Annotated in this window: 111 protein-coding genes and 1 tRNA gene (1 of these 112 only partly in view); 64 read left to right on the plus strand and 48 right to left on the minus strand. The window is 61.2% G+C overall.

The window, feature by feature from the left end; all coding sequences use genetic code 11:
• Both BM234_RS01325 and BM234_RS01330 read left to right on the plus strand, forming a co-directional pair.
• Positions 1-90 carry the end of an ABC transporter ATP-binding protein gene (locus BM234_RS01325; RefSeq protein ID WP_092059885.1) on the plus strand. 663 nt of this gene lie to the left of the window's left edge, so only the last 90 of its 753 coding nucleotides appear in the window; its start codon lies beyond the left edge, outside the window; its stop codon occupies positions 88-90.
• A complete protein-coding gene (locus BM234_RS01330) occupies positions 87-863 on the plus strand; it encodes a cobalamin-binding protein (protein WP_092059886.1) in 777 nt (258 codons plus the stop codon). Before BM234_RS01325 ends, BM234_RS01330 begins: the two co-directional genes overlap by 4 nt.
• Here BM234_RS01330 and BM234_RS01335 read toward each other — a convergent pair whose 3' ends face one another.
• Positions 864-3,392: an ABC transporter permease gene (locus tag BM234_RS01335; RefSeq protein WP_092059888.1), complete on the minus strand. Its 2,529-nt coding sequence runs from the start codon at positions 3,390-3,392 to the stop codon at positions 864-866.
• Positions 3,389-4,084: an ABC transporter ATP-binding protein gene (locus BM234_RS01340; protein WP_092059890.1), complete on the minus strand. Its 696-nt coding sequence runs from the start codon at positions 4,082-4,084 to the stop codon at positions 3,389-3,391. The genes BM234_RS01335 and BM234_RS01340 overlap by 4 nt, the downstream gene beginning before the upstream one ends.
• Here BM234_RS01340 and BM234_RS01345 point away from each other — a divergent pair.
• Positions 4,083-4,763, plus strand: coding sequence for an arylesterase (locus BM234_RS01345; RefSeq protein ID WP_092059891.1), 681 nt, complete (start codon positions 4,083-4,085; stop codon positions 4,761-4,763). The genes BM234_RS01340 and BM234_RS01345 overlap by 2 nt on opposite strands.
• 7 nt (positions 4,764-4,770) lie before the next feature.
• Here the strand turns inward: BM234_RS01345 and BM234_RS01350 are convergent, their stop codons facing one another.
• Positions 4,771-5,955 (minus strand): AGE family epimerase/isomerase, encoded by a 1,185-nt coding sequence (locus BM234_RS01350; RefSeq protein WP_092059893.1) that lies wholly within the window; start codon positions 5,953-5,955, stop codon positions 4,771-4,773.
• 195 nt (positions 5,956-6,150) lie between these two features.
• On the opposite strand from BM234_RS01350, the gene BM234_RS01355 reads away from it, so the two are divergent.
• Both BM234_RS01355 and BM234_RS01360 read left to right on the plus strand, forming a co-directional pair.
• Complete coding sequence (locus BM234_RS01355; RefSeq protein WP_245752426.1) at positions 6,151-7,341, plus strand: isochorismate synthase; 1,191 nt, start codon at positions 6,151-6,153, stop codon at positions 7,339-7,341.
• The gene (locus BM234_RS01360; RefSeq protein ID WP_092059897.1) at positions 7,338-7,976 is read left to right on the plus strand and encodes an isochorismatase family protein; all 639 of its coding nucleotides are present in this window, start codon (positions 7,338-7,340) and stop codon (positions 7,974-7,976) included. Before BM234_RS01355 ends, BM234_RS01360 begins: the two co-directional genes overlap by 4 nt.
• 12 nt (positions 7,977-7,988) lie before the next feature.
• On the opposite strand, the gene BM234_RS01365 is transcribed toward BM234_RS01360, so the two are convergent.
• The 5 genes from BM234_RS01365 to hisA all read right to left on the minus strand — a co-directional run bounded on the left by BM234_RS01365 (position 7,989) and on the right by hisA (position 11,498).
• Positions 7,989-9,011: a GGDEF domain-containing protein gene (locus BM234_RS01365; protein ID WP_139226756.1), complete on the minus strand. Its 1,023-nt coding sequence runs from the start codon at positions 9,009-9,011 to the stop codon at positions 7,989-7,991.
• On the minus strand, positions 8,980-9,573 hold the full coding sequence (locus BM234_RS01370; RefSeq protein ID WP_092059901.1) for a heme NO-binding domain-containing protein: 594 nt from the start codon (positions 9,571-9,573) through the stop codon (positions 8,980-8,982). Before BM234_RS01370 ends, BM234_RS01365 begins: the two co-directional genes overlap by 32 nt.
• A 91-nt stretch (positions 9,574-9,664) precedes the next feature.
• On the minus strand, positions 9,665-9,976 hold the full coding sequence (locus BM234_RS01375) for a phosphoribosyl-ATP diphosphatase (RefSeq protein WP_092059903.1): 312 nt from the start codon (positions 9,974-9,976) through the stop codon (positions 9,665-9,667).
• A complete protein-coding gene (hisF, locus tag BM234_RS01380) occupies positions 9,973-10,734 on the minus strand; it encodes an imidazole glycerol phosphate synthase subunit HisF (RefSeq protein WP_092059905.1) in 762 nt (253 codons plus the stop codon). The genes BM234_RS01375 and hisF overlap by 4 nt, the downstream gene beginning before the upstream one ends.
• A gap of 41 nt (positions 10,735-10,775) precedes the next feature.
• Positions 10,776-11,498, minus strand: a complete 723-nt coding sequence (gene hisA / locus BM234_RS01385; protein WP_092059907.1) for a 1-(5-phosphoribosyl)-5-[(5-phosphoribosylamino)methylideneamino]imidazole-4-carboxamide isomerase — start codon at positions 11,496-11,498, stop codon at positions 10,776-10,778.
• A 133-nt stretch (positions 11,499-11,631) separates the two neighbouring features.
• Between hisA and BM234_RS01390 the strand changes: the two genes are divergently transcribed.
• Complete coding sequence (locus tag BM234_RS01390; protein WP_092061268.1) at positions 11,632-12,009, plus strand: DUF2147 domain-containing protein; 378 nt, start codon at positions 11,632-11,634, stop codon at positions 12,007-12,009.
• Here the strand turns inward: BM234_RS01390 and BM234_RS01395 are convergent.
• From BM234_RS01395 to hisB, 3 genes are read right to left on the minus strand one after another with little or no spacing between them, the layout of a single operon-like run.
• A complete protein-coding gene (locus tag BM234_RS01395; protein WP_092061270.1) occupies positions 12,002-12,673 on the minus strand; it encodes a Dph6-related ATP pyrophosphatase in 672 nt (223 codons plus the stop codon). The two genes, BM234_RS01390 and BM234_RS01395, sit on opposite strands and share 8 nt — an antisense overlap.
• The gene (gene hisH / locus BM234_RS01400) at positions 12,670-13,308 is read right to left on the minus strand and encodes an imidazole glycerol phosphate synthase subunit HisH (protein WP_092059909.1); all 639 of its coding nucleotides are present in this window, start codon (positions 13,306-13,308) and stop codon (positions 12,670-12,672) included. The genes BM234_RS01395 and hisH overlap by 4 nt, the downstream gene beginning before the upstream one ends.
• A complete protein-coding gene (gene hisB, locus BM234_RS01405; protein ID WP_092059911.1) occupies positions 13,305-13,892 on the minus strand; it encodes an imidazoleglycerol-phosphate dehydratase HisB in 588 nt (195 codons plus the stop codon). The genes hisH and hisB overlap by 4 nt, the downstream gene beginning before the upstream one ends.
• 121 nt (positions 13,893-14,013) lie before the next feature.
• Here hisB and BM234_RS01410 point away from each other — a divergent pair, with 121 nt between their 5' ends.
• Complete coding sequence (locus BM234_RS01410) at positions 14,014-14,253, plus strand: Lrp/AsnC ligand binding domain-containing protein (protein WP_092059913.1); 240 nt, start codon at positions 14,014-14,016, stop codon at positions 14,251-14,253.
• 146 nt (positions 14,254-14,399) lie between these two features.
• On the opposite strand, the gene BM234_RS01415 is transcribed toward BM234_RS01410, so the two are convergent.
• On the minus strand, positions 14,400-14,795 hold the full coding sequence (locus tag BM234_RS01415) for a cupin domain-containing protein (RefSeq protein ID WP_092059915.1): 396 nt from the start codon (positions 14,793-14,795) through the stop codon (positions 14,400-14,402).
• A gap of 169 nt (positions 14,796-14,964) precedes the next feature.
• Between BM234_RS01415 and BM234_RS01420 the strand changes: the two genes are divergently transcribed.
• Positions 14,965-15,543 (plus strand): hypothetical protein, encoded by a 579-nt coding sequence (locus tag BM234_RS01420; RefSeq protein ID WP_092059917.1) that lies wholly within the window; start codon positions 14,965-14,967, stop codon positions 15,541-15,543.
• Positions 15,544-15,826: 283 nt separating this feature from the next.
• Here the strand turns inward: BM234_RS01420 and BM234_RS01425 are convergent, their stop codons facing one another.
• The 5 genes from BM234_RS01425 to BM234_RS01445 are packed head-to-tail and all read right to left on the minus strand — an operon-like array spanning position 15,827 to position 21,968.
• Positions 15,827-16,879 (minus strand): ABC transporter ATP-binding protein, encoded by a 1,053-nt coding sequence (locus BM234_RS01425; RefSeq protein WP_092059919.1) that lies wholly within the window; start codon positions 16,877-16,879, stop codon positions 15,827-15,829.
• Entirely contained in the window at positions 16,867-18,153 is a 1,287-nt protein-coding gene (locus BM234_RS01430) for an MGH1-like glycoside hydrolase domain-containing protein (RefSeq protein WP_245752429.1), read from the minus strand. The genes BM234_RS01425 and BM234_RS01430 overlap by 13 nt, the downstream gene beginning before the upstream one ends.
• A gap of 10 nt (positions 18,154-18,163) precedes the next feature.
• The gene (locus tag BM234_RS01435; RefSeq protein WP_092059921.1) at positions 18,164-19,375 is read right to left on the minus strand and encodes a carbohydrate ABC transporter permease; all 1,212 of its coding nucleotides are present in this window, start codon (positions 19,373-19,375) and stop codon (positions 18,164-18,166) included.
• Positions 19,372-20,613: a carbohydrate ABC transporter permease gene (locus BM234_RS01440; RefSeq protein WP_092061274.1), complete on the minus strand. Its 1,242-nt coding sequence runs from the start codon at positions 20,611-20,613 to the stop codon at positions 19,372-19,374. Before BM234_RS01440 ends, BM234_RS01435 begins: the two co-directional genes overlap by 4 nt.
• 47 nt (positions 20,614-20,660) lie before the next feature.
• Positions 20,661-21,968, minus strand: a complete 1,308-nt coding sequence (locus BM234_RS01445; RefSeq protein WP_245752500.1) for an ABC transporter substrate-binding protein — start codon at positions 21,966-21,968, stop codon at positions 20,661-20,663.
• A 277-nt stretch (positions 21,969-22,245) separates the two neighbouring features.
• Between BM234_RS01445 and BM234_RS01450 the strand changes: the two genes are divergently transcribed.
• The 12 genes from BM234_RS01450 (at position 22,246) to ribD (ending at position 37,511) form a co-directional block, all read left to right on the plus strand.
• Positions 22,246-22,830: an ANTAR domain-containing response regulator gene (locus tag BM234_RS01450; RefSeq protein WP_092059925.1), complete on the plus strand. Its 585-nt coding sequence runs from the start codon at positions 22,246-22,248 to the stop codon at positions 22,828-22,830.
• Positions 22,827-24,002, plus strand: a complete 1,176-nt coding sequence (locus BM234_RS01455; RefSeq protein WP_092059927.1) for a CmpA/NrtA family ABC transporter substrate-binding protein — start codon at positions 22,827-22,829, stop codon at positions 24,000-24,002. The genes BM234_RS01450 and BM234_RS01455 overlap by 4 nt, the downstream gene beginning before the upstream one ends.
• Before the next feature lie 268 nt (positions 24,003-24,270).
• Positions 24,271-25,638 carry a CmpA/NrtA family ABC transporter substrate-binding protein gene (locus tag BM234_RS01460; protein ID WP_092059929.1) on the plus strand — a complete coding sequence of 456 codons (1,368 nt, stop codon included), beginning with the start codon at positions 24,271-24,273 and terminating at the stop codon, positions 25,636-25,638.
• Positions 25,639-25,726: 88 nt separating this feature from the next.
• On the plus strand, positions 25,727-26,809 hold the full coding sequence (locus BM234_RS01465; protein ID WP_092059931.1) for an ABC transporter permease: 1,083 nt from the start codon (positions 25,727-25,729) through the stop codon (positions 26,807-26,809).
• Between the two features lie 5 nt (positions 26,810-26,814).
• Positions 26,815-28,530, plus strand: a complete 1,716-nt coding sequence (locus BM234_RS01470) for an ABC transporter ATP-binding protein (protein ID WP_092059933.1) — start codon at positions 26,815-26,817, stop codon at positions 28,528-28,530.
• Positions 28,530-29,459: a GAF domain-containing protein gene (locus BM234_RS01475; protein WP_092059935.1), complete on the plus strand. Its 930-nt coding sequence runs from the start codon at positions 28,530-28,532 to the stop codon at positions 29,457-29,459. Before BM234_RS01470 ends, BM234_RS01475 begins: the two co-directional genes overlap by 1 nt.
• 14 nt (positions 29,460-29,473) lie before the next feature.
• Positions 29,474-31,906 carry a nitrite reductase large subunit NirB gene (gene nirB, locus BM234_RS01480; RefSeq protein WP_092059936.1) on the plus strand — a complete coding sequence of 811 codons (2,433 nt, stop codon included), beginning with the start codon at positions 29,474-29,476 and terminating at the stop codon, positions 31,904-31,906.
• Complete coding sequence (gene nirD, locus BM234_RS01485; protein ID WP_092059938.1) at positions 31,903-32,235, plus strand: nitrite reductase small subunit NirD; 333 nt, start codon at positions 31,903-31,905, stop codon at positions 32,233-32,235. The genes nirB and nirD overlap by 4 nt, the downstream gene beginning before the upstream one ends.
• Positions 32,235-34,850, plus strand: coding sequence for a nitrate reductase (locus BM234_RS01490; protein WP_092059940.1), 2,616 nt, complete (start codon positions 32,235-32,237; stop codon positions 34,848-34,850). The genes nirD and BM234_RS01490 overlap by 1 nt, the downstream gene beginning before the upstream one ends.
• Positions 34,847-35,803, plus strand: coding sequence for a glycosyl transferase family protein (locus BM234_RS01495; RefSeq protein WP_092059942.1), 957 nt, complete (start codon positions 34,847-34,849; stop codon positions 35,801-35,803). The genes BM234_RS01490 and BM234_RS01495 overlap by 4 nt, the downstream gene beginning before the upstream one ends.
• A gap of 146 nt (positions 35,804-35,949) precedes the next feature.
• Positions 35,950-36,417 carry a transcriptional regulator NrdR gene (gene nrdR, locus BM234_RS01500; RefSeq protein WP_092059944.1) on the plus strand — a complete coding sequence of 156 codons (468 nt, stop codon included), beginning with the start codon at positions 35,950-35,952 and terminating at the stop codon, positions 36,415-36,417.
• Positions 36,414-37,511 carry a bifunctional diaminohydroxyphosphoribosylaminopyrimidine deaminase/5-amino-6-(5-phosphoribosylamino)uracil reductase RibD gene (gene ribD / locus BM234_RS01505; protein ID WP_281247921.1) on the plus strand — a complete coding sequence of 366 codons (1,098 nt, stop codon included), beginning with the start codon at positions 36,414-36,416 and terminating at the stop codon, positions 37,509-37,511. Before nrdR ends, ribD begins: the two co-directional genes overlap by 4 nt.
• On the opposite strand, the gene BM234_RS01510 is transcribed toward ribD, so the two are convergent.
• The 3 genes from BM234_RS01510 to BM234_RS01520 form a co-directional block, all read right to left on the minus strand.
• The gene (locus tag BM234_RS01510; RefSeq protein WP_092059948.1) at positions 37,508-39,448 is read right to left on the minus strand and encodes a capsular polysaccharide biosynthesis protein; all 1,941 of its coding nucleotides are present in this window, start codon (positions 39,446-39,448) and stop codon (positions 37,508-37,510) included. The genes ribD and BM234_RS01510 overlap by 4 nt on opposite strands.
• A gap of 7 nt (positions 39,449-39,455) precedes the next feature.
• Positions 39,456-40,598, minus strand: a complete 1,143-nt coding sequence (locus BM234_RS01515) for a polysaccharide biosynthesis/export family protein (protein ID WP_245752431.1) — start codon at positions 40,596-40,598, stop codon at positions 39,456-39,458.
• Between the two features lie 87 nt (positions 40,599-40,685).
• Entirely contained in the window at positions 40,686-41,948 is a 1,263-nt protein-coding gene (locus BM234_RS01520) for a capsule biosynthesis protein (RefSeq protein WP_092059950.1), read from the minus strand.
• Between the two features lie 78 nt (positions 41,949-42,026).
• Between BM234_RS01520 and BM234_RS01525 the strand changes: the two genes are divergently transcribed.
• Positions 42,027-42,614 (plus strand): riboflavin synthase, encoded by a 588-nt coding sequence (locus BM234_RS01525; RefSeq protein ID WP_092059952.1) that lies wholly within the window; start codon positions 42,027-42,029, stop codon positions 42,612-42,614.
• 4 nt (positions 42,615-42,618) lie between these two features.
• Here BM234_RS01525 and BM234_RS01530 read toward each other — a convergent pair whose 3' ends face one another.
• The 12 genes from BM234_RS01530 to BM234_RS01585 form a co-directional block, all read right to left on the minus strand.
• A complete protein-coding gene (locus tag BM234_RS01530) occupies positions 42,619-43,179 on the minus strand; it encodes a CvpA family protein (RefSeq protein WP_092059954.1) in 561 nt (186 codons plus the stop codon).
• 23 nt (positions 43,180-43,202) lie between these two features.
• Positions 43,203-44,567 carry a DNA repair protein RadA gene (gene radA / locus BM234_RS01535; protein WP_092059955.1) on the minus strand — a complete coding sequence of 455 codons (1,365 nt, stop codon included), beginning with the start codon at positions 44,565-44,567 and terminating at the stop codon, positions 43,203-43,205.
• An 8-nt stretch (positions 44,568-44,575) separates the two neighbouring features.
• A complete protein-coding gene (locus BM234_RS01540; protein ID WP_092059957.1) occupies positions 44,576-45,019 on the minus strand; it encodes a paraquat-inducible protein A in 444 nt (147 codons plus the stop codon).
• A 2-nt stretch (positions 45,020-45,021) separates the two neighbouring features.
• A complete protein-coding gene (gene alr, locus BM234_RS01545; protein ID WP_092059959.1) occupies positions 45,022-46,062 on the minus strand; it encodes an alanine racemase in 1,041 nt (346 codons plus the stop codon).
• 145 nt (positions 46,063-46,207) lie between these two features.
• Positions 46,208-47,701, minus strand: a complete 1,494-nt coding sequence (locus BM234_RS01550; RefSeq protein WP_092059961.1) for a replicative DNA helicase — start codon at positions 47,699-47,701, stop codon at positions 46,208-46,210.
• A gap of 260 nt (positions 47,702-47,961) precedes the next feature.
• Positions 47,962-48,639, minus strand: coding sequence for an orotate phosphoribosyltransferase (locus BM234_RS01555; protein ID WP_092059963.1), 678 nt, complete (start codon positions 48,637-48,639; stop codon positions 47,962-47,964).
• A gap of 68 nt (positions 48,640-48,707) precedes the next feature.
• A complete protein-coding gene (pyrC, locus tag BM234_RS01560; protein WP_092059965.1) occupies positions 48,708-49,748 on the minus strand; it encodes a dihydroorotase in 1,041 nt (346 codons plus the stop codon).
• Between the two features lie 33 nt (positions 49,749-49,781).
• A complete protein-coding gene (locus tag BM234_RS01565) occupies positions 49,782-50,810 on the minus strand; it encodes a glycosyltransferase family 2 protein (protein ID WP_092059967.1) in 1,029 nt (342 codons plus the stop codon).
• A complete protein-coding gene (locus tag BM234_RS01570) occupies positions 50,810-51,523 on the minus strand; it encodes an FkbM family methyltransferase (RefSeq protein WP_092059969.1) in 714 nt (237 codons plus the stop codon). Before BM234_RS01570 ends, BM234_RS01565 begins: the two co-directional genes overlap by 1 nt.
• Positions 51,495-53,786: a glycosyltransferase family 2 protein gene (locus BM234_RS01575; RefSeq protein WP_092059971.1), complete on the minus strand. Its 2,292-nt coding sequence runs from the start codon at positions 53,784-53,786 to the stop codon at positions 51,495-51,497. The genes BM234_RS01570 and BM234_RS01575 overlap by 29 nt, the downstream gene beginning before the upstream one ends.
• Positions 53,783-54,412, minus strand: a complete 630-nt coding sequence (locus BM234_RS01580) for a sulfotransferase family protein (protein WP_092059973.1) — start codon at positions 54,410-54,412, stop codon at positions 53,783-53,785. The genes BM234_RS01575 and BM234_RS01580 overlap by 4 nt, the downstream gene beginning before the upstream one ends.
• Positions 54,409-55,446: a glycosyltransferase family 2 protein gene (locus BM234_RS01585; RefSeq protein ID WP_092059975.1), complete on the minus strand. Its 1,038-nt coding sequence runs from the start codon at positions 55,444-55,446 to the stop codon at positions 54,409-54,411. The genes BM234_RS01580 and BM234_RS01585 overlap by 4 nt, the downstream gene beginning before the upstream one ends.
• 404 nt (positions 55,447-55,850) lie before the next feature.
• Between BM234_RS01585 and BM234_RS01590 the strand changes: the two genes are divergently transcribed.
• Positions 55,851-57,752: an acyl-CoA synthetase gene (locus BM234_RS01590; protein ID WP_092061278.1), complete on the plus strand. Its 1,902-nt coding sequence runs from the start codon at positions 55,851-55,853 to the stop codon at positions 57,750-57,752.
• Between the two features lie 7 nt (positions 57,753-57,759).
• On the opposite strand, the gene BM234_RS01595 is transcribed toward BM234_RS01590, so the two are convergent.
• The 3 genes from BM234_RS01595 to BM234_RS01605 form a co-directional block, all read right to left on the minus strand.
• Positions 57,760-58,653, minus strand: coding sequence for an energy transducer TonB (locus BM234_RS01595; RefSeq protein ID WP_092059977.1), 894 nt, complete (start codon positions 58,651-58,653; stop codon positions 57,760-57,762).
• Positions 58,654-58,716: 63 nt separating this feature from the next.
• On the minus strand, positions 58,717-59,430 hold the full coding sequence (locus tag BM234_RS01600) for a MotA/TolQ/ExbB proton channel family protein (RefSeq protein WP_245752433.1): 714 nt from the start codon (positions 59,428-59,430) through the stop codon (positions 58,717-58,719).
• A gap of 178 nt (positions 59,431-59,608) precedes the next feature.
• Positions 59,609-60,430 carry an ABC transporter permease gene (locus BM234_RS01605; protein ID WP_092059979.1) on the minus strand — a complete coding sequence of 274 codons (822 nt, stop codon included), beginning with the start codon at positions 60,428-60,430 and terminating at the stop codon, positions 59,609-59,611.
• A gap of 84 nt (positions 60,431-60,514) precedes the next feature.
• Here BM234_RS01605 and BM234_RS01610 point away from each other — a divergent pair, with 84 nt between their 5' ends.
• The gene (locus BM234_RS01610) at positions 60,515-61,909 is read left to right on the plus strand and encodes a KpsE/RkpR family capsule polysaccharide export protein (protein WP_245752435.1); all 1,395 of its coding nucleotides are present in this window, start codon (positions 60,515-60,517) and stop codon (positions 61,907-61,909) included.
• A gap of 3 nt (positions 61,910-61,912) precedes the next feature.
• Positions 61,913-62,584: an ABC transporter ATP-binding protein gene (locus BM234_RS01615; RefSeq protein WP_092059981.1), complete on the plus strand. Its 672-nt coding sequence runs from the start codon at positions 61,913-61,915 to the stop codon at positions 62,582-62,584.
• A 4-nt stretch (positions 62,585-62,588) separates the two neighbouring features.
• On the opposite strand, the gene BM234_RS01620 is transcribed toward BM234_RS01615, so the two are convergent.
• From BM234_RS01620 to BM234_RS01630, 3 genes are all read right to left on the minus strand, one after another.
• A complete protein-coding gene (locus tag BM234_RS01620; RefSeq protein WP_092059983.1) occupies positions 62,589-63,542 on the minus strand; it encodes a glycosyltransferase in 954 nt (317 codons plus the stop codon).
• 70 nt (positions 63,543-63,612) lie between these two features.
• On the minus strand, positions 63,613-64,026 hold the full coding sequence (locus BM234_RS01625; RefSeq protein WP_175501175.1) for a response regulator: 414 nt from the start codon (positions 64,024-64,026) through the stop codon (positions 63,613-63,615).
• Positions 64,027-64,325: 299 nt separating this feature from the next.
• Positions 64,326-64,399, minus strand: a tRNA-Cys gene (locus BM234_RS01630).
• A 137-nt stretch (positions 64,400-64,536) separates the two neighbouring features.
• Here BM234_RS01630 and BM234_RS01635 point away from each other — a divergent pair.
• The 3 genes from BM234_RS01635 (at position 64,537) to BM234_RS01645 (ending at position 67,012) form a co-directional block, all read left to right on the plus strand.
• Positions 64,537-65,187 (plus strand): protein-L-isoaspartate O-methyltransferase family protein, encoded by a 651-nt coding sequence (locus BM234_RS01635; protein ID WP_092059987.1) that lies wholly within the window; start codon positions 64,537-64,539, stop codon positions 65,185-65,187.
• Positions 65,188-65,228: 41 nt separating this feature from the next.
• Positions 65,229-66,626, plus strand: a complete 1,398-nt coding sequence (locus BM234_RS01640; RefSeq protein ID WP_092059989.1) for a TolC family outer membrane protein — start codon at positions 65,229-65,231, stop codon at positions 66,624-66,626.
• 74 nt (positions 66,627-66,700) lie between these two features.
• Positions 66,701-67,012 carry a hypothetical protein gene (locus BM234_RS01645; RefSeq protein ID WP_092059991.1) on the plus strand — a complete coding sequence of 104 codons (312 nt, stop codon included), beginning with the start codon at positions 66,701-66,703 and terminating at the stop codon, positions 67,010-67,012.
• A 16-nt stretch (positions 67,013-67,028) separates the two neighbouring features.
• Here the strand turns inward: BM234_RS01645 and BM234_RS01650 are convergent, their stop codons facing one another.
• Complete coding sequence (locus BM234_RS01650; protein WP_092059992.1) at positions 67,029-68,399, minus strand: M20/M25/M40 family metallo-hydrolase; 1,371 nt, start codon at positions 68,397-68,399, stop codon at positions 67,029-67,031.
• 180 nt (positions 68,400-68,579) lie between these two features.
• Here BM234_RS01650 and hemA point away from each other — a divergent pair, with 180 nt between their 5' ends.
• The 3 genes from hemA to ispG all read left to right on the plus strand — a co-directional run bounded on the left by hemA (position 68,580) and on the right by ispG (position 72,345).
• Positions 68,580-69,803 carry a 5-aminolevulinate synthase gene (gene hemA, locus BM234_RS01655; protein ID WP_092061283.1) on the plus strand — a complete coding sequence of 408 codons (1,224 nt, stop codon included), beginning with the start codon at positions 68,580-68,582 and terminating at the stop codon, positions 69,801-69,803.
• A gap of 118 nt (positions 69,804-69,921) precedes the next feature.
• Entirely contained in the window at positions 69,922-71,151 is a 1,230-nt protein-coding gene (locus BM234_RS01660; protein ID WP_092059994.1) for a helix-turn-helix domain-containing protein, read from the plus strand.
• Positions 71,152-71,220: 69 nt separating this feature from the next.
• On the plus strand, positions 71,221-72,345 hold the full coding sequence (gene ispG, locus BM234_RS01665; protein ID WP_092059996.1) for a flavodoxin-dependent (E)-4-hydroxy-3-methylbut-2-enyl-diphosphate synthase: 1,125 nt from the start codon (positions 71,221-71,223) through the stop codon (positions 72,343-72,345).
• Between the two features lie 92 nt (positions 72,346-72,437).
• Here ispG and BM234_RS01670 read toward each other — a convergent pair whose 3' ends face one another.
• Complete coding sequence (locus BM234_RS01670; RefSeq protein ID WP_245752437.1) at positions 72,438-73,181, minus strand: DsbA family protein; 744 nt, start codon at positions 73,179-73,181, stop codon at positions 72,438-72,440.
• An 83-nt stretch (positions 73,182-73,264) separates the two neighbouring features.
• Between BM234_RS01670 and BM234_RS01675 the strand changes: the two genes are divergently transcribed.
• The 23 genes from BM234_RS01675 to BM234_RS01785 all read left to right on the plus strand — a co-directional run bounded on the left by BM234_RS01675 (position 73,265) and on the right by BM234_RS01785 (position 95,082).
• A complete protein-coding gene (locus BM234_RS01675) occupies positions 73,265-74,410 on the plus strand; it encodes a pyridoxal phosphate-dependent aminotransferase (protein ID WP_092060000.1) in 1,146 nt (381 codons plus the stop codon).
• Between the two features lie 294 nt (positions 74,411-74,704).
• Positions 74,705-75,070: an NADH-quinone oxidoreductase subunit A gene (locus BM234_RS01680; protein ID WP_092060002.1), complete on the plus strand. Its 366-nt coding sequence runs from the start codon at positions 74,705-74,707 to the stop codon at positions 75,068-75,070.
• On the plus strand, positions 75,061-75,678 hold the full coding sequence (locus tag BM234_RS01685) for a NuoB/complex I 20 kDa subunit family protein (protein ID WP_175501176.1): 618 nt from the start codon (positions 75,061-75,063) through the stop codon (positions 75,676-75,678). Before BM234_RS01680 ends, BM234_RS01685 begins: the two co-directional genes overlap by 10 nt.
• Before the next feature lie 51 nt (positions 75,679-75,729).
• On the plus strand, positions 75,730-76,338 hold the full coding sequence (locus BM234_RS01690) for an NADH-quinone oxidoreductase subunit C (protein ID WP_092060004.1): 609 nt from the start codon (positions 75,730-75,732) through the stop codon (positions 76,336-76,338).
• A complete protein-coding gene (locus BM234_RS01695) occupies positions 76,338-77,573 on the plus strand; it encodes an NADH-quinone oxidoreductase subunit D (RefSeq protein ID WP_425439221.1) in 1,236 nt (411 codons plus the stop codon). Before BM234_RS01690 ends, BM234_RS01695 begins: the two co-directional genes overlap by 1 nt.
• Before the next feature lie 70 nt (positions 77,574-77,643).
• Positions 77,644-78,855, plus strand: a complete 1,212-nt coding sequence (locus BM234_RS01700) for an NADH-quinone oxidoreductase subunit E (RefSeq protein WP_092061287.1) — start codon at positions 77,644-77,646, stop codon at positions 78,853-78,855.
• A gap of 40 nt (positions 78,856-78,895) precedes the next feature.
• Complete coding sequence (locus BM234_RS01705; protein ID WP_092060008.1) at positions 78,896-79,117, plus strand: DUF5337 domain-containing protein; 222 nt, start codon at positions 78,896-78,898, stop codon at positions 79,115-79,117.
• A gap of 7 nt (positions 79,118-79,124) precedes the next feature.
• Complete coding sequence (nuoF, locus tag BM234_RS01710; RefSeq protein ID WP_092060010.1) at positions 79,125-80,426, plus strand: NADH-quinone oxidoreductase subunit NuoF; 1,302 nt, start codon at positions 79,125-79,127, stop codon at positions 80,424-80,426.
• Between the two features lie 5 nt (positions 80,427-80,431).
• Entirely contained in the window at positions 80,432-80,845 is a 414-nt protein-coding gene (locus BM234_RS01715; protein ID WP_092060012.1) for a DUF5333 domain-containing protein, read from the plus strand.
• 4 nt (positions 80,846-80,849) lie between these two features.
• Complete coding sequence (gene nuoG / locus BM234_RS01720) at positions 80,850-82,868, plus strand: NADH-quinone oxidoreductase subunit NuoG (RefSeq protein WP_092060014.1); 2,019 nt, start codon at positions 80,850-80,852, stop codon at positions 82,866-82,868.
• Between the two features lie 141 nt (positions 82,869-83,009).
• Positions 83,010-84,047 carry an NADH-quinone oxidoreductase subunit NuoH gene (gene nuoH, locus BM234_RS01725; RefSeq protein WP_092060016.1) on the plus strand — a complete coding sequence of 346 codons (1,038 nt, stop codon included), beginning with the start codon at positions 83,010-83,012 and terminating at the stop codon, positions 84,045-84,047.
• A gap of 102 nt (positions 84,048-84,149) precedes the next feature.
• On the plus strand, positions 84,150-84,644 hold the full coding sequence (nuoI, locus tag BM234_RS01730) for an NADH-quinone oxidoreductase subunit NuoI (protein ID WP_092060018.1): 495 nt from the start codon (positions 84,150-84,152) through the stop codon (positions 84,642-84,644).
• An 8-nt stretch (positions 84,645-84,652) separates the two neighbouring features.
• Positions 84,653-84,880 carry a hypothetical protein gene (locus BM234_RS01735; RefSeq protein ID WP_092060020.1) on the plus strand — a complete coding sequence of 76 codons (228 nt, stop codon included), beginning with the start codon at positions 84,653-84,655 and terminating at the stop codon, positions 84,878-84,880.
• Positions 84,877-85,284 (plus strand): carboxymuconolactone decarboxylase family protein, encoded by a 408-nt coding sequence (locus BM234_RS01740; protein WP_092060022.1) that lies wholly within the window; start codon positions 84,877-84,879, stop codon positions 85,282-85,284. Before BM234_RS01735 ends, BM234_RS01740 begins: the two co-directional genes overlap by 4 nt.
• The gene (locus tag BM234_RS01745; protein WP_092060024.1) at positions 85,281-85,883 is read left to right on the plus strand and encodes an NADH-quinone oxidoreductase subunit J; all 603 of its coding nucleotides are present in this window, start codon (positions 85,281-85,283) and stop codon (positions 85,881-85,883) included. Before BM234_RS01740 ends, BM234_RS01745 begins: the two co-directional genes overlap by 4 nt.
• 97 nt (positions 85,884-85,980) lie before the next feature.
• A complete protein-coding gene (gene nuoK / locus BM234_RS01750) occupies positions 85,981-86,286 on the plus strand; it encodes an NADH-quinone oxidoreductase subunit NuoK (RefSeq protein WP_092060026.1) in 306 nt (101 codons plus the stop codon).
• Positions 86,287-86,290: 4 nt separating this feature from the next.
• A complete protein-coding gene (gene nuoL, locus BM234_RS01755) occupies positions 86,291-88,411 on the plus strand; it encodes an NADH-quinone oxidoreductase subunit L (protein WP_092060028.1) in 2,121 nt (706 codons plus the stop codon).
• A complete protein-coding gene (locus tag BM234_RS01760; RefSeq protein WP_092060029.1) occupies positions 88,411-89,952 on the plus strand; it encodes an NADH-quinone oxidoreductase subunit M in 1,542 nt (513 codons plus the stop codon). The genes nuoL and BM234_RS01760 overlap by 1 nt, the downstream gene beginning before the upstream one ends.
• Positions 89,953-89,963: 11 nt before the next feature.
• A complete protein-coding gene (gene nuoN, locus BM234_RS01765) occupies positions 89,964-91,403 on the plus strand; it encodes an NADH-quinone oxidoreductase subunit NuoN (RefSeq protein WP_092060031.1) in 1,440 nt (479 codons plus the stop codon).
• Entirely contained in the window at positions 91,393-92,169 is a 777-nt protein-coding gene (locus BM234_RS01770; protein WP_245752438.1) for a biotin--[acetyl-CoA-carboxylase] ligase, read from the plus strand. Before nuoN ends, BM234_RS01770 begins: the two co-directional genes overlap by 11 nt.
• Positions 92,170-92,179: 10 nt before the next feature.
• The gene (locus tag BM234_RS01775; RefSeq protein ID WP_092060033.1) at positions 92,180-92,953 is read left to right on the plus strand and encodes a type III pantothenate kinase; all 774 of its coding nucleotides are present in this window, start codon (positions 92,180-92,182) and stop codon (positions 92,951-92,953) included.
• Positions 92,950-94,614 carry a ribonuclease J gene (locus tag BM234_RS01780; RefSeq protein WP_092060035.1) on the plus strand — a complete coding sequence of 555 codons (1,665 nt, stop codon included), beginning with the start codon at positions 92,950-92,952 and terminating at the stop codon, positions 94,612-94,614. Before BM234_RS01775 ends, BM234_RS01780 begins: the two co-directional genes overlap by 4 nt.
• 42 nt (positions 94,615-94,656) lie before the next feature.
• On the plus strand, positions 94,657-95,082 hold the full coding sequence (locus BM234_RS01785) for an OsmC family protein (RefSeq protein ID WP_092060037.1): 426 nt from the start codon (positions 94,657-94,659) through the stop codon (positions 95,080-95,082).
• 71 nt (positions 95,083-95,153) lie between these two features.
• Here BM234_RS01785 and BM234_RS01790 read toward each other — a convergent pair whose 3' ends face one another.
• From BM234_RS01790 to BM234_RS01800, 3 genes are all read right to left on the minus strand, one after another.
• Positions 95,154-96,599, minus strand: a complete 1,446-nt coding sequence (locus BM234_RS01790; protein WP_092060039.1) for a DEAD/DEAH box helicase — start codon at positions 96,597-96,599, stop codon at positions 95,154-95,156.
• A gap of 99 nt (positions 96,600-96,698) precedes the next feature.
• Positions 96,699-97,667 carry a glycosyltransferase family 2 protein gene (locus BM234_RS01795; protein WP_092060041.1) on the minus strand — a complete coding sequence of 323 codons (969 nt, stop codon included), beginning with the start codon at positions 97,665-97,667 and terminating at the stop codon, positions 96,699-96,701.
• A gap of 2 nt (positions 97,668-97,669) precedes the next feature.
• On the minus strand, positions 97,670-99,277 hold the full coding sequence (locus BM234_RS01800; protein WP_092060043.1) for a peptide chain release factor 3: 1,608 nt from the start codon (positions 99,275-99,277) through the stop codon (positions 97,670-97,672).
• Between the two features lie 170 nt (positions 99,278-99,447).
• Here BM234_RS01800 and BM234_RS01805 point away from each other — a divergent pair, with 170 nt between their 5' ends.
• The 5 genes from BM234_RS01805 to BM234_RS01825 all read left to right on the plus strand — a co-directional run bounded on the left by BM234_RS01805 (position 99,448) and on the right by BM234_RS01825 (position 105,100).
• Positions 99,448-100,227 carry an SDR family oxidoreductase gene (locus BM234_RS01805; RefSeq protein WP_092060045.1) on the plus strand — a complete coding sequence of 260 codons (780 nt, stop codon included), beginning with the start codon at positions 99,448-99,450 and terminating at the stop codon, positions 100,225-100,227.
• Between the two features lies 1 nt (position 100,228).
• Entirely contained in the window at positions 100,229-101,368 is a 1,140-nt protein-coding gene (locus BM234_RS01810; protein WP_092060047.1) for a DNA alkylation repair protein, read from the plus strand.
• A 97-nt stretch (positions 101,369-101,465) separates the two neighbouring features.
• Entirely contained in the window at positions 101,466-102,851 is a 1,386-nt protein-coding gene (locus BM234_RS01815; protein WP_092060049.1) for an SLC5/6 family protein, read from the plus strand.
• A gap of 47 nt (positions 102,852-102,898) precedes the next feature.
• On the plus strand, positions 102,899-104,002 hold the full coding sequence (locus tag BM234_RS01820; protein ID WP_245752440.1) for an ABC transporter ATP-binding protein: 1,104 nt from the start codon (positions 102,899-102,901) through the stop codon (positions 104,000-104,002).
• A 60-nt stretch (positions 104,003-104,062) separates the two neighbouring features.
• Positions 104,063-105,100, plus strand: a complete 1,038-nt coding sequence (locus BM234_RS01825; RefSeq protein ID WP_092060051.1) for a hypothetical protein — start codon at positions 104,063-104,065, stop codon at positions 105,098-105,100.
• On the opposite strand, the gene BM234_RS01830 is transcribed toward BM234_RS01825, so the two are convergent.
• Complete coding sequence (locus BM234_RS01830; protein WP_092060053.1) at positions 105,083-105,757, minus strand: helix-turn-helix transcriptional regulator; 675 nt, start codon at positions 105,755-105,757, stop codon at positions 105,083-105,085. The genes BM234_RS01825 and BM234_RS01830 overlap by 18 nt on opposite strands.
• Positions 105,758-105,943: 186 nt before the next feature.
• Between BM234_RS01830 and BM234_RS01835 the strand changes: the two genes are divergently transcribed.
• From BM234_RS01835 to BM234_RS01850, 4 genes are read left to right on the plus strand one after another with little or no spacing between them, the layout of a single operon-like run.
• On the plus strand, positions 105,944-106,165 hold the full coding sequence (locus BM234_RS01835; protein WP_092060054.1) for a twin-arginine translocase TatA/TatE family subunit: 222 nt from the start codon (positions 105,944-105,946) through the stop codon (positions 106,163-106,165).
• Between the two features lie 6 nt (positions 106,166-106,171).
• Positions 106,172-106,582, plus strand: a complete 411-nt coding sequence (gene tatB, locus BM234_RS01840; protein WP_092060056.1) for a Sec-independent protein translocase protein TatB — start codon at positions 106,172-106,174, stop codon at positions 106,580-106,582.
• The gene (gene tatC, locus BM234_RS01845; RefSeq protein WP_092060058.1) at positions 106,579-107,481 is read left to right on the plus strand and encodes a twin-arginine translocase subunit TatC; all 903 of its coding nucleotides are present in this window, start codon (positions 106,579-106,581) and stop codon (positions 107,479-107,481) included. The genes tatB and tatC overlap by 4 nt, the downstream gene beginning before the upstream one ends.
• The gene (locus BM234_RS01850; protein ID WP_092061293.1) at positions 107,471-108,319 is read left to right on the plus strand and encodes an ATP-binding protein; all 849 of its coding nucleotides are present in this window, start codon (positions 107,471-107,473) and stop codon (positions 108,317-108,319) included. The genes tatC and BM234_RS01850 overlap by 11 nt, the downstream gene beginning before the upstream one ends.
• Positions 108,320-108,351: 32 nt before the next feature.
• Here the strand turns inward: BM234_RS01850 and BM234_RS01855 are convergent, their stop codons facing one another.
• Genes BM234_RS01855 through surE form a run of 3 tightly spaced genes read right to left on the minus strand, consistent with a single transcriptional unit; the run spans position 108,352 to position 111,003 of the window.
• Complete coding sequence (locus BM234_RS01855; RefSeq protein WP_092060060.1) at positions 108,352-109,527, minus strand: LysM peptidoglycan-binding domain-containing protein; 1,176 nt, start codon at positions 109,525-109,527, stop codon at positions 108,352-108,354.
• Positions 109,528-109,582: 55 nt separating this feature from the next.
• A complete protein-coding gene (locus BM234_RS01860) occupies positions 109,583-110,224 on the minus strand; it encodes a protein-L-isoaspartate(D-aspartate) O-methyltransferase (protein WP_092060062.1) in 642 nt (213 codons plus the stop codon).
• The gene (surE, locus tag BM234_RS01865; RefSeq protein WP_092060064.1) at positions 110,221-111,003 is read right to left on the minus strand and encodes a 5'/3'-nucleotidase SurE; all 783 of its coding nucleotides are present in this window, start codon (positions 111,001-111,003) and stop codon (positions 110,221-110,223) included. Before surE ends, BM234_RS01860 begins: the two co-directional genes overlap by 4 nt.
• Before the next feature lie 180 nt (positions 111,004-111,183).
• On the opposite strand from surE, the gene BM234_RS01870 reads away from it, so the two are divergent.
• Complete coding sequence (locus BM234_RS01870; RefSeq protein ID WP_092060066.1) at positions 111,184-111,561, plus strand: VOC family protein; 378 nt, start codon at positions 111,184-111,186, stop codon at positions 111,559-111,561.
• A 5-nt stretch (positions 111,562-111,566) separates the two neighbouring features.
• Here the strand turns inward: BM234_RS01870 and BM234_RS01875 are convergent, their stop codons facing one another.
• Positions 111,567-112,220, minus strand: coding sequence for an SDR family NAD(P)-dependent oxidoreductase (locus tag BM234_RS01875; RefSeq protein WP_092060068.1), 654 nt, complete (start codon positions 112,218-112,220; stop codon positions 111,567-111,569).
• 106 nt (positions 112,221-112,326) lie between these two features.
• Between BM234_RS01875 and BM234_RS01880 the strand changes: the two genes are divergently transcribed.
• Complete coding sequence (locus tag BM234_RS01880) at positions 112,327-112,905, plus strand: biotin transporter BioY (protein WP_092060070.1); 579 nt, start codon at positions 112,327-112,329, stop codon at positions 112,903-112,905.
• The last annotated feature ends 50 nt before the right edge of the window (positions 112,906-112,955 follow it).

Consider the following 112,955-nt stretch of genomic DNA (forward strand, 5'->3'; position numbering starts at 1 on the left):
CTGAGGGACGTGTTCGGTATCACTGCACATTTCCAAACGGGCCCCGAAGGCCCGATCTTTCAGCCGCTAGACCGTGTGAGGCCGCAATGAGTTTTCCACCGGAACGGATCGTTTGCCTGACCGAAGAGACCGTCGAGACCCTGTACCTTCTGGAGGAGGACGCGCGCATTGTCGGGGTGTCTGGATATGCGGTCCGACCCAAGCGCGTGCGCCGCGAGAAGCCTCGGGTTTCGGCGTTCACCTCGGCGGATTTCCCGAAGATCCTCGCCCTTGAGCCGGATCTGGTCCTGACGTTTTCAGATCTTCAGGCAGAGATTGCTGCGGAGTTGATCCGGGCAGGGGTTACGGTTCACGCCTTCAACCAGCGCACCGTGGCGGGCATCCTTGACATGATCTCCATGCTCGGGGCGCTGACCGGCAAAGCCAGCGACGCGAATGCGCTCGTCGCCAGCTACAAGGCGCGGCTGTCCACGCCCCGAACGGGTCCATCCCCGAGGATCTATTTCGAGGAATGGGACGATCCCATGATCACCTCGATCGGCTGGGTGTCGGAACTGATCGAAGCGGCGGGCGGGATCGACTGCTTTGCCCATCTTCGCCATGAACAGGCGGCCAAGGACCGGATTGTGGGGCCAGAGGACGTTATCGCGGCGCAGCCCGATATCATCCTCGCGTCTTGGTGCGGCAAGAAGGTGCGCCCGGAAAAGATCGCAGCCCGGCCCGGGTGGGATCGGATTCCCGCCGTGAGGGATGGGCGGATCATCGAAATCAAATCGCCCATCATCCTGCAACCGGGACCAGCGGCGCTCACCGAAGGGTTTGATGCGATACTTGCCGCAATCGAGGAATGGCGTCGCGGCTGATCACTCGCGCGCGCGAAGCACCCGGGCGGGGCGCGCCGCGAGGGGCGGGAGCGCAAAGAGCAACCCGGCCAGCGTAGTGCACAGCAAGCCCCCGAGCACGATGGCGACGGCGTTTGGCCAGATCACTGCGAAACTGGCCTCCATGACAAAGTGCATGACGGCCCACGCCCCTGCGATCCCAGCGACCAGCGCGACCAATCCCGCCCCGGCCCCCAAGATGGCAGAGCGAAGCGCGAAGCTGAGGAGGATCGTCGCCCGGCTTGCGCCCAGCGTCTTGAGGACCGCGGCCTCATAGACCCTCGCCCGTACCCCGGCCGCCGCAGCGCCGATGAGGACGAGCACACCCGTGAGAAGGGTCGCCGCCGCACCATAGCGCGTGGCGGCGGAGATTCCCCCGAGCACTTCGGTCACACGGTCGATCGCATCCCGCACGCTGATCGCCGTGATATTGGGAAAGGCGGTCGTCAGGTCACGCAGGATTGGCGCTTCGGCCTCGGGGTCGGCATAGACTGTGGCGATGAAGGTATGGGGCGCACCGACCAGCGCGGCCTCGTTCATCGAGAGCACGAAGCCCATGCCAGCGGTGGAGAAATCGACCTCGCGGAAGGACGTGATCGTGCCGGTTATCTCTCGTCCCAGAATGCTGACCGTCATGGTATCGCCAAGCGACAGCCCCATCTCTTCGGCTTCTTCGGCGGCAAAGCTGATTTGCGGATCTCCGGTATAGTCTTCGGGCCACCATGCGCCTGCGGTTAGTCGGGCGTTGTCTGGCTTGGCAGCGGAATAGGTCACGCCCCGGTCGCCGCGAACAACCCAGTGATCGCCAGCCACCTCACGCGCCGGACGGCCGTTGATCCGGGTGATCACGCCGCGCAGCATGGGCGCGCTTTCCACTTTGGATACTGCCGCGTCACCGTCCAACCGTTCACGAAAGCCCGGCATCTGATCGCGCTGGATGTCGACAAAGAAGTAGCTGGGTGCCCGTTCGGGAAGGTCCTGTGAAATCGCGGTTTGCAGGTTTCCGTCGATCTGGCCGATAGCCGCCAGAACCGAGAGGCCGAGGCCCAGTGACAGCACCACAGATGTGGTTTCCTCGCCCGAACCGGCAATCGCGCCCAAGGCGGTGCGCCAAGCGGTCCGGCCCCGCGTCAGGACTTTGGTGCGAGCGGCGACGCGGCGGAGGCCGAGCGCCGCGAGGACGAGGATCAGAAGCGCGGCAAAAAGGCCACCCACGGTCCACAATGTCAGTAACGGAGAGCCCGAGAAAGCTGCGGCGGCGCCAACGAGCAGCGCGGCAAGAAGCGCGACGGTGACGAGATAGCGGCGCGCGGGGAGCAGTTTGCCCGCGCCAAGCGAGTCGCGAAACAGGGCGGCTGCACGGATGTCTTCGGTCCGCGCCAAGGGCCAGAGCGTGAAGATGAGCGCGGTTAGCACGCCATAGAGCGCGGCCTCCATCAGCGGTCGCGGATGCAGGGCAAAGACGGCCGGGACGGGCAAGCGGTCTTCTATGAGGGGAGAAAAGGCGATGGGCAGGCCAGCCCCAAGGATCAGGCCCAAGGCAATCCCGAGCAGGGAGAGCGCGCCGATCTGCAGGAAGTACGTAAGAAAGATGGTGCGCCGATCCGCCCCAAGGGTGCGCAGGGTGGCGATGACACCAGTCTTCCCCGCGAGAAAGGCACGCACAGCGGAGGATACGCCAACACCGCCCACGATCAGCCCGGACAGGCCCACGAGCACCAGAAAAGAGCCGAGCCGTTCGACAAAGCGCGCCACCCCCGGCGCACCGTTGCGGGAATCGCGCCACCTCAGGCCGCTATCGGGGAAGGTGGCCTTGGCCTCACGCTCCAGCGCGTCGAGATCGGCATCTGGCGGCAGGTCGAGCCGGTATTTCGTCTCGAATAGGGTGCCGGGGCCAAGAAGACCCGACGCATCGAGGGCGCTTGTTGCCACGATGGTGCGGGGGCCCAAGCTGAAGCCCGCGCCCGCATCATCGGGTTCGCGTACAAGGATGGCGGAGAGGCGAAAGGTCTGTGTGCCCAGCCGAAACGTATCCCCCGGAACAAGGCCAAGGCGATCGGCGAGCAGCGGCGCCATGAGCCCGCCGGGAATGCCATCCGTGGTCGCGAGAGCCTCGGTTATGGGCAGCGGGGGATCAAGGCCAAGGGTGCCGAGCAGCGGGTAGGCGTCGTCGACGGATTTCACTTGCGTTAGGGCCCGCTCGGTGCCGGACGGCCCATCCGTGACAGCCATCGACCGGAAATCCGCGACCTCAGACAGGCGCTCGGCAACCGCCTCCATCCAGTCGCGCTCTGCCGCAGTGGCAAAGCGATACGTGAACTCAAGTTCCGCATCCCCGCCCAGAAGCGCGGCCCCTTCGCGGGCCAGCCCCTCTTCGATCGCTGTTCGAACAGAGCCGACCGCGGCAATTGCCGCGACGCCGAGGGTCAGGCAAGCGAGGAAAATACGGAAGGAGCGAAGGCCGCCGCGTAGCTCACGGCGCGCCAAACGGCCAGCGATGGCAAAGCTCATTCGGCCGCCCGCGCCACAGTGTCGGGTTCGATCCGCCCATCACGCAGCCGCACGACACGGCCGCAACGTGCGGCTAGCTCAGATGAATGCGTGACAAGGACAAGCGTGGCGCACGCCTTGGCAGAGAGATCGAACAGCAAGTCGGCGATCAGCGCACCGGTGGGGCTGTCGAGGTTTCCGGTCGGCTCATCTGCGAGAAGGATGTCCGGTCGCGGGGCCATGGCGCGAGCGAGGGCAACCCGTTGCTGCTCTCCGCCCGACATCTGGCTCGGGTAGTGATCGGCCCGGTGGGACAGCCCGACCGAGGCCAGTTCTTCCGCCGCGCGGACAAAGGCATCCTTGCGCCCGGCAAGCTCAAGCGGCGTGGCCACGTTTTCCAGCGCTGTCATGGTCGGAATCAGGTGGAAGGATTGAAACACCACACCCATGTGATCCCTGCGAAACCGGGCAAGCGCGTCTTCGGACATCGCGGTGAGATCATGGCCGAGGGCGGTGATCCGCCCCCCAGAGGCGCGCTCCAACCCGCCAAGCAGCATGAGCAGCGAGGATTTGCCGGAACCGGAGGGACCAACCAGACCGAGGGTCTGTCCTCTGGCGATGTCGAGGGTTATGTCATGGAGGATGTCCACGGGCCCGGCGTTGCCATCTAGGGTCAACTGGACGTCGCGAAGCGAAAGGATCGGATCTGACATGAGGTACCGTGGGTTATCGCCGCGTCGAGTGCAATATGGGGTGTTGCAGGCGCGCCGCAAGGTGTTGGCGACAATCCTCGCTATATGGGGCGTCGCAGCGACGGCGGAGGAGGTCGATCTTCTTGCCTTCGGTGACAGCCTGACCGCAGGATATGGGTTGATCGAGACCGAAGGTTTTGTGCCCCAGCTTCGCGATTGGCTCGCGGCGCAGGGTCATGAGGTTCGCGTCGTGAATGCGGGCGTATCGGGAGACACGACCGCGGGCGGCGCGGCGCGCATCGGCTGGAGCCTGACGCCGGAGATCGATGCGATGATCCTGACGCTGGGGGGGAACGATTTGCTGAGGGGGATCGATCCGGCGGTGACCCGCGCCAATCTGGACACGATCCTGAGCGAGGCAGAGGCGCATGGGGTGTCGGTATTGGTGGTCGGACTGCGCGCGCCGGACAACTACGGGCCGGAGTACAAGACCGCGTTCGACGCAATCTATCCGGACCTCGCAGAAGACTATGGCGCGCTCTATGAGCCGAGTTTCTTTGCCGGTCTGGGCGAAGATGATCCGCGCGAGGCGCGCCAGTACTTTCAACCCGACGGCATTCACCCCAACGCCGACGGGGTCCGGCGCATCATCGAGGCGCTTGGCCCCCGCGTTATCGGCCTGATCACGGGGGCCGAGTAGGCGCGGGTCAACCCGCTGGCGAAAAAGGATCGCCCAGTGGAATGAGGCAGGCCTGCAGGGCGTGGTAGATATCGGGTTTACCCGGAAAGATGCCGGCGACGGGCTCGCCATTTTCGTCGATCTGGTGGAACCAACCGCCGTGGACATGGTCGATATGGCGGGCATCGACGTATTCCCAGACGCGGGCGTACCACTCTGCATAGAAGGCATCGCCCGTCACGGTGTGAAGCCTGTGAGCCGCACCGATCGCCTCGGCGCAGGGCCACCAGAAGCGCCAGTCCCGGCTCACCTCCCCGTCCGGGCCCAGCGTATAGGCGATCCCTCCGGTGGGGAGCCACCCTTCCTTCATTGCGCGGCGAAACAGCCCTTCGGAGGCCTCGGGCATCCACTCATGGCGGCGGCCCGTTGCCTCCCAGAGTTCGAGCAGAAGGCGGCTCCACTCAAGCGCGTGGCCGGGCGTGGTACCTGAGGGTCGAAACATCGGATCCCCGTCAAAATCGGGGTCTTCTTGCCAGTCCTCGGTGAAGTGTTCCGGTACGACCCAACCGGCGGCACGCGCGTGCTTGTCGATAAGGCGGCGGGCGATCCCTTCGGCCATCTCCAGATACTGCGCATCGCCCCATGCGGCGTGGGCGGCCATGAGGGCCTCTGTCAGGTGCATGTTCGCGTTCTGCCCGCGATAGCTATAACCCTCACTCCAGTCTGCGGAGAAGGTATCGGCCACCATGCCGGCGTCGGCCTCCCAGAAATGGGCCATCAGATCGTCCCACACACGGTCCCGCAGCCGCGCGGCGTCAGGGTGACCCGCGCGCGCGGCAGAGGCAGCGGCAAGGAGAACGAAGGCATGGCCATAGGCCTGTTTGCGGCTATCGATCGGGCCTGCGTCGTCAACACTCCAGTAGAACCCGCCGTTGGACCGATCCAGATGGCCATCGAACAGCCATGCGATCCCATGATCCACCTGATCGCGGGCACCGGGGAAGCCGAGCCCCACGGCAAGCGCGTAGCTGTGCACCATTCGGCTTGTTTCATGCAGGGGGCGTTCCGACCCAGATCCGCGCGGGGCCTCATCCACGGGAGCTCCCTGCCGGTCCAGCGGCCAGAAACCTCCCGCGGGGTTACGGGAATTCGCGTGAAACCGCAGCAGGGCCAATGCCTGATCCCGAAGCCAATCGCCTTGAAAACGCGCCATGTCGTTAAATTCCCCTCCTGTTGTGCCTGCCCCTCGGCAAAAAGGTGCCGTGCAAGGGCTTGCGAGTTTCTTCTCATCCACTATACCGTCGCGCATCTGCCAGCTACCCCCGTTCCCGTTTTCGGGGCCAGGCCAGCCACGCCGGAAAGCACACCGTCTTTCCGAATGCGAAATGCCTGGTCAAGGGATGGTACAGTGACTTCCAGTTCGTTTGATCCGAGTTTGCGACCCGATACGGGGCGCAACGATCCCGCTTTTGAATTCCGTGGGTCGGCCGCATGGATTTGCGCGGGAGAGAGCGCGACGGCAGTGCCGCGTGGTACATCGGCCACCTTGGGGGCGCGGCTCGCACGCGCCTTTGACGGGGCTCCTGAGAGTACGATTGTCGCCGGAGCGTTGCCATTTGACCTTACCGAAGAAGACAGCTTTTGGGTTTCCACTTCGCCGCGCATCGGGGGATTGGCCGGGGCTGCGCCGTCGATGGCTGGCTGGACCATCCGTGAGATGACACCAGCAGCGGTCTATGAGGCGGGCGTTGCGCGAGCGCTGGAAATTATCGCCGCGGGCGCCGGGCAGCCGGACGGGTTGCAGAAACTGGTCCTCGCACGGCGGCTCGAAGCGATGTCGGATCGGGAAATAGATCGCGCCGCGCTGATGGATCGGCTGACCGCTGATCCTGCCGCCACGGCGTTCATGCTGCGGTTGCCCGAACGAGGGCAGGGGCCGCGCTATCTTGCCGGGGCATCGCCCGAGCTCTTGATGGAAAAGCGCGGCGACCGGATCATTTCGCACCCGCTGGCCGGGTCTTCCGCGCGCAGCGCTGATCCGCATGCTGACGCGGCGGCGCGTGCGTCTCTTGCCGCGTCGAGCAAGGATCGCCACGAGCATCGGCATGTCGTGGAGTTCCTGCTCGATACCCTCGCGCCTTTGTGCCACGAGTTGCGCTGCCCGGATGGCCCCGAGATCACTTCGACGCGGGCGCTCTGGCACTTGGGAACGCGGATTGAGGGGCGTTTGCGTGACCCGGAGGAGCCGTCGGCGCTATTGGCCACGCGCGTGCACCCGACGCCGGCAGTCTGCGGTGTCCCGCAAGCCCGGGCCGCCGCGTTGATACCGGAGCTGGAGGATGGACCGCGAGGTTTCTACGCGGGCACGGTCGGGTGGAACGATCGCCGCGGGGATGGCAGTTGGTACGTCACGATCCGGTCCGCCGAGATAGAAGGGCGCGTCGCGCGGCTGCACGCCGGTGCGGGGTTGGTGCTTGGCTCCGACCCGGAAACCGAACGGCGCGAAACCGCGACGAAGTTCCGCACATTCCTGTCGGCCTTGGGGCTTGAGGGCGCGGAGCTTGACACGTTGGTGGAGACAATGGAGGCGAGCCGATGAGCACGTCGAAATCCTTGCCCAAAATCGCATCCTATGAGTTGCCTCGCGCGGATGAGCTTCCGGCGTCGAAAGCGCCCTTTTCGCTGGACTGGGATCGGGCCGCGCTTTTGATCCACGACATGCAGCGTTACTTCTGCGCCGCCTTCGTAGAAGGGGAAAGCCCGCTGCGCCCCATGACCGCCAATATCGCGGGGCTTGCCGAGGTTGCGCGCGCCAAGGGTGCACCGGTCTTCTATACCGCGCAGGACGTTCAGCAGGACCGACGGGATCGCGGGCTACAAGCTGAACTTTGGGGGCCCGGCATGCAGGACCCGGAGGCGCATCGTCCGATCCTGACGGACCTTGCGCCGCTGCCGGGCGATCACGTGCTGACCAAGCATCGATACAGCGCGTTTCAACGTTCCAACCTTGCAGAGATGATGCAGGCGAGGGGGCGTGACCAGCTCGTGATCTGCGGGATCTATGCGCATATCGGCTGTATGCTGACAGCCGCCGATGCCTTCATGCGCGACATAGAGCCATTCTTCGTGGCCGATGCGCTTGGGGATTTCAGCCGCGAAAAGCACGATCTGGCCCTGAGCTACGTGGCGGGCACATGCGGGGTGGTCATCAATACGGCGGGTGCCCGGGCTTAATCCCCGCCCGGCTCAGTCGCAGGGCTTTGTGATGATTTCACCCGGCTGGTGCAGCGCATAGGTGCCGCGCCCCGCGTCTTTGGCCGCGTAGAGCGCGCGATCAGCATAGGTGCGAAGGTGTTCGATGGTCGGCTTGTCATAGTTCGGGGACCAGGCCACGCCGATGCTGCCTGATACGGCCAGCTTTTTCCCGGAAACGCAGATGGGGCAGTTGAGCCGCCCGAGGATGCGCTCGACCACCTTTATCGCATCGGCGGCAGATTTGGGCTGGTGCATGAGCACCACGAATTCGTCCCCGCCGAAACGTGCCACGATATCCGCGCGCCGGGTCTCCGCCACCAGAACCTCGGCGGTGTGCTGCAGGATGCGGTCGCCGGTGTCATGCCCGTAGTGATCGTTGATCTCTTTGAAGTGATCAAGATCGAGATAGATCAGCGCCACATCGTTGGCCGCTGCCACGCTGTCGTGCATCAGGGTGTTGAGGGCGCGCCGGTTCCAGAGCCCCGTGAGGGCGTCGGTGCTTGCCTTTTGTTCTGCTGCGAGCTTGTCGTCGCGCAGCCGCAGGTTGGCGGTGCGCAACTCATCCATCACCAGTGTCTTTGCTTCCAGCAGGTAGAGCATCTCAATGGTCAGGTCGGTCGGAGAGAAATCCCGGCTCGTAAGGTCGAAGGTGGTGATGGCATTCACGGCCTCGATGCCGAAGGACAGATCAATGATCGCACCATCGCTGTAGGCTGCGGCCACGCCTTTCAGACCTATTTCCGGCATTCCGCGCATACGCAGGTGCAACCGCTTGCCCGAAGCGGCGCGCAGATCGTTCGTCGATGAGATGTCGTTGGGACGGCAGATTTCGAACAGGTCAAAAAAAGCAGAACCTTCCCAGATGAGATCGGGGTGGAGCCGGCGCAGGGTGGGGCCCACGTGGCGGATAATGCCGCGCGGGCCGACAGTAAGATGTAGTGGGCAGATGAGGTCCAGCGCTGGTTCTACGCCGGCAAATCCCTCACGCGCCCTTCTCCGTACGTGCGAGGTCAAAGCTGCGTCCTTCCGAGAATTCCAGATCAACCAAAACAATGTCGATAACTTCGGACTTCCCCTGCCCAGAGCGGATGTCCATCAGGACAAGCGCGCCGTAATCGTCCGCCATACCTCGCAACAAGCCGAGAACCACATAACCATAGCCTTTCAGGGGGCTATCACACACAAGAGAATAACGTCGCGGACCAAGCGCCTTCAGCTGAAGGTCCGGAACGTCAAGGTCGGGCACCGCCATGCGCGCACGACCGGGGAGATCATCGAGTGAAAGGAGGAAGTCGAGAAATGTCTCTCCTCCGAACCGCAGGAGGCGCCGCAACGGCCCCAGATTGGGATGCGTCACCAGATAGGTCCCAATATCTTCGAGCGCGGCTTCCTTCGGTTTGTCCAAGGCAATCGAAATCGCATCGAGCAACGTTTCCGTTTGCTCGGTCGAGTAGTCGATCATCGTGTCGAAGTCGGTAAAGCCAAGGGCAACGCGGCGGGTAACCTCAAGCCATCGCTCGCGGCCGTAGGTATCCTCTACAAATCCCTGAATTGCTCTGTTGACCAGACCGTGCATCGCCCAATTGCTCCCTCAGACAAGATAAGTCTTAGGGCAAAGAGTTTTAACGAGGCATCAACAGTTCGACTTTTCGAGATTTACCTGTACGTCAACTGCGGGAGGCCTTTTCCTCCAGCCCGGATTTGTCGCCGCGCCGGGCAAGTTCCGCCTCGACATCCGACAGGTCGATGTCATGCGCCCTGAGCATGACAAGAAGGTGATAAAGAACATCCGCAGCTTCGCTGGTCAGCCGCTCCCGATCACCCTTTACCGCCTCGATTATCGCCTCAACCGCTTCCTCACCGAATTTTTCGGCGCATTTCTCCGGGCCGCGCGCCAAGAGCTTGGCGGTCCAGCTTGAATCAGGATCGGCCCCGGCGCGTTCGGCAATTGTGCGGGAAAGCTCGTGAAGGGCGCTCATGTGAGCCTCATGGGGATGCCAGCGGCGGCCATATGCGCTTTTGCCTCGGCGACGGTGTAGGTTCCGAAATGAAAGATCGATGCGGCCAGTACGGCGGATGCGCCGCCTTCGGTGACGCCCTCGACTAGGTGATCCAGCGTGCCAACGCCGCCGCTTGCGATCACTGGAACGTCTACGGCATCGGCAATGGCGCGAGTGAGCGGCAGATTGAAACCAGCGCGCGTGCCATCACGATCCATAGAGGTCAGCAGGATTTCACCGGCCCCCTTTGCCGCGACGGTCCGGGCGAACTCGACCGCGTCGATACCGGTTTCGCGGCGCCCGCCGTGGGTGAAAATCTCCCAACGTCCCGGGGCCACGCCTTTGGCGTCGATGGCACAGACGATGCACTGACTGCCAAAATGGTCAGCGGCCTCTGCGATCACGTCCGGGTTTGCCACGGCAGCGGAGTTGAAACTGACCTTGTCGGCACCGGCGAGCAGCAGAGCGCGCACATCGGCCACGGTCCGCACGCCGCCGCCAACCGTAAGCGGCACGAAGCAATGCTCTGCCGTGCGGGTCACCACGTCGAACATCACGCCGCGGTTTTGATGCGTGGCGTGGATATCGAGAAAACAGATTTCGTCTGCGCCTGCTGCGTCATAGGCGCGGGCGGCCTCGACCGGGTCCCCCGCATCGCGCAGATCAACGAAGTTGACGCCCTTGACCACGCGGCCATCGGCGACATCAAGGCAGGGAATGATGCGGGTTTTCAACATGGCGTTGTGTTATACGGCGCACGCGGGCCGGACAAGCGACCTCATGACTTCAGAGCGGCGAGCGCAGCGCGAAGATCAAGCGCGCCGTCATAAAGAGCACGTCCGGAAATCGCACCGTTGAGTTGCGCCCCGCAATCCCGCAGGGCAATCAGATCTTCGAGCGAGGAGACGCCCCCGGAGGCAATCACGGGAATGCTTACGGCACGTGCCAGCGCCGCCGTCGCCTCTATGTTCGGGCCTTGCATCGCCCCATCGCGGTTGATGTCGGTATAGATGATGGCCGCCACGCCGGCATCCTCGAAGGAGCGGGCGAGATCGGTCACGAGCACATCCGTCTCCTCGGCCCAGCCTTTGGTCGCGACACGGCCATCGCGTGCGTCGATGCCCACGGCCACCTGACCGGGAAAGGCCTTGGCCGCATCACGGACCAGCGCAGGATTCTCCACAGCAACGGTCCCGAGAATGACCCGCGCGAGGCCCTTGGAGAGCCAGCGTTCGATCGTAGCCATATCGCGGATGCCGCCGCCAAGCTGCGCTGGCACGTTGGTCTGCTCCAGAATGGCTTCGACGGGCGCGGCATTGACCGGTTCGCCCGCAAAAGCACCGTTGAGATCAACCAGATGCAACCATTCGCAACCGGCCTCGACAAAGGCACGGGCCTGCGCCGCGGGATCGTCGTTGAAGACGGTGGCCTTTTCCATTTCGCCCTTGAGAAGCCGAACGGCCTGACCGTCCTTCAGGTCGATTGCGGGATAGAGGATCATTCGGATTTGCCTTCTCGCTTGTGTCGTCGCGATTTGCCACGCGGACGGCACAAATGCAACGCGACCTGACGTCAGGCTTGATTGGCGACGCGGGCCTCTGCACGTTTGCCGCATCTTTCAGGGAGGAGAGATGATGAAAGAACTGATCGTGGCGCTTACCTTGGCGGCGAGCGCCGTATCCGCCGATCCCGTCGAGGGCGTGTGGCAGACCGAACCGGACGATGGGGCCTTTGCCCATGTCACCATGCAACCCTGCGGACAGGCGATTTGCGGCGTGATCACACGCACTTACAACACCGATGGTGAATATGCCTCGCTCAATCTCGGCAAGACGCTGGTCATTGGGATGGTCCCCAAGGGGGCCGGCAAATACGAGGGCAAGGTCTGGCGCCCGTCCAACGGCAAGACCTATATCGGCAAGATGGACCACACGGGCGAAACGCTCGCGCTGCGGGGATGTGTGGCGGGTGGTTTGTTATGCTCGAAACAGACGTGGCGGCGCATCAAATAGATGGAACGAGGTCGGCATAGACGAAACCATCGCGGGTAACGACCTCGCCGGGCGCGACATGCAGTGGCGCCTTGAACAGCGGACAGTTTGATACCGCGGTGTGAAATTCGCCGTTCTCCCCACAAGGGTCGATGCCTTCGGGGAGGGCGGCAAGCAGAGCGCGATCATACCGGCGACCTGCAAAATCGGCGGGCAGGCGAGTGGGGTCCAGGGTCACGAGATGTGCCTCCAATCCGCCGTCGATCATCTCCAACGCCAATTCCGCCGTATCGCGGCCCCAGAGCGGGAAGAGCGGCGTGATGCCGCTCCCGGCGAGGTTGGCTTCGCGATAGGTGCGGACATCCTCAAGGAAAAGATCCCCGAAAATCATGTGGTTGAGCCCGCGTTCCGCCAGTTTGGCAACTGCCTCGGCCATGCGGTCCTGATACACTTCGTTGGAGCAGGGCCAGGGCAGGGGAACCTCGATCAACTCGACATCCATGGCGGCGGCCTGTGCCCGCAGGAGGGCGTTGCGGGTGCCATGCATCGCAACCCGGTCAAATGCCTCGTTCGTTGTGGTCAGCAGCGCCGCAATCTCGGCCTGTCCGGTTTGCTGCGCCATATGGCCGGCCCACGCGCAATCCTTGCCGCTGGACCACGAAAGCACGGCGCGAGGCGGGGTCACGGCACCCAATGCAGAAAGTTGGAGATCAGGCGCAGGCCGATCGTCTGGCTTTTCTCGGGGTGGAACTGCGTGCCGACGATATTGTCGCGCCCCACGATCGCGGTGATCGGCGCGCCATATTCCACATGTGCCAGAAGATGCGCGGGATCGGCGGGGCGCATGTGGTAGGAATGCACGAAATAGGCGTGATCGCCCGTTTTGATCCCATCGAAAATCGGGTGCGGGTTGTCGATAACCAGATCGTTCCAGCCCATGTGCGGAACCTTCATCGCCGGGTCCGCAGGCTCTATCCGCACCACTTCTCCGGGGATCCAGTCAAAGCCAGCGGTCTCTTCGTACTCGTGCCCGCGAGAGCTAAGCATCTGCATCCCAATGCAAATTCCCAGAAAAGGGCGACCGCCGGAAATGACCGCCTCCTCCATGGCCTCAAAGACGCCGCGATGATCAAAGAGTTCCCGCCGGCAGGCGGGGAAGGCTCCGTCACCGGGCAGAACGATACGGGACGCCGTGCGGATCACATCGGGATCGGACGTTACGGCGACGGGCCCGGCATCCGTTTCGTCGGCCATTTTCTGAAAGGCCTTCTGCGCGGAATGCAGGTTCCCGGATTCGTAATCGACGATGACCGTGGTCATAGCGCGCCCTTTGTGGAGGGGATCGCATCGCCCTTGCGCGGATCGGTTTCGACGGCCTCGCGCAGGGCGCGGGCGACGGCCTTGAAAGCGGCCTCGGCGATGTGGTGGCTGTTGAGGCCGTGCAACTGATCGACGTGCAGGGTGATGCCGCCGTGCGTGCTGAAGGCCTGAAAGAATTCGCGCACCAAATCACAGTCGAAAGCGCCGATTTTCTCGGTGGGAAGCTCGACGTTCCAAATGAGGAAGGGACGCGCCGAGAGGTCCAGCGCGGCGCGCACAAGCGCGTCGTCCATCGGCAGCAGACAGGCCCCATAGCGGCGGATTCCGCGTTTATCGCCAAGGGCTTGGGCAAGCGCTTGGCCAAGCGCGATGCCGGTATCCTCGACGGTGTGGTGATCGTCGATGTGCAGATCGCCCTTTGCCCGGACGGTCATGTCGATGAGGGAATGCCGCGAGAGTTGATCGAGCATGTGATCAAAGAAGCCGACGCCGGTCTGGTTGTCATAGGCACCGGTGCCGTCGAGGTTGATCTCTACGGTGATCTGCGTCTCGGCGGTGTTGCGGGTGATCTTGGCGCTGCGCATGGGGTTTTCCTCGTCATTCGGGGGCCTTATAGGCCGGGGCAGGCGGCGCGCCAAGGGCGGCAATTCGGGATTGCGGGGCCCGTGGCCCCTGTGCCAGCCTTGGCAAAAAGGAGGCCACCCCATGTCGACCTGCGTTTTCATTCAACTGCGCTGCAAGCCGGGCACGACTTATCGTGTCGCGGAGGATATCGCGCTTCGGGAAATCCATTCGGAACTGTTTTCCACCAGCGGCGAATATGACCTTCTGCTCAAGATGTATATCCCGGCCGGAGAGGACGTGGGCAAGTTCATCAACGAGGAGCTTTTGACCATCGAGGGCATCGAACGCTCGCTCACGACGCTGACCTTCAAGGCGTTCTAACCCTCTGAAAAGTGGGTATGACTTTTGTATGACAAGTGTATGACATCGCGTCATACACTTGTGTGACCGCATCGAAGAGCCCTGTGAGAGGGGGGTGCCAGAGACACGCGCTCCGGGACCCATTCCAATCAGATCGAGGCGGCGACCTATTCCGTCGTTCGCCCGTCGAAATGCTCGTGCGATGCGTCGGCGTCCGCTTTGGTCTTGTGGATGGTGCCATCGAGATGTTCAGGGGGGCCATAGATGGTATAAAGCCGCAATGGCTCCGCCCCGGTATTGACCACGTTGTGTTTGGCTCCTGCGGGAACGATGACAGCATCGTCGGCTTTCACCTCATTGGCGGCGCCGTCGATCCAGACTTGGCCGCTGCCGGTTTCAAACCGGAAGAACTGGTCGCGGTCGTCATGCGTTTCCTCGCCGATCTCTTCACCCGGTTTGAGCGACATCAGTACCAGTTGCAGGTTCTGACCAGTGTAGAGGACATTGCGAAAGAGGTCGTTCTCTTCGGTCAGCTTCTCAATGTTGTCGGCAAAGCCTTTCATGGCGGCACTCTCCTGTGTTGTGGCCCTCAGCCCTTGCTGGGCGTCACTGGTCCCGTTGGAATGTTGGTACGGGAGCGCGCACGAATATCCCTTGACCTAAATCAAGGGCGTATCCGGTCCCTGCGAATACTGTTGTCCCCACGCGGATGCAAAACGTCAGGAGATCGCTGTGGCGACCTTGGATAAGCCAGACCACCAAACCACCGTTATCGCCATTCCCGAGGCTGTCGGCGTGTTCGACAGCTTCGAGAGCCTTCAGGCGGCCTTCTATGATCTTAGGATGGTCGGGTTTAGCCGGTATGACATCAGCCTGCTCGCCGGAGAGGACGCGCTCAGGGAAAAGCTGGGCGATGCCTATTGGTCTGCTTCCGAACTGGAGGACAATCCCAAGGCCCCGCGCGCCGCCTTTGTATCCGAAGAGGCCATGGGGGAATTGGAAGGCAGCATTGCCGGCGGTTTCTTTTTCCTGGGATCATATATTGCGATGGCCGCGATGCTCACTCCCGCCAGCACGCTTGCGGCATCCATCGCCGCAATCGCGATTGGCGGCACTCCGGGGGCCGTGATCGGCACGTTGCTGGCGCGCCGTGTGGGGACGCATCACAAGGACTACTATGCGACCCAGATCGAGCATGGCGGGATCTTGCTTTGGGTCAGGGTCAAAGACAAAGAGCACGAAGACCTCGCCGTACAGATCCTGAAGGGGCATTCGGGACGGGACGTGCATGTCCATCCCTGGAGCGAATGACCGGCGGCCTCGTGTAGGCTACAGGCTCGAAACGCATCGGCCTGCGTTAGTCGCGGCGTTCTCTGATAAAAGGGCGCCCCCGGTCCTTTGGGGGCGCCCTTCCGTGCCTCACGGGTCGATGGTGTGGGGGCCATGCGTCCCGTCCCCCGAGGCACGTCACCGTCCCGCGCGGCGATAGGTCGGGCGCGGGACATTTGCGTGACGCTAGCATGGTTGCGGCCCTCGATCTGTATCGCTCTGCGGAAAACACCGTCGAGCGAGTGGAAACAATCGGGGGCAGACCCTAGCGGTCTGTGGCGAGGCCCTCCTTGTCGAAGAACGACAGGCGGGATTGATCGAATCGCAGGCCCGCGCGGTCGCCGGGAGAGAGAACCGTATCGCCCGCCACGCGCACGGTGAGCGCGCCCAAGGGGCCACAATCGAGCACCAGAAAGCTGTCGGCGCCGAGGTATTCGACAACGTCGACGATGCCGTCGCAATTGCCCTCGCCGGGGGCGGTCAGGGTGATGTGTTCGGGGCGGATGCCCAAATGCTCGGCCGGATGCGGGGCGGCGTAGGGCCCGCCGGTGCCGCCCTCGATGTGCCAATCGCCCGCCTCGGAGCGACAGGGCAGGATATTCATCTTGGGGCTGCCGATGAACTGCGCCACGAAGAGGTTGGCGGGGCGTTCATAGAGTTCGCGGGGGGAGCCGACCTGTGCGATGCGGCCTGCCTCCAGCACGACGATCCGATCCGCCAGTGTCATCGCCTCCACCTGATCGTGGGTCACGTAGATCATGGTGGCGGCAAGGGTGCGGTGCAGCTTGGCGATTTCATAGCGCATCTCGACGCGGAGCGCGGCATCAAGGTTGGAGAGCGGCTCATCGAAGAGGAAGGCCGTTGGCTCCCGGACGATGGAGCGACCGATGGCGACGCGCTGGCGCTGGCCGCCGGAGAGATCGCGGGGGCGACGATCGAGATATGGCTCCAGCTTGAGCACGCGGGCGACCTCATCCACCTGCCGGGTGATCTCTGCGGCGGGGGCGCCGGCGGTCTTGAGGGAAAAGCCCATATTCTCACGCACGGACATATGCGGGTAGAGCGCGTAGGACTGAAACACCATGGCAAGGCCGCGCTTGGCGGGGGGCTGATCCGTCACGTCGCGCCCGTCGATCAGGAGCCGCCCGCGAGAGGTATCCTCCAGCCCGCCGATCATGCGCAGCAGGGTGGATTTCCCGCACCCCGAGGGGCCGACGAAAACCACGAATTCACCGGGAGCGATTTCGAGATCGACCCCCTTGATGACCTGTAGATCGCCGAACCATTTTTCGACGCCGTCCAGCGTTATCCCGCCCATCGGTTCTCCTCCCGTGCCCGTGGGGACGCCCAATCGAGCCATATGGCCGCCGTCCAGGTGAAATTCTGCCCCCCTGCGGGGGCCCCGGTGATCGGGTCGAAATATTCCGCGAAACCGTTCTCTTCGATCATGCGGGCGGTGTTCTGTCGCAACAAGGCGCCGTCGTCGTAGCCAAATTCATCGAGCCCTTCGGCGATGAGCATGTTGAGCATCGCCCAGACCGGCCCGCGCCAATAGCGTTTGGCCTCAAAGGCGGGGCTTTCGGGATCATGGCTTGGCACGCCGAAGCGCACGGCGCGGTTGACCCGGCGCAGGTGGGGCAGCATCTCTGCCCGGTCGATCCCCGCCCACCAGCAGAGGAAGGAGGCGTTGGACACGCAACAGGACCATTCGCCCGACAACGTGTCGCGCACATCGTAGGTCTTCAGCTCGGGGTTCCAGAGCGTTTCGGCCCCCGCTTCGAGGATGGGAATCCAGCTTTCGATTTCCGACACGTCACGCCCGAGGCGGCGGCCCAGTTCGGCAAGGTCGCGGTGCGCCCGCAGCAGGATGAAGGTCATGGTCGGATCGGCCACGCGGAAGGGCCAGCTTGCATGGAGCGCCCCCTGTTCCCAGCGGGCCTCATGGCCGATGGCGACGAGGGTCAGATACCGGTCGTAGTCGGATTTGTGCGGCCGCATGGAGGCATCGACATGGCCGGTGTCGCGGCGCTGATATTCCCCGAGGTCGCGGGGAATCAGGTTGGCCATGGCGCCATCCCAGTCGGGAGTGTTGTCGCGGCCCGATTCCCACGGATGGGTGATGCAGACGGCGCCATCGTGCAGGCGCCAGTCCATGAACCAGCGGTGCCAGCGGACGAACCCGTCGAACATCGGGAGAAAACGCTCTGCGCCCATTTCGGGATCGTTGTCCCACAGGCGCAGGGCCATGCTGGCCGCGACGGGCGGTTGGCTGATCCCGGTCGAGGGGACGGGGCCGACCCCGCCCCAGATATCGGGGCCGGGAAAATAGCCGGGATCGACCTCGTGAAAGACGATATGCGGCACCATCCCGTCATGCCATTGCGCGGCCATAAGCGTTTCGAGTTCGATCCACGCGCGGTCCATGTCAAAGGCGGCATAGCCGATCGCGGCAAAGGCGCTGTCCCAGTTCCATTGATAGGGATAGAGCCCGTGCGTGGGCACGGAATAGCCGCCGCGATCATTGCGGATCATGATGTCGCGGGCCTCTTGGTCGAGGCGCTGGGTGGTTTGGGGCTGGGCGTCCATGGTCATCCTTTGGCCATCATCCTTTGACCGATCCGGCGGTCAGTCCTTTGGTCATGAAACGCTCCAGCCCGAGGAAAAGCGCCATGACCGGCAGGGTCGCGATCACCGCCCCGGCCATCAGGTGCTGGCGCGGGATCTCGGAGGAGTTGAGCATGGCGACACCGCGGGTCAGCGTGAATTTCGACGGGTCATCGAGCAGCATGAAGGCCAGCAGGAATTCATTCCACGCGATCATGAAGATATAGAGCGAGACGGAAGCCAGCGCGGGCAGCGAGAGCGGCAGGGTGATTTTCCAGATGACTTGAAGCCGGGAGAGCCCGTCCATCAGCCCGGCCTCTTCCACCTCGCCGGGGAGGCCCCGGAAATACCCTTGGAGCATGTAGAGCGCGACGGGGATCGTGGTGACCGGATAGATCATCAGCAGGCCAGTGATCGTGTTGCGCAGGCCGGTCATGGAAAAGGCGATGTAGATCGGCAGCGCCAGAACGATCATCGGCACCATGTAGATCAGCAGGACCGAGCGCGACAGCGCGGCCCGGCCCCGAAAGCGCAACCGCGCCACGGCATAGGCGCCGGGGACGGAGAAGAGCAGCGTGATGAAGACGGTCAGCACCGAGACGTAGAAGGACGTCCAGAGGTAGGAGCCGAAGTTGAAATCACGGAACAGTTCCACATAGGAGCGGAAGAGGCCGAAGCCCTTGGACAGGTCCAGCGAGAAATCGAGCGGGTTCTGAAGCAGCGCGCCCTGACTCTTCAGGCTGGTCATGACCATCACGTAGAAGGGAATGACCACGGCGGCGGTAAAGATCACCATGCCAGCCCAAAAGAGGAAATGCAGGATCGACTCTTCGGCCTCATGGCGCGTGGCGGTGCCGCGGGGCAGGGGGCGCAGCATCCCCGCGAGGGGCAGGGCCGCGCCCAGCCCGGTCATGGCCGCCCCGAGGATGAAAGAGAGGGTGGAAACCTGCGGCCCGGTGATAAGAGGGGCAAGCGGCGTCAGCATCAGGAGCGCGGTCAGAGCAACCGCCCCGGCGGCCAGTGCAAGGCGCGGGACCATCAGCGCCGCCGCGCCCAGCCCAAGCCCGAACAGCAGCACCCCCAGCAGGCCGGGGCGAAACGCCATGCCGGTCGCGAAGGAGAGCGTCACGGCGACAGCGGTCGCCACGAGAAAGAGCCAAAGCACCCCGATGAGCGGCCCGAGGACAAATCCGTTGCGCAGCGCGGTCATAGCCCTTCCTCCCGGCTCATGAAGCGGAAGAAGAAGACGGAGAAGATCACGAGGCAGGCAAAGACGACAACCGCCACCGCCGCCCCCGCGCCGATGTTGGAGACGGCGAAGGCCTGTTCATAGACGTTGACCGTCAGGGTGCGCGTGCCCGCGTTGCCGCCCGTCAGCAGGAAGATGTCGTCGAACTTGTTGAAGGTCCAGATGAAGCGCAGCAGGAACAGCACCGACAGGATGCCAAGCAGCATCGGCATCGAGAGGTACCAGAAGATCTGGAACGGGGAGGCGCCATCCATGTTGGCGGCCTCGTACATGTCGGTGTCGATGCTCTGCATCCGGGCGAGGATGAAGAGGAAGGAGAGCGGGAAGTAGCGCCAGATCTCAAAGACGATGACCATGATGAGCGCGAGCGGGCGCTGGCCGAAGAAGTTGATCGGGCTGTCGACCACGCCCATCTGCACCAGAAGCGCGTTGGCCGAGCCGGAGAAGGGATCAAAGAGCGTCACCCATGTGAAGGCGACGGCGATGACGGGGGCCACATAAGGAAAGAGAAAGAGGCCGCGCAGCACGCCCTTGCCCGGAAATTCGTGATTGAGCAGGAGCGCGGCGAAGAGACCGAAGAGAAGCGCGCCGACCGTACCGAAGACGGTATAGACGATGGTGACCCAGAGCACCTGATAGAACTCATCCGAGCTGAAGAGACGGGCGAAATTCTCTGTGGTGAACTGAAAGTTGGTGAGCAGGTTGGCCGCCTTGCCGGAAATCACCGGCTCGGAGTCTTCGGGGTCCAGCCCGGCATCGAGGAAAGCCTGATCCACGGTAACAGCGAGGCGCATTCGATCACGGAAGCCCGGCTCCCAATCTCCGAAATCGCAGGCGAAGGCGCGGCCCTCCAGCGTGCAATTCTCCGGGATCTCGGCGATGGTGAGCCCGTCGGGGAGCGTATCGGTCAGGCGCACCCCGGTGATGGGCATGTCCTGACTGGAATTGCGCAGGCGATAGTCGAGGCGGCTTTCTTCGCCAGCCGTATCGGGCGCGCGGAAATTTTCGGAAACCACGGGCTGCGTCGGGCGCAGGTCGGCTAGGCCCACCGGCTTGAAGCTGATCCAGAAGATCGCCAGCAACGGCAGGATGACCACGAGCGAGACGATGGCAACCGTGGGGAAGAGCAGCCCCCAAGCCAGCCGTGCCTCGCGTTTGGCCAAGGCCCCGGTCCCGCGCGGCGGCCCCGCCGCGACGATGGGCGGCTGGGGCCGGGCGCGGGGCGGATGATCCGCCCCGGCGTTGCTCATTGCAGTTCGGAGAGTTCGGAGTTCATCGCCTCGACGGTGGCGGCGGCATCGCGCACCCCATCGATATACTCCCGCACGAGCCGGTTGATGATCTGGCTGTTGATCATCTTGGAGGCAAGGGCAAGCTGGCCGTCCTTGACGCCCCAGCGCTGGGCCACGTCGAGGCCGCCGACGATCTCATCGACCATTTCCTGTGCATAGAGATCGGAGAGCGCGGCCTTGCGATCGACGCCCACGGGCAGCTTGGCCCATTCATCCACGAAGGAGGTGTCGCCCTCTTCGGTGCCGCGCCGGACGGGGAACTTGCCCTCGGGCGCGATGGAGAGGGTCTGGGTATAGCCGGCATCCAGCGAATACTCGACGAACTGGATCGCGGCATCGGTGTCGGCGTCGTTGGTGATGCCGAAATAGCGGATGTCGGCCCAAGCGGCGCCGTCGGGATTGGAGGGACCGGCGAAGTTGGTCACGATCCCGGTCTTGGAGGCAAGCTCCGGCGAGGTGGGATCATCGGTGATGGTGGGCGGCGCACTGTCGCGCAGGCCCGCAAGCTCATCAAGGATGAAGGGCGACCAGATGATCATTGCCGCCTTGCCGGCAAAGTAAAGCTCGCGCGATTGCTGCCAGTAAAGCTCACCCGGGGGGGAGGCCTCCGCGATGGCCTTGTAGAAATCGAGCACCTCGGTGGTCTTGTCCACATCCAGCGGGGCAAACCCGTCGGGGCCGACCGGGGAGACGCCATTGGCGAGGAAGACATGCTCCAGCACCTGACTCATGAAGTTCTCATCCACCTTGGTGGCGGCGACGAAGCCGAACATCTCTGGCGGGTTGTGCAGCGCCTCGATGGCGGTGAGCACGTTGCCATAGGTGGTCGGCGCTTCGAGGCCCGCTTCGTCGAACAGGTCCTTGCGATAGACGATCATCTGCGTCCAGCCGTCCACGGGCACGGAGGCCCAGCCATCTTCAAAGCTGGCCATGGCAAGCGCGCCGGGGGCAAATCCGCCTTCGCCCAACTCTTCGATTACTTCGGTGGCGGCGTCGAAATCCAGAATGCCGGCCTCGGCCCAAGGCAGGGCATATTGCAGCGTGTGATAGATCACATCGGGCAGATCGCCCGCAGCAAAGGCCGCCGTCGAGCGGGTGCCGAGATCGGATTCGGTCACCGGAATGACCTCCACCTCAATGCCGCTTTCCTCGGTGAAGGCGGCGGCCATCTCTTCTTGCTTGGCGAGGCGTTCGGGTTGTTCTTCGGTGGTCCAGAAACGGATCGTGTCCGAGAGCGCGGGTCCTACCGCCGTGGTGAGCATGAGAGCCGCCAGAAGCGAGGCCCGGCCCGTTGTGGTGCGCATCATCTTGATATCCCTCCCCGGATATATGTCGTGGTTCTCCACTGTTGCCTGAGCGTCGGCAGGCACACCCGCTGTGTCAAGCACCCAAAGGCGCCGCAGTGCGGCATCGGGCGCATCGGCCCTTTAGAGGCTTGGTTTTGAGCGCTGCTGATATTTTAGGCAGGTGCTTCTAATCGGGACCGCTGCAGCGCGGCGAGCCTTTACAAGGCGCGGCAAGTCAGGCGCGATACCGGGCATGGGCGAACCTCTTTCCATTATCGTCGTCGAGGCGGAACGGGACCGCGCGCTGTCCATCGTCGATGCGCTGCGCGGGGCGGGAGACTATGACATCCACGTCATTTCCGAGCCAACGGGCCTTGCCCGCAAGATACAGGCGCGCAGCCCCGATATCGTGCTGATCGATCTTGAGAACCCCTCGCGCGACATGCTGGAGGAGTTGGCCCTGGCCTCGGGGCCGATGGACCGGCCGGTCGCGATGTTCGTGGACCGCTCCGACGAGGGGCTGTCGGCGGCGGCGATTGAGGCGGGGGTGTCGGCCTATGTGGTCGACGGGATGCAGCCGCAACGGCTCAAACCCGTGCTCGATGCCGCGATCGCCCGGTTCCGGATGTTCAGCCGGATGCGCACCGAACTGGCCGAGACGAAGCGCGCGCTCGAAGAGCGCAAGGTGATCGACCGGGCGAAGGGCATGCTCATCAAGGTACGCGGCGTCAGCGAGGAAGAGGCCTATGCGCTCTTGCGCAAGACGGCGATGGATCAGGGAAAACGGGTGGCGGATGTGGCGCAGGCGCTGGTGACTGCGGCGGGGCTTCTGTCATGAAGGGGACGACCCTCGCGGTGGGGTATATCGCGCTGGTCGATGCCGCCCCCCTCATCGTGGCGCAGGAAATGGGCTTTGCCGCCGAGGAGGGGATCGCACTCGATCTGCGGCGCGCGCCGTCGTGGTCGAGCCTGCGTGACAGCCTCAGTTACGGGCAGGTGGACGCGGCGCATATGCTGTCGGCGGTGCCCGTCGCCACGGCGCTCGGGCTTGGCGGGGCGGGGGCGGCGCTCGACGCGGTGTCGGTCCTGTCGGTGAATGGAGAGGTCATTGGCGTCAGCGCGGATCTGGCGGCGCGCCTTCGCGATGGGGGCCACGACTTTGGCTTTTCCGATGCGCGGGCCGCGGGGGAGGCGCTGATCGCGGCACGTGGCGAGCGGCTTCGCGTCGGGGTGCCATTTCCATTCTCGATGCATGCGGAACTCGTTTTTTACTGGTTGTCGGCGCTCGGCCTGCCTGCCCCGCAGGGGATCGACATCCGTACCGTGCCGCCAACATTGATGGCCGATGCGATCCGCGCTGGGGAAATCGACGCCTTTTGCGTCGGGGAGCCTTGGGGCAGCGTGGCCGTTGAGGGCGGCGTCGGGGAGCTTTTGTTGCCGGGGGCGGCGATCTGGTCGTTTGCACCGGAAAAGGTTCTTGCCGTGCGCAGTGACTGGGCCGAGAGCGAACGCTCCCTTGTCGGGCGGTTGATCCGGGCGGTCTGGCGTGCGGGCCGCTGGCTTGGCGATCCGTCCTCGCACACGCTTGCGGCGGAGTTGCTGGCGCGGCCAGCCTATCTCGATCTGCCCTCCGAAGTGCTGGAACGCGCGCTCACCGGGCGATTTGTCATCGCGCCGACGGGGGAGGAGCGCCGCGTGGGCAACTTCGTTGAGTTCCACCGGGGCGCGGCGGGCTTTCCGTGGCGCAGTCAGGCGGAGTGGATGGGGCTTCAACTCGCGGCTCGAACGGGGCTTGAACGCGAGGGGGCGGCGCGGGCCGCGCGGGGGGTGTTTCGCTCCGATCTCTATCGCGCGGCGCTGGCGGGCACGACGGCGGATCTTCCCGGAGCCTCGTCCAAGCTGGAGGGCGCGATATCAGCCGAAGCACCGGTCGCATCGGAATCAGGGCGGCTGATCCTGTCCCGGAACCAGTTCTTCGATGGCCGAATTTTTGAGCCTTCGGAAAACTGATGCCGAAATGCTGGGCATATCCGCAGGATGGCCCGGCCCGAACGGAAATTTCAGGACTTCGCAGTGATTTTTCTTTGCCGCATCGCAGCGCCAGCAGGCATAGTGAAAGAGTAAGGCAGGCAACGACGCCAGCCGACAATCGTCTCCCGAAGACTGGGAATTCTGAGCAAAGCCGCTCGACCCTCCGCAAACCTGCGGGGTGTGTCAGCGGCTTTTTCGTTTTTCGCCCGGTCTTCCCACCCGCCGGGCCATGGAAAGGGACAACTCCATGAAGAACCTCCTTCTCGGCCTCGCGGCCAGCACCGCACTCGCCAGCCCCGGCTTCGCGCAGATGCTCGACCTTGAAAAGGATGAGCTGACCTTTGGCTTCATCAAGCTGACCGATATGGCGCCCCTCGCCGTCGCCTACGAACAGGGGTATTTCCTCGACGAAGGGCTTTTCGTCACGCTGGAGGCACAGGCCAACTGGAAGGTGCTGCTCGACGGGGTGATCGACGGGCAACTCGACGGGGCGCATATGCTCGCCGGTCAGCCGCTCGCCGCGACGATCGGTTTCGGCACCGAGGCCCATATCATCACGCCCTTCTCGATGGACCTGAACGGCAATGGCATCACGGTGTCGAACTCCGTCTGGGAAGCCATGAAGCCGAACATCCCCACCATGGATGATGGTCGCCCGCAGCACCCGATCAGCGCCGAGGCACTTGCGCCCGTGGTCGAGCAGTACAAATCCGAAGGCAAGTCCTTCAAAATGGGCATGGTCTTTCCCGTCTCCACCCACAATTACGAATTGCGCTACTGGCTGGCGGCGGGTGGTCTGCACCCCGGATATTACTCCGCGGACAACATCACCGGCCAGATCGGTGCCGATGTGCTGCTTTCCGTGACGCCACCGCCACAGATGCCTGCCACGCTGGAGGCCGGGACGATCAATGGCTACTGCGTCGGCGAGCCGTGGAACCAACAGGCCGTGTTCAAGGGCATCGGCGTGCCGGTCATCACCGACTACGAGCTGTGGAAGAACAACCCAGAGAAGGTTTTCGGCATCAACGCCGATTTCGCCGAGCAGTACCCAAACACGACGCTCGCGGTGACCAAGGCGCTGATCCGCGCGGCCATGTGGCTTGACGAGAACGACAATGCCAACCGCGAAGAAGCGGTCGAGATCCTGTCGCGCTCCGAATATGTGGGCGCCGATGCGGAGGTGATCGCCAACTCGATGACCGGCACCTTCGAATATGAGAAGGGCGACAAGCGCGAGGTCCCCGATTTCAACGTCTTCTTCCGCTACAACGCCACCTATCCGTTCTATTCGGACGCTGTGTGGTACCTGACGCAGATGCGCCGTTGGGGTCAGATCACCGAGCCCAAGGCCGACGAGTGGTATGATGAGGTCGCAAAGTCGGTCTATCGTCCGGACATCTATCTCGAAGCGGCACGGATGCTGGTGAACGAGGATATGGCCGACGAGGCGGATTTCCCATGGGACAGCGATGGTTACAAGGCGCCGACTCCGCCGGAGGATATCATCGACGGCATCGCCTATGACGGCCGCACTCCCAACGCCTACCTCGAGAGCCTGCCCATCGGCCTGAAGGGTCAGCAGATCGTGGTCGGAACCGAAGTCCAGGGCTGAGCCACCAGCCGCCAGACGGAATGGCGGCGGCGCGCGCTCCGGTATCGGAGCCTCGCCCCGCCTGCCATCCCCAGCCAGGAGACAGAACATGACGACCGTCGATCCGAATTTTACCGAAAGCGCGGCGAAGGAGGCCAGACGGGCCCGGCTGTTCACCCGCATCAACACTGCCGACAAATGGTTTCAGGTGCTTGGCCTCGCCTGGATGACCCCGGTGATCAAGGCCGCTGCCGGGGATAACCCGCGCGCGCAGGGCGGAGAGATCTGGCGTTTGCTGGGCGTGCCGATCCTTGCGATCGCGCTCTTTTTGCTGATGTGGGGCGCGTTGGCGCCGAAGGTTCAGACATCGCTTGGCGCGGTGCCGGGCCCGGTCGAAGTCTGGGAGGAGGCGAAGAACCTGCACCAAGACGCCCTCGCCAAGGCGGAGAAACGCGACAAGTTCGTGGCGATGGTCGAGATCCGCAACGAGAAGCTGATCGCAGCGGGCCGCCCCGAGGACGTCAAGAGCGTCGCCTATACCGGCGCGCCATCTTACTACGAACAGATCTGGACCTCGATCAAGACGGTCTTTTTCGGGTTCCTCGTGGCCACCATCGTCGCTGTTCCGCTCGGGATTGCGGCGGGGCTTTCGGCCACGGCCAATGCCGCGCTCAACCCGCTGATCCAGATTTTCAAACCGGTCTCGCCGCTGGCGTGGCTCCCCATCGTGACGATGGTGGTCTCTGCGGTCTACGTTACGGAAGATGGCCTTTTCGCCAAGAGTTTTCTTGTCTCTGCCATTACCGTCACGCTTTGCTCGCTCTGGCCGACGCTGATCAACACGTCGCTCGGGGTCGCCTCCATCGACAAGGATCTGGTGAACGTCTCCAAGGTGCTCAAGATGAACACCTGGACCAAGATCACCAAGCTGGTCCTGCCCTCGGCACTGCCGCTGATCTTCACCGGTCTGCGCCTGTCGCTCGGGGTTGGCTGGATGGTTCTGATCGCCGCAGAGATGCTGGCGCAGAACCCGGGTCTGGGAAAATTCGTCTGGGATGAGTTTCAGAACGGGTCTTCCAGTTCGCTCGCCAAGATCATGGTTGCGGTTCTCACCATCGGCATCATCGGTTTTCTGCTCGATCGGGTGATGTTCGCGCTGCAATCCCTTTTCACCTTCTCCAACAATCGGTGATCCCAATGGACGTGATCGAATTCAAGAACGTCACCAAGACCTTCGGAGAGGGCATTCATGCAACGGATGTGCTCAAAGAGATCAACCTTTCGGTTCAGGAAGGCGAGTTTCTCGTGCTGCTGGGCTTCTCCGGGACGGGCAAGACGACACTCATCAACCTGATGGCGGGGCTGGAGCGCCCCTCCCGAGGAGAGGTGACCTTTCGCGGCAAGACCATCGAGGGGCCGGGGCCGGAACGGGGCGTGATCTTTCAGAACTATTCGCTCATGCCGTGGCTGACGGTACAGGGCAATGTCGCGCTTGCGGTACAGACCGTCTTTCCCAAGATGCCGAAGGCAGAGCGGGAGGCAAAGGTCGCCCATTACATCAGGATGGTCGGGCTCGCCCATGCCGCGGCACGGCGTCCGGCGGAGCTTTCGGGCGGTATGCGCCAACGGGTCAATGTCGCCCGGGCGCTGGCCATGAACCCCGAGGTGCTGTTGCTCGATGAGCCGCTCTCGGCGCTCGATGCGCTGACGCGGGCGAACCTCGGGGATGAGATCGAGCAGATCTGGAACGAGGACAAGAAAACCTGCGTACTGATCACCAACGACGTGGATGAGGCGATCCTGCTGGCTGACCGGATCATCCCGCTCAACCCCGACGGGACGCTGGGGGAGGAAGTGCGGGTCAGTCTGCCCCGCCCGCGTGATCGCTCCGCGATGAACCACGATGAGACGTTCAAGGCGCTGCGGGCACAGGTCACGAACTACCTGATGGACGTCGGGATCGAGGCGAAGGTCGAAGGGACGCGCCTTTTGCCGGATGTGACCCCGATCCACGGAATGCCCGCCGCGGTGGCAAAAGCGCAGGAAGGGCTCATCGAAGAACGCTTTCTCGACTTCTCGCAACTGCACAAGATCTATCCGACGCCCAAGGGGCCGCTGTCCGTGGTGGAGGATTTCAACCTGAAGGTCGACAAGGGGGAGTTCATCTCCCTGATCGGTCACTCGGGTTGTGGCAAGTCGACCGTGCTCACCATGGCGGCGGGACTCAACGATATCTCCAAGGGGGCGATCAAGCTCGACGGTCGGCACGTGGAGGGGGCGGATCCCGAACGGGCGGTGGTGTTTCAATCGCCGTCACTCTTCCCGTGGCTGACCGCCAAGGAGAACGTCGCGGTGGGGGTGGACAAGGTCTATCCCGGCGCGAACCGGGCCGAGCGGCAAGACATTGTGGAATATTACCTGGAGCGTGTGGGTTTGGGGGAGTCCATGGACAAGCCCGCGACGGAGCTGTCCAACGGGATGAAGCAGCGGGTCGGGATCGCGCGCGCCTTCGCGCTTTCACCAAAACTCTTGCTGCTCGATGAACCCTTCGGGATGCTCGACAGCCTCACCCGCTGGGAGCTGCAGGAAGTGCTCATGGAGGTCTGGTCCCGCACCAAGGTGACGGCGATCTGTGTCACCCATGATGTGGATGAGGCGATCCTGCTGGCCGACCGCGTGGTGATGATGACCAACGGACCACAAGCGACGATCGGCCGGATCGTGGATGTGGATCTGCCCCGTCCGCGCACCCGCAAGGCGCTTCTGGAACACCCCGACTATTACCTCTACCGCGAGCAGGTGCTGAGTTTCCTCGAGGAGTACGAGCACGGAGCCACGGGCAAGAGCGCCGGTGCGACAGCCCCCGGAAAGACCGTCAAGCCCGGTGAGACCGCCAAGAAGGAGGCCGCGTGATGGAACTCGCACTCGACAGACCGGTAAAGACTTTTGTGGAGGTAACCGAAGTCTGGGTTCCCAAGGGCGATACGCTCGTCCTTGCCGAGGGGTACTATGGCACCCTGACGGCGTTCGAGGAGGCGTCCCGGCAGACGGCATTCGCGAAGGGCGAAGGCTTGCCGGGCAAGGCTTGGGCCGAGGCGCGGCCAGTCGTGCTCAAGGGGTTCGACGGGTCCTATTTCAAACGCATCGAGGCAGCGCGCGAGGCAGGTCTGACCAGTGCGGTCGCAATCCCCGTCTTTGCCGGGAAAGAGCTGAAGGCGGTTCTGGTTGTTCTTTGCGGTGACGATGAGAACCGAACCGGTGCCATCGAGGTCTGGGCGGAGAAGGACGGTGTCCTGATGCTCGACGATGGGTATTACGGCGCTGCCAAGCACTTCGAATGGGTGTCGCAGCACACGCAGTTTCCGCGCGGGCAGGGGCTTCCCGGCGGGGTCTGGTCTGCGGAAACGCCGATCCTGATGCGCGATCTTGGCTCCGGCTATCGGTTTGTCCGGGCCGAAAGCGCTGGCAAGGCGGGGTTGACGACCGGGCTGGGCCTGCCGGTTCCTGTACCGGGCGGCAAGAGCTTTGTCCTGACACTGCTTTCGGCCCTCGGGACGCCCATCGCGCGCCGCTTCGAAATCTGGGATGCACGCCGTGCGGGACGCGGTGAAGCAGTCCTGATCGACGGAATATGCGCCCGCGAGGGGCCGCTCTGGACCGGCGAGGCAGAGCCGGAACGCAAAGTGTCCGCGTGGCAAGGTCTTGTGGGCCGCGCGCTCGGGACCGGTGTGCCGGTGGTCGAGAGCGGCGTGCCGGGCCTCTCGGCGGGCTATGACACGATGACCGCCCTTCCGATCCATCGCGCGGGCGAGGTTTCCCACATCGTCGCCTGGTATTGCTGAAAGGAACCCCAGAGATGCAAAAACTGGTCGTTATCGGTGCTGGCATGGCCTCTGGCCGCGTGCTGGAGCACTTGCGGGACACTGCGCCCGATGCCTTCGAGATCACCCTCTTCAACGCGGAGCCGCGCGGAAACTACAACCGCATCATGCTCTCGCCAGTGCTGTCGGGTGAAAAGAGCTATGAGGAAATCGTCACACATGACGATGGCTGGTACGGAGCGGGCAAGGTCAATTGCCGCTTTGGCGAAAAGGTCATTTCCATCGATCGCGATCGAAAGGTCGTGGTCGGGGAGAAGGGGGAGGTTTCTTATGACAAGCTGATCATCGGCACGGGCTCGTCTCCCTTCATCATTCCCCTTCCGGGGCACGACAAGCCAGGCGTCGTGGCCTACCGCGATCTCGAGGACACGAATGCGATGATCGAGGCCGCTGGCAAGCCCGGATCCCGCGCTGTGGTCATCGGCGGTGGGCTTCTGGGTCTGGAGGCAGCGGCGGGCCTGCGCCTTCGGGGGATGGATGTGACCGTTCTGCATATCATGGGTCACCTCATGGAGCGGCAACTCGACGAGGCGGCGGGGTATCTTCTGAAGAAGGATCTGGAAAAGCGCGGGATCGACGTTTTGCTGCGCGCCTCCACCAAGGAGATCCGAGGTCGCGATCGGGTCGAGGATGTTTTGCTCGAGGATGGCACCGTCCTGCCCGCCGATATCGTGGTCATGGCTGTGGGCATCCGTCCGTCGGTACAACTTGCCAAGGATGCCGGACTCGACTGTGGGCGCGCCATCATTGTCGATGCCCAGATGCAAACCTCCGATCCCGCGATCTATGCGGTCGGCGAATGCGTGGAGTTTGACGGCAACATCTTCGGGCTTGTCGCGCCTCTGTACGATCAGGCAAAGGTTCTGGCCAGATCCCTGCTTGGTGAAGTCGATGCCTTCGCGATGCGCGAGCTGTCTACCAAGCTCAAGGTCACCGGCTGTGATCTCTTCTCCGCGGGCGATTTCGCCGAGGGAGAGGGGCGCGAGGATATCGTGTTTCGTGACCCGGCACGCGGCGTCTACAAGCGGCTCGTGATCGAGGAGGACCGACTTGTCGGAGCGGTCATGTATGGCGATACCGGCGACGGAAACTGGTACTTTGGCCTGATCAAGGACGGAACGGATGTCTCGGCCATGCGCGAGACGTTGATTTTCGGACCGGCCTATCAGGGGGGTGCCTCGGCGGACCCTTTGGCGGCCGTTGCAGCCTTGCCGGATGATGCGGAAATCTGCGGCTGCAACGGCGTATGCAAGGGCGATATCGTATCCGCCATCGAAGCGGGCGCGGGCGATCTCGGGGCCATCCGGGCGACAACCAAGGCCAGCGCCTCCTGCGGGACATGCACTGGCCTTGTCGAGCAGGTGCTTGCGGTCACGCTCGGCGACGATTTCCAGATGCCGGCGGCGCAACCTGTCTGCGGCTGCACCGATCTCACCCACGAAGATGTTCGGCGTCTGATCAAGGCGCAGGAGCTCAAATCGCAGCCCGCCGTCTGGCAGGAATTGGGGTGGAAGACGCCGAACGGTTGTCACGTTTGCCGCCCGGCGGTGAACTTCTATCTGCTTGCGGACTGGCCGCTCGATTACCAGGACGACCCGCAGAGCCGTTTCGTCAACGAGCGCAACCACGCCAACATCCAGAAAGACGGTACCTATTCGGTGATGCCCCGGATGTGGGGGGGGATGACCAATGCGCAGGAATTGCGCGCGATCGCGGATGCCGCTGACAAGTACAATGCCGTGGTCAAGGTGACGGGCGGCCAGCGGATCGACCTGCTCGGCATCAAGAAAGAGGACCTCCCGGCAATCTGGTCGGACATGAACGATGCCGGAATGGTGTCGGGGCATGCCTATACCAAGGGGCTGCGCACGGTGAAGACTTGCGTCGGCTCGGACTGGTGCCGGTTCGGCACGCAGGATTCCACGGGTCTCGGCATCATTCTGGAAAAGCGGCTCTGGGGGTCATGGACCCCGCACAAGGTCAAGTTGGGTGTGTCAGGGTGTCCGCGCAATTGCGCCGAGGCGACGTGCAAGGATGTCGGGATCATCTGTGTCGATAGCGGCTATCAGATCGGTGTGGGCGGGGCTGCCGGCATGGACGTAAAGGAGGTCGAGCGCCTGCACGATGCCCGGACCGAGGAGGAGACGATCGAATGGACCGTCGCTTTTGTCCAGCTCTACCGCGAACACGCGAAATACCTCGACCGTGCTTACAAATGGATCGCCAAAGTCGGCCTCGATTGGGTCAGGGACACACTGGCGGATGACGCAGAGCGCGCCGCGCTGGTGGAGCGCTTCGACATCTCGCAATCCGTTTACCAGAAAGACCCGTGGGCAGAGCGCGCAAGCCCCGAGGCGGCCCGCCACTTCAAGCCGCTTGCAGATTTGACATTGGAGGCAGCCGAATGAACTGGATCGACGTGGGCCATATCGACGACATCCCCCTGCGGGGCGCCCAGATCGTCAAGACGAGCATCGGATGCGTGGCCGTATTTCGCACCGACGAGCAGGAGGTCTTTGCCACATCCAACAGCTGTCCGCACAAGGGGGGCCCGCTGTCCGAAGGGATCGTGCATGGCCGCAAGGTGACCTGTCCCTTGCACAACTGGGTGTTCTCGCTGGAGACCGGCGTGGCACAGGGCGCGGATGCGGGGCAGATCGCCACCTATCCGGTGCGGCTCGATGGGGGCCGGGTGCTGCTTGATCTCGACGAAATCGGCAAGCGGAGCGCCGCCTGATGGGGCCCGTCCGCTCCACCTGTCCTTACTGCGGCGTCGGCTGCGGTGTGCTGCTCTCAGCGGATGGGGAGGGCGGGCTCTCAGTCAAGGGCGATCCGGATCACCCTGCCAACTTCGGGCGGCTCTGCTCCAAGGGATCGGCCCTTGGCGAGACGGTCGGGCTGGAGGGGCGGCTCCTTTCTCCGGTGGTGGAGGGGCGCAAGACAGATTGGGACAGCGCGCTTGATCTGGTGGCGTCGCGGTTCCGCGATACGGTCGCGGCCCACGGGCCGGACAGCGTGGCGTTTTATGTCTCGGGTCAGATGCTGACCGAAGATTACTATGTCGCGAACAAACTGATGAAGGGCTTCATCGGCTCGGCCAACATCGATACGAACTCCCGGCTTTGCATGGCGTCCACCGTGGCCGGTCACAAACGCGCCTTTGGCACCGACACCGTGCCCCAGACCTATGAGGATCTGGAGGAAGCGGACCTGATCGTGCTCGTCGGGTCCAACATGGCGTGGTGTCATCCAGTGCTGTTCCAGCGGGTGCTCGCGGCCAAGAAAGCACACGGGACACGGGTGATCGTGATCGATCCGCGCCGAACGGCAAGTTGTGATGGGGCGGACATGCACCTCAAGCTTCGCTCGGGCAGCGACGTGGCCCTCTTCAACCGGCTTTTTGCGGAGATCTGGGACAGCGGCGCGCTTGACCGGGAATACATTCGTCACATCGACGGTTTCGATGAAACTCTGGCTGCGGCAGGCGTGGCGGACCTCTCGGTAACCGGCCTGACCGAAGCGGAGGTTGCCGCCTTCTGCCGCATATGGATCGGGACCGAGAAGGTCGTCACCGTGTTTAGTCAGGGCGTCAATCAATCCACCTCGGGGTCCGACAAGGTCAACGCGATCCTCAACTGTCATCTTGCGACGGGGCGCGTGGGCAAGCCCGGATGCGGCCCGCTCAGCGTTACCGGACAACCCAACGCCATGGGTGGGCGGGAGGTCGGCGGGCTGGCCAACATGCTTGCCTGCCACCTTGATTTGGAGAACCCCGATCATCGACGCGCCGTGCGGGATTTCTGGTCCGCGCCCGCCATGCCGGAGGCCCCCGGCCTCAAGGCTGTCGATATGTTCCGTGCGGTGGGCGAGGGGCGGATCAAGGCGCTCTGGATCATTCACACCAATCCCGCTGTCTCGATGCCGGAGGCGGATGCCGTGCGCGATGCGATTGCCGCCTGCGATTTTACGGTGATCAGCGAGATTACTCCTGAAACGGATACGGCGCGGCTCTGTGACGTGCTGTTGCCTGCGACGGCTTGGGCTGAGAAAGATGGTACGGTGACAAATTCCGACCGCACCATAAGCCGCCAGCGTACTGCGCTACCCATTCCGGGGGAGGCGCGGCCGGATTGGGCGATCCTTGCCGAAGTAGGGCGGCGCATGGGCTGGAGCGCGGCGTTCGATTATGAAAGCCCGGCGGAGATCTTCCGCGAGCACGCAGCGCTTTCAGGCATAGCGGGCGGCTTTGGCCGTGATTTCGATATCTCCGGCCTCGCCGATCTCGATGACGCGGGCTACGAGGCCCTCGCGCCGGCGCGCTGGCCCATACGGGCGGGACGTCAAGGTGGGCGCTTCTTTGCGGATGGTGCGTTCTTTCATCCCGGAGGGCGTGGTCGGATGATCCCGGTTCGCTACCGGCCGCCAGCGGCACGCACCGCGCCGCGCTATCCCTTTCGTCTCAACACTGGGCGGATTCGCGATCAGTGGCACACAATGACGCGCACGGCGTTGTCGCCGCGTCTCTCTGCGCATCTGGCCGAACCCTACCTGGACATTCATCCGCAGGATGCGGCGAACATGGCGCTTGCTCCGGCCGCTCTCGTGCAGGTGCGAAGCCCGGAAGGTAGCGCGATCCTGCGGGCACGCATCACGAGCGATGTTCTGCCCGGCGAGCTTTTCGCGCCGATGCACTGGACCGGGGAAACGGCGCCTTCGGGGCGGATCGACGCGGTGGTGGCCGCTGCCACCGATCCGGTTTCCGGCCAACCCGAGAGCAAAGGGTGCGTTGTGGCGGTCGAGCCCTTTCGCGCCGTCTGGTATGGATTTGCCGTATCGTCGGCCCGGCTTGATCCGACGTGCAGCTATTGGGCGCGGGCCCGAACGCAGGCTGGTTGGCGCGCGGAACTGGCTGGCGGAACGCAGGTGGAAGATTGGGAAGCCGAGGCACGGCGGCTTTTTGGTTTGCCGGAGGCAGAAGTGCAATCGGTAGAGGACAGGGCGCGCGGCGTTGCCCGTATCGCCCTCCACGAAAAAGGCCGGTTGCTCGCCGCGATCTTTGTCTCGCCCGAGCCAGTCGCGATCATGCGGGATTATCTTGTCAGTCTTCCGGGGACCGATGCTGCGGACACACTGACCGGGCGCGCGCCCGCTGACCGACCCGACCCTGGCCCTGTGGTGTGTTCCTGCTTCAACATCGGCGCAAACACGATCCTGTCGGCCATCGAAACCGAAGGGCTCATGACCGTGGACGCCATTGGTGCGGCACTCTCGGCGGGAACGAACTGTGGCTCTTGCCGGTCGGAACTTGCCGGGCTCATCGCGCGCGTACGGACGCGCGAAGCCGCCGAATGAGCCTTGCGCCTTATGTCAGGATCCTCGGGCGAGGGCCGGGGCGGTCCCGCGCGCTCACTCAGGCTGAGGCCGGCGAGGCCATGGCGCTCATCATGCAGGGCGAGGCAGAGCCGGAGGCGATTGGCGCGTTGCTGATGCTTCTGCGGATGAAGGGCGAAACCGCGGAAGAGATCGCCGGGTTCATCAGCGGGGCGCAATCCCAGCTTCCCTCCCTCCCGCCGCCGGACCTTGACTGGTCGAGCTATGCCGCGGGGCGCACGCGGGGACTGCCGTGGTTCCTGCTCTCGGCGCGGTTGGTGGCTCTGGCCGGGCATCGGGTGCTGTTGCACGGCTGGAATGCCCATGTAGGGGCGGTGCGTGGCGGTCTGCAGGCCGCAGGGGTGCCGGTCGCCGTAGGGATAGACGAGGTGGGGCCTCTGCTGTCGCGCCAAAATCTGGCATATCTTCCGCTAGAGACGGTCGCGCCCAAACTCCTCGCTCTGCTGAAGTTGAGGGAGGCCTTTGGCCTGCGTTCTTGCATGAATACCGTGGCGCGGATGCTCAACCCCGGTCAGGCCGAGGCCTGCGTGCAAGGCGTCTTTCATCCCTCCTATCGGCTGCTTCAGGCGGATGCTGGCGCGCTGATGGGCCTGCGTGCTCTGACAGTGATCAAAGGCGGAGGGGGCGAGTTCGAACGCAATCCCGCCAAGCCCATCGAGGCCTTTGGGCTGCGGGGTGGCGCGGCATGGGAGTCGGTGTATCCGTCCTTGCTGTCGGCTACGCGCCGGATGGATGATGGCGAGACGGATCCGGCACGTCTTGCGGAACTCTGGGTCGGAGAGCGCGTCGATCCCTTTGCCACGGCGCTTGTGATCGGTACCGCGGCGATCGCGCTTGATACGCTTGGTGTGGAGACTCCCGAGGCGCGGGCGCAGGATCTGTGGAAGAACCGACCGATGACCGTCGAGGCCTGAACCGTTTGGTGTGGCCGTTGCGTATCGCCTATCTTGAGGTTCGAATTCTCCCCTACCCAAACTCTAGAGTGCCCCCTATAGTGCCTGTGGAGTAAGGGGGTATCGGCCCCCATCACGGTCACTGGCCGGAGAGGAGAGCGGTTGTCATGCGCTGCCCGTTTTGCGGAAACGTCGATACGCAGGTAAAGGATTCGCGCCCCGCAGAGGATCACGTTGCGATCCGCCGCCGGCGTTTTTGCCCGGCATGTGCGGGACGGTTCACCACCTATGAGCGGGTCCAGCTTCGCGATCTGGTCGTCATAAAATCCAACGGCCGCCGCGAAGATTTCGACCGTGACAAGCTCGAACGTTCCATCCGCATTTCGATGCAGAAACGCCCCGTAGAACCCGAGCGCATCGACCAGATGATTTCCGGCATTGTGCGGCGGCTCGAGAGCATGGGGGAGAGCGATATTCCCTCCAAGATGATCGGTGAGATCGTCATGGAGAGCCTCGCGCGGATCGATACGGTCGCTTATGTCCGCTTTGCCTCCGTTTACAAGAATTTTCAGGCCGCTGACGATTTCGACAAGTTTGTCAGTGAGTTGCGGCCTCCGGTGAAGCCGGGCGAGTGAGCGACGACAGGCGTTTCATGGCCCTTGCCCTCGTTCTTGGGGCGCGCGGGCAGGGGCGTTGCTGGCCCAACCCCTCCGTCGGGTGCGTGATTGTCCGCGATGGCCGGGTCGTCGGGCGCGGGTGGACCCAAGAGGGTGGCCGGCCGCATGCCGAAACCATGGCGCTCGCGCAGGCCGGTGAGGCGGCGCGGGGCGCAACTGCTTATGTCACGCTGGAACCTTGCGCGCATCACGGCGCGACCCCGCCCTGCGCAGAGGCGCTTGTCGCGGCGGGGGTGAGCCGTGTTGTCGCCGCGCTCGAAGACAGCGATCCACGGGTTTCCGGGCGAGGGTTCGCCCTGCTGGAGGGCGCCGGGATCAAGGTGACCACGGGCATCTGTTCCGAGGCGGCCGAAGTGGCGCATCGCGGGTTTTTCCTGCGCAACGAACTTGGCCGGCCTCATGTTACGCTCAAACTTGCCACCAGCCTTGATGGGCGTATCGCGACGGCCACCGGTGAGAGCAAATGGATCACCGGCCCCGAAGCACGCCGCGCGGTTCACGCCATGCGGGCGCGCTGCGATGCCGTGATGATCGGCGCGGGCACGGCGCGAGCGGATGATCCCTCGTTGACCGTGCGCGGACTTGGGCCGATGGGCCAGCCTGTGCGCATTGTTGTTTCTCGCCGGGCGGATGTTCCCTTGATGGGAAAGCTTGCGCGCACCGCACGGGACGTTCCTGTCTGGCTCTGTCATGGCGAAGATGCCGCGCATGAGTTCACCACAGCGTGGGAGGGGCTCGGCGCGCGGCTAATTCCTGTCCCTGTCGTTGGCGGGCAGATTGACCCCGAGGCATTGTTGCAGGCGCTTGGACGTGTCGGGCTGACCTCGATCTTCTGCGAAGGTGGCGGAGCGCTTGCAGCATCCCTGCTGCATGCGGATCTGGTGGATGAATTCGTCGGTTTCTCGGCTGGCTTGGCAATCGGTGCCGAAGGCGTGCCCTCGATCGGTGTGCTGGGTCTATCGCGGTTGGCGGAAGCGGGGCGGTTCGACCTTGTGGAGAGCCGCGCCTATGGTCCGGACCTCATGCACCGCTGGCGTGCGCGTCGCGCCTAGGGGCGTTTGAACGCAACCTGCACCACGGAAGCCAACCCAAGGCCGAAGGAACGGGGGCGGGTTTCGTTGTGAATGAGCCGGTCTACGATCACTTCGACGGGACAGGGCAGGCCGCTTACCGGATCCAGATAGCGGGGATAGTCGATCAGCGCCGCGTGCACGAGCCCTGCGAGGGTCGGACGGGCGGTGCGATGCGGAACGGGTGGCCCAAGGTCGCGGGTCAGACCCCAGCCCGCATAAAATGGCTGTCCGGTGACGGTGACCGGTACGCCCCGCAACAGCGCCTCGAAGCCCAGCAATGACGTCATGGTCCAGACCTCATCGACCATGCTGAGAAGCGATATAGGGTCGGATTGGTGGGCGATGACATCAGCGATGCCCACCCCGTCAAGTGCACCCCGCCGCAATCCCGCCTCAACGTCCGGATGCGGTTTATAGATCAGAACCGCGCCGGGATTGGCGGCGCGCGCACGGGCGAGAAGCGCAGCATAGCTATTTGTCTCTCCGGCGCCCAGCAGGATAGACGCGTCATCCTCTACCTGACCCGGCACGAGGATGCGGCGGCCAGAGGGCAAATCTGGCAGTGCGCCGCCAAGGTTGTACTTGCTCAGGCCCGCCTCTGCGATCCGTTCGATCAGGCGCTCGGCGCGGTTGACTTGCCCGGGGCGCAGGACTTCGCGGCGCGTGATCACCTCATCCAGCCGGGACGGGCGCGTCGGATCGTAGTAGATTCCCCGGTCATCCGCGACGAGCGACAGCGGCGGCACGAGCGCCGCGCCCAGCCCACGAGAGCGCAGAAAGCCATCCTCGATGCGGGTGACATCTCCCACGCCGTCGCTCCGCGACGCCCAGACCATCGGGCGCGGTCCCTCGGCCCGAGGCTTCGCGCGCTCGGTAAAGGTGATCCCGCCGTGCTGGCCAAAGAACCGGCGCAGGGCCGGGCGCTTCCACCTGCGCATGCCGCCCGCGATCCAGCCGTGCCGATCCTCGCGCCACGCGCGGGACTGCGCCGCAAGATGGTCAAGCGCATCCTCGAAGGAGCAAAGGCGGTCGCGGCAGGGATCGTACCACGTGGGATAGAGCAGCATGGCCGCGGCGAAGAGTTGCCGTGAGGTGAGCGTGCGGCCGCGCCGCAAGGGGGGCATCCGATCATCGGAAAGGCCCCAGCCCGCGTAGAAGGGTTGGCCAAACACGACGGGCCGATGCCCCGAGAGAATGGCCTCAAACCCCAGTTGCGAAGAAACTGTATAAACCTTCTCCGCGTGGTCCAGCAGCGTCCATGGGCTGAGATGCGCCGGCAGGGACTTCGTCGGCGCGAGGTGACCCGACCTGTATCCAAGGGCCGTCTCCGGGTGAGATCGCACCAGAAGGGGTTTGCCCGGGTTTTCGGACCTAGCAGTCTCCAGCATGGTTTCAAATCGCGCTTGATCCGCTCCGCAGGCCTGAAGGGAGGCATCGCCGCGCGCCTGATCCACGATCAGAATATAGCCACTCGCAGGCAACGGCGCATTGGGATCGACGGCGGCGTATTTCGTCAGGTGATCTTCGCGCAGGCGGGCGATGCCTTCTTCAGCGCGATCCAGAAGGCGGGGATCGTCAAGCGGGTGGTCGCGCAGCAGTGTTTCCAGATCGCTGGGGGCGCGGGCATCGAAATGCACGCCGGTCTTGTCGAGCAAAAGACCAAGCGGCGGCTCCCCGGCGCGGCCGGGATGGAGTGAGCGGAGAAAAGCATCTTCGATCCGAAGGAGGGATGCGCCACGCCGGCGCGCGATGGCCTTGCCCCGCCACGCGGTCGGGGATGCCCCCCAGACGCCGACGATTCCATCGCTGGATGGAAGGCCAAAGCGCGGCGGGTATCCTGCCAGTGACAGAATGCGGCGGAGCCGTGGGGAGAGAAACCCGGCGGAATAGACGTGTAGCGGGCAGGGCGTGCCCATCCGAGTCCTAGTTGCCAAGCCCACCGGCGGCGCTGTCGACCGCATTGACCGAGGAGAGGGATCCCGTCAGCGCGGATATTGCCTTGTTCCACTGCACATAGGGCGCTTCGGTGACATAGATCGTGTCGTCATCCCGGATGGTAAAGTCGCGGGCGGCGAACAATCCGTTGGGTCGGGTCAGGTCAAGCACATAGACCATGCGCTGTGGAGAGGTCACGCCGGGTTTGCCCAGCACGGCGGCGGCGATTTCCGCAGGTTCCTCGCGCAGGACAAAGACGCCCGTGGGATCGGCGGAGTTACCGCGCAGGCCGCCCACTTGCGACAAGGCTTCGAGCGCTGAAAGCGTATTGGTCTGGAAGGGAACCCGCTGCTGCGTTCCGGTGGCCCCAAGGGCCATGAAGGCGCGTGTATCTTCCTCGACCAGGATCCGGTCCCCGCCACGCAGCGCGATGTCGAGCTGCGGGTTGGCAAAAAGATCCTGAAACCAGATGCGGCCCCGGTGATTGCCACGCAGCACCACGATCTGGGCGATTTCAGGCTCTATGGTCACACCGCCCGCGCGGGCAAGCATGGCCGCCAGCGACCGTGTCGGACGCTCGATCGGGTAGACACCCTGAGCGCCCACGGCCCCGACGAGGGAGACGGTTGCGCCATCACCGGCGAGGCGGCGTACTTGCACCTGCGGGTCCGGGGTCTGTTCTTCGAGTTTGTCGGTGATGATGCCGCGAATGGATTCAGGCGTGTTCCCGGCGGCCCGGATGCGGCCCGCGTAGGGGACGAAGATGAAGCCGGAGCCATCAACCTGCACTTCTTCGAGCAAGGTGGCGTTCGCACCGGGGCCGGACAGAAGGCCGTCGTCAACGTTTTCCCAGATCGTAAGGCCGAGGGTGTCGCCCGGCTGAATAACGTCGGAGCCGGCAAGTGGAGCGCCGAGAAATGCCTGAGAGAAACCAAGCGCCGGAACCGTTCCCGTAGCGCGGTTCACAGCATCGGTCACCTCCACCACATAGGCGTTTCCGTTCTGCTCTACCGAGCCGGAATAGATTTCACGCTTGCTCGGACCGGAGCGCGGCAGGCCGCAGGACGCGACGAGCGTCGCCACTGCCAGCAAGGTCACGCCATTGCGAAGGCGCTTGCCAATAGCTTTCACGGGGTACTGCTCCTCGACCGTTTCCGGTTCCCTGTTCTTGCCTTTTGGCGACGTTAGCGGATGGCGGTCCCAGTGGAAAGCACCCGCCTAACGAACGAGCGTCAACTGTGTCGCGGGGGTCGCGTTCGACATCTCGTAGGGGGCCTCATCCGCGAACATACGGTCGCAGATGATCCGCAGGAGTTGCCGTCTGCCGCCGCGACTGTAGTAGCTGCCCCGAAGCTGCGACGACCTCAGCATGAATGCGCGCAAGTCGGCATAAGCGGCGGGGTCTGGCGGGTCAGGCTGGGCAAAGAATGCCGCGATGGGCGCTTGGGAAGTTATGCCCGGCTTGCAGAAGACCGCCTCCCCGAAAGCCTTCACCGGAAGACCCCGCCAGAGCGCCTGATGCGCGGAGGTCGAACTGACCGTCACGGCGCTTGACGCTTCATCCAGAAGGGGGCCGAGCTTGCCGCCCAGAAGGTAATGCACCCGATCCGATACGGCGTGGCGGCGCGCGGTCTCTATGATCGTCCGCGCGATGCCCGCGCGCCCATCTTCGAGGGGGTGGGCCTTGAAGACTAGGTGGTGGTGCCGGGGCGCGCCTTGGGCAAATCCGCCGACGACCGATTCCACGAATTCCGCGGGCGTGCGGAACGGCGAATGGGCGAGGGCAGAACTGTCATGGGCAAGTTGCAGGAGTGCGACGTGATAGGGATAGCCCCCCGCCCGTATACGAGCCGTCGAAATGCGCCGGCGAAGGGCGGCGGCGGGCATGAGCATGAGCCGCCGAAGATAAAGCCGGAACTCAGCGCCTACGCCCCTGTCGCGATGACTGCGATAGGCGGGGTAGCTTCGGCGCGTTGCCATGACGAGGCCATGGTATAGCGCGCCATAAAAGATATGCTGCCGAAGATCGCCCCAATGGGCCGGGGCGGACCGAGGTTCAGCGACCTCTTTCGGCAGCTTTGCGCGGATCTCGTCGAGGCTCATGCTGGCAAGCGGCGAGTGTCCGTTCGCGCCATCGCGTTCATACGTGACCCAATAAGGCCGCAGATACCCTTCCTCGAACACGTGCACCCGCAGCCCTCGGGATCGGGCGGCATGCATCGCCGTAATATGTACCTCCCGTGTGTCGCCATACAGCACGAGATCGGTAACGCCCTCATCAAGTAGGCTTTCTATCGATGCAGGCCAGTCGGGCAGAGGTGCGCGGTACGCATGATATGATCCGCCATCTGGCCAGAACGCGCGATCAGCCCCGTTGAACCCGACGCGGCGCACCTCATGCCCGGCATGCCGCAATTGTTTTCCCAAGAGATAGAAAAACGGGCCATGAGGGCCTTGGAGAAAGAGAAAGGAACGGCGCATCACGGCTCCGGGGTAGGGCCTTGCCTCCCCTGTCGTGACGGGCTAGGCCCGATGCGAACCGACAGGAGGGTTTGTGCCATGTTCACCGGTATCATCACGGATCTCGGCTCCATCCGCAAGTTGGAGCATCGGGGGGATCTGCATGCGCGGATTGGTTGCGGCTATGACATGGGATCGGTTGACCTTGGTGCCTCCATCGCATGCGACGGCGTTTGCCTGACCGTGGTGGAGAAGGGCGACGACTGGTTTGATGTCGATATCAGCGCGGAAACGCTCGACAAGACCAACGTCGGCGCATGGGCCGAAGGCCGCCGGATCAATCTCGAACGCGCATTGAAGGTTGGCGACGAGCTTGGTGGGCATATCGTCTCTGGCCATGTGGACGGGGTCGCAGAGGTGGTTTCCCTCACCGAAGAGGGGGAGAGCACGCGGATCCTGATGCAAGCGCCGAATGGTCTTGCCAAATTCATCGCACCCAAAGGGTCAGTCGCGCTCAACGGCACCTCGCTCACGGTGAACGAAGTGGAGGGGACTACCTTCGGGATAAACCTGATCCCCCACACGAAAACAGTGACGACCTGGGGCGATGTCTCCGTAGGGGATGCGATCAACCTCGAGATCGACACACTTGCGCGGTACGTGGCCCGGCTGACCGAAGCCGGTTAAGCGCTTAGGTGGGTGTTTCGCAAACACCTACGAGTTGCTCATACTGCTGCGTGATCCAGCCGAGTGCCTGTTCAGGATTACGCTCTTCGATCCGGTCCGTGAAGCGGGCGAACACCGCTGCCGACCGGGAATTCTCAACCATATCCACATCCTGCGTGGTCACGACCGTTCCGTAGACGAAGAAGCCCACCGCCACGAGCAAGATGCCGCGCACCACGCCGAACAGGAACCCAAATCCCTGATCGATGCGCCCCAACGCGGACCCTTGAACCATCGAGGAGAGGAGCGGCGTGAAGAACGAGAAGATCACAAGCGCAATGGTGAAGACGATCGCAAAGGCCAGCAGTACGGACAATTCACAACTGTCGGAGAGGAAATCGCCGATATAGGGGATTTCCTTTACCAAGGGCTGTACCTGATCGGCGAAGAGAAACGCGACGATGGCCGCCCCGATCCATCCCAGAATTGCCATGACCTCCCGCACGAGCCCGCGCGAATAGGCCAATAGCGCCGAGAGGACGATGACGACGGCGACGATGCCGTCAATGATGGTAAAGCCGTCCATGGTGTCTTCGTCCTTTTTGCCGTTCAATCCGTGCCGAACATCTCGGACACGAAGCCCGCGAGATCGCGCATCTTGCGCAGGCCAAGCTCTGCTGCTTCGCCCTTGCTCCCCGCTGGAAGGAGCGCTTGGGAAAAACCAAGTTTCCGCGCCTCTTTCAACCTGTTTTCGGTCTGTGCGACGGGACGAAGCGCGCCAGAGAGGCTTATTTCACCAAAAACCACCGCACCTTCGGGCAGGGAGACGTCCTCCCGCGCTGAAAGAAGTGCAGCGGCGACGGCGAGATCCGCCGCGGGTTCGGAAATCTTCATGCCGCCCGCCACATTCAGATAGACGTCGAGCCCGGCAAACGGAACGCCGCAGCGGGATTCCAGAACCGCGAGGATCATCGCAAGCCGGCCACCATCCCATCCAACCACCGCGCGGCGCGGTTGGCTGAGGGTGGAGGGCGCGACAAGTGCCTGCATCTCCACGAGAACTGGCCGGGTGCCCTCGATCCCGGCAAAGACCGCCGAACCGGGGACCGCATCGCCCCGCTCTGATAGAAAAAGTGCAGAGGGATTGGAGACTTGCACCAGCCCGCGACCGGTCATTTCAAACACACCGATTTCATCCGCAGGGCCGAACCGGTTCTTGACCGCGCGAAGGATACGGAACTGATGCCCGCGCTCACCCTCGAAATAGAGCACCGTGTCGACCATATGCTCGACCACACGCGGCCCGGCGATCTGGCCGTCCTTGGTGACATGGCCCACGAGAATGACCGCCACGCCGCGGCGTTTGGCGAAGGTCGTGAGTTCATGTGCGGCGGCGCGCACCTGAGAGACTGAACCGGGGGCGGAGCCGACCTGATCGGACCACATGGTTTGAATCGAGTCGATGATGGCAAGCTGTGGGCGCTCGGCCTCCAGCGTGGTCAAAATATCACGAAGGTTGGTTTCCGCCGCCAGCATGACGGGGGATTCCGTCAGGCCAAGGCGCTGTGCCCGCATACGCACCTGTGCGCTGGCCTCTTCCCCGGAAATATAGATCGTCTTGAGACCGCTGCGGGCGAAGCGCGCCGCAGCCTGTAGCAGCAGGGTCGATTTGCCGATCCCCGGATCGCCGCCCACAAGGATTGCGCTGGCCGGGACAAGGCCGCCGCCCAGCACCCGGTCAAGTTCCTCGACCCCCGCAGAGGTGCGCGGGGGAGGGGCTTCGTGCGTGGAGAGATCGCTGAGCGGGATCGTCCGACCCCGAGAGGCGCCCAGCGAGTTGCTGGCCGGTCCCGCGGACAGGGGGGTATCCTCGGTGATGGTGTTCCACGCGCCGCAAGCCTCGCAGCGACCGGCCCATTTGGAGGTTTGCGCACCGCATTCGGAGCAAGAGTAGGAAACTGAAGCCTTGGCCATTGCGGGGTTTAGCCACGCATTTCGCGCGCCGTCAAACGGCTAATCACCAGTGACGCAAGGATACATCCGGTGAAAAGCCAAAGTCCCCACGCCGTCTCGACGCGGCCAACCCCGATGCCCTTGGCCAAGGTGATATAAAGCGCGATCAAAAAGATGTCCGCCATGGCGAGGCGGCCGAGCGCGGAGGCCAGAGGAAGAAGGTGCGGGGCGCGGCCCGCGTGCACGAGGATCAATCCGAAGGTCTTGGCCATGGGGGCGAGAAGCGCGAAAACGCCGACAAGTGCGGCAAGTACCGGCTCCGTCCCCCAGAGACTGTGCAGGCCAGACATCACGGAGATTTCGGCCATTCCGAAGATCGGCAGGAGTCCCGCGCGCAACAGCGGCGCGCACCACGAGAGGGGAAATAGGACAAGCAACGCGAGATTGGCCCAGAAAAGCGCCCCGCGCGTCAAGCTCAGCCCTTGTAACGGCGGTTGTAGCGCGCACCGAGCGAGGTAAGAATTTCATATCCGATCGTGCCGGCGGCATCGGCCATGGTATCCACACCGTGCCCGGGTCCAAGCAGGCGCAGGCTTTCGGGGTCTTCCTCCAAGTGGGATACGTCGACGCCGATCAGGTCCATCGACACGCGGCCGAGGATCTTGCAGCGTGTCTTTCCGGCAAGGGCATAGCCGTCCGGCCCCTGCGCCCGGATTAGGCCATCCGCATAGCCTGCGGCGATGGTTGCGACACGCGTCGGCGCGTCGGCTTCCCATGTATTGCCGTACCCCACGGTCTCGCCTGCCAAAACCTCCCGTATCTGGATGATCGGAATGTCGAGTGAGACGACCGTTGCGGCGTCCTCGAAGGGGCGGGCGCCGTAAAGTCCGATACCGGGCCGGGTTACGTCGAAATGAAAATCAGACCCGAGCAGGATCCCGCCCGTGGCGGAGAGAGAGCGCGGCACGTTGATGCCGTCGGTCATCTCCTTGAAAGCGCGCAGTTGGTTTCGGTTCATGTGATGGTCAGGCTCATCCGCGCAGGCGAGGTGCGACATCACCAGAACGGGTGACTGTGCGAGCGCGATGTCACGCACCGCAGCCCATTCTGCGGGCTCCATTCCGAGGCGGTTCATGCCTGTGTCGAGTTGGATGCCGAAAGGGTGGCCGGGCAGCGCTTCGAGATGGCGCACCATCTGCTCGGCAGAGTTCAGCATGGGGATGAGATTCAGATCCCCGAGCATGTCGGTATCACCCGCCATATGGCCGGAAAATACGTGTATCGGGGCGTTCGGCCCAACCGCATCGCGGACGGCGGCACCTTCTTCAGCGACGGCGACGAAGAAGCGGCGCGCTCCGGCGACGGCTAGCTTGCGCGCGACACGCGCGGCGCCGAGACCATAGCCATCGGCCTTGACCACGGCCGCCGTTTCGGTGGACGCGCCGGATTTCGCATCAAGCGCGCGCCAGTTGGCGGCGAGCGCATCAAGATCAATGGTGAGGGTTCCAGTAGCCATGCCGCGTGTTTGCCACCTCTCGCGGAGAGGTCAAGAACAAAGCGCAGGAGCGGGGTGTGCGGCCACGTTTGGAACCGCGAGATACGATACCTCGTGGCCCGGTCGTCCGCGCCAATTTGGCACGGTCCGAGGGGTGGCCGGGCGCTTAGAAGTTCTCTTCGTTTCCCTGTTGCCATGGTTTGACGAGATTTCCGAAGCGCGTGAACTGACCTTCAAAGGAGAGATCGACCGAACCGATGGGACCATGGCGTTGCTTGCCGATAATCACTTCTGCGCGGCCGTGGAGACGTTCCATCTCCTCCTGCCACTTGGCCATGGCCTCTAGGTCGTGGTCGCCGGGCTTTTCGCGTTCCTTGTAGTATTCCTCGCGGAAGACGAACATCACAACATCGGCGTCTTGCTCGATTGAGCCGGATTCTCGCAGATCCGACAATTGCGGGCGCTTGTCTTCGCGGTTCTCCACTTGGCGCGACAACTGTGACAGGGCGATCACGGGTATATCGAGTTCCTTGGCGATGGCCTTCATGCCTTGGGTGATCTCGGAGACTTCGTTGACGCGGCTGTCCTTGGCCGTCGCGGGGCGGACGAGCTGCAGATAGTCGATGATCAGCACGTCGAGCCCTTGTGTTCGCTTGAGCCGGCGCGCACGTGCGGCAAGTTGCGAAATCGGCAGGGCGGGTGTGTCATCAATATAAAGCGGGCAGGCTTCGAGCGATTTCGCGGCCTCAACGAAGCGCCGAAATTCCGCCTCCGTCATGTCGCCGCGCCGGATCTGTTCGGAGGGAACCTCTGCGGCTTCGGACAGGATCCGCGCGGCAAGCTGCTCTGCGCTCATTTCCAAGGAGTAGAATCCGACCACTCCGCCCTCGAGTGCGCCTTCGGTCCCGTCGGGCTTCTTTCCCCGGCGATAGGCTTTGGCGATGTTGAAGGCGATGTTCGTGGCAAGGGATGTCTTGCCCATCGAGGGACGTCCGGCGAGGATCAACAGGTCCGACTTGTGCAGGCCGCCGAGCTTCTTGTCGAGGTCCGTAAGACCGCTTGAGATCCCGGCCAGGCCGCCTTCCCGCTGATAGGCGGCATTGGCCACGTTGACCGCATCGGTCACGGCCTTGAGGAAGGATTGGAACCCGCCTTCCGATTTTCCCTGTTCGGACAGCTTGTAGAGCGCTTGCTCCGCGTCGACGATCTGTTCTCTCGGCTCGGAAGCGACATCCACCTTCGCCGCCTTCGCGGAAATTTCCCGGCCAAGACCGATCAACTCGCGGCGGATCGCCAGATCGTAGATCATCTGGGCGTAATCGCGCACCGCAAAGGCGGAAATCGCAGCCCCCGCAAGACGCGCGAGATAGGCAGGCCCGCCAAGCTCCTTCAGCCCGGCGTGATCCTCAAGAAACGCTTTGAGCGTCACCGGTGACGCGAGGGTGTTCTTGGCGATGCGCGCGGCGGCGACTTCGTAAATATCGCGATGGACCGGATCATAGAAATGCTGCGGCCCGATGATGGAGGCCACGCGGTCATAGATGTCATTGTTGGTCAGGATCGCGCCGAGCAATTGCTGCTCCGCCTCGACCGAGTGCGGCATGGTTTCGGCGTCTTCGATCGAAGCGCCGGTCGCGTTGAAAGCAGTGATCTCGTTCATGACTGTCCCTGTCCTGAGCTTGCGCTCATACGCTTTCACGATGCGGCGCGCCAGTAGAACAAAGCTGTGGATAAGGTGGGCGCACCGCGCCCCACAAGTTCCGATATCTGGTGGGCGTCGCTGCTTACGCTACCAATGCTAGAGGTGGTGAGCGCTTTGCGCAAGGTTCACCGGCGGTTTCGCCCGAGTCGCCCAACAGTTATCCCGAATTAATCCACGGATTGTTCCACAGCTTGTCTGTGCCACCGGCAAGCCTCCGCCTATGCGCCGTGCCGGGCCTGCCACGCACGGGGATCGCCAAGAAACACTTCAACCTCTGCCAGTGTCTCGGGGTCGAAGGATTTTTGTGCCCGGGCAACTTCGAGAACATCCCACCATGTGCAGAGGTGGTGGAGTTGAACGCCATGATCACCGAGAGTCCGTTCGGTCTCCGGGAAAATCCCGTAGTAGAAGATGACCGCCGTATGCGCGCAGGTGGCGCCAGTGTCTCGGATCGCATCGACAAATGAAATCTTGGAGCCGCCGTCGGTTGTCAGATCCTCGACCAGCAGGACCCGCTGCGCTTCGGTCATCTCCCCTTCGATCCGGGCGTTGCGGCCGTATCCCTTGGGCTTCTTTCGCACGTATGTCATCGGAAGGGCCATGCGCTCGGCCACGAGTGCCGCAAAGGGAATGCCCGCCGTCTCGCCGCCTGCGATGTTGTCAAAGGCTTCGAACCCGGCATCGCGCATGACCGTGACGGTAAGGAAATCCATCAGGGTGGAACGGATGCGTGGATAGGAGATCAGCTTGCGACAGTCGATATAGGTCGGAGACCGAAGGCCCGATGCGAGCGTGAAGGGCTCCTTTGCGTTGAAGTGAACCGCGCCGATTTCCAGCAGCATCTTCGCGCTCAGTTGCGCGATTTCTTTTTGGTCAGGGTAACTACTTGGGATCATTGATCGGTCCTTTGGCTGGGGCTCGCGGGAATGCGGCTGGAATTCTCAAGGGAAAGGGGATGCCCGGTTCAGGGCTCTACGTGCCAGTGAAGGGGAAACCCGGGATCAAAAACGGTCACCTGTTCATCCCCCGCAGAAATATGGGAAGGATACTCATTGGGCGCACCTTTGCGCAGGGTGATATGCTCCGCGTTGGGTGGCAGGCGATAGAACTGCGGACCGTTCAGGGAGGTGAAGGTCTCTAATTGATGCAGCGCATCGTCCGCTTCGAAAACCTCCGCGAGGATCGAGAGCGTGTTTGTCGCGGTGAAACAGCCCGCGCAGCCACAGGCATGTTCCTTGAGGCGGTCGGGGTGGGGGGCGCTGTCGGTCCCAAGGAAGAACGACGGATCACCCGACGTGGCGGCGGCGCGCAGGGCAAGCCGATGCTCCTCGCGCTTGGCCACGGGCAGGCAATAGTAGTGCGGTTTTATGCCCCCTACGAGCAGGTGGTTTCGGTTGATGACAAGGTGGTGTGTGGTGATCGTTGCCGCAAGATCAGGCCCGCCCTCCCGCGCATACTCTACGCCCTCGCGCGTCGTGAGATGCTCCATCACGACGCGCAGACCCGGAGTGCTCCTGCGGAGTGGGTCGAGGACTTCGTCAATGAAAACGGCCTCGCGGTCGAAGATATCGACCTCGGAACTGGTCACTTCGCCGTGCACACACAGGGGCAAGCCGATGTCGGCCATTCGTTCCAGCACAGGCCGAACACGATCAAAATTGCGGACACCGCTTGCCGAATTGGTCGTAGCCCCGGCGGGATAGAGTTTCACCGCCTTGATCAGACCGCTTTCATGGGCTGCGGCCACATCCTCGGGGTCGGTCTCCTCGGTGAGGTAAAGTGTCATGAGCGGCTCAAAGCTCTGCTCCGCTGGGAGCGCGCCGAGGATCCGATCGCGATAGGCCGCAGCGTCTGAAGAGGTCACTACGGGCGGCACGAGGTTTGGCATGATGATGGCGCGCGCGAAATGGCGGGCGGTTTCAGGCAGCACGGCTTTCATCATCGCGCCGTCGCGCAGATGCAGGTGCCAGTCGTCGGGGCGCAGAATGCGGAGCGTTTCAGTCATGGCGGTCGGCTTACAGCACCGCGAAAGTTTGCGCTAGGGGCGTGAATACGCCCGGATCGCTTCAGCAAGTGCAGCCGGTAGAACACCGCTCGGCGCAGCCATGAGAAGCCGCCCGAATAGTGCGCGGTTTGCCTCACTTTGCATAAGCGTTGCAAAGCGGCGATGGCGCCAGTCGACGGCCGCGGCGTGCAGACGGGCAATCTCACTATCGGCCTTCAAACCCTCCAGGATCGCCTGACGCGGCGCACGAAGAGCGCCAATACTGGTGTCCTCTTCATCCTCGAAGTTTCGCTCGATCCAGTAGTCGAGGCCGAGCCCATCTTCGGCATGTACCGCGCGGCCGCGATCAGCCTTGAGCACGAAGCTTTCCATCGCACCGAGCGGGTAGTGGTTGAGTTGGGCAAGCCCATAGTTCGGGCGGCCGAAGTCGGAAAAGACCTTGCCTTCGAGGAAGCGGGCATCGAGCTGGCGGCCGTGACCGTCAAACCAGCGTGCCTCCTCCAGACGATCCGGCCGCGGCGCGCGGGGGCGGTGCACGCCGGGTTTGCGATAGGTTCCATCGTTTTTGTAGAGCGTCTTGAACATCGCGGCGCGCCAAGGCCAGTGCAAGATTTCGGGGGCCGCTTGGGTGAAGGTATCGAGAAGCGAGCCATCCTCATAGCGCATGACACCAGCATTTCCGAAAAGCCGCCATGTGAGCGTTATGGCCGTTGCCTCGGGCGCAGCGTCGATAAGGTCCGGAAGCCGGTGGTCCCCAACGTGAACGTTCACGAATTCGTCTATATCGAGTGGCAGGATCCAGTCCGCCTCGGCGATCAGATGGTGTCGTGATGCAAGTTCAAGCGCGGTAAACTGAATGCCGCGCTTATGGTAGGGGCCGGGATTTGGGATGTGGACGATCAGCCCGAGTGTGGCGAGCCGATTGAGCAACTCCGCTGTTCCATCGGAGCAATCATTGGAAAACACAAGAAAATCAGTGATGCCGGCCGCGCGATGATGGGCGAGCCATTCCAGAAGGAACGCCCCCTCATCCCGTACCGTCAATATGGCCAGGATGCGCATCACCAATCCCGCTTGAACATGACAACCTTGCCCGAGGATTGACGCGGAAAGTAGGTAAGATTTGCACGCGCCATGGCATCGAAAACGGCCTGAATCCCCTGCTGTCCGACGGTCTGGGGGTGTAGCTCGACGATAACGAGGCGTAGTGATGTGAAGTCAACTTGCGGGAAAAGTTCCGTCTCAGCGCCTTCGATGTCGCACACCAGAACCGTGGCACCGGTTTCCTTGAGGACTGTATCAAGCGCCACCTGCGGAACTTGGTCCACGCGTGTTACACCGCCATGCGCGCTTCCGAGATCGTCTTTTGTTGAGGAGGCAAGAAAGTCCCCGCGCACGTAGAACGGAAGCGGCGGTCCATCTTTGGGCGCGGGCAGAGCGTTGCGCAGGCTTATTCCGCCAAGGTCGTTCATACGGTGAACCTCGGCGATATAGGGCAGCAACGCCGGATTTGCCTCGATCACATGGATCGCGCGGGGCCGGCATTCGCGCGCAATGAGCGACGAGACGAATCCGATCCCGCCGCCAAGCTCCAACACAGTATCGTCTTCGCGGATGGCTTTGAGCGCGGCAGCGCTTTCGCGGGCCTCATAACGGCCACTCCTTAAAAGTCGCTTTTGCCGCCTGCCAAGGATTGCGGGGTCGTCGGGGAATTTCAGTCCCCGCGATATGATGACGTCGTTCAACTCAGCTTTCCATATCAAGAGCAAGGGCATAGGCCGCACGCTCCGTCTCAGTAAGATTCAATGAAAGCGCCTTTTCGTAAAGGTCGGCAAACTCAGGATCGGCACGAAGCTCGGCGGCCTTGTCGCGATGCCACTTTCGCCCCGCGTCATTCAAGCGTCGCACCTCCGGGTCGGAGAGTATGCGGGCCAGTTCAGCTTTTAGCCGGGGGAGATTTCGCTGGATCGAAAGATCTCTGTGATAGGACCAGTCCATGCGTATCCAATAGTTCAAACCGATCGTGCGGTCTACATGAAGGGCGCGGCCACGTTGTCGCTTGATAAGGAAACTCTCCGCAGAACGAAGCGCGTAGTGATTGAGTTGGATCAGCTCATAGCCGACCGACTTGACCGAGGAACGCCATCCTCGGTCGATCACTTCTTCCGTGATATCGCGCCCAGAGCCATTCATCCATCGGACCTCGCCCCGCCGATCCGGATCAAGCTTGTTGGGCCTGTGGCAACTCATTTTCCCGTAGGACCCGGTATTGCGAAACATCGTCTTGATGCCCCAGGCCGTGTGCGGTTTGGGACAGAACCGTGGCGCTGCGCGATCAAATTCCTCAATCACGAGCGCATCTGACAAGGTGCTTTTCCCGTTGGCGCCAAAAAGCCGCCAAGTCATGGCAATGTTGGTTGCATCCGGCATGCGTTCGAGAGCGTCGTGCAAGGTGCCGTTGCCGCAGCGTATGTCGATGAATTCGTCAACGTCTATGTGGATTATCCAATCGGCGGATCGAAGGGATGGTTCTCTCTGCGCCTGGTTCAGCGCGAATTGCTGGGGAGATTTTCCCCTCCAATTTTCATTCCGCCGATGTTCGACGATCCCCAAAGTATCGAGTCGGTCCAGCAGCGCGTCGGTGCCATCGGAGCAGTCGTTGGTATAGATCAGGAAACGGTTCACCCCGATTGTCCGATGGTGGGCAATCCACTCCAGGATGTAGGGCGCTTCATTCTTCATGCAGGCGACGATCAGCACAGTGTCCGCACGCGCCAAGGTCGTATCCTCAAACGGCGCTGCTGGGACGGCGATGTCTTCAGGCGGCATAACGTTGTGCGGAGCAAAGCGGGACCGGCTCAGTGAACGGAATTGCGATTGCGCGAACGGGGGAAGGACGTGGGAAGCCCGGATGTCTTCTGTTGACCCTGTGCCACGCTGATCGGAGCGTTTGCGGGCTTTGGCGGTGGCGCTTTCGATTTCGGGAAGAAAAGCGGCGCCATATTGCGAGGCCCTGAAGTCGTCTCCGGGGGAGGCTTCGACCCAGTCGGCGGAAGGCTTGGGCTTGCGCAAATTCTGTAAGTTGGTCGGTGAACTGAATTTCGAAGGGTCAAGGCTCTTGGTGTCAAAGCGCGCACTTATCTTATGCAACGATCCGGGATCGATTGGTGCGCCGGGAACACTTAGGCGGTTTGCGAAGGATCTATGCAGTTTGGGAGGTATGACCCGACCGCGGCTCTTGAGCTTGCTCAGCAAGCCATTAAGGGCACGAACCCGTGCGAGCGTCGTTGCCGAAGGGCGAGTTTCCAGAACGTGATAAGTGGGTTCCAGATCAATGGAAAATGCATTTTTCACGGATCGAGCGTACTCCTCGAGATTCTCAGGAGACGGAGGCGCGAACAGAGATACGGCGCCTACCCCGAATTGGGATTTCCAAAAATCGATCGTTCTATCTAGGTCAATCCAGTGTGGCGGGCCTTGAATATCGGGGTAATATCCGTCCTCAATCCTGCACGCATTCCGGAGCGACAGGCATGCACCCCACCAATCATCTTTCGAGCAAAGGTTAATGTCTCGGGAAAGCGAATGGTCCCGACCTAGGAATATCTGTTCCTCATAGTAGCTCACCAACATACGAGACGGTTCAGAAATATGGAGGAGGACAGAAATATCTCTCCCATCCTCTTTGAGGAGGTCATGCAGTAATTCAAGTTCCGAGAACTCAGATAATTCCCGAAACTGAATGGCTGAAATTATGATATGTTCCGTGCTCTTGTCGATAGATATATCCGAAAGGTTTTTAGAAATGCTTTGGCGCAAGTCTTCTCGTGCAGACTTCGTGCGAAATCCACGATGCTGGGCGAGCGAGTTCTGGCCTTCCGATATTCCGAGGAATAGACGCAAATGGTTGGATTTTCCCAAGCCGACAGGAAAGCGTACGCCCAAATTTGCAAGTCTTTCTCGCTGCGCAGAAAATTGATTCTGAAGGTGCTCGGCGCCAGATCCGTCTAGACCGACATGTAGGGTGATTTTCGTCATGTGTCGTCGATCAGCCGGTCAGTATTTTCATTGGCGCGACCCCACCAGGGAATGGGTATGCCTAGGAAGTCGCTCAGTTGTTTTGCAGCATGTGGCGAGCCGGGGTCAAATTCTAGAAAGTTGGGCGAGCCATGAAAAACTCTGCGACAAAACGAATAATGACCGTCGATCCATCTTTCCAGTTCGCCAGATTGGCCGCCATATCCCTCCGGTAGACCCGGAACGGACTTCTTGGGGAGGCGCCTTGTCCCTAAGTTCGACCATCTACGCATGCTGTCTGCAACATCGCTTGCCGGACGCGAGGTTAGAACGAATTTCATCTCGGGATGAGCGTATTCAATAGCGCGTAAAAGTGCGTAATCCGTTTGCGGCCATAGATTGAGCCCTTTGGAAGACACGCTCACCTCGGAAAAGACGTCGAAAGGGCCGAGTTTTTCCAAAGGGTCCCCGTTCGAATAATACCCTTCATAGAGCAATTCTCCAACAAAGCGACCGGATATTTCATTGTGGTTTGGGTCGCGAATTTTCCAATCAGCTACGAATAGCCCAGATTTTTTTAGCGCAACTCCCAGACTCGTCGTTCCGGACTTAGGTAGACCAAGGTTGAACACACGAAGTCGAGTCAACGATGCAACCCAATTGTTTTCAAGAAATTCAGTTCTGGAATGCTTATCGAGGGTAGTTTACCCAGATTATCATACAGGCCGCGATATTCCTCTAGAGAAAGCAGGTTCGATACCTTTTCTGCGTGCTTTCTGGTGCAGTAAGAGTGTAACTCGGCGATGTTCCCTAGGCCTTTGAGAAAGTTGATTTCATCTCTGAGAACGACATCTCTTTCTCTAATTTCCAAGTCTTTGACTTGAGAGTCATTTCTATCCTGCCAATAAGATTCCGAGAATTCGCGATCTTCTCGGTTCACGTCACCTCTCTCGCATTTTACTATATAACTTTCCTTGGATCTCAATGCATAGTGGTTCAGGGACGCGAATTGCCTTACGCCTTTTGCCGGAAATTTTCGAATCCTATTCCGAGTTCTGGCATAAGAAAAGCTGTCGGGCACTTGGTTTCCAGAGCCATCAGTCCATCGTAGTCCAAGTATATGACCCTCTCTGCCGAAAGGTCGATGCGCACCAAAATACTTGAGGGGAAAATCGGCCCGGACAAGCGTCTTAACTTCCTGAGATGTTTGATCGGCCCAGATATCTTCGGCGTGCGTCATGCAAAACTGAGCCGTGACGGGTTCGTCGCGGAAATGATCCACGCCGGAATTTGCAAAGAACCGAAATGTAAGAGAAATCGCCGAAGGATTCCCACAGGCCTCAATGAGGGATGGAAAATTACGCGCACCGACCGTTATCGATGGGAACTCATCCACATCCGCAATCCAGATCCAGTCTGATGCGCGGGTTTGTTGGTCACGGGCGGCATCCTTCAGAGCTTCCATTTGATAGTTTCTGCCCTCGGCCGGGTTTGGTTTGTGGCGAACAATGCCTAGCTCTTGCAGGGCATCGAGAAGTTGCTCAGTGCCGTCATCACAATCGTTACTATAGAATAGAAAGTCGGTTACGCCGATAAGCCGGTGGAAAGCAATCCACTCAAGCAGGAATGGGCCTTCATTCTTGACGCAAGTCACTGCGGATATTTTGAGCTTATCAGCCATCTATTTCACACGGTCTTTTGAAAGTGCCTGGGGTTACTGGAGTTCTGCGGTGAGGATGGGGATGACAATAGAAGTTACCAGTTTCGCCATTTGGAGCCAGCTTAGTGCGCGGCAGGTTGGATCATTCGGAGGCTTTCACCGCGCAGCTTGGAGCAGGAGGAACGACGGTGCAAGCTATCGTGGAAACCACAGCACGCCGAGGCCCCGGCTCTGCGAGGAAACCATCCCCCCGCGAGCCTTTTTCCCCGGGGAGCCACCTTGATGGCGGGGCTTCTGACGTTGCGGCGCGGTCTTGGTTGACGTAGGGGCGCATTGCGGTGGAACACTTGCGTGTCGAGGCGTTTGCAAACATTCTGAACGCAATGGAGAAGGTGCCCGAGAACAGGGTGCAGCGGGAGGAATACATGAAGACCACGGGCTTTACCGGCTTCACAAGTGCGGCAGACAAGCAATCTATTGAGGCCGAAATGTCCTGGGAGGCGCGGGGCCTTCCTCAGACGATGTACGATTTCCTCTCGCTTGCGAAACTGAACTACAGCAGGCGTCCCGCCTGCTCGTTCCAGATCACGTCTGGACCTACGGACAAGGCCGAAACCCTCACGTGGGAAGAGGTGCACGCCGGCGCTTGCCAAACGGCGAACCTTCTTCGTGATCTCGGGGTGCAAGAATACGATACCGTTGCCTACATGCTGCCGAACTGCAACGAGGCGGTGTTGAGCCTGCTGGGCGGTTCAATCGCGGGGATCGTGAGCCCGCTCAATCCTTTGCTGGATGCCGAACAGATTGCTGCGATTCTTCGGGAGACGAATGCAAAGGTTCTGATCACGCTGAAGAGCTTCCCCAAATCGGATGTGGCTCAGAAGGCGGCAGAGGCCGTCCGCCTCGCACCTAATGTCGAGACTATTCTCGAAATCGACCTTTTGCGCTATCTGTCCGGTGCCAAGCGTTTGATCGTGCCGATGATCAGGCCGAAAAATAAGGTTCAGCATCATGCGAAGGTTCTGGATTTCCATCGAGAGATTGCGCGCCAGCCTTCCGAGCTGAAGTTCGAAGATTCAAGCGGCGACCGGGTTGGGGCATACTTCCATACGGGCGGCACGACCGGCATGCCCAAGGTCGCACAACACAAGTACTCGGGCATGATTTACAACGGCTGGATTGGTTCTCGGCTGATCTTTTCGGCAGAAGACAATATCATGTGCCCTCTGCCTCTCTTCCACGTCTTTGCATGTCATGTGATCTTCATGTCCGCGATCGCATCAGGGGCCCACGTCGTGTTTCCGACGCCCCAAGGATACCGGGGTGACGGCGTTTTCGACAATTTCTGGAAGCTGGTCGAACGATGGAAAATCTCCTTCATCATCACCGTTCCTACAGCCGTGTCCGCCCTGATGCAGCGGCCTGTTGATGCGGATGTTTCTTCGGTCAAGACCGCATTCTCGGGCTCGGCACCTATGCCGATGGAGCTTTTTCGCCGCTTCGAGTCGGCAGCGGGCGTCACGATCGTCGAAGGATACGGGTTGACCGAGGCGACATGCCTTGTGTCGTGCAACCCGCCATCGGGCGAAAAAAAGGTCGGATCGGTGGGCATACCGTTCCCCCACACAGATGTCCGGATCATCAAGCAAACCGAGAATGGTCCGATAGAGTGTGAAACTGACGAGGTTGGCGAGATCTGTATAGCAAGCCCGGGCGTCTTTGCCGGCCATACCTATACGGATCCAGAGAAGAACCGCGATCTGTTCTATACCGATGCCCACCTTCGAACGGGCGATCTTGGTCGGCTTGACGAAGATGGCTACCTCTGGATCACGGGTCGGCGAAAGGATCTCATCATCCGCGGCGGCCATAACATTGACCCAGCCGAGATCGAAGAAGCATTGCTTGGCCATCCCGCCGTTGCTTTTGCAGGGGCAATAGGGCAGCCCGATGCGCATTCAGGGGAACTGCCTTGTGCCTATGTGGAACTGTGCGACGGTGCTTCGGTCTCCGAAAAAGAGCTTCTAGACTTTGCGAATGAACGAATTCATGAGCGTGCGGCACGACCAAAGTATCTCGAGATCCTGCCGGAACTTCCCAAGACTGCAGTGGGCAAGGTATTCAAGCCCGATCTCCGCAGAAGTGCGATTTCACGGGTTTATTCGGAGGCGCTTGCGCATGCAGGGGTCGCCGCGCGTGTCACATCAGTCGTCGATGACAAGAAGCGCGGCCTCGTGGCACGTATCGAAAAGACTGGCACTGTAGAAGATGGCGCGGTCGAACGCGCGCTCGCAGCATTCACCCGCCCATGGGAATGGGCGGGCTGAGCCGGGTTCAGTATTCGAAATTCAAGGTTACTGCAAAGGCGTAGACACTGTCAGTCAATTCCTTGGGCGCAGCAGGGAAGCGTTTGACGGAACGGGCGGCGTTCAACGCGGCGCGGTCAAGAGACGGCTGGCCCGAAGAGCGGATGAGTTGCGCCCCGGCCAGACGTCCATCACGAGATACCGTAATCTGTAGCTGAGCCCTGCCGGTGGCGCCTGACGCTTCGCGTGGGTATCGTTTGCGGCGTTCTACGTGCCGACTGATCTGGGCCCCCCAACGCGCAAGATGTGTCTGCATCTGACCACGTGTGATGGACGCGTTGGCGCTTTGTTGTGCCGCGCCAGCATTACTGCCGCCGCCGCTGCCAGCGGCGCGCTGTGCCTCGCTCGGTGCGCTTCTTGCCGCGGGCTTTTTCTTTGGCTCTGGCTTCGGCTTCGCGAGATTGTCCGGTCGAAGGACAGGCGGGATCGATGCCCGTTCCGCAGTGACGACTGGCTCGGGTTCCGGCTTAGGTTCTGGTTCCGGCTCTGGAGGCGGTGGCGGTTGGGTGATGCTGCGGTCGACCGGTGGGGGCGCCTCAGTCATTTGCGGAAGCGCGAGGCCACTGGGCGTAACCGGCTGGGGTACGGCTTCGAGGGCAAGTTCAATCTTCGGTGCCTCCGCGACCGGTTCGGGGGGCGGCGCGGGAGCCATCTCGATTGGCTCTGCGGGGGCCTCCGGGGGCCGTTCCCATTCCTCGACCAATTCGCCCATCTGCGCGCTTGCCGCTTGAAGCGAGACCCGTGCATCTCCGCCTTCACCGGACGCGGCGGCACCTTCGGCCTCGTCCTGCAAGCCGAGAATGGCGAGATGCAGGATGAGCGCGATCGAGAAGAAGCCGGACGCTTCGAGAAACCGGGTCATGCTTGAATACCCTTCGACGGGAATAGCGTATGGGACAAGGGCGCAGGATCGACGTTGAAGAAGTTATTCCGCTGCACGTAGCGCATGGTGGGTCACCGGTTCGAGCGGGCGCAGGAAAATACGTGTCGCATAGTCTTCCATCTCGTGGCGCAGCCGGTCGGCAATGGATTCAAACCAAGTCAACGCCATGGAGGCGGGGATCGCAACAGCCATACCGGCGGCGGTGGTCAACAGCGCTTCCCAGATGCCCCCTGCCAGTGTCGCCGGGTCAGCCCGAGATCCGGCTTCTTGCAATGCCTGAAAGGCCGCGATCATACCAAGGACGGTACCCAGGAGACCCAGAAGCGGTGCAATCGTCGCGATAAGCTCGAGAGGTCGCAGACCGCTGCGTGCACGCGCCATCAAGCCTCGCGCGACACGCTCTGTCTCTGCCTGCGCTCCGGTATCGTCGAGTGTGGGGTCACGGCGTGCCTCGATCGCGGCGCGAATAAGGCGGGCACGGCACGTTCGCCGTTGGCCAACCGTGGTAAGTGCGGCCTCCTGATGCCCCAGATCCCACAGCTTGACCGCTTCGCGCGCGCGACGTCCGCCGCCCCATGCGCCAAGAAGTGCAAGCCGCCAGACCTTCCAAAGAATAAGTGCCAGAGTCACAACCGAAAGTCCCGCGATCAGCCAGACGACGGGGCCGCCCATGAGCACGGTCTGAAAAAGCTCGCTCTCACCAAAATTGCCAAAGAAGGGAGAAATGTCCGTCAGGACCGTGCCAATCTGTTCCAAGTTCCGTCCTCTGCAGATCCCCGAAATGCGGACAGTCCTCAATGGACCAAAGCGGCCCCTCTATCAATCAAGGGCCGCGCCGCGCGGGTCGTCTCGTTTCATGATACCGGCTGTCCCGCGGGGGATGGCTGAGTGCTGCCGTATATCCTACTGCTTCTGTCGGGATTGTCAAACGCGCTCAGCGATCAAGCAGATCCCGGTGGTAGCGTCGCAAAAGTATCAGGCCCAAGGCAAATAGTATCAGCGGCAAGAGCGTCAGGTAGGGGATCGATACATAGGTCGCATCATAGTTCGAGTAGAAGCCACGGCGCACGATTCCGACGATATGAACAAGCGGATTATACCACAGATAGGACCGGAACGGCTCCGGCACGCTTTCAAAGACAAAGAAGATGCAGGACAGGATGAACATGGGCCGCATGACGATTGCCCAGATCTGTTGCCATACGGGATAGGCCGTAAAGAGGTAGCAATTTATCGTGCCGACACCCATCGCCATGAGTCCGGCATAGAAGAACCCTTCGACAACGATCCAATAGTCGGGATCTACCCGTGTATCATACATGAGCATGATGCTGGTAAAGAGCAGATAGGCGACCAGAATCTGGGTCATCATATTGACGACGAAGCGCGCAATGATGGCGTCGAGAAAGCTGACGGCCGGATAGGTCAGCAGAGGCCGTGAAAACTGTAGGGAGCCAGCAAGGCGGCCCGAAATCGAGCTGAACAAGTTGAACGGGACCAGACCGGTTGCATAAAATAGCGGGAAATTCACGCCCAAGCCGGGGGAGCGAAAGCCCGCAGAAAAAACAAGCGTCAGAAGTGTGATTCCGGCGACCGGTTCCAGAACAGCCCAGAGATAGCCTCCGGGCGAGCGCCCATAGGTCGTCGCCATCTCCCGCAGGACGAGGGCAAAGATGGTGCGCAAGCTCGCAAAGCGCCGCCGAGGGTGCGCGGCATGTCGGGGCAGGGGGGGGAGATGGGAGGCGTTGCTTGGCATCGTTGCTCTCTGGTCTTTGCGCCCGGTTTTCGGTAGCAATAGCACAATCGAGGCGGGAATAAACCAGAAGGCGGAGCGCTCAGCTTGAACGAAGAACCGACCCCCCCAAAGACGAATGCAGATCGAGCGGAGAAGGCAGGCGAAGACAAGCTGCCGCGGCCACGGCCGGGTTTGGATCCTGCCTCCACGCCCTTGAAAGGTCCGAAGCGGGCAAGAGCGCAGAAAGCCAAGCTTGCACGAGCCGAAGCTGCCAAGCCCAAAGCCCCCGCTACTGAACAAACTGTCGACGCAAAGGCGCCAGAAACCGATGCCGCGCCCAAAGCGGCGCCAGCGGCGCGGGAAGCGGAGCCTGTTCCTCCTCCGGCGCAGCCCGCGCGCATTCGCAAGCGGCACTATGCCGTCCTGTTGAGCTTCATTCTTGTAGTGCTCACCCCCGTGCTGGCGGGCGGATTCTACCTCTGGGTCGTTGCCGCCGATCAGTATGCCTCCAAGGTCGGTTTCTCGGTCCGCAAGGAGGAGATGAGTTCCGCAGTAGAGCTTTTGGGGGGGATCACCGAACTCTCCGGGTCAAGTTCGTCAGACACCGATATTCTCTATGAGTTCATTCAGAGCCAAAAACTTGTTGATACGCTGAACCGCAGCCTCAACCTCGCGGAAATATGGTCTCGCCCTGAGTATGATCCGGTCTTTGCCTATCAGGGGGGAACGATCGAGGATCTCGTGATGTACTGGGGCCGCATGGTCAGGGTGAACTACGATACGATGAGCGGTTTGATCGAAGTGCGTGTGCTGGCATTCGACCCCGAAGATGCCACTCGCATCGCGGACGGAATTTTCGCCGAGAGTTCCAACATGATCAATGAGCTTTCGGCCATCGCGCGCGAAGATGCTGTTTCATATGCGCGAGAGGAGCTTGACCGCTCTCTGGAGCGCCTCAAGGAGACACGCGCCGCGGTCACGCGCTTTCGCAATCAATACCAGATGGTCGATCCCACCTCCGACCTTCAGGCGCAGGCCTCGCTGCTCGGCTCGCTTCAGGCACAGCTTGCGGAGACTCTGATCGAACTTGATTTCCTTGAAGAGATCACAAGACCGAACGATCCGCGCCTTGCACAGGCAAAGCGGCGCGTGGAGGTCATCGAGAACCGGATTGCCGATGAGCGTCAGAAGCGGGGGCTCGTCAACGAGGATACCAGCGGAAACGAAAGGTTCTCGACACTGGTCGGAGAATACGAAGGCCTGATCGTCGAACGTGAGTTTGCCGAGCAAAGCTATGTATCTGCTCTGGCGACATCGGATGCCGCAAAGGCGGAAGCGCGCAGAAAGAGCCGGTATCTAGCCGCTTATATGAAGCCGACGAGAGCCGAACGGGCGGAGTATCCCCGTCGCGGATTGACGCTGTCCCTGTTCGCTCTTTTCATCACGCTGATCTGGGGGATTGGGGTTCTGATCACATATTCTCTACGGGACCGTCGCTAGGCGATGATCCGGTTCGAGCATCTCCGTAAGGAGTTTGTCCTTCAAGGCAATCGCAAGGTCGTGGTTCGCGATGCGAATATCGTTTTCCCGACGGGGCGCTGCGTCGGCCTTCTGGGCCGGAACGGTGCCGGGAAGTCCACGCTTCTCAAGATGATCGCCGGGACGTCCGATCCCACATCGGGGCGGATTACATCCACGGGCACGATCTCTTGGCCAGTAGGGTTCGCGGGCTCATTCCACCCTGAACTCTCTGGCGCGCAAAATGCGCGCTTCATCGCACGGGTTTATGGGGTCGACACTGATGAGTTGAGCGCGTTCGTGGAAGCCTTCGCCGGTCTTGGCGCACACTATCATTTGCCTTTCCGATCCTACTCCGCGGGGATGCGGTCGCGCTTGGCATTCGGTGTGTCGATGGCTGTTCCTTTTGACACGTATCTGGTCGACGAAGTGACATCTGTGGGGGATGCCGCTTTCCGGCAACGGAGTTCCGAGGTGCTCCATGCCCGATTGAAAGAGGCGGGTGCGATCGTCGTAAGCCACGGGTTGGGTCTCATTCGCGACATTTGTGATTCAGGTGTCGTTCTCGAAGGTGGAGAGTTGACCTATTATGAGGACGTCGAGGAAGCCATCGCGCGCCATACCGAGAACATGGCCAAAGGCTCCCCGCCTGCCTGACCGATCATACGCGTCCCAGAAAGCCGGCGAGCATCAGCGCCCCGGTTCCAAGACGTGTCTGACGATGGAGACCGAGCCTTCGGAGCATCGCCGCCCGGCCCAATCCCCATGATGGGGTGCCTTGGATCATGGTTGACACCAGTTCATTTGCCTTAGGCTCAAGGAGATCCGCGTTCCGCGTGAGTTCTTCAAGGTTCGCGGCAATCCAGTCGCCATAGGTCTTGCCCAAAACCATCCTAATTCGGTCCAAACGTGCCCGCCACCCATCGTGTGACCCCATGGTTGCTGACGGATGTTGGCGGTAGAGGAGGACTGGCCGCTCGTCGATCACCGCTGTGCCGCCCGCCGCGGTTATGAGTTGATAAAGCCACCAGTCATGAAACGGCAGGCAGCCAGGGTCGCGCGCTTTTCGCACGAGTGCGACCGCAGCTTCATTCAAAACCGCGCTGTGTCCACTCACGACATTTTGGACGAGCGCATTGCAAAAGTCTGGACATGCGCGCGCCGTAGAGGATTTTCCGATAACCCGCAGTTCGTTATCTACGTGAAAGCTTTGGGCCCCATACAGTATCGGGCTTTCCGGCCTGTTGGCGCATTCCATCGTGATCCTGCGAACCGCGCGGGTCAGTTTGCCGCGGAGCCAGATGTCATCTTGGTCCGACAGAGCAACCAGCCCGCTCGGCAAATCGTACCGACGCAGAAGGGACAGATAATTCGCGGCCAATCCCCGCCGTGGCCCGTTCACGATACGGATATCCCTAGCTTCGCCATGCGCCTGCGCGAACCGCTGCAAAGTATCGAGCGTTTCATCAGTGGAACCGTCGTCACTGATCCAGAGCGACCAGTTCTTGTGATGCTGATGAAGAAAGGACTCGAGTTGAAATTGCAGGTGCGCTCCACCGTTGTAGGTGCAAAGCGCTATGGTGACGTGAGGTTGATGGAGGGGTCCGTCTGTCATCAAGGCCTGTCTCGGTCAGGGGCAGCACGGTCTTCGCCCACGGATCGGACCGGCGCAAGAGCTTGAACGCCTAAAGGGTGACGCGCGAGAGGATCTGCTGGAGAAGCCACTTGTTGATGGGCTTGGGGACAACATCGACGATGCCATAATCGGCAACGGTTTCAAGGCGGAAGAAATTCGAATCTCCCGTCAACGCGAGCAAGGGTGGAATAGCCGCCGAATCCCTGCGAGCGATGTCCAGAGTTCGTGCGGCTGAGAGGCCCTGCGTCGCGCCATTGCCAAGGTGGATATCGATCAGGACCGCCACGTAGCGTGAGGGACAGCCCAGAACCAGTTCAATCGCCTCGTCTGAATCATGGAGCGTGTCGCAATCGTATCCCAGATCGCCCAAGAGTTCGCTCATCATGAAACGGGTGTGGTTGTGATCGTCCACCACGAGAAGGCGGGGTCTCTGGAAATTCATGGATGAGGCGCTGTTACTCATGAGCCGGCTCTCGAATTTCGAGGTTTGGCGCAGCAGCGACCGTATTACTGGCGGCATCATACATGCTTTTTTCCACGCCGTCGGAACCCAACCCACATGACCATCTACACTTACAAGAATAGCCGAAGCTCAGGGTATGGCAATCAGCAACACACGCCAAGGTAGAGTTTTATGGACGAAGTCCGCCCCATAGCGCGCGGTCTCTGTCGCCAATGCAGGTACTTGAAAGAGCTTGGCGCGGAGGCGGGAGGGGGGGCTGTTTACAGAACATCTCAAACGTCGAAACGTCAAAAGTTCTGTGGAGGCGAGTACCGGAATCGAACCGGTGTACACGGATTTGCAATCCGCTGCGTCACCACTCCGCCAACTCGCCGTCCGTGGTAGCGCTCAGTTAGCCGATCTGGAAAACGGCTGCAAGTCCACAGGCGCGGGAAATGCGTTGCCGAGCGTTGCTCCCCGGCGCGGGCTGTGGCATCACCGCTACAACGCATAAAAACACGGGACCTGCCCATGACCGATTTTGCCACGCGCCGCACCATGATGGTGGACACGCAGGTACGGCCCTCCGACGTCACCAAGTTTCCGATCATCGACGCGATGCTCTATGTACCGCGCGAGCGGTTCGTTCCTGAAGGGCGGATGGATGCCGCCTATATGGGCGAGAACCTTGCTCTCGGAGATGGGCGTGTACTGTTGGAGCCGAGAACCCTTGCCAAGCTTCTTGATGCGCTCGACATTCAGGAGACAGAGCTTGTTCTCGATCTGGGGTGCGGGCTTGGGTATTCGGCCGCGGTGCTTGCACGGCTTGCCGAAGTTGTCGTCGGTGTCGAGGAGGCCCCGATGGCGGGCGAAGCGCAGGCACTCCTGAGCGAGATGGGGACCGATAATGCAATTGTTGTCGATGGTGCCCTTGAGGCGGGTGCGCCCAAGCATGGCCCTTATGATGTGATCATTGTCGAGGGGGGCGTTGAGCAGGTTCCTCCGGCCATTCTGTCGCAACTACGTGAGGGGGGGCGTATCGGCTGCTTGTTCATGCAAGACGCCCTTGGTGTGGTACGCATCGGCTACAAGATCGATGGCGCAATGAGTTGGCGATTTGCGTTCAATGCTTCCGCCCCCGTCATTCCAGGGTTCCGGAAGGACCGCGCTTTTGCGCTCTGATTCCTAAGACATATCGAGATAGAAAAACGGCGAGGCAAGACATGGCAGGTTGGTATCAACGGGCGAAGCAGTGCGCTGCAATAACCGCCCTAGCGATCGGGATTGGCGCGCCTGCGTCTTCTGAAACGCTCCGTGAGGCGATGGTCAGCGCCTATAAGGAAAGCGGTTTGTTGGAGCAGAACCGCGCGTTGTTGCGCGCGGCGGACGAAGACGTTGCCGTTGCCGCGGCGGCACTGCGACCGATCATCGGGTATACGGCCTCTCTGAGTCGGGATTTCGGGGATTCCGCCACGCAGGGCAGGTTTACATCGCACGAGAGCAGCGCAGGCCTTTCCGCGGATTTGCTGCTTTTTGACGGCGGGTCGAGCCGATTGAATACCGAAGCACAGAAAGAAGTCGTTCTTGCAACGCGTGAGAGCCTTCGGGCGTTGGAGCAGGAAGTGATCCTGCGTGGTGTTGTAGCCTATATGGACGTCAGGTTGAGACAGGCAGTTGTGTCTCTGCGGGAAAACAACCTTCGTCTCATCACTCAGGAACTTCGTGCCGCTCGGGATCGCTTCGAAGTCGGCGAGGTGACTCGCACAGACGTCGCGCTTGCTGAAAGCCGGCTGGCCGCATCACGGAGCCAACTCGCCGCGGCGCAGGGCGATTATGTGCGGGCGCAGGAGGAATATGCCAATGTGATAGGGCATCAGCCCGGCACGCTCGCACCTGTTTCCCCTGCTAATACTGGCGTCTCGTCCGTCGCCGAAGCGAAGGCGATTGCGCGTCGGACGCATCCGGAACTTGAAGCGGCGAAGCATGAGATTACCGCCGCAGAGATAAATGTCGCCCGGGCTCAGGCGGCCTTGAAACCATCGCTCAATCTCGAGGGGCGGTATGGCATCACCAGGGATCTTGATACCGGTGATGAAGGTCGGTCTGGAAGTGTAGGGCTGAACTTGTCGGGGCCAATTTATCGGGGTGGCGAACTTTCCGCCAGAACCCGGCAAGCGACCGCGCGCCGCGATGCCGAGCGGGCGAGTCTCATTACGGTTCAGCGCAACGTGGACCAAGAGGTCGGAAACGCCTTTGCCACGCTGAGCGTCGTCCGTGCGTCGCGTGAAGCGAGCGTGGAACAGGTACGCGCCGCGCAGGTCGCCTTCGAAGGGTTGCGCGAAGAAGCGACGCTTGGGGCCCGCACCACACTTGAGGTGCTCGATGCTGAACAGGAATTGCTTGATGCACGGTTCGAGCTTGTCTCGTCGGAAGTGGATCAGATCATCTCTTCTTATCAGCTGCTGGCCGCAATGGGCCGGTTGACTGTGGACGCTTTGAACCTCCCGGTTCAGCGGTATGATCCGGCTGCTTACTATAATCTCGTCAAGGACGCCCCTGTCGCCGTGAGCCGTCAGGGCAGGGCGCTGGATCGGGTGCTCAAGAGCCTCAATCCCAACTGAGGTCACTTGCGAGGAATGTTGCGGCGCGGTAATCCTTCGAGGATCCGCGCCGTTCGCGTTTCAGGGAGACAACCATGCCTCACGCCAGCCGTATTCAACGCAGATGGCCCGAAACGCGGGCGAGTTGTCTGGTCCTCAACCCATCCTGGAGAGTTGAACAGTCAGATCCGCTCATCCTGAAAGACCCCGTCGTGGGTGGCCGGTCCGAAACTGGGGTAGACGATATTCTTAATTCCGCCGAACTGCGCGAGATGGTGCTGCAAGTGGTTCGCGAAGAGTTGGATGAGGTCCTGAGCGTGGAAGTCGCGCCCGCCTTGCGGCGCATGGTGCGGCAAGAGCTGTACCGGATGCTGGAAGCGAGCGAGGGGGGCAGCCGCGCAGGCTGACCCACTCCCTTGGCGATCAGGTCAGAACGTCGAGGATTCGCGCCCAACTGCGCATGCCCTTGTGGAAACTCTCCACGTCGTACTTCTCGTTCGGTGAATGGATCTGATCGTCATCCTTTCCGAACCCGATGAGCATCGAGTCCATCCCGAGCAATGATTTGAAGTGGCCGGCGATCGGGATCGATCCGCCACATCCTGCAAATGCCGCCTCGCGGCCCCACTCTTCGGACAAAGCCTTGCGCGTGGCCTCGAAGGCCGGGTGCGTGGTCGCCATCTCCGATGCTTGCGACGCGCCATGCGGATGGAATTCCGCGGTGCAGTCCGGCGGCAGCGACGCGCGTACATAGCTTCGGAACGCCTCGCGAATCGCATGTGGATCCTGATCGCCAACGAGACGGAAGGAAACCTTGGCCCGTGCCTCCGAGGGGAGCACGGTTTTGAACCCCGCGCCGGCGTATCCGCCCGCGATCCCGTTGATTTCACATGTCGGTTGCGACCAGATCATCTCAAGCGCAGTGCGCCCCACTTCGCCCGCCGGGTGGCTCAGGCCAACCCCGCCAAGGAAGCCCATGGCATCGAAGTTTAATCCCTCCCACTGCAGGCGGAGGTCTTCGGAGAGATCGGGAACGCCATCATAAAAGCCAGGCACGGTGACATGCCCATTGTCATCGTGCAGTCCGGCAAGGACACGCGTCAGAACGCGGATGGGATTGATTGCCGGGCCGCCATACATCCCCGAGTGCAAATCTTTGTCGGGCCCCTTGATCACGACTTCCTCGCCAAGAAGGCCCCGCAACATCGTGATGATCGCTGGCGTCTTGCTCTCGAAAAGGCCTGTGTCGCAGATCAGGGCGAGGTCGGCCGACAGTTCTTCGGCATTCTCCTTGAGGAAGGGCACGAGCGAGGGAGAGCCTGATTCTTCCTCACCTTCGAACAGGAACGTGATCCGGCAGGGCAGGGTGCCCCGTTCCGCTGTCCAAGCCCTGCAGGCCTCAACAAAAGTCATGAGCTGGCCCTTGTCATCCGCGGCGCCGCGCCCGCGGATCAGCGGACCTGAGGGGCCTTCTTCCACCGCGGGATCGAACGGATCGCGGTTCCACAGGTCAAGTGGATCGACGGGTTGCACATCATAATGACCGTAAAACAGGATATGCGGCCCATCCCCCGGAACGTGGCCGACAACCATCGGATGACCCGGGGTTTTCCGCAAACTCGCCTCGATTCCCATGGAGCCGAGGTCTTCGACAAGCCACTGGGCGGCCCGAACGCAATCCTCCTTGTAGGCCGGGTCGGTCGAAATTGAGGGTATGCGCAAAAAGTCCAGAAGGCGGTTCTGCGCCTCTGGCAGATCGGTATCAAGGCGGGCGAGAACGGTGTCGAGTGACATGACAACTCCTGAGATGGGGCTAACTATCGGGTGCGAGATTGATTGAGATCAAAGTCTAGGTGTCGCGTCAAATTGTAACGTGTTGTCTTGAGACGAGATAAACTATATGCATTCTAAACTACGAATGCGTACTCGAATGCTCGGGCGGGCTCGTCCGTGGAAGAAACCGGAGAAGACCCCGTGGATTATGGCCAAGCGCTCGACACTGCCCTCCTGAAGCTTCACGAGGAGGGGCGATATCGGACCTTCATCGATATCGAAAGAAAGCGCGGACATTTCCCGCACGCCACTTGGCGTCGCCCTGACGGGAAGGAACAGCCTGTCACCGTTTGGTGCGGCAACGACTATCTCGGAATGGGCCAGCATCCCGTCGTGTTGGACGCGATGCACGAGGCCATTGACGTTACGGGCGCGGGATCGGGCGGCACACGCAACATTTCCGGCACGACACTCTACCACAAGCGTCTGGAGGCAGAGCTCGCGGATTTGCATGGCAAGGAAAGCGCGCTTCTCTTCACATCGGCGTACATCGCGAACGACGCGACGCTTTCGACGTTGCCGAAACTTTTTCCGGGCCTCATCATCTATTCAGACGAGCTCAATCACGCATCTATGATCGAGGGCATTCGCAGGAATGGCGGGGCGAAGCGGGTGTTCAGGCATAATGATCTCGATCACCTCCGGGAGCTTTTGGCAGCAGATGACGAAGCAGCGCCCAAGCTGATCGCTTTCGAATCGATTTACTCCATGGATGGGGATTTCGGACCGATTGAGGCCATCTGCGATCTGGCGGATGAGTTTGGTGCTCTGACCTATATTGACGAGGTTCATGCGGTTGGCATGTACGGCCCGCGCGGCGCGGGTGTGGCCGAGCGGGATCGACTGATGCATCGCATCGATATCATCAATGGGACGCTTGCCAAAGCTTACGGGGTCATGGGCGGATATATCGCTGCGTCCTACCGCATGTGCGATGCGATCCGTTCCTATGCCCCGGGCTTCATCTTCACGACATCCTTGCCGCCGGCGGTCGCAGCCGGGGCCGCTGCATCCGTGGCTCATCTCAAAGGCGACACCGCCTTGCGAGAGCGGCACCGGACGCAGGCCAGTATCCTCAAGACACGGCTCAAGGGGCTCGGCCTGCCGCTCATTGATCATGGAACCCACATCGTTCCGGTGATGGTCGGCGACCCTGTTCATACGAAGCTGTTGTCCGACATGCTGCTTGAGCGGTATGGCATCTATGTACAGCCAATCAATTTTCCGACCGTCCCGCGTGGCACGGAGCGGTTGCGCTTTACCCCGTCGCCGGTTCATGGACCCGGCGAAATGGACGCCTTGGTTCATGCCATGGACGAACTTTGGTCGCATTGCGCGCTCAACCGCGCAGAAATGAGCGCATAAGGTTAGCACATATACCGAATCAGCAAGGGTGTGCTAACCTCTCCTCAATAAAAGATGGTTGCACGAATCGACGAAGCGTGCGCTTGGGAAAACCATCGTAGAATTGAGGGCAGTGCGCATGATCCGGCGCCGAGGCAAGGACAGAGCTGATTCCGATCTTTCGGAGCTGAATGGGTTCGATTCTTTCGAACTCAAGCTTGGGGATGTCATGCGCGGCGAGCGTGCGACGATGGGGAAGTCTCTGCTCGATGTGCAGCGAGAGCTGAAAATCAAGGCTGCCTATGTGGCCGCGATTGAGAATTCCGACCCGTCCGCTTTTGATACGCCCGGCTTTATCGCTGGCTATGTCCGTTCATACGCGCGGTATCTGGGCATGAACCCCGAGAAGGCCTTTCTCGAGTTTTGTGAAGAAAGTGGTTTTTCGACGTCTCACGGCATGTCGCCTGACGCGTCATCCCGTGCCCGTTATGCCAGCACTGCGGCGGCCTCGAACGCGAGCCCGTTCGGATCTAAGAATTACTTCGATTCCACCGACAAGCGGTTCTCTCCACTCGAGCAGGGTATCTTTTCAAGCCTTGATGCGGGAGCCATCGGGTCTTCCCTCGCGCTTGTCGCGGTGATCGGCCTTTTGGGTTTCGGCGGCTGGAGTGTTTTGCAGGAAGTGCAGCGAGTTCAGATCGCGCCGGTTGATCAGACACCGGCGGTGATTTCCGAGCTAGACGGTCCCGACAACTCAGCTCAGCGATCTGAGGACGGAATTGTGTTGGCGGATGCGTCGGCGCACGAAGACGCTCTCGACCGGCTCTACCGCCCCCAAGCGCTTGATGTGCCGGTGCTCGTTGCAAGGGATGCGCCGATCGCGACGCTTGATCCGGCGGAAATCGGTGTTTTCCGGAGTCCGACGCGCCAGGGTGACCCCGCGATGGAGCGTATGTTGACTGACGTGGGGAACCAGCTTGCCGATGTCTCGGCGGAGGTACAGGGGCCCACCGTTCCGCAGGTTGTCGAGACGCCTGCGCCCGATGTCGTGCTTTTCGCCGTTAGGCCCGCGTGGGTTCGCGTACGCGCGGCCGATGGCAGTGTGATCTTTGAAAAGATTCTGAACGCCGGCGAGGAATTCGTCCTTCCCGCAACCGAAGAGGCGCCCACGCTTCGCGCAGGCAACTCCGGGTCGCTCTTCTTCAAGGTGGCCGGTGAGGTCTATGGCCCGGCTGGTTCGGGTACCAGCGTCGCCAAGAACGTAGCTCTTTCGGTTGACGGGTTGCGCGGTGCGTACCAGACGGCCGATCTCACGGCAGATCCTGAACTCGCCCGCTTCGTGGCGATGGCGGAGACGACTTCGGACTAGCCCCGCATTGATGACGGGCCAAGGCTGGTCTATCTAGCGCACAGACCCCGCAATGCATGGAGCATCCTCATGTCGCTCAATCACGTCCGGCCGTGGCGCAACATCTATCGCCGCACGTCGCGCCAGATCCACGTGGGATCGGTTCCCGTAGGGGGCGACGCACCCATTTCGGTGCAGACGATGACGAACACCGACACTTCTGATGTTGCGGCGACCGTGGCCCAGATTACGGCGGCGGCCGAAGCGGGGGCTGATATCGTTCGGGTGTCTACTCCTGACGAATCCAGCACGCGCGCGCTTCGCGATATTGTTCGCGAAAGCCCGGTTCCAATCGTGGCGGACATCCACTTTCACTACAAACGCGCAATTGAAGCAGCAGAGGCGGGGGCTGCGTGCTTGCGCATCAATCCCGGTAACATCGGATCCGAAGAACGGGTCCGCGAGGTCATTCGCGCCGCAAAGGATTACGGCTGTTCCATCCGTATCGGTGTGAACGCGGGTAGCCTTGAACGCCATTTACTGGAGAAATTCGGCGAGCCGTGCCCCGAGGCGATGGTCGAAAGCGCGCTGGAACATATCCGTATTCTTGAGCAAAACGACTTTCACGAATTCAAGATCAGCGTGAAGGCATCCGATGTTTTTCTCGCCGCAGCAGCGTATCAGGGGATCGCCGATGCAACCGATGCGCCGATTCACCTTGGGATCACCGAAGCGGGTGGTTTGACGTCTGGCACCATCAAGAGTGCCATTGGTTTGGGTAACCTGCTCTGGATGGGAATAGGCGATACGATCCGCGTCTCTCTCTCCGCCGATCCGGTCGAGGAGGTGAAGGTTGGCTTCGAGATACTGAAGGCGCTTGGGCTACGTCACAGGGGGGTCAACATCATTTCATGCCCGTCCTGCGCCCGTCAGGGTTTCGATGTCATCAAGACGGTCGAAATTCTTGAGCGGCGACTCGAGCACATCAAAACCCCCATGAGCCTGTCGATCATTGGGTGCGTGGTGAATGGGCCGGGAGAAGCGCTGATGACGGATGTCGGATTTACTGGCGGCGGTGCCGGGAACGGCATGGTCTATCTTGCGGGCAAACAGAGCCACCGGATGTCGAATGAAGAGATGGTCGAACACATCGTAGAGCAGGTGGAGAAGAAAGCCGAAGCCATAGAAGCTGCGTCCGTTGAGGCGGCTGAGTAACGACGGCTTTTGATAGGCAGATTGCGGGGGGCTGCGCAACAGGCGGCGGTTCAAGCCGCCGCTGGTCCAAGGTTCAGCTCCCCACAGCGCATTCAGCTATCTTCGCGAACTTCATCAACAATTTCGCGCATCTGCTCCAACGGGACATATCCCCGAAGCATTTCGCCGCCGAGAACGAACGTGGGTGTTCCGTTGATGTTCAATGCCCGCGCGAGATCGTGGTTTGCGCGAATGATCTCATTGACTTTGGGCGAAGACATTTCTGCCAAGATCGCCTCGCCGTCGAGGTTCAATTGGTTTGCAAGGCGAGTGAGAACCGCATCGCTCGGCTCCGCGTTCAAGCCAAGAAGCGCTTCTTGGGCTGCGCCATAGGCCTCGTCTCCGGCGACTTCGCGCGTTGCCAGGGCGAAGCGGGACGACGCGAGTGAGGCCTCTCCCAGAATTGGGAACTCCTTGTAAACAAAGCGGATGTTCCCGTCGCTTTCGATCAGTTCCTTTACCTCGTCATGTGCACGCCGGCAGTAACCACAGCGGTAATCAGCAAATTCGACCAGTGTCAGGTCTCCGTCGGGATTCCCCGCGATCCAACTGTGACCATCCTCGAAAAGCGCCTCGGCATGCTGGGCGATCATATCCGTGTCAGCGACCGTCTCAGCCGTAGCTTGTCGCTGTTCCAGAACTGTGATCGCCTCCATCAGAACCTCCGGGTTTTCCAGAAGATACGCGCGAACTTCATTCCGAAAATTCTCGCGCTCACTTGCTGTCATGTCAGAAAGGTCAGCCTCAGCAGGAAGGGCAAAGCTCAGCGAGAGGAGGGCGGCGGCGAAGCGTTTCATCGGGTCCATTCCTTGTTCATGGGGCGATTGACCGGAGCGCCAGCCTTTGGGACAAGCGACCTGCGCAGAATAGAGGGGTTGCGATGCGGAACTCAAGCAGAGGAGTGGTCAGTCCTTTCATTGTGATGGATGTGATGGAGCGGGCAAGGGCGGCTGAGGCCTCTGGTCGCCGGATCATTCACATGGAAGTCGGCCAACCGGGCACCCCCGCGCCCGCCGGGGCACGGCAAGCGCTGAGCGCATCGCTGGAACGGGAGGCGCTCGGGTATACCGTTGCGCTCGGGTTGCCGGCATTGCGGGAGCGGATCGCTGCGCTATACGGGGATTGGTATGGTGTCGATCTCGATCCGAGCCGGGTGGTTGTCACTGCCGGATCTTCAGGGGCTTTCTTGCTTGCCTTCACGGCATTGTTCGATGCGGGCGACCGGGTTGGGATTGGGCGCCCGGGATATCCGTCCTACCGCCAGATACTGAAGGCTCTCTCGTTGCAACCAGTTGAGTTTGTGACGCAGGCGGAAGATCGGTTCCAGCCGCGACCCGAGGATATTCGCGGGGCAGGGCTTGCAGGAATGCTTGTCGCATCACCGGGAAATCCGACGGGCACGATGCTTGACCATGGCGCACTGTCGGCACTTATCGACGCAGCCAAGGGTGAAGGCGCAGCCTTTATCAGCGATGAGATCTATCACGGGATCGAGTATGACGCGAAGGCTGTGACGGCGTTGGAGGTCACAGACGAGGTCTATGTGATCAACTCTTTCTCCAAGTACTTTTCTATGACCGGATGGCGCATCGGGTGGATGGTCGTACCCGATGATCACGTGCGGATCATCGAAAGGCTTGCCCAGAACCTTTTCATTTGCGCTCCCCACGCGGCGCAGGTTGCTGCGCTCGCCGCGCTGGATTGCGGGGCGGAACTTGAGGCGAACCGCGCGGTCTATGCAAGGAACCGACAATTGATGATCGACGGGCTGCCGCGCGCTGGATTCACCAAAGTCGCTCCGCCTGATGGCGCTTTCTATGTTTATGCGGATGTTTCGGATCTCACGGATGATAGCGTCTCGCTCGCGGCGGACATTCTGGATCAGGCCGGGGTCGCGGTGACGCCGGGTGTCGATTTCGATCCAGAACGGGGCCACCAGGCGCTTCGGTTCTCATATGCCGGTTCAACCGAAGACATCGAGGAGGGCTTGCACCGACTCGCTGCGTATATGGCCTCGCGAAGCTGAGTCTGCGACGCTACCGATGCGCCGAACGCCCCCGGAATTAAGGGGGCGCATTTAAGCGTGCAATTTTACTCGGTCAAAATCTCGGCACTTCGCCCGCAATGCCCCGGTGGCAGAGGCGAAGAAGCAACAGTCGTCAAAGGCATATGCCACTGTATACAATGATTTTTCGGCATTTGACCGGAAAAATCGAATATGACGCTCTTCGGTTGACCACCCTTGGGGCGGGGCGTAAACAGTGGACCAGCCAGTCTAGTACCAGCGGAGCGCGAACTGCGCCCCGGGAAGGAGCCGAACGTGGAAGAGATGCTGCGGGAGTACCTCCCAATTCTCGTTTTTCTGGCCATTGCCATCGGACTGGGCCTCGTGCTCATCCTTGCGGCGGTGGTCATCGCAGTGCGCAGCCCCGACCCGGAAAAGGTGTCCGCCTACGAATGCGGGTTCAATGCGTTCGATGACGCACGGATGAAGTTTGACGTTCGGTTTTACCTCGTCTCGATCCTGTTCATCATCTTCGACTTGGAAATCGCGTTTTTGTTCCCTTGGGCCACGGCATTCAGGGATCTGTCGGACGTCGCATTCTGGTCAATGATGGTATTTCTCGGCGTGCTCACCATCGGGTTCGCCTATGAATGGAAGAAGGGGGCACTCGAATGGGAGTGACCGAAGACAAACCACTCGTCAGCGAGGTGATGAGCGAGGGCTATCAAGTTCCCCGCGTTAAATCCGGGCCTTCGGCACCTGTGGCTTATAAGCAAAACGATGCCGGGCCCGATGCGGAAGTGGCCACCAGCGCCCTGAACCGTGAGTTGCAGGACAAAGGGTTTCTCCTGACGTCAACCGAGGACATCATCAACTGGGCGCGCACCGGATCGCTGCACTGGATGACTTTTGGATTGGCATGTTGCGCGGTGGAGATGATGCACACCTCCATGCCTCGCTACGATCTGGAGAGGTTCGGCACCGCGCCGCGCGCCTCACCACGGCAGTCTGACCTGATGATCGTGGCTGGAACGCTGACCAACAAGATGGCGCCCGCCTTGCGCAAAGTTTACGACCAGATGCCGGAACCTCGGTACGTGATCTCCATGGGGTCGTGCGCCAATGGAGGTGGTTACTACCACTACAGCTACTCCGTGGTTCGCGGCTGCGACCGCGTTGTGCCGGTGGATGTGTACGTACCCGGTTGTCCACCGACGGCCGAGGCGCTGCTCTATGGTGTGATGCAGCTACAGCGCAAAATCCGCCGGACAGGAACGATTGTACGCTGAGGCGTAATTGAAGGAATCTCGGGCGGAATTGCCCCGGGGAGAGGACGAGCGATGACAGAAGCCCTGCAAGAGCTTGGTGCGCATATCGAGTTGAAGCGGCCCGATTGCGTCCTGTCGTGGGAGGTCGCTTTTGGCGAGTTGACTCTTACGGTGACAGCGTCGAACATCGCCGGGCTCGTGGAGTTTCTACGCAATGATCCCACCTGCCGCTTTTCCTCGTTGGTGGACATTACGGCTGTTGACTATCCGGCACGGCCCAAGCGTTTTGACGTGATCTATCACTTCCTGTCGATGTATCAGAACCAACGGATCCGGCTTCGCATTGCTGTGCGCGAAGATGAAATGGTGCCCTCGATCGTTGATGTGCATCCTTCGGCCAATTGGTTCGAGCGCGAAGTCTTTGACATGTACGGGATCATCTTCAAGGGGCATCCCGATTTGCGCCGGATCCTGACCGACTATGGATTCCGCGGCTATCCACTTCGCAAGGATTTTCCGACCACGGGCTATACCGAAGTCCGCTATGACGAAGAGCAGAAGCGCGTGGTATATGAGCCGGTCAGTCTGGTGCAGGAATACCGCCAGTTCGACTTCATGAGCCCATGGGAGGGTGCTGAATATATCCTTCCGGGCGATGAGAAGAAGGAGGAGGCGAAATGATGGATGGCAACACTCCGGCTTTGACTCCCGGCTTCGACGACGTGGAGACTGGCGAGCAGAAGATCCGTAACTTCAATATCAATTTCGGCCCGCAACACCCTGCGGCACACGGTGTTCTTCGTCTTGTGCTCGAGTTGGACGGTGAAATTGTTGAGCGCTGTGATCCGCATATCGGCCTGCTCCATCGCGGCACCGAGAAGTTGATGGAGAGCCGGACCTATCTGCAGAATCTGCCCTATTTCGATCGGCTCGACTACGTGGCGCCGATGAATCAGGAGCACGCTTGGTGTCTTGCGATTGAGAAGCTGACCGGCACAGTCGTTCCTCGCCGTGCCAGCCTCATTCGTGTGCTGTTCTGTGAAATCGGGCGCGTGCTCAATCACCTGCTCAACGTGACGACGCAGGCGATGGACGTTGGCGCTTTGACGCCGCCGCTCTGGGGCTTTGAAGAGCGTGAAAAGCTCATGGTCTTCTATGAGCGTGCCTGCGGCGCACGTTTGCACGCAGCTTATTTCCGCCCCGGCGGTGTTCATCAGGATCTTCCGCCCGCGCTGCTGGACGATATCGAGACTTGGGCCGAGGAATTCCCGGCGGTCCTTGCGGATATTGATGGGCTGCTGACAGAAAACCGCATCTTCAAGCAACGCAACGCGGATATCGGGGTGGTGAGCGAAAAAGAGGCTCTTGATTGGGGCTTCTCCGGTGTGATGGTCCGCGGATCAGGCCTCGCATGGGACCTGCGGCGCGCGCAGCCCTATGAGTGCTATGACGAATTCGAATTCCAGATCCCCATTGGCAAGAATGGCGACTGCTACGATCGCTATCTTTGCCGTATGGAAGAAATGCGTCAATCGGTTCACATCATCCATCAGGCCATTGAAAAACTTCGCGCCCCTGAGGGGCAGGGCGATATCTTGGCCCGTGGGAAACTCACCCCTCCCAAGCGGTCGGATATGAAGCAATCGATGGAAGCCTTGATCCATCACTTCAAGCTTTACACCGAGGGCTTCCACGTTCCAGAGGGAGAGGTCTACGTCGCCGTCGAGGCGCCGAAAGGCGAATTTGGCGTCTTCCTCGTCTCCGACGGAACAAACAAGCCGTATCGGGCGAAGATCCGCGCCCCGGGATTCCTGCACCTTCAAGCGATGGACCATATCGCCACGGGGCACCAACTTGCCGATGTCGCGGCGATAATCGGCACGATGGACGTGGTGTTCGGGGAAATCGACCGGTGATCGATTTCCCAGCAAAGATAAACAATGGCCGCGGCGCGAACGCTGGCCAATGGCACGAAAGACGGCTCTGATGCTTCGTAGACTTCATCACGACCAGCCCGCCAGCTTCGCTTTTACCGAGGCAAATCATGCGTGGGCAGAGGCGCAGATTACCAAGTATCCCGAGGGCCGTCAGGCATCGGCCATCATTCCCTTGCTATGGCGTGCGCAGGAGCAGGAGGGTTGGCTGACCCGTCCTGCGATCGAATACGTGGCGGACCTTCTTGGCATGGCCTATATCCGCGCGCTCGAAGTGGCGTCTTTCTACTTCATGTTCCAACTTCAACCCGTTGGGTCGGTTGCCAATATTCAAATTTGCGGCACGACGTCCTGTATGATTTGCGGCGCAGAGGATCTCGTATCCGTGTGCCGGGAGAAGATTGCCGACAAGCCGCATACCCTTTCTGCTGACGGCAAGTTTTCCTGGGAAGAGGTCGAGTGTCTGGGCGCCTGTGCGAACGCGCCTATGGCGCAGATCGGCAAGGATTATTTCGAGGATCTGACCACGGAGCGGCTGGCCGAGATCATCGATGCCCTTGGCCGAGGTGAGGTTCCGACACCGGGACCGCAGAATGGGCGTTTTGCGTCCGAGCCGCTGAAGGGCCTGACCTCGCTGGGCGAATTCGATAGCGGCCGGACAAAATACAATGCGTCGGTGCAACTCGCCACTGATCTTGGGGATACGGTGAAGCGGATCGACGGCACGGAAGTGCCGCTGCTTACCCCGTGGCAGGCCCGGCCCGACGATGGCGCGGGCGAGCCCCTGCAGGAAGAGCCACGGCCAAGTGCTGGTAAACCGGCGGATGAGACCGGCGTTACCGAACAGGAAGCGCAAGCCGAAGAAACAGCGGAGCCGGAGGCGAGCGCTGCTCCTGAGCCGCGCGGCGATGACAGGCCCGGCGCGGAACTTGGCGAGCCGGCCACGGCAGCACCCGCTTCTGAAACGGGAACCGCGCAGGCGGGTACCAAGCCGCAACTTCTGGACGCTCCGCGCGGGGATACCGCGGACGACTTGAAGCGGATCAAGGGGGTAGGGCCAAAGTTGGAGCAACTGCTCCACCGGCTGGGGGTTTACCACTTCGATCAGATCGCGAATTGGAGCGACGAGGAAGTTTCTTGGGTAGACGAACATCTCGAAGGGTTCCGGGGCCGGGTTTCCCGCGATGAGTGGACCTCTCAGGCCAAGGTTCTGGCAGACGGTGGCGAGACGGAATTTTCCAGCCGTGCGAAGGATATCTATTGACCCCGGCCGCCGCTCAGAACACTCCCCGAGGAGATGAGTAATGGCCGAATCCGAGGCGCATCTCGCTCGGCAGGGCCGGATAGCCGCGCTCGTGATTGCCTGGTCGATGTTGATCTGGTTGGCGGCGCAGTGGGTCGGGCCAAGGCTTGGATTGCCGGGGCGCTACGCGCTTCTAATAGATTTCGCCGCGTTGGCGGCCCTCTTCTGGGCGCTTGTGGTGACATTTCAGATCTGGCGCAAGCGCCAGCAGACGACGAGGTAAAGGCGCGATGCTGAAGGACGAGGACCGGATTTTCACCAACCTCTACGGGATGCATGACCGCACATTGGACGGCGCCAAGAAGCGCGGCCATTGGGACGGAACGGCGAATATCCTCGGCAAGGGGCGCGACTGGATCGTTGACCAGATGAAGGCCTCTGGCTTGCGCGGACGCGGCGGCGCCGGGTTCCCGACGGGGCTCAAATGGTCCTTCATGCCCAAGGAAAGTGACGGGCGGCCAAGCTATCTGGTCGTGAACGCGGATGAATCGGAGCCGGGCACTTGCAAGGACCGTGAGATCATGCGGCACGACCCGCATACGCTCATCGAAGGGTGCCTGATCGCCAGCTTCGCCATGGGTGCGCATGCCTGCTACATCTACATTCGCGGAGAATATATCCGGGAACGTGAGGCGCTTCAGGCCGCAATTGATGAGGCATATGACGCCGGGCTCGTAGGCCCCAATGCCTGCAAGTCGGGATGGGATTTCGACATCTATCTGCATCACGGGGCGGGGGCCTATATCTGCGGCGAAGAGACAGCGCTTCTAGAAAGCCTCGAAGGGCGCAAGGGCATGCCGCGGATGAAGCCGCCGTTTCCTGCGGGGGCAGGGCTCTATGGCTGTCCTACCACGGTCAACAACGTGGAATCTATCGCGGTCGTGCCGACGATACTGCGACGCGGACCAGAGTGGTTTGCGGGCTTTGGCCGTCAGAATAACGCCGGCACCAAACTCTTTGCCATTTCCGGGCACGTCAACAACCCATGTGTTGTCGAGGAGGCCATGTCGATTTCCTTCGAGGAGTTGATCGAAACCCACTGTGGCGGGATCCGTGGCGGCTGGGACAATCTTCTTGCGGTGATCCCTGGCGGGTCATCCGTGCCCTGCGTGCGCGGGGAGAAGATGAAAGACGCCGTCATGGATTTCGATTACCTGCGGGGGGAATTGGGCTCCGGTCTCGGCACCGCGGCGGTGATCGTCATGGACAAGCAAACCGACATCATCAAGGCCATCTGGCGTCTGTCCAAGTTCTACAAGCACGAGAGTTGTGGTCAGTGCACGCCGTGCCGTGAGGGTACCGGGTGGATGATGCGGGTGATGGAGCGGCTGGTTCGAGGTGAGGCAGAGGTCGAAGAAATCGACATGCTGTTCGATGTGACGAAGCAAGTCGAAGGGCACACCATTTGTGCTCTCGGCGATGCGGCGGCCTGGCCAATCCAAGGCTTGATCCGCAACTTCCGCGACGAAATTGTGGATCGGATCAAAGCGCAGAAGGCCGGTCGTATCAGTGCGGCCGTGGCGGCGGAGTGACGGTGATGCGACTGTTGAAATCTGTCTTTGTGGGCGCGGCACTGGCCGGAGTTCTGGCAACAGGCGTCGCAGCGGCGAAGCCTCCGCTCTCGGAAGTGACGAAGATCAATCAAGGGTTGCTGGTCGTCGGGATCGCCGATGAAATCCGCAAGGAATGCAATGTGATTGAGCCACGCATGTTCACGGCGCTTGGCTATATCAATACTCTGGTGAACGAAGCCCAAGCGCTTGGCTATAGCCGCGATGAGATCGAAGAATTTCGTAAATCCAAGGCGGTCAAGAAGAAGCTGCGCGCCGACGGAGAGGCCTATATCAGTGCAAAAGGCTATGATCCGAAAAGCGCAAACTCCCTGTGTGATCTGGGCCGCGCGGAAATCGCCGCGGGCAGCCCGATCGGCAAATTGCTAAGAGCGAGGTAGAGCCATGTCCGACCTGCGCAAGATCATTATCGACGACAGCGAGATCGAAGTCGATCCGGCCATGACGCTGATCCAGGCCTGTGAGCAGGCAGGCATTGAGATTCCGCGGTTTTGCTACCACGAGCGCCTCTCGATCGCCGGCAACTGCCGCATGTGTCTTGTCGAAGTGGTTGGCGGTCCGCCCAAACCTGCGGCCTCCTGTGCGATGCAGGTCAAGGATCTTCGCCCCGGCCCCGAAGGCCAGCCGCCTGTGATCAAGACGAACTCCCCCATGGTCAAGAAGGCCCGCGAAGGGGTGATGGAATTTTTGCTCATCAACCATCCTCTCGATTGCCCGATCTGCGATCAGGGCGGGGAATGTGACCTTCAGGATCAGGCGATGGCCTATGGCGTCGACTTTTCCCGGTATCGCGAACCCAAGCGGGCAACCGAGGACCTGAACCTTGGGCCGCTTGTCGAAACGCACATGACGCGCTGCATCTCTTGCACGCGATGCGTTCGGTTCACGACCGAAGTCGCCGGTATCCATCAGATGGGGCAGACCGGGCGCGGCGAAGACGCCGAGATCACGGCCTATCTGGGCGAAACGCTCGATTCCGAGATGCAGGGCAATATCATCGATCTTTGTCCCGTTGGCGCTCTCGTCTCCAAACCCTATGCGTTCACGGCTCGCCCTTGGGAATTGACCAAGACCGAGACGATTGACGTAATGGATGCTCTTGGAAGCAACATCCGCGTGGATACCAAGGGCCGCGAGGTGATGCGAATTCTTCCGCGCAACCACGACGGCGTGAACGAGGAATGGATTTCTGACAAGACGCGCTTCGTGTGGGACGGGTTGCGGCGGCAACGTCTGGACCGACCTTACATCCGTGAAAACGGAAAGCTCCGGCCTGCAAGCTGGCCCGAAGCTTTGTCTGCCGCTGCAAGCGCGATGACCGACAAGAAAGTCGCCGGACTGGTCGGAGATCTGGCCTCCGCCGAAGCGACGTTTGCCCTCAAGGGGCTCATCGAAGGGCTGAGTGGATCCGTGGAGTGTCGTACTGATGGCGCTCACCTTCCTGCGGGCAACCGTTCGGGCTATGTAGGAACGGCATCCATCGAAGACATAGACAATGCGCAGAACATCCTTCTGATCGGGACGAATCCGCGGACCGAAGCGCCGGTACTCAATGCCCGCATCCGCAAAGCGTGGAGCAAGGGCGCGAAGGTCGCACGGGTCGGCCCCGTCGCCGATCTCACTTATGATGTCGCGGAGGTCGGGGAGGATCGCGCGGCGCTTGAACGTCTGTCACAGATGGATCACTCCGATAAGCGCGACGTTCCCGGTGTCATAATCCTGGGGCAGGGCGCGCTTTGTGAGGCGGATGGTGCGGCCGTGCTCGGTACCGTGATGCAATTGGCAGAAGCCGCCGGCGCGAAACTCCTGATCCTTCATACAGCGGCAAGCCGCGTGGGTGCGATGGATCTCGGGGCTGTTACCGAAGGTGGCATCGCGGGCGCGCTGGAAGGTGCCGAGGTGGTTTACAACCTCGGCGCAGACGAGGTGGAAATTGCCGCTGGTCCGTTCGTGATCTATCAAGGCAGTCATGGAGACCGTGGCGCCCATCGTGCGGACATTATCCTTCCCGGCGCGGCCTATACCGAGGAAGCTGGTTTGTTCGTCAACACCGAAGGCCGGCCGCAGCTCGCGATCCGGGCCGGATTCCCTCCGGGGGAGGCGAAAGAAAACTGGGCGATCCTGCGGGCCTTGTCGGCGGAGGTCAGTGCGGTCCTGCCTTTTGACAGCATCGCGCAGTTGCGTCAGGCGATGGTATCCAGCGTTCCGCATCTTGGGCAGGTGGACGAGGTTATCGAGAATGAATGGCAACCCGTGGAAGCCGGCAAACTTGGCGATGCCGCTTTCCGTCTTGCCATCCGGGATCACTACCTGACGAACCCGATTGCACGGGCCTCGGCGCTCATGGCGGAACTTAGCGCCAACGCTAAGGCACGCGCCGCGACGCCCATCGCAGCGGAATGAGGCCAAGACACGGCACGGGGCGGCAGAGACACAGGCCGCACCGCATCGTGAGGGCAGAGACGAAAACGGGTGGAACATCCCGTCGAGATGAGATTAACACCGCGGCAGCGGCTTCGGACAGACCCACGGGGTAAGGAAGAGATGGCAGAGTTCCTCACAACACCGCTAGGTATCGCGCTGATCATCGTGGCCCAATGCCTCGCGGTGCTTGGTTTCGTGATGGGCAGCTTGCTGTTCCTTGTCTATGGCGACCGCAAGATCTGGGCCGCGGTGCAAATGCGCCGGGGGCCAAACGTGGTAGGCGTCTTCGGCCTGCTGCAAACCGTCGCCGATGCGTTGAAATACGTGGTCAAGGAAGTGGTCGTGCCTGCGGGGGCCGACAAAACGGTCTTCATGCTTGCCCCACTCACCAGCTTCGTACTGGCCATGGTCGCCTGGGCGGTGATCCCGTTCGCCGACACTTGGGTGCTTTCCGATATCAACGTGGCGATCCTCTATGTCTTTGCGGTCTCATCTCTTGAGGTTTACGGCGTGATCATGGGGGGGTGGGCTTCAAACTCTAAATACCCCTTCCTCGGCTCCCTTCGCTCTGCGGCGCAGATGATCTCCTATGAGGTCTCGATCGGCCTGATTATCGTCGGTGTCATCATTTCCTCGGGCTCGCTCAATTTCGGCGACATCGTTCGCGCGCAGGATGGTGCCTTCGGGTTTTTCAACTGGTACTGGTTGCCCCATTTCCCGATGGTCTTCCTTTTCTTCATCTCCTGCCTTGCGGAGACGAACCGCCCGCCGTTCGACCTTCCAGAAGCGGAATCGGAACTCGTCGCGGGTTATCAGGTCGAATACAGTTCGACCCCGTTCCTCCTCTTTATGGCGGGTGAGTATATCGCGATCTTCCTGATGTGCGCTCTGACCTCCTTGCTGTTCTTCGGTGGCTGGTTGTCGCCGATACCGGGCCTGCCGGACGGTGCGCTCTGGATGGTTGGCAAGATGGCCTTCTTCTTCTTCATCTTCGCGATGGTGAAAGCGATCACGCCGCGCTACCGCTATGACCAGCTTATGCGTCTGGGGTGGAAAGTCTTTTTGCCCTTCAGCTTGTTCTGGGTGGTGTTTGTCGCCTTCGCAGCGCGGTTCGAATGGTTCTGGGGTGCCTTTACGCGCTGGTCGACGGGTGCCTGACATGAAGACGGATATCGCCAACGGTGGTGCGGTCGCGGCAAATGTGGCCTCGCTACACAGCACACCCTTTTTGACGGCAATGACCATGAATGGAGAAGCGGTATGACCCAGATCGACTATACTCGCGCGGCCAAGTATTTCTTGCTGGCCGACTTCTTTCAGGGCTTCAAGCTAGGGCTGAAGTACTTCTTCGCGCCCAAGGCCACCTTGAACTATCCCCACGAGAAGGGCCCTCTTTCGCCGCGTTTCCGCGGAGAGCACGCATTGCGCCGCTATCCCAACGGGGAAGAGCGATGCATCGCGTGCAAGCTCTGTGAAGCGATCTGTCCGGCACAGGCGATCACCATTGATGCTGAGCCTCGCGATGACGGAAGCCGTCGTACGACGCGATATGACATCGACATGACGAAATGCATCTATTGCGGATTCTGTCAGGAAGCGTGCCCGGTCGATGCGATCGTCGAAGGCCCCAATTTCGAGTTTTCCACCGAAACCCGTGAAGAGCTTTTTTACGACAAGGCCAAACTTCTTGAAAATGGCGACCGGTGGGAAGCTGAGATTGCCCGCAATCTCGAACTCGACGCGCCTTACCGATGAGCCTCGTGATGCCCACCAACGATGCCTACGTGAAAGGCGCGGCCTCTTTGGGAGAGACAGGCCCCGGTATGGTAGGGGCTTTGAGCGGTCGGTATGAGCATGTCTTGTTGGGCTTCGCGGGAGAGGAAATTCGCGCGACCGTCTCTCGAACGAAGCTTTATAGCGGCATGCCCGCGGTGTTTAATGCCCTCAACGGGGCGCTGGAAATCTTTGCAGACAATGAGGGTGACACATGAGTGATGGCAAGACACCCTTTGAGTTGATGATGGCTCAGGCGCAGGAGATGGCCAAGGCGTTCAATCCCGCCTTGGAAACCTTTAACCCCAAGGGGTTTGAAAAGCTTTGGCCGACCATGCCAAAGGACGCCATGGAAATGTGGTTTGGCAAGGGGATCAGCAAGGATGGGCTTGATGCGAAGACCCGTCTTTTGCTCACCCTCGCGGGCCTGACGATGCAAGGCGCGCAAGCCGATACACCGTTTCGCATGACGGTGCGCCATGCCCTTGAGGCGGGCGCTACCAAGGATGAAATTGCCGAGACCATCGCACAGATGTCGATGTTCGCCGGTATTCCCGCCATGACCCGCGCGATGGAGATCGCTCGCGATGTCATGGAAGCCGACGAGGGGACACAGGAATGATCGTTTTCGCATTTTACCTCTTCGCGGCCGGCGTGATCGCTGGTGGGCTGTTCACCGTGATCGCCCGCAATCCCGTGCATTCGGTGCTCTGGCTGATCCTCGCGTTTCTCAGTGCGGCGGGGCTGTTTGTCCTGCTCGGGGCCGAGTTCGTCGCGATGTTGCTGGTCATCGTCTATGTGGGCGCGGTCGCGGTGCTCTTCCTCTTCGTTGTCATGATGCTCGATGTCGATTTCTCCGAGTTGAAAGCAGAGATGACGAAAGCGATGCCTCTAGCACTTTTGATCGGCGTGGTCATCCTGATGCAACTGGGGTTCGCCTTCGGAGCATGGGAGACGGCCGATACGGCACAGAGTGCACGCGCGGCGGTCGCGCCGACGGAGCTGCACAACACGCGCGCGCTTGGGGTCCTGCTGTACGATCAGTACTTCTTGCTGTTCCAACTCGCAGGTCTGATCCTGCTGGTGGCGATGATCGGGGCGATTGTTCTGACACTGCGCCACCGGACCGACGTAAAGCGACAGGATGTTCTGGCGCAGATGTATCGCGATCCGGCCAAGGCGATGGAGTTGCGCGATGTGAAACCGGGGCAGGGTCTTTGATGATCGGATTCCGGACAGCAGTCGCAAGGGGGATCGCCTGTGCGGCCCCGGTGGCGAACGAATATTTCAGCGGGTAACGACCCGGAGGGACGCAAGAATGATCGGACTTGAACATTACCTGACGGTGGCCGCGGTGCTATTCGTCATCGGCATCTTCGGGCTGTTTCTCAATCGGAAGAACGTGATCATCCTGCTTATGTCGATCGAGTTGATCCTGCTTTCGGTCAACATCAATCTGGTTGCCTTCTCGTCGTACTCGGGTGATCTGGTCGGCCAGATTTTCACCTTGTTCGTACTGACAGTGGCGGCGGCCGAAGCGGCGATCGGTCTTGCGATCCTTGTGTGCTTCTTCCGAAACCGCGGGACGATCGCGGTCGAAGACGTCAACGTGATGAAAGGCTGAGCGCATGGAATCCCTCATCCTCTTTTCGCCGCTCGCCGGTGCGCTTATCGGTGGCTTCGGGTGGAAGATCATTGGCGAACGGGGGGCCATGTGGATCACCACGGGCCTGCTTTTCCTCGCCTGTTTCTTTTCGTGGATCGTGTTCTTCAGCCATGATGGCGTGACCCAACACATCCACATCTTGAACTGGATCCAATCGGGCACACTCGATACCGCTTGGTCGATCCGTCTCGACCGGCTTACCGCGATTATGCTCATCGTGATCACGACAGTCTCAGCGCTCGTGCACCTTTATAGCTTCGGCTACATGGCGCACGATGAGAACTTCCGCGAAGGAGAGAGCTACAAGCCGCGCTTCTTCGCTTATCTGTCGTTCTTCACCTTTGCCATGCTGATGCTGGTAACGGCCGATAACCTCGTACAGATGTTCTTTGGCTGGGAAGGGGTTGGGGTCGCGTCCTACCTTCTGATCGGATTTTATTACCGCAAACCTTCGGCAAATGCCGCCGCGATGAAGGCCTTTGTGGTCAACCGTGTCGGTGATTTCGGCTTTGCGCTTGGTATTTTCGCGCTCTACTTTCTCGTCGATAGCATCGACTTTGACGATATCTTTGCCGCCGTTCCGACCATTGCCGAAACGGAATTGACCTTCCTTTGGCGCGACTGGAATGCCGCCAATATCATCGGTATCCTGCTGTTCATCGGCGCGATGGGTAAGTCGGCACAACTTTTCCTTCACACATGGCTTCCTGATGCCATGGAAGGCCCGACGCCGGTTTCCGCTCTGATCCACGCTGCGACCATGGTGACGGCGGGCGTTTTCCTCGTCTGCCGCATGTCGCCGCTTCTGGAATATGCTCCGCAGGCTACGGCCTTCATCACGTTCCTGGGTGCAATGACGGCATTCTTCGCGGCAACGGTCGGGCTTGTTCAAAACGATATCAAACGCGTCATCGCCTATTCGACCTGTTCGCAGCTCGGCTACATGTTCGTGGCGGCCGGTGTTGGCGTTTATCCGGTGGCGATGTTCCACCTCTTTACCCACGCCTTTTTCAAGGCGATGCTTTTCCTTGGCGCTGGCTCTGTGATCCACGCAATGCATCACGAGCAGGACATGCGGAACTATGGCGGACTTCGCAAGAAGATCCCCTACACCTTCTGGGCCATGTTGATCGGCACGCTTGCCATCACGGGCGTGGGTATTCCGCTGACACACATTGGCTTTGCGGGCTTCTTGTCAAAGGACGCCGTGATCGAAAGCGCATGGGCGGGAACTGCCGGTGGTTTCGCCTTCTGGGCGCTTGTGGTCGCCGCACTTTTCACCTCCTTCTATTCGTGGCGCCTGATGTTCCTGACATTCTGGGGCAAGCCGCGCGGTGACAAGCACACTCATGAGCACGCCCATGAGAGCCCGCCTGTAATGCTTATCCCGCTTGGGGTCCTTGGTCTCGGCGCGATCTTCTCCGGCATGATCTGGTACGGAAGCTTCTTTGGCGACCATGACCAAGTGAACCGGTTCTTCGGGGTCGGAGCCAACGGTACACATGCCGAAGCCGTGCAGGATGATCACGCAGAAGAGGCCCATGCCGAAGCCGGAGACGCGGCCCATGACACCGTCGATGACGGGGCAGAAGCTGATCACGGTGAGGCAGTCTCGCATGCCTATGCACCGGGCGACGGCGCAATTCATATGGGGCCGGAAAACCACGTGATGGACGATGCCCACCACGCGCCGATCTGGGTCCGCGTCAGCCCCTTCATCGCTATGCTTATCGGCCTTGGAACCGCGATCTGGTTCTATCTGATCAACCCCGCGCTTCCGGCGCGGCTCGCGGAAAACCAACGGCCCCTCTACCTGTTCCTGCTCAACAAGTGGTACTTTGACGAGATCTATGACTTTCTCTTCGTACAGCCCGCCAAATCCGTGGGGCGGATCTTCTGGAAGCGCGGTGACAGGGACATCATCGACGGTTCGATCAATGGTATCGCCATGGGGATCATCCCATTCTTCACACGGCTCGCAGGGCGTGCGCAGTCCGGGTATATTTTCACCTACGCATTCTGGATGGTGGTTGGCATCGCGGTGCTGATCACATGGATGAGCATCGTCGGAGGGGCGGAATAATGGATAACCTGCTGTCCATCACCACCTTTATTCCCGCCATGGCCGCCTTGATCCTCGCTATCTTTTTGCGTGGAGATGATGCGGCGGCGCAGAAGAATGCCAAGTGGCTTGCTCTTATCGCGACCTCGGCGACCTTTTTCGTCTCATTGTTCATCCTTGCGCAGTTTGATCCCCAGAATACGGGGTTCCAGATGGTCGAAGAGGGCGACTGGCTCATCGGGCTCAACTACAAGATGGGCGTCGACGGGATTTCGGTTCTTTTCGTCCTCCTGACGACCTTCATGATGCCGCTGACCATTGCGGCCAGCTGGAACGTGTCGAGCCGGGTGAAGGAATACATGATTGCCTTCCTCGTGCTCGAAACGCTGATGCTTGGCGTGTTCATGGCGCTCGATCTGGTTCTGTTCTACCTCTTCTTCGAGGCGGGTCTCATCCCGATGTTCCTGATCATCGGCATTTGGGGGGGCAAGGAACGGATCTATGCCTCCTTCAAATTTTTCCTCTACACCTTCCTCGGCTCGGTACTCATGTTGCTGGCAATGGCGGGTATGTTCATTGATGCAGGCACAACCGACATTCCGACACTGATGCAGCATCAGTTCTCTTCGGGGGGCTTCGATGTACTGGGCATTCACGTCGTTGGCGGGGTTCAGACACTTATGTTCCTGGCCTTCTTCGCCAGCTTTGCGGTGAAGATGCCGATGTGGCCGGTGCACACCTGGTTGCCCGATGCCCACGTGCAGGCACCGACGGCCGGTTCGGTGGTGCTTGCCGCGATCTTGCTCAAGATGGGCGGTTACGGCTTCCTTCGGTTCAGTCTGCCGATGTTCCCGGTCGGGGCGGATCTTCTGGCACCGCTCGTGTTCTGGATGTCCGCGATCGCCATCGTCTACACCTCGCTTGTGGCGCTGGTACAGGAAGACATGAAGAAGCTGATCGCATACTCATCCGTGGCCCACATGGGATATGTCACGATGGGGATCTTCACCGTGAACCAGCAGGGGATCGACGGCGCCATCTTCCAGATGTTGTCCCACGGGTTCATTTCCGGCGCGCTCTTCCTCTGTGTCGGGGTGATCTATGATCGGATGCACACACGTGAGATCGACGCCTATGGTGGCTTGGTGAACCGTATGCCGGCCTATGCCCTGATCTTCATGCTGTTCACCATGGCGAACGTCGGATTGCCGGGCACCTCTGGGTTCATCGGGGAATTCCTCGTTCTGATGGGAATATTCCAAGTCAACACTTGGGTTGCTCTCGTGGCGACCTCCGGCGTGATCTTCTCTGCCGCCTATGCGCTTTGGCTCTATCGCCGGGTGGTTATGGGGGATCTCATCAAGGAGAGCCTCAAGACGATCACGGACATGTCCGGCCGCGAACGAGCCATCTTTGCGCCGCTCGTCGTCATGACAATCTTGCTTGGCGTCTATCCGAGCCTTGCCACCGATATCTTCAGCCCCTCAGTCGAGGCGCTCATCTCCAATTACCAGACCGCGCTCGGGGTGTCTTCGGACGCGCCCATCGTCGCGGCGCATTGAGGGACGGATCCATGATCTCTGCCGATCTGAACATCATCGCCCCGGAAATCGTCTTGGCCGTCTTTGCCATGCTGGGCCTCGTCGCGGCGGTCTATTCGGGGAAGGACCGCGTCGCGGGTATTCTTCTTTGGGCCACGGTTGCGCTCTTCCTGGTCGTCGCCGCATGGATCGGGTTGAACGGACAGGGGACGAACCCGGCCTTTGGCGGCATGTTCATGGATGATGCCTTTTCCCGGTTTGCCAAGGTCATCATCCTGCTGTCCGCCGCGGCCATTTTGGCGATGAGCAAGGACTATATGGAGCGGCGCGATCTGCTGCGGTTCGAATACCCCGTTCTCGTCACGCTCGCCATTGTTGGCATGATGATGATGGTCAGCGCGGGGGATCTCATCGCGCTTTACATGGGGCTGGAGTTGCAATCGCTCGCCCTCTATGTCGTGGCATCCCTGCGGCGCGATAGCGTGAAATCGACCGAAGCGGGCCTGAAGTACTTCGTCCTTGGCGCACTCTCTTCCGGTCTCCTGCTTTATGGGGCGTCGCTTGCCTATGGATATGCTGGGACAACGCTGTTTTCCGGCATCGTTGTTGCGGCAAGCGATGGCCACCTGTCGCTCGGGCTTCTGATCGCGGTTGTCTTCATCATCGCGGGTCTTGGCTTCAAGGTATCCGCCGTTCCCTTCCATATGTGGACCCCGGATGTCTACGAAGGTTCGCCTACGCCGATCACCGCTTTCTTCGCGACCGCCCCCAAGGTCGCCGCGATGGCGCTGTTTGCGCGCATCTTGCATGACGCGTTCGGTCAGGCTCCGGGCGATTGGGGGCAGGTGATTGCGCTTATCGCGGTTCTGTCCATGTTCCTTGGGTCGATCGCTGCGATTGGCCAGCGCAACATCAAGCGTCTGATGGCCTATTCCTCCATCGCGCACATGGGCTATGCCCTCATGGGGCTCGCGGCCGGGACCGAGTTCGGTGTGACCGCGCTTCTCGTCTACATGGCGATCTACGTGACCATGAATGTCGGTACCTTTGCCTTCATTCTGACGATGGAGCGTGACGGCCAGCCGGTGACGGATATCGACAGCCTCAACATGTACTCCAAAGCGCACCCCGGTCGTGCCTTCGCCATGTTGATCCTGCTGTTCAGTCTGGCGGGCGTTCCGCCCATGCTCGGCTTCTTCGGGAAATTCTACGTGCTTCGCGCGGCATATGAGGCGGGGTTTGTCTGGCTCGCGCTCGGCGGTGTCTTGGCGTCGGTGATCGGGGCCTATTACTATCTTCGGATCGTGTTCCTGATGTACTTCGGCAAGGAGCAGGAGGAGCTTGGCGTTGATCGGTCGCCTATCCTCTACGGATTGCTGATGACGAGTGCTGCGATCATGCTGATCGGGATCGTGAACATGTTCGGGGTTGAAGGCGCTGCGGCGGCTGCGGCGGCAACACTTGTCAACTAGGCCATTGCCGCCACAGACGGGACATTCACCAAGTGTCTGGCCTGACGGCTATGGTCGCCGGATACTCGACGAAGTCGACAGTACGAATGCCGAAGCGGCGCGAATCGCGCCAGACCTTTCCGGTCCCGAGTGGATCCTTGGCCTGAAACAAAATGCGGGGCGTGGCCGTCGGGGTCGCGCGTGGGTCATGCCAAGCGGCAACTTCGCCGCGACTTTGGTCCTGCAGCCACCCGGGCCACAAGCCACCTGGGCATTGCGCTCCTTCGTTGCCGCGCTGGCATTGCACGACGCACTTGTTGACGTCACCGGCGGGCCTGAGTGTTTTGCGCTGAAGTGGCCCAATGACGTGCTGTTGAACGGCGGAAAACTCGCTGGAATTCTTCTCGAAGGCCTCGGGGCGCGGCATCTCGCGATCGGGATCGGTGTGAACCTTGCGGATATTCCTGCCGGCGGGGAGCTTCCCGAAGGGGCGCTGGCACCTGTCAGTCTGCTGAGCGGAACTGGCGTGACCATCGCTCCCGAAACCTTTCTGGAGTATCTCGCAGCATCCTACGCTGAGCGCGAACGTGAGCTGGTAACCTACGGTTTCGCGCCCATACGCGCGGCGTGGCTAGAGCGTGCGGCGCGTTTGGGACAGGAGATCGTGGCCCGAACGGCGACCTCGGAGACGAGGGGCCTGTTCGACACCATCGACGAAGAGGGATATCTCCTTCTGAAGACCGACTCCGGACCGTGCCGCATCGCCGCGGCGGACATCTATTTCTAAGGAACTGAGCATGCTTCTCGCCATAGATGTGGGCAACACGAATACGGTTTTCTCTATCTGGGATGGCTCGCACTTTCTCGCGACGTGGCGGGCATCAACCGAGCATCAGCGTACCGCCGACCAATATTACGTCTGGCTTTCGACGCTCATGGAAATTCAAAAGATCGACGCGGATATCACCGAGGTGATCGTCTCGGCAACAGTGCCGCGTGTCGTGTTCAACCTGCGCGTCCTTGCCGACCGCTATTTCAACACCCGGCCGCTTGTGGTGGGAAAGCCAGATTGCGCGTTGCCGGTCGACGTCCGCGTCGATGCGGGCACGAATGTCGGGCCCGACCGACTCGTGAATACAGTGGCCGGCTATGACCGTCATGGCGGCGATCTCATCATCGTGGATTTCGGCACGGCGACGACCTTTGATGTCGTTGATGTGGACGGCGCCTATGTTGGCGGTGTGATCGCACCGGGCGTCAATCTCAGTCTTCAAGCCCTCCACGAGGCCGCAGCGGCCCTGCCGCACGTCGACGTCACGATGCCCGCGACTGTTGTGGGGACCAATACGGTCGCCTGCATGCAGTCCGGCGTCTTCTGGGGCTACGTGGGCCTTGTCCGCGAAATTTGCACACGAATAAGGGCTGAGCGCGACCGCCCTATGAAAATCGTCGCGACCGGGGGACTTGCGCCGCTCTTTGAGCAGGGAGCCTCCCTTTTTGACGTCTATCAAGACGATCTGACAATGCACGGGCTGACCGTGATCAATGCTTTTAACAGGGGGCGGAAATGACCGACCGTTTGATCTATCTACCGCTCGGCGGCGCCGGGGAAATTGGGATGAATGCCTATGTCTATGGCTATGGTGCCCCGGGCAAGGAACGGCTCATCCTCGTCGACCTGGGGGTTACGTTCCCCGATATGGACGGCACGCCCGGTGTGAATCTCATCTTCCCGGACATGACTTGGCTGAAGGAACGCAAGGATCGGCTGGAAGCCATCTTTGTCACCCACGCCCATGAGGACCACGTCGGCGCTGTGGCGCATTTCTGGGAGCAACTCGGTGCGCCGGTCTATGCCCGGGCCTTCACGGCGCATATCGCGCGCCTCAAGATGGAGGAAAAGGGGCTGCCTGACGGCACCGTTCGCACGGTAAGCGCATGGCCCGAACGTACCGAAGCGGGACCTTTCACGGTTGGGTTCGCGCCGATCTCTCACTCGATCCCCGAAAGCTCCGCGCTGGTGATCGATACGCCGGCGGGCCGGGTTCTGCATACCGGCGACTTCAAGGTCGATACCGCGCCGGTCGTGGGAGAGCCGTTCGATCATGCCATGTTCGAGGAGATTGCCGGAGAGGGGGTTCAGGCCCTTGTCTGCGATTCGACGAATGTCTTTTCGGAACATGCGGGCCGTTCTGAATCCACGGTTGGACCGGAGATCGAAAAACTTGTTGCTTCCTCGACCGGGATGTTTGTCGCGACAACCTTTGCGTCGAACGTGGCGCGGGTCAGAACCCTTGCCGAGGCGGGCGAACGTGCTGGCCGATCCATCTGTCTCCTCGGCCGTGCGATGCGCAGGATGATCGAAGCTGCTGTGTCGACGGGCGTACTGTCGAGTTTTCCCAAGGTGATCAGCGCTGAGGAGGCGCTTGATATGCCCCGGGACAATGTGATGCTTCTTGTCACTGGCAGCCAAGGCGAACGGCGCGCCGCATCCGCGCAACTTGCCCAAGGCAAGTACCGGGGGATCGAGCTTCGGGAAGGGGATACGTTTCTTTTCTCATCCAAGACCATCCCCGGAAACGAACGCGGCGTGATCCGGATCATGAACCAGTTCTCCGAAATCGGGGTTGATATCGTTGATGACGACTCTGGGCGCTACCACGTCTCCGGCCATGCTAACCGGCCGGACCTGTTGGAAATGCACCGGCTGGTTTCGCCAAAGATAGTTGTACCCATGCATGGCGAACATCGGCATCTGCGTGAACATGCCCGTTTGGCGAGCGAGAGTGGCAAGCGCGGGATCGTCGCGGTCAACGGGACCATGCTCGACATCGGGGGGGACGCTCCCTTGATCGTGGATCACATCGAGACGGGCCGCACCTACCTTGACGGGTCGGTCCAAGTGGGTGCTCTCGATGGGATCGTACGCGACAGGATCCGCATGGCGCTCAACGGGCAAGTCATCGTTACCGTCATCGTCGATGAGGACAATGAGCCGATCGGTGAGCCTTGGTGTGAATTGCGCGGTGTGCCTACGACCGGCCGTTCCAATGCTCCGCTCGTTGAGGTTCTGGAGGCAGATCTCAACCAGTTCCTCGCTCGTGCCGAAGCCAAGACCCTGTCCGATGATGACCGCATAGAGGATTCCATGCGGCGTATCGTGCGGCAGACTTGCCTTGATGAAATCGGCAAGAAACCCGAGGTTGTGGTGGTGGTCAGCCGCCTCATCTGAGTTAGGTACAGCGGTAATGAAAACTAACGAAGGGAGATCGACATGATCAAGAAATCAGGTTCTGCAAAATGGTCCGGCGGCCTTAAGGACGGCACAGGTACCATCTCGACGGAGTCGGGTGTGCTCGATGGCGTTCAATACGGCTTCAACAAGCGGTTCGAGGGAGAGCCCGGCTCAAATCCTGAAGAGCTGATCGGCGCGGCTCATGCGAGCTGTTTTTCCATGGCTCTCTCGATGATCCTTGGCGAGAGCGACCTTGTCGCCGATGAGATCGCGACGACCGCGACGGTCTCGCTTGAGCAAAAGGACGGTGGCTTTGCCGTGACGAAGGTGCATCTCGATGTCACCGCGCGCATTCCGAATGCGGATGAGGAGGCATTCAAAAAGGCGACCGAAGCTGCCAAGGCGAATTGCCCGATTTCAAAGCTGCTGACAGCCGAAATCACCATGGATGCCAAGCTGGCTTGAGCCGAGTTTCCATATGACAAAAAAACGGGGGCGAATGCCCCCGTTTTTCGTTTTAGCGAAGAGTTTTAGAATCAAGATGCGCGGCGTTCGTCAAAGCTCAGCGCGATGAAGCTGGGCAGGTGATCCCCCATTCCCACAACGCGGTTGTCGTCCGAGCGACGTGATCCACCGCGGTTCGAGCGTGCCTCTTTCGGGGCTGCTTCGGCCTTGGGAGCGGGAGCTTTGGGGGCAGGGGCTGCCTCCGTCGTCACCGGTGGGGTGGTCGTCGCTTCCTCAGTCTTGGCAGGGCTGCGACGGCGGCTTCTCTTGCGCGGTGCTTCTTCGACTGTATCGGTGGGTGCAGCTTCCGGAGCAGGGGCAGAGGCCGGCTTGAGCGGATTTTCCAACCGGGGGATTTCCCTTTGCATCAAACGCTCTACCGCGTCAAAATTCTTTTCGTCCCGCGGCGTACAGATCATGATTGCCCGTCCATCGCGCCCGGCGCGGCCCGTACGGCCAATCCGGTGCACATAGTCTTCGGCGTGGCTTGGCACATCGAAATTGAACACATGGCTCACGGCGGGAACATCGAGACCGCGCGCGGCGACATCCGAAGCGACGAGGAACCGCAAGGTTCCTTCTCTGAAGCCATCCAGTGTGCGGGTCCGCTGACTCTGATCCAGATCGCCGTGGATCGGGGCCGCGTCGTAACCATATTTCTTGAGCGATTTTGCGACGATATCTACATCCGTCTTGCGGTTGCAGAAGATGATGGCGTTGGTGCAGCGGTCCCCTTCGGCGTCGATCAACGCCCGCAAAACAGAACGCTTTTCCGATCCCTCGCGATCCTTCCGGCTCGCTTTGAACATCACGACGCCTTGCTCGATCGTCTCGGAGGCAGTTGCTTGCCGCGCAACTTCGATCCGTTCGGGGGACGACAGGAAAGTGTTGGTGATGCGCTCGATCTCCGGGGCCATGGTGGCCGAGAAGAAGAGAGTTTGGCGCGTAAATGGCGTCAGGGAGAAGATGCGTTCGATATCAGGGATGAATCCCATGTCGAGCATCCTGTCGGCTTCGTCGACGACCATAATTTGTACGCCCGTAAGAAGCAGTTTGCCCCGCTCGAAATGATCAAGCAGGCGGCCCGGTGTAGCAATGAGCACATCTACGCCGCGGTCAATCAGCTGCTCTTGTTCCTTGAAGGAGACACCGCCGATCAAAAGAGCCTTCGTCAGCTTCAGGTGTTTGGTGTAGGTGTCGAAGTTTTCGGCTACCTGCGCTGCCAACTCCCGCGTGGGGCAAAGCACGAGGCTCCGCGGCATCCGCGCGCGCGCCCGACCATTCGCCAAAAGCGAAATCATCGGCAGCGTGAAGCTGGCCGTCTTGCCCGTGCCGGTCTGGGCAATACCAAGAACATCGCGCCCTTGAAGCGCATGTGGGATGGCACCGGCCTGAATTGGCGTTGGCGTTTCATAGCCTGCGTCGACGACGGCTTGCAGAACTTTTGGGTTGAGATTCAGATCAGAAAATTTTGTCATGTGTGTCCGGATTTTACGGACACATCCTGGCCCGTACGTCACGTGGTGCGGCCCGCGTGGCCACGACCTGAGGCCGTTTAGCCCAAAGGGGCGTCCGGGTCAATGATCAGGGAGCTTTCCGAACAACTTACGGCGCGCGTCGGCAGGTTTGATATCGTACCGTCGCAAATGCCCGAAGCTTTCGAGCCGTGACAGAAGCGCGGGAGTGGCCGTTGAGACTTCACGATAGAAGTGTTCAAGCCCACCGGGCTGCGTGCTCAGATCAGTGAATAGCGAGTGCAAATTCAGCGCACCGGGCACCGAAACGGGCGCGCCCGCGGGTTGAACCGGCGGGGCAAGCGTTGCCCGATAGCTTCCTTTCGCTAGGCGGTAGTTCAGGTGCCTTGACCAATGCCGGAAAGATCGCGCGTGGAAATGCAACAGGGCAGCGTCCACTAGGACGCGCTCTCCCGGGTTGGTGAGGCCGTTCTCAGTGACGTTGTGGATCTGGATTTTCATGTCGGGCAGACCGCAGCGCACGAAAAGCTTGCCCGCGACATGTGAGAGAAAACCGCCGTTCAGATGCTGACCGTAAGTGGGGTAAATCTCGCGAGTTTCCTGCAGTCGCTGCATCCATGCGGTCGCACAAGACTTGAACGAAGCGGGCCCGGATGAGAGGGGCGTGAGGTATTCAAGCGGGTGGATACGGGCGCAGTGACACTCCACCGGCAAAACCGCGAGTTCGGCCCCAAGGTCTGTGTCGGACCAAAGGAATTCATCAACGTCGATATGCGCGATCCAATCCAGATCGGTATGCATATAGGCCCATTTTGCATTGGCAAATTGTCGACTTTGATGGTCCGGCGGTCGTCTGTGGGTCTCGCGCGGGCGGCGCATCCTCCAATAGGCGGCATCTGTCCGGATTACCGTGATGTCGGGATGAGCGGCCAGGGCTGGCTCAGCGGCATTGTCCGCATCAAGAAAGAGGTGAAGCCGAGCGGCCCCCATCTCTAGGTGGTGAGCTGCAAACTCAAGGGTGCGCAGGGGACTCGCCTTGATTGTGGCGACGATGCCCCACCGCGCCCCCATGATCAGGCCATCATTTCCTTCGTGGCGGTCAGTGTGATGTCTGGATAGTCCCGCTCTACCCTGTCGATATCCCACTGAAGACGCGTCAGATAGACGATGTCGCCGTCATGATCGCGCGCGATATGCTGTTTGTTGACGGCGGTGAATTTCTCGACCGCGGCCTTGTCTCCAGACACCCAACGGGCCGACGTGAACTGGCTTCCCTCAAAACGAACCGGAAGGCCGTATTCAAGCTCGATCCGGCTGGCCAACACCTCGAATTGCAGTGCACCGACGACGCCGACGATAAAGCCCGATCCGAAGGTGGGTTTGAAGACTTTTGCGGCGCCTTCTTCGGCAAACTGCATCAGTGCCTTTTCAAGGTGTTTGGCCTTCATCGGATCGCCGGCACGGCACGATTGAAGCAATTCCGGCGCGAAAGATGGAATCCCTGCGACACGCAAGTTCTCACCTTCGGTCAATGTGTCACCGATGCGCAGCTGACCGTGGTTCGGAATACCGATAATATCGCCCGCCCAAGCTTCTTCGGCAAGCTCTCGGTCTGAGGCGAGGAACAACACCGGGGCTGAAATGGTCATCGGCTTTTTGCTGCGCACATGGGTCAGTTTCATCCCGCGGTGAAAGTGCCCTGATGCAAGACGCAGAAAGGCTACCCGGTCCCGGTGCTTGGGGTCCATGTTCGCCTGAACTTTGAAGACAAAGCCGGAAACCTTTGGTTCGTCAGGGGAAATTTGCCGCGGCAATGCGCGTTGTGGCTGTGGCTCAGGTCCATAGGCCGCGATCCCGTCCATAAGCTCACGCACCCCGAAAGAATTGATGGCCGATCCGAACCAGATCGGTGTCATGTGTCCCTCAAGCACCGATTGCGGATCAAGTTTAGGGAGCAACTCCTTCGCCATTTCCACTTCTTCGATCAAAGTCTCGAGTAGTGCCGCGGGGACGTGCTCTGCCAGTTTGGGATCGTCGAGACCATTGATTTCAATGGAGTCGGCTACGCGATTGCGATCCTTTCGGTCGACAAGTTCCAGCCGATCACGAAGGATGTCGTAGCACCCGATGAAATCCTGTCCGACACCGATCGGCCAACTTGCCGGGGTCACGTCGATCGCCAGATTCTCTTGGATTTCGTCGATAATCTCGAAGGTATCGCGACTTTCGCGGTCCATCTTGTTGCAGAATGTCAAAATGGGCAGGTCACGCAGGCGGCAAACCTCAAACAGTTTGCGCGTCTGGCTTTCGACACCTTTCGCCCCATCGATCACCATGATTGCGGCATCAACCGCAGTCAGCGTTCTATACGTGTCCTCTGAGAAATCCGAGTGACCGGGGGTGTCGACGAGGTTGAACCGAAAGTTCTTATAGTCAAAGGACATGGCCGAGGCCGACACGGATATGCCCCTGTCCTTTTCCATCTGCATGAAGTCCGAGCGGGTTCGCCGCGCTTCGCCTTTGGCACGCACTTGACCCGCCATCTGGATCGCCCCGCCGAAGAGCAGGAACTTCTCCGTCAACGTGGTCTTCCCGGCATCCGGATGCGAGATGATCGCAAAGGTCCGGCGGCGGGCGATTTCAGGGGGCAGGTCGGGGCGATTTTGCGTGATGTCGAGCATGGGCGGGATATAGGGCAGCGCTGGTGGCGGGCGCAAGCACGGCGTGCAGGAACGACGCCCGGAAACCGGTGATGTTTAGGCTTGCGTCGCGCCGCCCTCGCTTTCCTCTCAGGATTGTAATGGGCGGGTTGTCGCGGCAATGTTGCGCAAGGTTTCTCAATGGGGGCGGTATGGATCTGGGTATCAGGGGAAAGCGCGCGCTGGTGTGCGCCGCATCGAAAGGGTTGGGGCGTGGTTGCGCCGAAGCACTGGCCGAAGCCGGGGTGAATCTTGTGTTGAATGCGCGAGGCGAAGAGACGCTTTTGCAGACCGCAGAGGAACTTCGTGTGACCTATGGTGTCGATGTGGCGACAGTCGCGGCAGATATCACCACCGAGGGTGGCAGGGCCGAGACGCTAGAGGTGGCAAGCGATGTCGACATACTTGTGACAAACGCGGGCGGGCCGCCTCCGGGGCACTGGTCAGACTGGTACAGGGAGGATTTCATAGGCGCGATTGATGCAAATATGCTGACACCAATCGCTTTGATGCAGTCGCTTTTGCCACGGATGATGGGCCAGAACTGGGGGCGGGTCGTCAATATAACGTCTCAGAGCGTCAAAGCGCCCATTCCGCAACTCGGATTGTCGAATGCCGCCCGAACGGGTCTTACCGGGTTTGTTGCCGGAACCGCGCGTCAAGTCGCTCCTCATGGCGTCACGATCAACAACCTTCTGCCCGGTATCCACGATACCGCGCGGGCAGATGCGCTGGATGCAGCGGCTGCGGCGGAGGCTGGCATCAGTGTGCAAGAGGCACGCACCCGGCGTGAAGCCACCATACCCGCGCGGCGATACGGCACTCCGGCAGAGTTCGGCCGGGCGTGTGCTTATCTTTGCTCGACCCACGCGGGATTTATTGTCGGGCAAAACCTCTTGCTCGACGGCGGCGCTATCTCGGCGACGCTCTGAAATGGCACGGGGGAAAGGTGAGGGGGGATCAGCCGGGTTTTCCCTCAAGGATCACCTTTTCAACGAGGTCAGCCTTGCGGAATTGGCCGCGGAATACTCCGTTTTGCCAAATTTCGATGCAGATCGTTTCCTCGCGGAGGTTGTTCCCGGTCTAGCGGAGCGGGGGCTTCTTGAGCGGCTTGAGTGGATCGCGGATGCAATAGAGCGGCAACTCCCCAAGGGATTCCCGGCGCTGGCGGAGGCTCTCGAAGCTGCCATGCCGCCCCCGCTCGATTCTGCACGCACTGACGATGATTTCGGGCGCTTCGTTCATGCGGTTCCGGGGATACTTGCCGTGCGGCGCGGGCTTGAAGAGCACCGAGAGCGCGCTTTGGACCTTCTGCATTCCGCGACGCAGCGCTTCTCGATGGAATTCTACATCCGGCCTTTCCTCAATCGCTGGCCGGCCGAAACCCTCTCTCGCCTGACGCTCTGGGCGGAGGATGAGAATTACCATGTTCGGCGGTTGGTGTCTGAGGGGACCCGGCCCAAACTGCCTTGGGCAAAGGGGCTCACGACTGATCCACGCCTGCCGCTGCCGTTGCTTGATCGCCTGCACGCGGATCCGACGCGGTATGTGACGCGATCGGTTGCCAATCATCTCAACGATCTGTCGAAAACCCTGCCCGAAGAGGTGCTGGCGCATCTCGCGCAATGGCGTGGTGCAGGGCTGCAGGAGGGGCGGGAACTTGATTGGATGACCCGCCATGCCTTGCGGACTGCGGTCCGGCGGGGGGAGCCTGACGCACTCGCCATGCTTGGGTACAGGGCGGACGCAGAAGTTGATGTCATGCTCCACCTGCCGACCTCTGCTCGCATCGGAGAGGCCCTGTTGCTGGCTCTTGATCTGACATCCCCAGAAGACCTGCCCGTCCTTGTTGACTACAGGATCTCGTTTCATCGCCCAAACGGTCGGGCGGGGGAGAAGGTCTTTAAGATGAAGGAGGCGCGACTTCGCGCCGGAGAGGTGCTCCGGATGGAAAAGCGCCATCGTCTCAAGGGCGATGCGACAACATTCCGCCTGCATCCTGGGCCGCATCGGATCACCATTCAGGTCAACGGAACGGATCGCGCCGCGGGTGTGGTCGAGTTTCAGGACTGACACGCCACTTTCACAAGAGCGTCAGAGACCGCTCAGCACTCTTGGCCCGATCCCGGTACCTCTCTACCCCCATTCCAAATGGTTGGAGGAGCCCGCAATGGCAATCAACCTTTCAGTTGCCCTTGGGCTGATCATCCTGATCAGTTTTGCCGCGGCTCCCCGCCGGGCCAGCGTCTCGGGGTTCTTCGGCGGTACAACGGACGCAGGCCTGCCCCCCGGTCTTGGGACACTCATCCTCAGTCAGATCACCACGTGGATTTTCGCGCGGTCTTTGATGAACGCCGCCATTCTGGGGTATTACTACGGCATCGCGGGCACTTTGGCCTATGCCGCCTATTACGGGTCATTTCTCACGGGCGGGTTTATCGTCGCGCGGCTGCGCAGGGACGGCGCGCGCTCGGTGCAGGGCTGGCTACATGCACGATTCGGGCGCGTCGGGGCGGCGAGCTATAACGGCGTCATCGCCATGCGACTGCTGTCAGAGGTGTTTGCGAACTTGCTCGTGGTGGGGCTGATCTTCGGCGCGCTTCTTCCCGCATTGCCGCATGCCCGCGAGGGGGCAATTGTCGCGGTGGCGGTTCTGGCGCTTGCCTATTCCGCTTGGGGCGGGCTGTCGGCGGCGCTTCGGACGGACGTGATGCAGATGTCGCTGTTCATAATCGTGTTCGGCGTAGCGTTTTGTGCGCTCTTGATCAGCCCGGACTTTGATCTTGGGGCTGTCCTCACTGCGCCGGGTGTGTCGGGGTCCGCGAATGGCTGGGTTCTGCTTGTGGTCGCGCTGTTGCAGGTCTTTTCCTATCCCGCCCATGATCCTGTGATGATGGACCGCGGGTTTCTTGCGGACGGTGCTACGACGCGCCGTGCGTTCCTCCATGCATTCTGGATTTCCACCCTCTGCATTCTGGCATTCGGGCTGTTTGGCATCCACGCCGGGCTGCAGGGCGCGACCTATGAGGGCGAACTCTTGGGCACGTGGGCCGTGATGTTTCCGCCATGGATCTTCGCGGCGCTCATGCTTTCACTTCTTGTCAGCGCCCTTTCCACGCTCGACTCGGCCCTGTCCTCGGCAGCGCGGTTGACCGTCGAAGAGTTGCGCCTCGCCCCGCGAACCCTCGCGGGGGGCCGCCTCAGCATGATCCTGTTCATGGTCGCGGGAACAGCGTTGACCCTTTGGGGCGCGCCGTCGCTTTTCGATGCTGTCGCGGTCTCTGGCACGGCGAGCATGTTCCTGACGCCGGTGTTGTACCAAGGGTTGGTTCGGGGGCGGCGCGTTTCCTTGGCGGGGTATCTCGGGGCCTTCCTGAGCGCGGTTCTGGGCGCGTCGGTCTATTTCGCGCGAGACTGGGCCCCTGCGGCATTACTGCTTCCCGAAGGGCACAAATATGTGCAGCTGCTCGTGATCTGTCTTTGCGTTCTGGCTCTGGGATTTGTCTCTGTTATCGGCCTGTCCCGTGGCAGGCTTGCGGGACCTTGGCCGCGCTGATACATCGCCATAATCCGATACAATCACTCGGATTACGCGAGACGCCCGTGCAGCAACAGACCGCCCCGTTTTCCAGTAAAGACGTGCCCCGGCTCGAAACCCGCGACCTGTGTCGCAGTTTCGAAGGACGGCGAGTGGTGGAAAACGTCTCCCTAAAGGTCATGCCGGGGCAGGTCACATGCCTTTTGGGGCCGTCGGGATGCGGCAAATCCACGACGTTGCGAATGATTGCGGGCGTGGAAATGCAGGACGGGGGCGAGATCCTCGTTGATGGTCAGGTCATCTGTGACACGATCTTTCGCATTCCGCCGGAACGCCGCCGGATTGGCCTGATGTTTCAGGATTTCGCATTGTTCCCGCATCTGAGCGTGGCGGCCAACGTTGCCTTTGGCCTCAAGGGGCTGAAGGTCGATCCGCGCCGCAGGGTGGGGGAACTCCTCGAAAAAGTGGGGTTGTCCGACAAGATCGACGCCTATCCGCATGAGTTGTCCGGCGGTGAGCAGCAGCGCGTGGCGCTTGCGCGCGCACTGGCGCCACGGCCGCGGATCATGCTCATGGATGAGCCGTTCTCCGGTCTCGACAATCGTCTGCGGGACGGGATTCGCGATGAGACGCTGGAGATTCTAAAGGCCGAGGATACCGCCGTTCTTCTTGTGACCCACGAGCCGGAAGAGGCGATGCGCATGGCCGATGAGATTGCCCTGATGCGCGGGGGCAGGATCGTGCAGCAGGGAGCGCCCTACAACATCTACAAATCCCCTGTAGACAAGGCAGCCGTCGCGTTCTTCAGCGATATCAACATCATTCGCGCCAGAGTGCAGGGTGCGATCGCGCCGACGCCCTTTGGCCCGTTCTTTTGCCCCGGACATGCGGACGGTGATCACGTGGAGATCGTCATCCGGCCGCAGCATGTGCGTGTAGATTTCGATCGCGGGGGCCGGGGGCCCAATCCGACGATCGAACATGGTACCGCGGCGCGCGGGGTCGTCACGCGGGCGCGTTTCATGGGCTCCGAAAGCCTCGTGGAGTTTGCCATGGATCACGACGGCGGGATCTTCAGGGTCACTGTTCCCAACATATTCCTGCCCCAGCCGGGCCAGCCGCTCTGGCTCACCATTCCTCGGGATCGCTGCTTCATCTTCAACGCCTGAGCTTGCGCGACGTTGCTCAGGCGTCTTACGCTGCGTCAGTTCGTGGTACGGGAGAAGAGTGTGGAGCGTATAGGAGGGCATAGGCGGTCTGTCGGGCTGATCCATTTTGCGATCATGGCCGGTCCCCTGTTGCTGTTCTTGTTGAACGAGCGGATCGTACAGGACATCGGAGTGCCCTTGCTCCCCGTCGATGCGTCGATCCTGCGCGCCGACTTGCATTATCTGGAAGCTGCGGGTCGGAACAGGTTTTTGGCGGGCTGCCTCTTCATGGCGGTGATCGTTTTGGTGAGCCTTTCTTTCTTTGCCATAGAGCTTTGCGGACGATTGACGCGCGGCACCCGGATCAAGGCGCTCGCGGTGTTCGGCTTGGTACAGATACCGATCTGGTCAGGTATCATTGCGCACCATCGCGCTGCGGAGACTGCCTGGCGATCCTATCACCAGCTTGGGGATGGTGTGATGGAGCGGGTTCTTGGAATGGGTTCCGTCCCGATCTGCGATGATGGCGACAGACTCTTTGGGTTGTGGCCGTGTGAGCCGGTTCCGGGGGTACAGCTTTTTCGCGTGCTGCTTGATATGCTCAATGCGCTTTCGGGGGCGGGGGTCGCGGCGCTGGTCCTTGGGATGATCCTTTGCCTCGCCCGGCCGACGGGTCATGCTTCGCTGGCGGAACGGACCTATCTGATTGGGCGTGCACAACTCGCCAGCCGGCGGTTTTTGTACATGGCGGGGCTCTTGCTGTCTTCGGGCATGTTCGTGACGATGTCGTGGATGCTCTGGCCGGTTCCGCTGGTCGAAGAGGCACACCGGGCCGCGTTTCGCGAGGTCATCAACGGGCTGCTGCTCTATGCGGGCGTGTTCTATACGCTGCTCATCGTGCTCGGCTTCGGGCCGGTCATACTGATACAGGCCCGCCGCATCGATGCGCTCGCGATGGAGGCGCTGTATGGCGAGGGCGATCCCCCCAAGATACCGGCCCTTGAAGCCTGGAAGAAGGAAGCGGGGCTTGCGGTCAACGAGCTGCAGTCATTGCAGGCGCTTCTCGCTGCCGGTGCTCCGCTCATCACCGGGTTCGCGGGATCATTCGTGCCGCTCTGATGCGGTGGCGGTGTAGTCGTCCAACCTCTTGCCCGGCTCGTCCACGAACAGGCCTGGCAGGACGGTGAGGCCCGCTATGCGGTCGATCCGCAAGGTCAGGAAGTCGCCAGTCTCCTCCCCCCAGGCAATACCCGACCAGACGCGGCCCCAATAGTCGATCTTCAGCGGGCGGATCGTTTCTTCGCGACCGTCTTCCATCCGCGCGCGAAGCTTTTGCCGGGATCGGATCGCGGCGCGAAATGCCGGAATATGACGAAACGCCTGCGCTGCTGCGGCAAAGGCACCGGTGGCAAAAGACTGGGCAAGCGCCGTGGTGGAGCGATCCTCGGGCAAAACCGCCTCCACCTTGGCCGCAAGCGCCTTTGCGGCCGTGCGCAGCTCCTCATCACCGCTTTGGGCCACCACCGCCAGCCCGAGGTGCAGCGCGCCCATCTCCTCCTCCGTCAGGTTCAGAGGGGGGAGGGTGATTGCCGCTTGCGCCGTATAGCCCAAGCCTCGCTCACCTTCGATAGGCACGCCCGACGCTGCGAGCGTTTCCATATCGCGATAGATCGTCCGGATCGATACGCCCAGACGCGCGCCGAGGTCTTCGGCGCGGTGCAATCGACCGTCGCGCAGAATTTCGATCAGCGATAGCAAGCGGTCGGTCCGGGCCATGGGTAAAATCCAAGCAGTTTGACGCCCTATACTGACATAAATCTGGCAACTGACAACTTCTTGACAAAAATTATGTCGCGAAGGCGCGCTATGCGCGGTTTACATCTTTTCCGTGGTGGAAAGGGGGCCTAGACACAGTGCTCGCAGGCTGGCGCTGTCCAGCCAAAGAGCTTCGAGGAGAGACACATGCTCAATAACATCGGCCTTCCGGGCCTTCTTCTCATCGCCGTGGTGGTGCTGGTTCTATTCGGTCGCGGCAAGATTTCCAGCCTGATGGGCGAAGTCGGCAAGGGCATTACTGCCTTCAAGCGCGGCGTGAGCGACGGCAGCAAGGAAATCGACGATGCAAACGCCGAGGATACCAAAGACGTGACCCCCGTCGACGAGACCGAGAAAGACAAGGTATAAACGCCAATGTTCGGTATGGGCTGGACCGAGATGCTTGTCGTCGGCGTGGTCGCGCTGATTGTTGTGGGACCAAAGGACCTTCCGGTGCTGTTCCGCAACATGGGCCAGTTCGTGGGCAGGGCCCGCGGCATGGCACGCGAATTCAGCCGTGCGATGAACGAGGCCGCTGATCAGGCCGGCGTGGGCGATATTCAGAAAACCATCAAGAGCGCGACAAATCCGATCGGCTCGGCGATGGACGGGGTCAAGGACGCGGCGCGCTCCATGACCAATCTGGAATCCGATCTGCGGAAGGGGGCGTCCGCCAAACCCGCGCCCAAACCGCCGGTGGCAGATGCGGGGCCTGCGCCTACGCCTGCGCCCAAAACCGATCCCGCGCCGAGCGCGCCCGAAGACAAGTCAGCAGGTGATGCATGACAGCGCGAAATGAACCCGACGAGATCGAGGATTCCTCCGCCCCTCTGATCGAACATCTGGCGGAACTTCGGACCAGACTGATCCACTCGGTGGCGGCCTTTGTTGTGGGCATGATAATCTGCTTCACGGTGGCCACCCCGGTGTTCAACTTCCTCACCGACCCGCTTTGCAAGGTGCTGGCCGATCGGGGGCAGGACTGTGATTTGATCTTCATCTCGCCCCAGGAAGGGTTCTTCGTGGCGATCAAGGTGTCGCTCCTTGGTGGCTTCATCCTCTCCTTTCCCTATATCGCGAACCAGATGTGGCGGTTTGTGGCGCCGGGGCTCTACAAGTCCGAAAAGGGCGCTTTCCTGCCGTTCCTCGTGGCCTCGCCCTTCATGTTCTTCCTCGGCGCGGCATTTGCCTTTTACGTCGTGACGCCGCTGGCCTATGACTTCTTCCTTGGCTTCCAGCAGTTCGGGACAGAGGGACAGGCGCTTCCGTCACAGCCTGAGGCCAATCAACCGGGGCTGTCGGTAGTCTTTCAGGGGTCGGCGCAAGAATACTTGAACCTTACGGTGAAATTCATCGTGGCCTTTGGCCTGTGCTTTCAGTTGCCCGTGTTGCTGACGTTGATGGGCAAGGCGGGGCTGGTCTCCGCCGAGGGGCTCGGTGCCGTGCGTAAATACGCGGTGGTGGGCATCCTCGTGCTGGCGGCGCTTGTCACGCCCCCCGATGTCATCACCCAAGCGATCCTCTTTGTCGTGGTCTATGGCCTCTATGAAATCTCGATCATTCTGGTCCGCCGTGTCGAGCGGAAACGCGAAGCCGATCTGCGCGCGCAGGGCCTGTGGTTCGAGGATGAGCCCGAGACCGAGACTGATCCGATGATGAAAGAATTCGATGACGATGATAGATGACCCGCAGGACCGAATTGCCGCCGCACTCGAACGGATGGCCCCTGCGCCGCTGCCCGCCCCTGATCTGACCGAAGCGGATGCATTTGTCTGGCACGTGAACCCCGACCGGCTGGTGCCGGTGGGGCGCGTCAACCGGATCGACGTGGGCCTGCTCGTTGGGATCGACCGCTCCCGCGATACCCTGCTCCAGAACACCCGGCAATTTGCCCGCGGCTTGCCCGCGAACAATGCGCTGCTCTGGGGCGCGCGGGGCATGGGGAAAAGCTCGCTGGTCAAAGCAGTCCATGCCACCATCGTGGGCGAGGGGCTGCCGCTCAAGATCGTGGAGCTGCAGCGCGAGGATTTGCCGTCGGTAGGGCGCTTGCTGAACATTCTGCGCGAGAGCGACCAGCAGGTCTTGCTCTTTTGCGACGATCTTTCGTTCGGCCATGACGACCAGCATTACAAGTCGCTCAAGGCGGTGCTTGACGGCGGGATTGAGGGACGCCCCGAAAACGTGGTGTTCTATGCCACCTCCAACCGCCGTCACCTCATGCCGCGGGATATGATCGAGAATGAGCGCGCCTCTGCGATCTCGCCCACCGAGGCCACCGAAGAGAAAGTCTCCCTCTCGGATCGATTCGGGCTTTGGCTTGGCTTCCACCCCTGTAGTCAGGACGAATATCTGGCCATGATCCGGGGATATTGCGCAGAGTACGGCATCGAGATTGATGACGACACGCTGCGGGCAGAGGCCATCGAATGGCAGGCGACGCGGGGATCTCGGTCCGGGCGCGTCGCGTGGCAGTATTTCACCGACCTTGCCGGGCGGCGTGGCGTCTCACTCTCTCAGTCATAAGGTGGTGCCGGATAGATCCCGGCACCGCTTGATCAGTTGAGATAGGGAACTGGATCGACGCTGTCGAAGCCGTTGCGCACTTCGAAGTGCACATAAGAACCACTGCCCGCGCGCGCCTTGGCGATCTGTTGTCCACGAGAGACGGTATCACCCTTGGCGACGTTGAGATCACCCACATTGGCATAGACCGTGAGTAGCCCGTCCGCGTGCCGAATGACGACAATCGGTATGTTTTCGGTATTGCGGGTGATGGCCGCGACGGTCCCGGCTTCAGCGGCCTTGATCGGCGCGGCCGAAGTGGCGGAAATATCGATCCCGTCGTTCCGGCCCTTGGCATATTCGCGGATGATGCTGCCCTGTACCGGGTAGGCGAGGCGTCCTCCGGACGGTGTTGCCACGGGCGCAGCGGGCGCGGATGGGGCTGGGGCCGCGACGTCTTCTTCGGGAAGGGGGGCGGAGGCGCTCGGCGGTGTCGGGGTTGGTGATCCCGTGCCGGGGGCGGTCGTCGCCGTGGCGGCCTGTTGCACCGGCGGGCTGCCGGCGGAAACCGGAATCAAGAGGAATTGGCCCTCGCGGATGGTGAAATTACTGTCGAGGCCGTTCCATTCTGAAAGAGCACGCACAGAGACGCCATAGAGGCGGGAGATCGTAAACGCTGTTTCACCGCGCTGAACCTTGTGGCGCGTTGGCTCCGCTCCGCTCGGGGCGGCGGTCGTGGTGGAGGTGGCCGGCTCGAGCGGTGTGGTGCGGACGCTGTCGCTCTGATCGATTGCGCGGCCGGCGATGGCGGTAATGTCGCTTGCGGGGCGGATCGGCCCTGCGGTTGTCGCGCCTGTCGCGGGCGAGGGTTCACTTACCCGAGTGTTGAGCGCGATGAGTTCGCCTTCGCGCAGCGCGTCGCCCGTCTGAATGCCGTTGTAGCGAGCAAGCTCGTCCGCATCGACGCCCACGCGCCGGGCCAGATCCCCCAAGGTATCCCCTCTGCGGGCCACGGCCACCTGATAGGTCGGATAGGATATGATGCCGCGATCATCCGGCTCGGGCCGCGGGGAGGTGGCGCCGATCGCGGCCTCGCTGGTGTCGAGCGTGCGGCCGAACGTGTCGCGGATGTCGTAATCCACCGGTCCTTCACAGGCCGCCAGCAGCGCCAGCGCCGAAACAGCGATGGTCATACGCAAGGGCGTGTGCGTCAGAACTTTGGGGGTCATTTCGATATCCTCAAATGCGCCCCTGTTGTCCGGGGCTCGTGGTCATCGTGGCGGTTCAATCCTGGCCGAGCCCTTCGAGAAGGGGGACGAACCGCACCTGTCGCAATTCTTCGTAGTCATAGCCGGTTTCATGGCGCGTCACGCGGATCAGCGTCTGGACCGTGTCCGACTGACCCACGGGAAGGATCATGATACCGCCAATCTTGAGTTGGGCCAAGAGCGGGCCGGGCGGGTCCTCCGCCGCGGCGGTGACGAGAATCCGGTCGAACGGCGCATGATCGGGCAGGCCGTGACTGCCATCGGCGACGAAGGCCGTGATGTTGGCGAGGCCGAGGGCGGTGAACACTTCTTGCGCTGCGGCTACGAGGCGGCGGTGACGGTCAATCGTATAGACGCGGCGGGCCAGTTGCCCGAGGATCGCGGCTTGATAGCCGGAGCCGGTGCCGATCTCGAGCACCTTGTCGCGTGGGTTGACGCGCAACGCCTGGCTCATGAGGCCGACGACGGAAGGTTGGCTGATGGTCTGGCCGCAGGGAATGGGCAGCGGCATGTCTTCATAGGCGCGCTCAGAAAAGATCCCCCGGACGAAAGCGCCGCGGTCGATCTTTTCCATTGCCTGGAGCACGCGCGCCTCGGTCACCCCGCGCGAGCGCAGGGCATAGAGAAACTGCATCTGCCGTTCCGCTTCGTCGCTCATTCGATGGCCGTCAGCTCTTCGAGGATGTCGTGCGCGGTGAGATCGGCGCGCATGGGCGTGACGGAAATGTACCCGTCGAGATTGACGGCGGCATCGGTGCCGGGATGCGTGGGCTGTTGCTGCGGCGCGCCGGTGATCCACAGGAAGCGCCGCCCCGAGGGGGATATGACCGGCTCGACGCCAAAGCCCATATCGCGGCGGAACCCTTGCGGCGCGACCTTGAGACCGAGGACATCGGCGGCTGCGACAGGGGGAAAGTTGACGTTGTAGAAGAGGCGGTAATCCTCCCCGTGCCACGGTGCCCGGTCCAACAGGCGGCGAACGGTTTCGGCCCCGTGAGCGGCAGCGGCTTCGAACGGGTCGTCCAGATCGCGCATGGCGGGCCCGAAATACTGGCTCAGGGCGATGGCGCGCAGGCCCTGAAGCGCGGCTTCCATCGCGCCGCCAAGAGTGCCGGAATAAAGCGCGTTCTCCGCCGAGTTGTTGCCACGATTGACACCAGAAAGGACGAGGTCGGGCGGGCTTTGCTTCATGATGTCGTGCACGGCCGCGAGAACGCAATCTGCCGGACTGCCCTCAGCGGCCCAGCGGCGCGGAGCCAGTTCGGAGACCATCATGGGCCGGGTATAGCTGATGCAATGGGCGACGCCGGACTGTTCGAACGCCGGGGCAACCACCCAGACTTCGCCATCCGCGCCCGCGATCTCCTGCGCGATGGCTTCGAGCACCCGAAGGCCGGGGGCATTGATGCCGTCGTCGTTGGTGACCAGAATGCGCATGGGTTTTCCCTGTATTGCCTAGGTTGGGTGCATAGGGGAGAGCGGCGCGCGCGGCAAGCCGGGCACTGTAAAGTTTGGCCCTGCGTGGCCTTCGCGCCCAAGGCCTGTGCGGTCGAGGTTCAAACTGGCGCGATGTCGGTGGTGCAGATAGGCTGGCCGTGCATCGTGAGGGAGAGCAGCATGGCGATACGTTTGGATGCGGTCGGGGTGACGGCGCGGAATTTGGCGGCAAGCGTCGCGTTCTATGAGCGGCTGGGCTTTGAGTTCGCGCCGTGGTCCGCGGAGGACCGGCATGTGGAGGCTCAAACCGGCGCGGGGAGAGTACGCCTCATGATCGACGCGGCCAAGCTTGCCGAGGACCTGATCGGAGACGTGCCGCGCCCGGCCAATCACGCGCAATTCGCCCTTCTATGTGACGGCGCGGCCGAGGTGGATCAGATCGCGGGGGCGATGGGAGGGGCTATCGCGATCGCCCCGTTCGATGCGCCTTGGGGACAGCGATATGCGACGCTGCGCGACCCCGACGGGTATCTCGTGGATATCTTCGCCCCGCTCTGAGCGGTTTAGTGGTCGATGGCGCGAAGGAGCCGGGCCGCTTCCTGTGCGGGATCAGCCAGCTTGCTGCGGTCCTCTCCGGGGAAAAAGCGCGCGCGGGTTGCCGTGGGCATCGGAGCGGGGGCAAGGATATGGACGCGCGGACCGGTTCGCGTGGTTTCGGCCTGCCAGCTGCGGGCCAAGGCCATTTGCGCGGCTTTGGTCGCGCCGTAGTGGCCAAAGAATTTCTCCCCGGCGCGCGGGTCGTCCACAAAAATCGCCTCTCCTTCTGTGCCCAGAAGGGGGCTGATGAAGGGAATGAGCATGGCCACTGCATCCGCGTTGACCGACAGGGATTTGCTCCAGTCCTTGGCGTCAAGATGCGCCGCAGGGGCCAGTGGGGCGGCATGGATCGCCGTATGGGCCCAAAGCGCCAATGTGCCCCAGCGATCATGTATGCCTCTGCAGAGCGTGGCCATCGCATCGCGATTGGTGATGTCCATAGGCGCGATCGTGGTTGTGCCACCCTTGGCGCGAATCCGGTCGTCGAGTTCTTCGAGCGCGCCGGTCGTGCGGCCGACGGCGACGATGTGATAGGCGGGCGCCAGCGCCTCGGCGAGGGCGGCCCCGAAACCACGGGATGCCCCTGTTACGAGGGCGACGGTCTTGGCTTGCTCTGTCATGATGCGGCAATTCCCACTTTATCGCGGCGTAGGCAACCCCGCTTGACTTTTGCTGCTCCGCGGCGAAAAAGTCATCCAAATGCTGATTGAACAGGAGGCACCGACAATGACGCGCAATACGGTTCTGGGCAAGGCCCTGCTGGGGTATGAGGCTCTCGGGGCGAAAGCCGCGCTGGTGCTCGCCGCCTCTTTCTTCGTGGCCATCGCCGCACAGATCACGGTGCCGTTCTTTCCCGTGCCCATGACACTGCAAACCATGGCCGTGCTGCTCGTCGGCGCGACGCTTGGCGCGCGGATGGGGACCTTGGCGCTTCTGGCTTATGTCGCCGAAGGCGCGATGGGCCTTCCGGTGTTTTCCAAGGGTGGCGCGGGTTTCGCGCATCTCATGGGGCCGTCCGGCGGCTATATCTGGGGTTTCGTGATCGCGGCCACGCTGGCCGGCTTCGCTGCGGACCGGGGCCTGTCCCGCCGCCTCGTCACCTTGATCCCCGCGCTGATGTTGGCCAACGCCGCGCTGTACCTGCCGGGTCTGGTGCAACTCAAACTGCTGACCGGCGCCGCATGGGAGCAGGTCTGGACTTGGGGCGCAGGTCCCTTTCTTCTGGGGGATCTCGTGAAGCTGGTAATCGTGGCACTTATCGTGACCGGTGGTTGGAAAGCCCTATCGTCGCGCCGCCAAAGCTAAGCGCTTTTGCTAGGCCGATACGAAGAGCGCCGCCCGGTTGGGCGGCGTTT

The sequence above is a fragment of the Poseidonocella pacifica genome (genome assembly GCF_900111875.1).
GTDB classification, from domain to species: Bacteria; Pseudomonadota; Alphaproteobacteria; order Rhodobacterales; family Rhodobacteraceae; genus Poseidonocella; species Poseidonocella pacifica.

What these genes read in the sequence shown, in the direction of transcription:
- BM234_RS01330 (WP_092059886.1), top strand. Translation starts at nt 87, where the DNA reads ATGAGTTTTCCACCGGAACGGATCGTTTGCCTGACCGAAGAGACCGTC.
- BM234_RS01335 (WP_092059888.1), bottom strand. Translation starts at nt 3,392, where the DNA reads ATGAGCTTTGCCATCGCTGGCCGTTTGGCGCGCCGTGAGCTACGCGGC.
- BM234_RS01345 (WP_092059891.1), top strand. Translation starts at nt 4,083, where the DNA reads ATGAGGTACCGTGGGTTATCGCCGCGTCGAGTGCAATATGGGGTGTTG.
- BM234_RS01340 (WP_092059890.1), bottom strand. Translation starts at nt 4,084, where the DNA reads ATGTCAGATCCGATCCTTTCGCTTCGCGACGTCCAGTTGACCCTAGAT.
- BM234_RS01350 (WP_092059893.1), bottom strand. Translation starts at nt 5,955, where the DNA reads ATGGCGCGTTTTCAAGGCGATTGGCTTCGGGATCAGGCATTGGCCCTG.
- BM234_RS01360 (WP_092059897.1), top strand. Translation starts at nt 7,338, where the DNA reads ATGAGCACGTCGAAATCCTTGCCCAAAATCGCATCCTATGAGTTGCCT.
- BM234_RS01370 (WP_092059901.1), bottom strand. Translation starts at nt 9,573, where the DNA reads ATGCACGGTCTGGTCAACAGAGCAATTCAGGGATTTGTAGAGGATACC.
- BM234_RS01375 (WP_092059903.1), bottom strand. Translation starts at nt 9,976, where the DNA reads ATGAGCGCCCTTCACGAGCTTTCCCGCACAATTGCCGAACGCGCCGGG.
- hisF (WP_092059905.1), bottom strand. Translation starts at nt 10,734, where the DNA reads ATGTTGAAAACCCGCATCATTCCCTGCCTTGATGTCGCCGATGGCCGC.
- hisA (WP_092059907.1), bottom strand. Translation starts at nt 11,498, where the DNA reads ATGATCCTCTATCCCGCAATCGACCTGAAGGACGGTCAGGCCGTTCGG.
- BM234_RS01390 (WP_092061268.1), top strand. Translation starts at nt 11,632, where the DNA reads ATGAAAGAACTGATCGTGGCGCTTACCTTGGCGGCGAGCGCCGTATCC.
- hisH (WP_092059909.1), bottom strand. Translation starts at nt 13,308, where the DNA reads ATGACCACGGTCATCGTCGATTACGAATCCGGGAACCTGCATTCCGCG.
- hisB (WP_092059911.1), bottom strand. Translation starts at nt 13,892, where the DNA reads ATGCGCAGCGCCAAGATCACCCGCAACACCGCCGAGACGCAGATCACC.
- BM234_RS01410 (WP_092059913.1), top strand. Translation starts at nt 14,014, where the DNA reads ATGTCGACCTGCGTTTTCATTCAACTGCGCTGCAAGCCGGGCACGACT.
- BM234_RS01415 (WP_092059915.1), bottom strand. Translation starts at nt 14,795, where the DNA reads ATGAAAGGCTTTGCCGACAACATTGAGAAGCTGACCGAAGAGAACGAC.
- BM234_RS01425 (WP_092059919.1), bottom strand. Translation starts at nt 16,879, where the DNA reads ATGGGCGGGATAACGCTGGACGGCGTCGAAAAATGGTTCGGCGATCTA.
- BM234_RS01430 (WP_245752429.1), bottom strand. Translation starts at nt 18,153, where the DNA reads ATGACCATGGACGCCCAGCCCCAAACCACCCAGCGCCTCGACCAAGAG.
- BM234_RS01435 (WP_092059921.1), bottom strand. Translation starts at nt 19,375, where the DNA reads ATGACCGCGCTGCGCAACGGATTTGTCCTCGGGCCGCTCATCGGGGTG.
- BM234_RS01445 (WP_245752500.1), bottom strand. Translation starts at nt 21,968, where the DNA reads ATGCTCACCACGGCGGTAGGACCCGCGCTCTCGGACACGATCCGTTTC.
- BM234_RS01450 (WP_092059925.1), top strand. Translation starts at nt 22,246, where the DNA reads ATGGGCGAACCTCTTTCCATTATCGTCGTCGAGGCGGAACGGGACCGC.
- BM234_RS01455 (WP_092059927.1), top strand. Translation starts at nt 22,827, where the DNA reads ATGAAGGGGACGACCCTCGCGGTGGGGTATATCGCGCTGGTCGATGCC.
- BM234_RS01460 (WP_092059929.1), top strand. Translation starts at nt 24,271, where the DNA reads ATGAAGAACCTCCTTCTCGGCCTCGCGGCCAGCACCGCACTCGCCAGC.
- BM234_RS01465 (WP_092059931.1), top strand. Translation starts at nt 25,727, where the DNA reads ATGACGACCGTCGATCCGAATTTTACCGAAAGCGCGGCGAAGGAGGCC.
- BM234_RS01470 (WP_092059933.1), top strand. Translation starts at nt 26,815, where the DNA reads ATGGACGTGATCGAATTCAAGAACGTCACCAAGACCTTCGGAGAGGGC.
- BM234_RS01475 (WP_092059935.1), top strand. Translation starts at nt 28,530, where the DNA reads ATGGAACTCGCACTCGACAGACCGGTAAAGACTTTTGTGGAGGTAACC.
- nirB (WP_092059936.1), top strand. Translation starts at nt 29,474, where the DNA reads ATGCAAAAACTGGTCGTTATCGGTGCTGGCATGGCCTCTGGCCGCGTG.
- nirD (WP_092059938.1), top strand. Translation starts at nt 31,903, where the DNA reads ATGAACTGGATCGACGTGGGCCATATCGACGACATCCCCCTGCGGGGC.
- BM234_RS01490 (WP_092059940.1), top strand. Translation starts at nt 32,235, where the DNA reads ATGGGGCCCGTCCGCTCCACCTGTCCTTACTGCGGCGTCGGCTGCGGT.
- BM234_RS01495 (WP_092059942.1), top strand. Translation starts at nt 34,847, where the DNA reads ATGAGCCTTGCGCCTTATGTCAGGATCCTCGGGCGAGGGCCGGGGCGG.
- nrdR (WP_092059944.1), top strand. Translation starts at nt 35,950, where the DNA reads ATGCGCTGCCCGTTTTGCGGAAACGTCGATACGCAGGTAAAGGATTCG.
- BM234_RS01510 (WP_092059948.1), bottom strand. Translation starts at nt 39,448, where the DNA reads ATGGGCACGCCCTGCCCGCTACACGTCTATTCCGCCGGGTTTCTCTCC.
- BM234_RS01520 (WP_092059950.1), bottom strand. Translation starts at nt 41,948, where the DNA reads ATGCGCCGTTCCTTTCTCTTTCTCCAAGGCCCTCATGGCCCGTTTTTC.
- BM234_RS01525 (WP_092059952.1), top strand. Translation starts at nt 42,027, where the DNA reads ATGTTCACCGGTATCATCACGGATCTCGGCTCCATCCGCAAGTTGGAG.
- BM234_RS01530 (WP_092059954.1), bottom strand. Translation starts at nt 43,179, where the DNA reads ATGGACGGCTTTACCATCATTGACGGCATCGTCGCCGTCGTCATCGTC.
- radA (WP_092059955.1), bottom strand. Translation starts at nt 44,567, where the DNA reads ATGGCCAAGGCTTCAGTTTCCTACTCTTGCTCCGAATGCGGTGCGCAA.
- alr (WP_092059959.1), bottom strand. Translation starts at nt 46,062, where the DNA reads ATGGCTACTGGAACCCTCACCATTGATCTTGATGCGCTCGCCGCCAAC.
- BM234_RS01550 (WP_092059961.1), bottom strand. Translation starts at nt 47,701, where the DNA reads ATGAACGAGATCACTGCTTTCAACGCGACCGGCGCTTCGATCGAAGAC.
- BM234_RS01555 (WP_092059963.1), bottom strand. Translation starts at nt 48,639, where the DNA reads ATGATCCCAAGTAGTTACCCTGACCAAAAAGAAATCGCGCAACTGAGC.
- pyrC (WP_092059965.1), bottom strand. Translation starts at nt 49,748, where the DNA reads ATGACTGAAACGCTCCGCATTCTGCGCCCCGACGACTGGCACCTGCAT.
- BM234_RS01565 (WP_092059967.1), bottom strand. Translation starts at nt 50,810, where the DNA reads ATGCGCATCCTGGCCATATTGACGGTACGGGATGAGGGGGCGTTCCTT.
- BM234_RS01570 (WP_092059969.1), bottom strand. Translation starts at nt 51,523, where the DNA reads ATGCCCTTGCTCTTGATATGGAAAGCTGAGTTGAACGACGTCATCATA.
- BM234_RS01575 (WP_092059971.1), bottom strand. Translation starts at nt 53,786, where the DNA reads ATGACGAAAATCACCCTACATGTCGGTCTAGACGGATCTGGCGCCGAG.
- BM234_RS01585 (WP_092059975.1), bottom strand. Translation starts at nt 55,446, where the DNA reads ATGGCTGATAAGCTCAAAATATCCGCAGTGACTTGCGTCAAGAATGAA.
- BM234_RS01590 (WP_092061278.1), top strand. Translation starts at nt 55,851, where the DNA reads ATGAAGACCACGGGCTTTACCGGCTTCACAAGTGCGGCAGACAAGCAA.
- BM234_RS01595 (WP_092059977.1), bottom strand. Translation starts at nt 58,653, where the DNA reads ATGACCCGGTTTCTCGAAGCGTCCGGCTTCTTCTCGATCGCGCTCATC.
- BM234_RS01605 (WP_092059979.1), bottom strand. Translation starts at nt 60,430, where the DNA reads ATGCCAAGCAACGCCTCCCATCTCCCCCCCCTGCCCCGACATGCCGCG.
- BM234_RS01615 (WP_092059981.1), top strand. Translation starts at nt 61,913, where the DNA reads ATGATCCGGTTCGAGCATCTCCGTAAGGAGTTTGTCCTTCAAGGCAAT.
- BM234_RS01620 (WP_092059983.1), bottom strand. Translation starts at nt 63,542, where the DNA reads ATGACAGACGGACCCCTCCATCAACCTCACGTCACCATAGCGCTTTGC.
- BM234_RS01625 (WP_175501175.1), bottom strand. Translation starts at nt 64,026, where the DNA reads ATGAGTAACAGCGCCTCATCCATGAATTTCCAGAGACCCCGCCTTCTC.
- BM234_RS01635 (WP_092059987.1), top strand. Translation starts at nt 64,537, where the DNA reads ATGACCGATTTTGCCACGCGCCGCACCATGATGGTGGACACGCAGGTA.
- BM234_RS01640 (WP_092059989.1), top strand. Translation starts at nt 65,229, where the DNA reads ATGGCAGGTTGGTATCAACGGGCGAAGCAGTGCGCTGCAATAACCGCC.
- BM234_RS01645 (WP_092059991.1), top strand. Translation starts at nt 66,701, where the DNA reads ATGCCTCACGCCAGCCGTATTCAACGCAGATGGCCCGAAACGCGGGCG.
- BM234_RS01650 (WP_092059992.1), bottom strand. Translation starts at nt 68,399, where the DNA reads ATGTCACTCGACACCGTTCTCGCCCGCCTTGATACCGATCTGCCAGAG.
- BM234_RS01660 (WP_092059994.1), top strand. Translation starts at nt 69,922, where the DNA reads ATGATCCGGCGCCGAGGCAAGGACAGAGCTGATTCCGATCTTTCGGAG.
- ispG (WP_092059996.1), top strand. Translation starts at nt 71,221, where the DNA reads ATGTCGCTCAATCACGTCCGGCCGTGGCGCAACATCTATCGCCGCACG.
- BM234_RS01670 (WP_245752437.1), bottom strand. Translation starts at nt 73,181, where the DNA reads ATGAAACGCTTCGCCGCCGCCCTCCTCTCGCTGAGCTTTGCCCTTCCT.
- BM234_RS01675 (WP_092060000.1), top strand. Translation starts at nt 73,265, where the DNA reads ATGCGGAACTCAAGCAGAGGAGTGGTCAGTCCTTTCATTGTGATGGAT.
- BM234_RS01685 (WP_175501176.1), top strand. Translation starts at nt 75,061, where the DNA reads ATGGGAGTGACCGAAGACAAACCACTCGTCAGCGAGGTGATGAGCGAG.
- BM234_RS01690 (WP_092060004.1), top strand. Translation starts at nt 75,730, where the DNA reads ATGACAGAAGCCCTGCAAGAGCTTGGTGCGCATATCGAGTTGAAGCGG.
- BM234_RS01695 (WP_425439221.1), top strand. Translation starts at nt 76,338, where the DNA reads ATGGATGGCAACACTCCGGCTTTGACTCCCGGCTTCGACGACGTGGAG.
- BM234_RS01700 (WP_092061287.1), top strand. Translation starts at nt 77,644, where the DNA reads ATGCTTCGTAGACTTCATCACGACCAGCCCGCCAGCTTCGCTTTTACC.
- BM234_RS01705 (WP_092060008.1), top strand. Translation starts at nt 78,896, where the DNA reads ATGGCCGAATCCGAGGCGCATCTCGCTCGGCAGGGCCGGATAGCCGCG.
- nuoF (WP_092060010.1), top strand. Translation starts at nt 79,125, where the DNA reads ATGCTGAAGGACGAGGACCGGATTTTCACCAACCTCTACGGGATGCAT.
- BM234_RS01715 (WP_092060012.1), top strand. Translation starts at nt 80,432, where the DNA reads ATGCGACTGTTGAAATCTGTCTTTGTGGGCGCGGCACTGGCCGGAGTT.
- nuoG (WP_092060014.1), top strand. Translation starts at nt 80,850, where the DNA reads ATGTCCGACCTGCGCAAGATCATTATCGACGACAGCGAGATCGAAGTC.
- nuoH (WP_092060016.1), top strand. Translation starts at nt 83,010, where the DNA reads ATGGCAGAGTTCCTCACAACACCGCTAGGTATCGCGCTGATCATCGTG.
- nuoI (WP_092060018.1), top strand. Translation starts at nt 84,150, where the DNA reads ATGACCCAGATCGACTATACTCGCGCGGCCAAGTATTTCTTGCTGGCC.
- BM234_RS01735 (WP_092060020.1), top strand. Translation starts at nt 84,653, where the DNA reads ATGCCCACCAACGATGCCTACGTGAAAGGCGCGGCCTCTTTGGGAGAG.
- BM234_RS01740 (WP_092060022.1), top strand. Translation starts at nt 84,877, where the DNA reads ATGAGTGATGGCAAGACACCCTTTGAGTTGATGATGGCTCAGGCGCAG.
- BM234_RS01745 (WP_092060024.1), top strand. Translation starts at nt 85,281, where the DNA reads ATGATCGTTTTCGCATTTTACCTCTTCGCGGCCGGCGTGATCGCTGGT.
- nuoK (WP_092060026.1), top strand. Translation starts at nt 85,981, where the DNA reads ATGATCGGACTTGAACATTACCTGACGGTGGCCGCGGTGCTATTCGTC.
- nuoL (WP_092060028.1), top strand. Translation starts at nt 86,291, where the DNA reads ATGGAATCCCTCATCCTCTTTTCGCCGCTCGCCGGTGCGCTTATCGGT.
- BM234_RS01760 (WP_092060029.1), top strand. Translation starts at nt 88,411, where the DNA reads ATGGATAACCTGCTGTCCATCACCACCTTTATTCCCGCCATGGCCGCC.
- nuoN (WP_092060031.1), top strand. Translation starts at nt 89,964, where the DNA reads ATGATCTCTGCCGATCTGAACATCATCGCCCCGGAAATCGTCTTGGCC.
- BM234_RS01775 (WP_092060033.1), top strand. Translation starts at nt 92,180, where the DNA reads ATGCTTCTCGCCATAGATGTGGGCAACACGAATACGGTTTTCTCTATC.
- BM234_RS01780 (WP_092060035.1), top strand. Translation starts at nt 92,950, where the DNA reads ATGACCGACCGTTTGATCTATCTACCGCTCGGCGGCGCCGGGGAAATT.
- BM234_RS01785 (WP_092060037.1), top strand. Translation starts at nt 94,657, where the DNA reads ATGATCAAGAAATCAGGTTCTGCAAAATGGTCCGGCGGCCTTAAGGAC.
- BM234_RS01790 (WP_092060039.1), bottom strand. Translation starts at nt 96,599, where the DNA reads ATGACAAAATTTTCTGATCTGAATCTCAACCCAAAAGTTCTGCAAGCC.
- BM234_RS01795 (WP_092060041.1), bottom strand. Translation starts at nt 97,667, where the DNA reads ATGGGGGCGCGGTGGGGCATCGTCGCCACAATCAAGGCGAGTCCCCTG.
- BM234_RS01800 (WP_092060043.1), bottom strand. Translation starts at nt 99,277, where the DNA reads ATGCTCGACATCACGCAAAATCGCCCCGACCTGCCCCCTGAAATCGCC.
- BM234_RS01805 (WP_092060045.1), top strand. Translation starts at nt 99,448, where the DNA reads ATGGATCTGGGTATCAGGGGAAAGCGCGCGCTGGTGTGCGCCGCATCG.
- BM234_RS01810 (WP_092060047.1), top strand. Translation starts at nt 100,229, where the DNA reads ATGGCACGGGGGAAAGGTGAGGGGGGATCAGCCGGGTTTTCCCTCAAG.
- BM234_RS01815 (WP_092060049.1), top strand. Translation starts at nt 101,466, where the DNA reads ATGGCAATCAACCTTTCAGTTGCCCTTGGGCTGATCATCCTGATCAGT.
- BM234_RS01830 (WP_092060053.1), bottom strand. Translation starts at nt 105,757, where the DNA reads ATGGCCCGGACCGACCGCTTGCTATCGCTGATCGAAATTCTGCGCGAC.
- BM234_RS01835 (WP_092060054.1), top strand. Translation starts at nt 105,944, where the DNA reads ATGCTCAATAACATCGGCCTTCCGGGCCTTCTTCTCATCGCCGTGGTG.
- tatB (WP_092060056.1), top strand. Translation starts at nt 106,172, where the DNA reads ATGTTCGGTATGGGCTGGACCGAGATGCTTGTCGTCGGCGTGGTCGCG.
- tatC (WP_092060058.1), top strand. Translation starts at nt 106,579, where the DNA reads ATGACAGCGCGAAATGAACCCGACGAGATCGAGGATTCCTCCGCCCCT.
- BM234_RS01850 (WP_092061293.1), top strand. Translation starts at nt 107,471, where the DNA reads ATGATAGATGACCCGCAGGACCGAATTGCCGCCGCACTCGAACGGATG.
- BM234_RS01855 (WP_092060060.1), bottom strand. Translation starts at nt 109,527, where the DNA reads ATGACCCCCAAAGTTCTGACGCACACGCCCTTGCGTATGACCATCGCT.
- BM234_RS01860 (WP_092060062.1), bottom strand. Translation starts at nt 110,224, where the DNA reads ATGAGCGACGAAGCGGAACGGCAGATGCAGTTTCTCTATGCCCTGCGC.
- surE (WP_092060064.1), bottom strand. Translation starts at nt 111,003, where the DNA reads ATGCGCATTCTGGTCACCAACGACGACGGCATCAATGCCCCCGGCCTT.
- BM234_RS01870 (WP_092060066.1), top strand. Translation starts at nt 111,184, where the DNA reads ATGGCGATACGTTTGGATGCGGTCGGGGTGACGGCGCGGAATTTGGCG.
- BM234_RS01875 (WP_092060068.1), bottom strand. Translation starts at nt 112,220, where the DNA reads ATGACAGAGCAAGCCAAGACCGTCGCCCTCGTAACAGGGGCATCCCGT.
- BM234_RS01880 (WP_092060070.1), top strand. Translation starts at nt 112,327, where the DNA reads ATGACGCGCAATACGGTTCTGGGCAAGGCCCTGCTGGGGTATGAGGCT.